This is a genomic window from Pseudomonas sp. PAGU 2196, assembly GCF_022179005.1.
Taxonomy (GTDB): Bacteria; Pseudomonadota; Gammaproteobacteria; order Pseudomonadales; family Pseudomonadaceae; genus Aquipseudomonas; species Aquipseudomonas kermanshahensis.
In genome coordinates this window covers 1-113,607 of sequence record NZ_BNTL01000032.1, presented here as the reverse complement: position 1 = coordinate 113,607, position 113,607 = coordinate 1, and the positions used below count along the sequence as shown (strand labels likewise).

Genomic DNA, 113,607 nt, shown 5'->3' with positions numbered 1-113,607 from the left:
CTTCACCGGGCTCGAAGTGGTGCTGGAGTTGCGCGAGCAATTCCGCGAGGTGATCGACATCCAGGTCGTGGCGTTTCCGCAAGAAGGCATTCTCAAGCTGCCTGGCATGCAGGCCATGATGGCCCAGGCAATGGAGATGGGGGCCGATGTGGTGGGCGGCATTCCCTACAACGACGTGTCGCCGCTGGAGCACATAGATTTCGTCTTTGACTTGGCCAAGCGCTACGGCAAAGACATCGACTTGCACCAGGACTTCGCCGATGACGCCGAGCACATGACCATCGAGTACGTGGCACGTCGAACCATTGCCGAAGGCTACCAAGGGCGCGTCTGCGTTGGGCATCTGACCAGCCTGGCCGCCGCCTCGCCAGCGCGACGGGCACAGGTGATTGCGTTGCTACGTGAGGCCGACATCAGCGTGATGTGCCTGCCCGCCACCGACCTGCACCTGGGGGGCTCGGGGTGACAGTCACAATGTCAGACGCACCCTGACACCGGTGCGTGCACTGCGCGACGGCGGTGTCACGGTTTGCCTGGCCACCAACAACATCCGCAATGCATTCACACCGTATGGCACTGGCGACCTGTTACACATTGCGCAACTGGCCATTCCCGCCTGCCACTTGGGCGGCGCGGATGATCAGGCCACCGTGTTGCCGATGCTCACGACAAACCCTGCCAAAGCCATGGGGTTGAAACGCCACGGTTTGGCGGTGGGCAATGATGCCGACCTGGTGATGGTCGATTGCCGGGCTGTGGCCGATGTCATTCTCGACCTGCCGACACGGCTGATGGTGCTCAAGCGCGGCAAGGTGGTTGCAACGGCTGAGCATCGTAGGTCAGTCGCATTTTGAGGCCATCTTGAAGAATCGTAATCAAGCGGGCTCATTTATCCCCGTGGAGAAGATCACTGGCTGCGTCTCAGGAAGATGGCATTGGATCGAGAGCGGCCACTGGCAAGATGGTAGACGTTTCGTTTCTACAGCCAACGCCTGACCTGTTTGCAGTACTGCGCAAACTCCCTTCCGAAAAGGCTGGCAAGGGCCCGCTCCTCCGGCCCGATCTGGAAGCGGTTCATGTAGATCACAAAGCCCAGCACGCCCAGCAGCGCTGGCGGCCAGGCGAGAAAGATCGACCAGGCTACCAGCACTGTGGCGAAGCCTAAGTACATGGGGTTGCGTGTGTACCTGTAAACCCCCGAGCGAACCAGGGCCGAAGCCGTTTCAGGCTTCAGCGGGTTGACCGTCGTACGTGCGTGTCGGAAAGAAAGCACGCCGGCCAGGCAAACCGCTACGCCTGCCAGCAATACCACCAGCGCCAGACCAATGCGCCATTCGATCGTCAGATCCAGTGCTCCCGGCAAGTGTCGAGCTGCGAGCCATGCCAATAGGCCGAACAGGGTAGCGACCAGCGGCGGAGGAATACGGTTGTCCATGATGAATGCCTGGTAGAGAGAAACTGGCTACCAGCGTGAGGGTTGTAGCCACTTCAGGGTCAAGCCGCTTGTGCACGATGGAGACCGCAGGGGCTCATATGACTTTCACCGCGCGGCCAATGAACTTCACCGGGCCCGTTGGCGCACCGGTCGGGGAGCCGCCCGCTTTCTCAAGGGTCAGCTCGAACAGCTGATTCGGCTCAAGCGCAGGCAAGCGCCTCAGCGGCACGCGGTACTGTTCGCCCGGTTTGACCAACCCCAGCGAAACAGGTGCGCGCCACTGCTCGCCCTTGGTCCAGAACTGCAAGGTCATGCCTTCGGGCACATCGTCCACGCCAAGCGGGATCAGTTCGATCATGCTCGCATCGTTGGCTTGCACTACCCACCCCGGGGCCTGCCCCGACGGCGCTACCAGCACCACCATATAGGTGGTCACAGGCGGAGCCTTGGTCAACAGCGCCAAGGCCAGAAGCAAGCTCGCGGCCAACCCCGCAGCGCTCAAGCCCTGCCAGAGTCCAAGCCGCTGCCACCAGCCAGCGCGTGGTTGCCCGGACGGTTGAGCCTCTTCAAGGCTGCGCTCGATCCGGCCCCACAAGCGGTGGCTTGGCGTGATGGGTTCAGCCTGCGTGGTCAGTTCGAGCAGGCGGGCCTCCCAGGCATCCACTGCGGCGCGTACGGCCGGCTCCGATTTCAACCGGTCCTGCATGGCAGCACGCTGCTCGCCACTCAAGGTACCCAGCACGTACTCGGCTGCTAGGTCGTCCAGGTCCTCGACGCTGTCATCACCTGGGGTACGCTTCATGTCATGCACTCCCGCAGGGCCTTCAGGCTTCGCTTGATCCATGCCTTCACGGTGCCTAGCGGCGCACCCAGCAGCGCTGCGATTTCGGCATTGCTGCAACCGTCCACATACGCATGCAGGATGCAACGCTGGGGGGCGGGTTGCAGTTGCTCAAGGCAGCGATAGATTTTCGCCGAGCCTGACCACAGTTGCAGGTCGTCCAGCTCCGGGGCCAGGGCTACAGCCGCGATCATGCCAGGCTCGTCCAGGTCGGTTTCCCAGCGGCCGTCACGCACCAAGTTCAGCGCCAGGTGACGGGTAATGCTGTAGACCCAGCCCCGGGCTGAACCGCGCGATGGGTCATAGCTGGCAGCACGTGTCCAGATACGCACAAAGGCATCGTGAACGATGTCCTCCGCGCTCGCCTGGTCGCGCGCGATGCGCCGTGCGACGCCCAGCAAACGTGCCCCCTCATGCTCATAGAGCGCCTGCAAGGCGCGGCGGTCTCCTTGGGCACAAGCGGCAAGACAGCCCTCGAAATCAAATGGAACAACGGGCGAATTCAAAATGGGGTCGTTCCTTCATCATGAAACCTGGACGGTGCCCTGCCTTACCGGCCTGGGGCACGTCCAGCAGCGTAGATGATCAATCGCTGGCCTGCCGCTCAAGCCCTCGTCACTTGGCCGACCAGAACACGTAGTCCGCCTGGTACTTGACTACTTGTTGCGCGCCTTTGCTCTGCGCCGTGCAGTCCATGGCAGGCGCTACGCCACCGCGCGTCGCCAGCCGCTGGATGTAGCTGACCCCTTGCATCGCGCCCTTGCCCTCGGCAGGGTTGGCCTTGACCAGTTGATACGGGATATCGCCTTTGGCCGCCGGGGCGACGGCAAGCTGGGTGCCGGTCACTTTCGAACCGTCCTTGGCCTGCCAGGTGGCCGGAGGACCAAAATAGTCACCTACAGGCTTGCCGCTGCGATCGTTGAGCACCGCCTTGGGACCGACGAAAACCCATTCGGTCTGGCCTGGTGCATTGGCCTTGTCGCGGCATTGGTAGGTGATCTCACCGACACCAACGGTTTCCAGCATGATGGCGTGGCCGTCGGGAACCTTGACTGCGTCCGGGACGCCCGACTGGGCATGGGCGGGTGCAGACGCAAGTACAAGGCAGGCGGCGAGCAGGGAGAAAGCGGGCTTGATGATCATGGGGCGAGCTCCGTGGGGGTCATGGGTCAGGCAATCACCGACTGCCTGATAACAACTACCCATCGGGTGCCGTTCTGGATGCACTGGCGCAAAAATATTTTTGCATGCTCGTAATCGATACGGTGCTGACGCCGAAGCAGGCGTGCAGGGTTGCAACGGTCGACTGATCAGGCCGAGGCGGTTACGCTGGCGTTTTCCACCTGCACGGAAGCGCCAGCGAAAGAGGCATACCAAGGAAGCTGCTTGTGTGCAGCGGTCAGTTACCTGCTACTTACCCCGCCAAAGGCTGTGAGCCACTGCCATTGCAGCCAGTGCCGCAAAGGGCACGGGGCAGCGTTCGCTTCGTACGGCAGCGTTCCGCGCAACATGCTGCGCATCCTTCGCGGCGCCACCAGTATCAAGGCCTATGCGTCTTCGCAGACGGTGGTGCGAGAGTTTTGCGTGGAGTGCGGCTCGACCCTGTTCTGGTCACGCACCCAAGGTGAGTTTGCCGACTGGATATCGATAGCGCTGGGCACGCTTGATACGCCTGTCCTGCCCAAGCAGCAGAAACACCTTCACCTCGATTCTGCTGCCTCGTGGAACGCGCCCTGCAGCGCAGTGCCTCAAACTGACTGAGATTGCAAAGCATCCTGATACCCCTATAATTGCGATCAATTCTTATCCGCACTTTATAATCAGGAAGATCCAGGTGCCCTACCCCCAGCCGCCCGCATCAGCCCGGCATGATGAGATGCACGCCCTGTACCGCGACCACAGCCAATGGCTGCAAGGCTGGATTCGCAGGCGCCTGGGTAATGCAGACCGGGCGGCCGATATTACCCAGGACACCTTTCTGCGCCTGATCAGCAGCGCGCTACGCCAGCCATTGGCAGAGCCTCGCAGCTTTCTGGCCACCGTGGCGCGGCAAGTGATGATCGACCAACTGCGCCGACGCAACCTTGAGCAGGCCTACCTGGAGTTCCTCGCCAGCCAGCCGGTACTCGAAGAGTGCTCGCCCGAACAACGCCTGCTGATGCTGGAAACCCTGATGCAACTGAACGCCATGCTCGACGGGCTGGGCCAGAAAGTGCGTGACACCTTTCTGTACGTGCAACTCGATGGCCTCACCTACCCAGAGGTCGCCCAGCGCCTCGGTGTGTCGGTCAGTTCGGTGACGAAGTACATGGCCAAGGCCACCGAACGTTGCCTGCTGTTCGCTTTTGATGCGCAACTGTGAGCCCCGCCGACCAGCGCCAGGCCCTGCGCGAAGCGGCACACTGGCATGCGCGCTTTCTGGCAGCGCCTGACTGCGCAGAAAACCGGGCACAGTGGCAAGCCTGGCTGGACCAGGCACCTTTGCACGGTTGGGCCTGGGGGCGCCTGGAGCAATTGCAGGCAGGCCTTGCGGGCGTGCATGGCCCGCTGGCACGGCATACCCTTGCCGCAGGACAGATCGGGACGGGACGGCGTACGGTGCTCAAGACGCTGGTGCTCGGTGCGGGGCTGGCCGGGGTAGCCTGGACAGGCTATCGCAACGCCCCCATCTGGATGGCCGATGTGCGTACCGCGACCGGCGAACGCCGCAGCTTGACCCTGCAGGACGGCACGCGGCTGACGCTCAATACAGCCTCTGTGGTCGATATCCGCTACAGCACAGAGCAGCGCCTGATCGTCCTGGCTGAAGGCGAAATCGCCGTACGCACCGCCGCTGACTCTCGCCCGCTGCGCGTGCGCACGGTACATGGCGACATGCGCGCCCTGGGCACTGATTTCACCGTGCGACTGCATGCCGACTGCACCGAGCTGTCCGTTATCGAACACGCCGTTGCGGTGCACAACGCCGCCAGCGCCCATGAGGTGCGGGTTGAAGCAGGCATGGCCCTGGCCTTCGACAACGGGCCGCTGCCAGAGCCACGCCCAGCCGACCTGGCTCGCACGGCATGGCGCGATGGCCAACTGGTGCTCGACGGCTGGCCGCTGCGCCGCGCCCTGGCCGAACTGCAGCGGTACCGCCCCGGCGTGCTGAGTTGCAGTGACGACGTGGCCGGGCTGCGTCTGGCTGGGGTGTATCCACTGGACGACACCGACCGCGCCCTGATGGCAATTGCCGAGGCGCTGCAGCTGAGGATCAGCACCTGGACGCGCTACTGGGTCAGGCTGATGCCTGCCACTTAGCAGCGTCAGATGAAAATATTTCTCAGCCGTATTGTCGGATTGGCCTCTCTCGTTCGAGCTCTCCTGCAAACCGCCCAAACAGGCATTTGAAGGAGCTGTCATGCCTAGAACAACAAGCTGCCCATACCCACGCCGAAAACACCTCACGTCCCTGCTGCTTGGCACCGCCATCGCCGTGCATGCCGGGCTGCTGGCCCCGCTGCTGTCGACGGGCGCCCAGGCCCACGCCGAACAGGCCAGCCGCGTCTACGACATCGCCCCCGGGCCGCTGGTGACGACCCTGAACCGCTTCGCCCGCGAGGCCGGCGTACTGCTGTCGTTCGATGCGGCGCTCACCCAAGGTCGTCAGAGCAGCGGGCTGCACGGTGGGTACAGTATCGAGCAGGGGTTTGCCCAACTGCTGGCCGGCACCGGGCTACAAGCTTTGCTGGTGGGCAACAACTATGTGCTGGTGAGCCAGGTTGATGCAGGTTCGGCACTGCAACTGGGCGCAACCAGCATCACGGGTGAAGGTTTGGGCTTGACCACCGAGGGAAGCGGCTCTTACACCACTGGCGAAACCGCCGCCGCCACACGCCTGAACCTGAGCCTGCGCAAAACCCCGCAGTCGATCAGCGTGGTCACCCGCCAGCAGATGGACGACCAGAACCTGCAGAGTGTTTCGGAAGTCCTGAAGCAAACGCCCGGTGTCACGGTCAACCAGGAAAGCTCCGAAGCCTTTACCTTCTATTCGCGCGGTTTCAAGCTGGATAACTACCAGTTCGATGGTGTGCCCAGCCTGTCCTCCGACGGCGGCTCATTGCGCGACAACTACAGCATCGGCAACAGCCTGGTCTATGACCGGGTCGAAGTGCTCAAGGGCGCAACCGGCCTGGTCAACGGCGCCGGCAACCCTTCGGGGGTCATCAACCTGGTGCGCAAGCGCCCCACTGCCGAACTGCAGGGCCATATCGGCGCAGGCGCCGGGTCCTGGGACAAATACCAGGCAGACTTCGACCTTGCCGGCCCGTTGACCGACAGCGGTAATGTCCGTGGCCGCATGGTGGCTGGCACCCAATCCCAGCACAGTTACGTCGAGTACCTGACCGGCGAGCAGAACACCTTCTATGGCGTGCTGGAAGCCGACCTCAGCGAGGGCACCCTGTTCACGCTTGGCTACGACGTGCAGAAAAACTACGACAACGGCAGCACCACCGGCGCACTGCCCGCGTTCTTCCTCGATGGCCGTACGGTCAAGTTCGACCGTGACACCAACGCCGCCGACCGCTGGACCTGGCGCAACCAGGAAACCCAGCGCTCCTTTGCAGAGCTTGCCCATACCTTCGATAACGACTGGGTACTCAAAGGCGTAGTCAGCAGCCGTGATTACCGCTCGCGTGAGCTGATCTCGGGCATCAGCAGCGAGGCCATCCAGGCAGACGGCAGCATTTCCCATGGCTTCATCGGCGGCAACATCGACCCCGATACCGGCGCCGTGAACAACAACGGCACCGCAAGCAAATTCAACACCACCAGCAAGGAAAAAGGCCTGGACCTGTATGCTCGCGGCCCGTTCTCGCTGGGCGGACGCGTGCATGAAGCCGTGTTCGGCTACAGCATCGCCCACACCAAATCCACCTCCAAGCGTGATGATGGCGTGACCAATGGCGTCATGGACGACGTATTCCAGTGGGACGGCTACGGCGATACCCCGACCAACTTTGAATGGTGGTCCACCTTTGATATCGAAGCGCGGCAGAAAGTTGGCTTCGCGGCCACCATTCTCAAACCCACCGACGCGCTGGCAGTTATCCTGGGGGCACGGATCGTCGACTACAAATGGGACATCGACACGATCAACGCCATCGGTCGCCGCCTCCCGGCCAGCGCTACAAATTCCAGCGAAATCGTGCCTTATGCGGGCATCACCTACGACCTGGACCGCTACCACACGGTGTATGCCAGTTATACCGACGTGTTCAAGCCGCAAGCCTATAGCCTCGGTACGGACGGTAAACCCATCGACCCGCTCACCGGCGCCAGCTATGAGATCGGGATCAAAGGCGCCTACTTCGAAAACCGCCTGAATGCCAGCCTGGCCCTGTTCGAGCTGAAGCAGGACAACTTCGCAGTGCTCACCGGCGGCACCACGCCAAGTGGCGGCGGCGCCTACCGGGCAGCGCAAGGCGTCACCACGCGCGGCGTCGAGCTGGAAATGAACGGCGAACTGATGAAGGACCTGCAAGTGATGGCGGGCTACACCTTCGCCGAATCCCACGATGCGGATGACCAGCGTGTGGCGACCAACCAACCGCAACATCTGCTCAAGCTGGCGACCAACTACCGCCTGCAGGGCGAATGGCGCAAGTTCACCGTGGGCGGTAATGCGTATTGGCAGAGTTCGACCTTCTTCAAACCAAGCGATGAGGACTGGTACGCGATCGATGATCCGGCTGCCAAGTTCGAACAGAAGTCCTACGCACTGGTCGGGCTGGTTGGCGGCTATGACTTCACCCGCAACCTGAAGGCTACCCTTAACGTCAACAACCTGTTCGACAAGCATTACTACAGTGGCATTGGCAACTACGGCACAGTTTTCTATGGGGCGCCGCGTAACCTGATGGTCAATGTGAAGTACAGCTTCTAGGATATTACCAAGCACCAGACCGAAGCCCCCGGCACCACGACGCCGGGGGACCGTGCCCATGATGAGTTCACTGCGCGTAAAGGGTCACGACAATTTCCAACAGAGCAATCACGGCTAGGCACCTCAATGCCTGAACAGCGGATGCTAGCGCTCACCGCACCTTCCGGAGACTCCGCTCGTTGACTGACTCACAGCACTGCCCTGCCTACGCGAAACGGTTCGAAGCCGTGCTTGCCTACATCGACAGCCACCTTGAAGGTGACCTGTCGGTGAACGCCTTGAGCCGCATCGCCAACTTCTCGGCGTTTCACTTCCATCGGCAGTTCACGGCATACATGGGTATCTGTTCATGCCCATGGTCGCCTGGTGGGTGCAATCGGTTTTTCTCAATGTGCAATTCCCTGCCATACCGTTCTGGGGCTGGATGTTGGTCAACATTGGCCTGACCACGCTGGTGAACGTCCTGGGGCTTAGCCTTGCCGACCGGACAAACAAATTGCTGACAGGGTTGGGCATCGCCCTTGTGTTGCTGTTTGTGGTGCTGTGCGTTGTCCACCTGGCCCATCAGTCTCCGGTAGCCCTGACCGCGCCACTCTGGAACCCCAGTAGCACCTTCCTAGGTGTGTCTGCAGCGGCGGCCGTGGCGGTCTATTCCTATCTGGGTTTCGATGCAGTCACTACAATGGCCGAGGAAACGCGCGACGCGAAGCGCAACATCCCGCGCGCCGTGGTGCTGGTGATGGCAACGGCAGGCCTGCTGTTTGCGTTGGTGGCGTACATCATGCAGCTGGTCCATCCCGGCGGCGTATTCGAAGATGCCCAGATTGCTGCTTATCTCATGTCCGTCGAAGTGGGCGGGCAGATATTTGCGGATTGGCTGAACCTCGGTTTGATCATCTCCGGGTTTGCTTCGGGCCTCATCGTGCAACTCAGTACCAGCCGCCTGCTTTACTTCATGGGCCGGGCCGACATACTGCCCAAGAAGTTCTTCGGCACGCTCAGCCCGAAGACCCAGGCTCCGGTGTTCAACCTGCTGTTCACCGCCGTAATCGGACTGCTGGGTTTGAACCTCACGCTCGAAATGGCGACCTCCTTCATCAGCTTCGGTGCCTTCCTTGGGTTCACCGCAGTGAACCTGTGCGTCATCTGCTACTTCTACCGCGCTCGTCGGCGCCAGAGCCTCGGGCTTGTGAGTTATCTGTTGTTTCCACTGCTGGGCATGTGCGTAAACCTGTATCTGGTGAGCCAGCTGAGTGCGACCGCGATCGTCATTGGGCTCTGTTGGCTTACCCTCGGCGTGATCTATCTCACCTGGCTGACACGAGGTTTCCGCCAGCCTGCACCCGACCTTCGGTCATGGTGACACCACGGGCATTCGATGTTCAGTCCACAACTTATGCTGGGCAAGTTTAATGGGTAAACGTCCGATTCTGGCCGCTAGCTGTCCTTGGTGAAGGGCAGCTGTGGGTCGAAAGCAGCCGTTCGCGAATGGCCGTTATCGACCCATTGCGGTCGTTCACGAGCGACGTGGGCCGCAGTTTCCGTTTCCCGGGCTGACAGTTCAGTTTGCGGCGTTGTTCATCTGCTGAAGTTCAAGTTGCTTGGCAGCACTGGCCTCAAGGTTTGCACGCTCTTCATCCAGGTACCGATAGATGCTTTGCAGGTTGGCGATCTTCTGCTTGATCTCTGCCATCTTTTTTTCAATTAGCCTGGCGCCGTCAGCACAGTCAATCAGCTGGTTCCGCTGCGCATCCAGAATCTCGCCAATTTCCCCAAGGGAAAACCCCATGCTTTGCGCGCGCTGGATGAAGTCCAGATCGTGCAGCGTTTGCTCGGTGTAAACGCGATAGTTGTTGGTTTGCCGCAGCGGTGAGATCAGGCCAAGTTGCTCGTAATACCGCAGCGTATGGCGGCTGGCGCCGCTGCGCGCCTCAAGTTCGCCGATTTTCATGACAATACCGCTTGACCCTAGAGTTGGGTCGATAGTTTACGCTTTGTTTCTCACCCTCAACAAGGAACAGGGAAATGAGCGTGGAGTGCTTTGTTACAGGCGGAACAGGCTTTGTTGGCCAACATTTGGTGGCGAACTTGAGTGCAAAAGGTCACACCATCAGGGTGTTGATGCGTCGCCCAGAGCAATTGGCTGCACTGCGCGAGCACGTCGCTAATTTGGGCGGGTGCGCCAGCCGGGTGTTTGCCGTAGCGGGCGATTTGGAACGGGACAACCTCGGGCTGAGTCCTGCTGACCGTGAAGTGCTAAGGCACGCCAGCGTCATATTCCATCTAGGCGCCCACTTCGCATGGGGGCTGTCAGTGGAGCATTCTCGTGCGGTAAATGTGGACGGTGCAAAACGCGTGGCGCTTCTGGCGGCAGAGCAAAAAAGCCGTTTAGTCATGATCGGCGGCTTCATGCTGAAAAATCATGAACACCTGCAACGCATCGGAATTGATCCTCGTCGTCCGGAGTTGACGAATTGGTCTGCCGTCTATCGACGTGTGGGGGGTTACGAGGGCAGCAAGCTGGAGGCGCATTTTGCGACCCTGGCGCTCATGTCTGCCAAAGGTGGGGAGATTACCGTTGTCCACCCTGCGACGGTCTGTGGCCACAGCCGCACGGGGCATATTCTTGAGGGGCAGCCACTGGTGGCGCTGATACGCAACCTTGTGCAGGGAAAGCTCACCGCTGTACCCGGTACCGCCAAGCACTGGCTGCCACTGGTCACAGTCGATTATCTGGCGGAGCTGGTAGCAGTTTGTGCGTTTGACCCTGCCATGGAGGGCCAGGAATTGCTGGCACTTGATGCCCACACCCCAAACCTGCGAGAACTCCTGATGCAGGTTGCACAACCGTTGGGCTTAAAGTCTCCCAAGCATCACATTCCCCTCCGATTGTTGAAGCTGCTATTGGCTATTCCCCCCATCGCGTCGTTCTTGCACACAAAACCCGAAGCCATGGACTTTATCCAGACCACGCGTTTTGACACAACGGCGGTCGAGCAATTTGCAAAACGGCATAAAATTGCCAAACCGGATATCCGTCAGTCATTGCAGCACACGGCCGCGTTCGTCAATTCCTATTGCATCGCCAAAGGCTAGGCACCTGACTTCTCCTCCTCAACATTTATGCCGTCGATACTGGCGGAATTCTATCGAACGACAACTCAGCGACAGGGATCGCCAGCCATGCAATCAACTTTCGGAAAAGGCGTCATATTTGCACTTTCCGCTGCAGCACTGAACGCAACGATCGGTGTACTCAGCAAAGTACTCATGAGTAATGGCTTCACCGCCAGCAGTGTCGCTGTGATCAAGACCGTACTGGGGTGCATGCTTCTTTCGATCTTACTGTTTTTCCTCAAGCGCCCTGCGGTGTCGACCCAATGGGCTCAGGCGGCTATCTGTGCATTCCTTGGCATCTTTGTGCTGTTCCATTTCGAAACGTCCGCCTATAGACACTACGCTGCGGCAGGTGTGGTAGTAGTGCTGATGGCCAGTGCCTCAATTTCGTCGATCATCCTAGGGCGCATTTTTCTCAAGGATGCCATCACTGCGAACGCTACCCTAGGCGCGGCATTGGCTATCGCTGGGATTTCGGTGATCTTCGGTGGCGACCTGCAGCAGGGCTTTAGCCTGCAAGGTGCTGCGCTCGCCTCCATTGCCGGCTCCGGCTACGGGGCGTTTTCGGTTGCCATGAAGCGTATGGGGGTATCGGGAGGGCTGCACTTCACCCGTCAGTTGTTGTTCTTTGGCAGCCTGTATCTGCTGATGCCAGCTGCCGCCGATGGTTTCGCAATCGGCGAGTTGTCGCCGCTGGCGATCGCGGCGCTGCTGGCGCTGGCCACGCTGCCGACAATCCTCGGCTTCTTCTGCACCACCAAGGCCATCGAGTACCTGAAGCCATCCCAAGTGCAGGCACTGGAGCTGACGGAGCCACTGTTCGCCGCGCTGCTGGCATTTGTAGCGCTTAACGAAGTGCCGCCCCAAAGCCTGTACGCGGGAGCGGCACTGATCATCGTCGGCCTGTGTTTCTCCAATGAACTGATTCGCTTGGGCGGTAAAGCATCCGCCCCTTCCACTTAGTAAACTATTCCGGGCTGCTAATTACGTGAGTGGCGCGAGTGTCTTGAACCGACCGTTTCTGGCCGGTTCCTGCCCTTCGTTGCTCATTAAAATTGATCCTGTCTTAGGGCGCGACCCAACCCGCCTGCCAATGCTCGCCTTGCAAAATGAAGCGTGCCCGTTGGTGGATATCCTGGGTAAGATCGAGCCACTCTATTTGTCGTAGGTGGACAGCCAGTACAGCGAAATTTTTGAAACCCTCCCTGTGCGTTTCATAGGCTACAGAAGGTGAAGAAATCGACTCGCCGGGTATGCGCCCATGGCGAAAGAGCGCTTGAGTTCTTCCCCGTGCCTGCTCCCAGTGCTTGGCCAGGAGCGACACATCAGACACAGGTTCACCTAGGCCTTCAAGCCGAAGCTGACGCTTGCCAGACGGGTCGACGGCGGTAATACCGACTCTAGGTTCGGCCAGTATCTCTGCGAGCTTCGCCGACCGCTTGTCCACATAAAAGACGATCGACTTCGTAGACTCATCCGCATGGCGCAAGACAACGGTGCTTACCTTAGGTTGCCCTTCAGCATTGACGGTGGCCAGTTGCATCAAGCGAAAGGGATTTGGACTACCGCCAACCGGTATAGCTAAATTTGACCATACCTCAGCCAATATCAGATCAAGCATGGCATTCGCCCAAAATGAAAAAGGGCCGCGTACTGCGTGCGGCCCGGAGGCACTCAGACGCTGCGTGTAACGCCGCCATCGACCTTGATGTTCTGGCCGGTAATGTAGGCTGCCCCTTCGCTCGCCAGGAAGGCGACAGTGGCGGCAATCTCCTCACTGGTGCCATAGCGTTTAAGCGGCACACCTTCTCGACGCTGTTCGGTAGCAGGGAGACTGTCGATCCAACCAGGCAGCACGTTATTAATGCGAATGTTGTCAGCGGCGTACTTGTCCGCATAGATTTTGCTGAACGACGCCAAACCGGCACGGAACACTGCCGAGGTAGGGAAGAGTTCGCTTGGTTCGAACGCCCATGCAGTAGAAATGTTGATGATTGCACCGCCTTTCTGGCGCTGCATGTACGGGGTCACCAGCCGCGCTGGGCGAATGACGTTGAGCAGGTAGGTCTCCATACCCTGGTGCCAGTCTTCGTCGCTGATTTCAAGAATGGGTGCCCGCGGACCATGGCCGGCGCTGTTAACCAACACATCGATACGGCCCCATTTCTGAATGACTGCGTCGACTAGGCGCTGCAGGTCTTCATTTGACTGGTTACTGCCGGTTACACCAATACCGCCTAGCTCTTGCGCCAGGGCCTCGCCTTTGCCAGACGAAGAGAGAATACCGACCTTGAAGCCGTCGGCAGCCAATCTACGTGCTGCCGCCGCTCCCATGCCGCTACCACCGGCAGTGACAATTGCTACTTTTTCTACTGACATACATCCCCCTAAGTGAGGCGTTGACGGGTGGTTGGTGAAATGAGACTAGCACCGCTCCGCACTTCTCAGAGAGACAACAACCCTTCTTCCTGCCAGTAGATAATCTATAGCCTAGCCTGTTCAAGTAGCCACGTTCGGACGGTTTCGAGGGCCGCCGGCTGGTGAGCGTTTCGCGGCCAAACCAGATAATAGGCTTTCTCCAAGCTCATTTGATGCGCCATCGCCAGCGCCAGCCTTCCTGCCTCTAGGTCTGCTTTGACGAAATGATAGCTGGCCAATGCCAGCCCTTGTCCTGCTGCTGCAGCCTCGATCGCAAGTACCGTTTGGTTGAACCGCACATTTTTAGAGGGTTGGCGGATGGGGCTCTGGAAGGCCTGATCTATGAACTCAGGCCAGAAACTGTGAGCGTCATGCAGCAAGGTGTATTCCTGCAGTTTTTCCACGCTCTCTGGCCGACCCAGTTGTTCAAGCAATACCGGGCTAGCCACCGCAACTATACGTTCAGTCAGAAAAAGCTCGGCATTGAGCATATTCTCGAAAGGTGCACGTCCGTAGCGGACAGCGATGTCAGCTCCACCAGGCCGAAATTGCGAAATGCGGTCAGTGGCAAGTACTTGCAGATCGATCTGTGGGTGCGCAACTGAGAAAGAGGACAGCCGAGGGATTAGCCACTTCGCCGCAAAAGTAGGCGTGACGCTGACCGTCAGCTCCAGCCCCACTGGCTTGAGGGCTTGCGTGGCCGTAGTGATCAAGGCGAATGCCTCACGAATTGCCAAGCTGTAGCCCCTCCCGGGTTCCGTTAAGCGCAGCCCTCTCGGCAACCGCTCAAACAACTTCAACTCCAGGCTCGTCTCAAGCCCTCGTATCTGCTGTGCCACAGCGGCCTGAGTGACACCTAGCTCGTCGGCGGCCAGCCGAAAATTCAGATGACGGGCAACCACCTCGAATACCCTGAGCGCGTTAAGGGGAGGCAACAAGGTATGTCCGTTCATAGTATTTTTTCTAATGGCAAGCGAGGGATTTAATGCCGCTTTCGGAGGATGATAGGCGCTGCCTATAACGCCCACGGACTACATCTAATCCTCTTTCGTCCACTCCAAAGTGCCAGGGAACCTGGCTACGAAGCGCGTGCCGGCCTCAGGCGTAGAGGTTACTGATAACGTCCCGTTGTGACCCGTTACGATCTGGGATGCGATATACAGACCGAGCCCCAGCCCCTCCCCGCGGCCACCGGCTGCCGACCTTTTAAACGGTTGAAACAGTAGCGGTAACAAAACGTCGGGGATTTCTGGGCCATGGTTCATCACTGACAGCACTATATGATTTTCTTGCATGCTTGCGGTCACCTCTATCGGAAGATCACGCGCCCCATGAGCCACTGCATTGCCCAATAGGTTTGAAAGCAACTGCCCCATTCTCCCAGCATCACAGAAGACCCCAGGTGAAATGATCACCTCTTGACGGATGTTGACGTTGGGATGACTCGTCATGATTTCATTAATGACCGCACTAAAAACGTCACCCAGGTTGTCCACTAGCGTCCGTTTGACCGGAATGCCTCCCCCCAGCTTTCCTCGAGAAAAATCCAGGACATCTTCAATCAAGTTATTCATCCGCTGCGAGCTTTGTCGTATTGCAGTGGCAAGCTGCTGCTCGCGACCGGCGGGAAGCTTAGCCTCCAGTAGATCGGCGCTCATTCTGATAGCGCACAGTGGCGAACGAAGGTCATGCCCCAGTACGGCAATGAACTGCTCCCGGACAATGCCGGTCTCAGCTGCACTGGCCAGTTCAATCGTTTTGGTCTCAAGGTCCGCCAAAACGTCGAGTTGAACAGCTATTAACTGGGCGAACAGCGTTAGCGTTTTGCACACCGCCTCTTCATCAAAATGGGCCGGAACCTCATCGATAGCACAGAGCGTTCCGAAGAAGTCTCCGTTTGTCCTGGTGATAGGAATGGAGACGTAGCTTTCTAAGCCGTATGTCTGAGGGGTGTGGTGGGTTGAGTACACCGGATGCTCACTGGCATTCCTGAATATAACGGGTTTGCGGTGCTGACGAATTTCGTGGCAAATCGTCGTTTCCAGCACCAACTCACCGCCAGGTATGAGCCCAAAATCAATAGAATCATCGACAGCGCAAGCCACCCATTTTGTCTCGGTGACACGCGCAATTGCCGCAAAGCGCATGCCGGTAACATGCTTCACCATATTGAGAATAAGCGGGACGGCCTCGATCTTGGCAATCGTACTGATGTCGTGTGAAAGGTCAGACGGATAAGGCATCAAGATCGCCGATTGGGTGAATGGCAAATTGGAATTAAAGCGTAAGCCCCTGCGTTTGACAATGAGCCGGGAAAAGCGTTGGGGCCAAAAGCGGACAAATCATCAAACCGGCAGGATGCGCGTCCAGTAACGGGTAAGTTGCTGGATTCGGATGGGTAACGAGCGGGCAATCGTGTTCAATGTCAGCTCGATATTACCAAGCGAATACGAGCCCGACACCCGCAAATGGCTGACCTCGGGCGCGCAGCCAAGATAGCCGGGGCAATAGCGCTGCAACTCATTGATCAGTAGGTCCAGCCTCCAGCCTTCCACTACCAGCCGCCCCTGGGCCCAGGCCTCTTCGGCTGTTTTCAACGCCTGCGTGCCCAACAGTCGCTGACGATCAAACGTCACCGATTGCCCTTCCTCGATCACGACCTCATCGGTGGCCTGCTCAGGGCGTACCGCAACGGCATGCTGGTAGACGCTAAGACGCGTCAGCCCGTCTAACTGGCGCACGGCAAAACGAGTGCCCAATGCGCGCAGCTCCCCCTGGGCACTGCGCACCAGGAACGGACGGGAGTCCTTGCCGGTGGTTACGTGGATCTCACCGGCCCGAAGGATCAGCAAGCGCGTGCCGGCATTGAACATTACATCCAGCGCGGTATCGGTATCCAACACCAGCAAGGTGCCGTCAGCAAGCGCCTCTTGGCGCTGTTCTCCGGTGCGGGTTTTGAGATCGGCCATCCATTTTGGCGCAACGTCATAGCCTTGCCATGCCAATGAACTCGCGCCGGCGCCGAGCAACAGCCCTTTGAGAAGGGTGCGGCGATTCGGCCCGCTCTCGCGTAACGTGGACTTTTCCATGACCGCCCAGGCCAACTGCTGCGGCATGCTGCCAAGGCGCGCCTGCAATTCGGTCAACTGCTGCCATGCCCACTCATGCTCCGCACTTCGGCAGTGCCAGCGCTGCCACTGTGCGCGCAGCGCCGGGTCGTCAGGGTTCGCGGACAGGTGCGCGAACCACTGCGCAGCGTGGCGAAGCGCTTGGCGCTGGGCGTCGTTGGTCACCAGGGATTGTCCACGAGGTACAAGAGGCAGCGTTCGGTGGCTCGGGCCATATATTTGGTCACTGAGCTGGCGGACACCTGTAATTGTTCCGCGATTTGAGGGTAGGTCAGCCCTTGCACTTGCGACATCAGGAACGCCGTTTTCGCCTTCACGCCCAGGCCGTCAAGCATGCGATCCAGCTCCAGCAGTGTCTGGAGCAAGGACAGCTGTTCCTCGGCAGAAATCCCGAACGACTCAGGCTGCGCAGCGAGCACTTCGAAGTAGGCACGCTCCACCGACTGACGGCGAAAACTGTCGATCATTACCCGCTTGGCGATGGTTACCAGAAAATGCCGTGGCTCATTGAGCGTGGCCGCCAGGGGTTCACGGCGCTCGGCGAGCAGCACGCGAAGAAAGGTGTCCTGGGCGAAGTCTGCCGCCGCCTGCGAACACCCGGTACGCTTGCGCAGCCAGCTGATAAGCCAGGGTTGATGGTCGTTGTAGAGCGTCGCGATAGGGTTGCCAGACGGCATGTCGAAGCCAAGCAGAGAATAAGAATTAATCTCAATATAGTGAAATGGTGGCCTGAGGGCAATCGACTTTTGGGCCAAAAAACAGGCCAAAAAAAATTTCAAAACGCGTTGTCACTTTACGCTCGGCAGCGCGACTCCTTTTGCAGACACCTCATAAAATGCCAACAATCGCATCAGGAGAAAGCATGCAGCATCCCCTTCCAGGCTTCTGCACCGCCACGTTGAACACCCCAAGCGCGCTATGCCTTGCCCTAATGGGTGCATCGTTGTTGATGGCCAATCCAGCAATTACCCGTGCGGCTGAAAGCCAGGTAACAGCCCGTACCCTGCACCAGCAGCAATTTGTTATCGAAGCCGGGTCTCTTGCCACTGTGCTGAACAGCTTTGCCACCAAAGCAGGCGTTGTCTTGTCGTTCGACAACGGCCTGACCGAAGGCAAGCAGAGCCGGGGCATCAACGGCCGCTACAGTATCGATCAGGGCTTTTCTGTGTTGCTGAGCGGGTCTGGATTGCAGGCAGTTGCCGGTGGGGATAACAGCTATGTGGTACTGCCGGCTGCACCGTCGGGCTCATTGCAACTGGGCGTGACCAACGTGACAGGCTCGGGGCTGGGCGCCATCACCGAGGGGTCGAGGTCCTACACGACAGGTAGCACCAACACAGCGACGCGGATGAATCTCTCGCTGCGCGAAACGCCGCAGTCGGTCAGCGTCGTCACGCGTCAGCAAATGGACGATCAAAACATGCAATCCCTGGAAGACGTTGCCAGGGCTGCGACGGGAATCAACACCACCAAGGATTTTGGTACCGAACGCTCACGCTATTTCTCCCGCGGCTTCCAGGTCAACGACCTGCAATACGACGGCGTACCGACCAGCATTTCCGAAAGCTACTCGATGGACGTGACCTCTGTTAACAACATGGCCATCTACGACCGGGTAGAGTTTGTTCGCGGCGCAAACGGCTTGATGCAGGGTGCGGGAAACCCCTCGGCGGCCATCAACCTGGTGCGCAAGCGGCCAACGGATACCTATAAGCTCAAAGCAGAAATCGGCGGCGGCTCCTGGGATAATTACCATAGTCAGATCGACGTAAGCGGGCCGTTGAACGAACAGGGCACGCTGCGTGGCAGGACCGTACTGTTATACAACGCCGGCAATAGTTTCGTAGACCGTGCCGACAAAGAGAACCAGCTGTTCTACGCCATTGGCGAAGCCGACGTGAGTGAAGATACGACCGTGACTCTCGGCACCGTCTTTCAAAAGGATTATCACGGCGGTTATGACTGGGGCGGCTTGCCCACTCAACTCGATGGCAGCTTCTATCCACTGTCGCGCTCAGCGTCCTTTGCGCCAAGCTGGGCCCACCTGAACAAAATCAATCGCACGGTATTCGCTGACATCAAGCATGCGTTCAACGATGACTGGAAACTCACCGTCAATACTAACCTGATGTGGTCGAATGCCGATTTCCTCGGGCTCTACGGCAACAATATTGGTAACGACCAGTTCCGCCTGTCCACCAACGACACAACATACGACGACGAACAAATAAGCCTTGATGCCGCGCTGAACGGCGCTTTCTACCTGCTCGGCCAGCGCCACGAACTGGTGTTTGGCGCTAACGCGCGCAAAGACCGGTTCATCAACGAGTCGCGTTACAACAACAACCCAAGCGTCGTCGATATTCTGGGTTTCGCCCCTTTACACGTGGTCGCGCCCACCTATAGCTACGAACGCATCCAGTACCGCAACGTACGCAAGGACAAAGGGCTTTATGCCGCCACCCGGTTGAACCCCAGCGACGACCTGCATGTGATCGTGGGCAGCCGTTTCAGCTGGGTTGACTACGCGTCTGCTGACTATGACGACCGTTTCAAGGAAAACGGAAAAGTCATTCCCTATGCGGGCGTCGTGTATGACCTGACTGACAATGCCTCGGTTTACGCCAGCTACACCGAGATTTATCAGGTTCAAAGCAACTACGACATCAACAACACACTGCTCAACCCTATCACCGGCAGCAACTATGAAATCGGCCTAAAGAACGAGTTCTACGACGGGCTGCTCAATACGTCGGTGGCGGTATTTCAGGTTGACCAAAGCCATTTGCCTCAGGCGGTTGCTGGCGCAGACCGTATTTGCGGGCCAGGGCATAGCTCAACGTGCTACGAGGAAGGCGGCAAGGTGCGCAACCGAGGTTTTGAAGTAGAGGCTTCTGGCGAGATTCTCCCCGGTTGGAACGCCGTGCTCGGCTACACCTACAGTCACCCTGAATATGTCGGCGGAACCCGCAAAGGTACCGACTACGCCACCGAAACCTCCCCGCGCCGATTAGTCAAACTGGCCACCAACTACCGTTTGCCCGGCGAGTTGGACAACTGGCGCGTGGGCGGCAGCCTCTATCATCAGAGCAAAGTCTACCTGGGCAGCGTGGAGCAAGGTGCATACAGCCTGGTCGATCTGAACGCCAATTACCAGATCAACAAGAACCTGAGCGCACAACTGAACCTGAACAACGTGTTTGACAAGCAATATTACTCTGCCGTCTATAACTCGAACCTGGGCAACTATTACGGTGAGCCGCGTAACTTCGCTGTTACGTTACGGTACGAAAACTGACGTGGCCTGGTCTCGCCGCAGCCATGTGGTGTGCGGCGAGATTGCAGACCTGTACTGAACAGCAGTGGATGGCAGGTTTGGGTCGATTGCAGCCGCTCGCTAGTAACCCCTTTCGACCCCTAGCCGACAGCCGTAGCCGTGCTGCAGCCAAAAGGAGGGCTCAGTTCACCATCACTTCGTCCAGCGCCCGTTCAAGGGTGCTGACCGTGCGCTCGATATTGCGCAGCTTTTCGAGCCCGAACAGACCGATACGGAAGGTCTGGAAGTCGGCCGGCTCATCACATTGCAACGGCACTCCAGCGGCTATCTGTAGGCCATGTTCTACAAATTTCTTACCGTTCTTGATGTCGGGATCATCGGTGTAACTCACCACTACACCCGGGGCCTGAAAGCCGGCTGCGGCCACGCTTTTGATGCCTCTGCCGGTCAACATGGCGCGGACGCGATCGCCCAGCGCCTGTTGTTCATCGCGCACCTTGTCGAAACCGTAGGCTTGCATCTCGCTCATCACGTCGTTGAATCGCGCGAGAGAATCGCTGGGCATGGTCGCGTGGTAAGCATGTCCGCCCTGTTCGTATGCCTGCATGATCTGAAGCCACTTTTTCAGGTCGCAGGCAAAGCTGCTGCTATGCGTCTGCTCAATGCGCTCGAGGGCCAAAGCACTGAGCATCACCAGCGCGCAGCAAGGGGAGGCGCTCCAACCTTTCTGCGGTGCGCTGATCAGCAGGTCGACTGCGCACTTGTCCATATCAACCCAAAGCGTGCCTGAGGCGATGCAGTCCAGTACGAACAGCCCCCCCACTGCATGAACAGCGTCGCCAATGGCCCGCAAGTAATCGTCGGGCAGGATAATCCCGGATGACGTTTCAACGTGTGGTGCAAAGACAATTTTCGGCTTGTGCGCCTCAATGGCCGCCAACACTTCGTCCAGAGGCGGGGGCGCGTAGGCTGGCTGGCGACCCGTGTCGATCGGTCGGGCTTTCAGCACCGTGATAGCCGCCGGAATGTTGCCCATCTCAAGGATCTGGCTCCAGCGATAACTGAACCAACCGTTGCGGATCACCAGGCACTGCTGGCCGGTGGCAAACTGTCGCGCTACCGATTCCATGCCGAATGTACCGCTACCCGGCACTACTGCAACAGCCTGGGCGTTATAGACCTGTTTCAGGGTGCTGGAAATGTTCTTCATCACGCCTTGAAATGCCTGCGACATATGATTGAGCGAGCGGTCGGTGTAGACCACCGAATACTCAACCAGCCCCTCAGGATCAATACTTGGATATAGCTTTGACATGCGGTGACTCCTTTAGCAGAGATGTCATTGGTATGGACCCAGTCCTAAGCCTTGGCAACTGAGAAGTTAGAACATGGCTCGGACAGAGGTCGTTCACGTCCGGTTGGTCGACAGCAGGCGGTGGTGACTGTCTGCTATCACCCCGCCCAACAAGCCATTAAGCTACCGCACTGTCTGACCGCTCTCTCAGGACGAGGCCAACCATGTTCGATCACCCGATCCACCCCGAAATCGCTGAATGGTTTACCCAGTTCAATGTCCCTGAGGTGTCCTACAGCGTCTGCTCCATTGACCTGAGCAATGAGCCGCCCGAGCACTGGTTTTACAAACGCAACACGTTGCGGCCTGAAAGCCTGAAACTCGATCTGCACATCCCGGCCAACGGTAGCTGGTGGGTCGACCTGTCGCGTCATGACAAGCTCTTCAACGTCCAGTGGCGCCCCAACGATGACCTGCGCATCGAGTCGCAGCAACTGCGCTACCGCAAGCAGATCAAGTGGCCCCGCCTGCACAACCTGATGGGCTTCCCCTTGCTGGTCGAACAGGTGCAGCAGTGCCTCGAGGTGACCTTCCTGCGCCATGCCAATATAGGGGCGCGCTTGCTGGAACCCGAAGCGTTGGCGCGCAACCCAGAACTACGGCAATGGCTGGCACCCTGTGCCGACACTTTTGGCTGGAACAGGCGAATGCAGCCAGAATAACAGGGCTGCGCGATTCACTTACGAGCACAAGCATCGCCCGCTACCCATCAATCCGATCAATCTCCTCCTGGCTTAGCGCACGCCAATCAGCCGGCAAAATCCCGTAATCGGCGCGCGCGGACTCCAGGGCCTGCGCCAATGACAGCATTAGGTGATCGCCTTCAACCTGTTGAGCGCAGTAATCAATGAAGCGAATCTCCAGATAAACCGGCGGATCCTCCCCTCCTTCGACCTCAAGACCAAACAGCACGATGGCTGTTACGTTGGGACGATATTCACAGGGTTGCCGCACCTTGGCGAACAGGTACACGGGCTTTTCCGTCATTCGTTCAACTCCGTTACATGCCCGGGTACAGACCCGCAGGGGGTTGGTAGTCGGGGTCTTCAAAGCGACTGTTACTGTAAGTCGTTTTGGCCGTTGGCCCGCTGTGGGGGTACGTCACTTGCGGGTTGGGGACGAGGTGCCACTCGGCGCCGTCTTTGTCGCGCTCAATCAGCGTGGGATACAGCGTGCAGGTACCGCCTGAACCGGAGGTCAACCTGAACTGATAGTAGCGCCCTGCCTGGGGCGTGAACTGAGTTACGACCATGCAGGATTGCGTACGCGGCCCCTCCCAGAACATGCACACCTGCGTTTTGATACCGGGCCTGACACGGGTTTCGAAGTAGTCGAACGTCAAGTGCTGCCCGGCTTTGGGCATGCCCTGGTCCTGTGTATTGATGAACGGCAGCGGCCCGGTGCGGATCACGCCGCCCGAGCGCACGCCGTTTTCGTATTGGTAAATAGTGGCATGCTGCGTGAAGTTGACGACGCGAACCCACGCGGGATCCGGCTCGTTTTCAGGCGCGACGAAGTAATCGGTATGAGGTAAATATTGGCAGCCCGCAAACAATGGCAGAAGCAGCAAGCAGCGTGCAGTACGTATCGACATGGCGCATGTCCTTTGCAAAGTGCCTGTACAGACCACACGAGCGGGGATGCATTCCGTAGCAGCTTCAAGAATGTCACGCTTAGCCGTCGGCCAAACGGTCATGGCGAATCGCCTTGAGGGGGCTATCGTTGCTTGTCTGGGCAACGACTACCGACCGAGGGCGGGGCGATGAACACCAGTGATCTTCTCGAACAGTTACTCCGGGCCGGGCAAGGCTCGCAAGCGCAACAAGGCAGCGGCGGCCTGTCATCGCAAGATGGTTTGGGCGGTTTGGGCGGCTTGCTGGGTGGTTTGCTTAACGGCGGCAGTGCCGCGGGTGGCGGTGGTGGCCTTGGCGGTCTACTGGGCGGCCTGTTGCGGGGTGGCGGCAGCGCTGGCGGCATTAGCCAGGGGCGCGCCACGGGTGGCACCAATTACGCGGCCCTGGCGTCGCTGGGCATGATGGCGTTCCAGGCCTATCAAAGCTGGCAGCGCAGCCAGGCGGCAGCTGCCCCGCAACAGGCCATGCGTACTGTCGATCAATTGTCCGGCCCCGAGGCCGAGGGCCACAGCCATGCAATATTGCGCGCGCTAATTGCGGCAGCCAAGGCTGACGGGCGCATCGACGAGCAAGAAGAACAGTTGATCTACGCTGAAATCAAACGTCACACCAGCGACCCGCAACTGCAGCAATGGCTGGATGACGAAGTCAGCAAACCCCTCGATGCTGCCGAAGTGGCACAGTCGGCACAGGACCCGGCCATGGCCGCGGAGATGTACCTGGCCAGCGTGATGCTGGTGGATGACCAGCAGGCCGCAGAGCGGGCCTACCTTGATGAACTGGCCAGCGCTCTGCAAATCGACCCGACCTTGCAGGTGCACCTGGAACAACAGGCCAAAGGAGCCGCCTGACCGGGCTGAGGTGCCTGCGGGCTTCATCAACCTGAAGCCCGTGCAGGCATGGCCCCGAGCGTAAACAGCCTGTGAGGTTGTGCTGTTTAGCTGTCACCTTCCTGCACACTGACCCTCACGCCCGTGCTTGCGATTTCGTACTCGGATTCCGATATCTGCCGCACGGCCCCACCGAATTGCATTTCATAATGCACCGGACCTTCATGCCGAATCATTCCATTGGGCGAGCGCTCAACGGTCTCATCCTGATAAATGTTGATCACGTAGACCACATTATCCGTACCCACCCCGACTTTTTTCCCAACGTATTTATCCGCCATATCCTTACGCCTTGAGTGAAACCTCACAGCCGCTGCACCTGGGATGCAGACCGTTAAAGCCTGTGCGCAATGGCGCAAGCAGTCTGTGCGCTACCGTACAGACGCTTCGAATTAGATAGCCGCCGCAGGCTAATTAGACAGGCTGGATGGTATCCTCCAGCGGTTTTACCCCGTTGGCAGTAGCGGACGGCGAACAGGACAAAAGGAAAATGTCATGCGTACACGCACCCTCCTCGCGGCATTCGGCGCCGCGTTCACACTGCTGTCAGCCCCGGCATCGGCCACCCAGCCGGCGCCCGTGACGCCGGCACAGGTGAACAAAGACCGCATTTCGGTAACGGTCGAAGGTAGCGGCCCTGATGTGATCTTGATCCCAGGTTTGGCGTCTTCCCGCGAGGTGTGGCGTGATCTGGCCACCCGCTTGCAGCGCAGCCACCGCCTTCACCTGGTACAGGTCGCAGGTTTCGCCGGGGCACCTGCGGTGTCCGACTCGCGTGGAGAAGTCGTGGCGCCAACGGCCGAGGCCATCGCTGACTACATCCGCACCCAGCACCTCAAGGCCCCGGTCATCATTGGCCACTCGTTGGGTGGCGAGGTGGCGCTGATGCTCGGCGCGCGTCACCCCGATCAGGTCGCGCGCTTGATGATCGTCGATGCCCTGCCCTTCTACACACTGCTCATGAACCCTTTCGCAACCCGCGAGACGGCCGAACCGCAGGCGGCTGCATTCCGCGATTCGCTGCTGGCGTCAACGCCTGAGCAGGCTGAAGCCCTGCAGCGTGTATCCATTGCCCGCTTGGTAAAAAGCCAAGCAGCCCGGCCTGTGCTGCTTGCGGCGGCGACAAGCTCGGATCGGCAGACCACGGCCCAAGCCACTTACGAACTGATGACCACCGACCTGCGCCCGGAGCTTGATCGCATCCAGGTGCCGGTCGAGGTCGTCTATGCCTATGACCCGGTGTACGGCATCCCTGCGGCCAATGTCGAGGCGACCTTCCGCAACGCCTATGCCAATACCCCGCACATCAACTTCACGCGCATTGACGACAGCTTCCACTTCGTCATGCTCGACCAGCCAGAAGCGTTCGCCAACGTGGTCACTGGTTTCCTGCAGCCCTAGCGGGCACCTGCCACCGCCGTTCAGCGCTTGAGCAGGGCAATGAAAAACAGCCCGCCAAGCGCTGCGGTGGCAATGCCGATCGGCAGGTCTTGCGGGGCGATCAGGGTACGTGCAGCCACGTCTACCCAGACCAGGAAAATCCCCCCCAGCAGTGCGCTCACCGGCATCAGCCGCCGGTTTTCCGCACCCACCAGCGCCCGCGCCATGTGCGGCACCATCAAGCCGACAAAGCCGATGGCACCGGAGAGCGACACCAGCACACCGGTCAGCAACGAGGTGCAGGTGAACACCTGCAGGCGCAGGCGTCGGCCGCTGAAGCCCAGGCTCACTGCGGTCTGCTCACCGCTCATCAGCGCATTCAGCCCGCGCCCCATGACCTGCAAGGCCACCAGCCCCAGCACCACGCAAAGCGCCGGCAACCAGAGGACATGCCACCGCGCCGCCCCCAGGCCTCCCAGCATCCAGAACACCACCGAGGCGGCGGCGTGCTGGTCGCCCGTGTACAGCAGCAGGTTGACCACGGCCATCAACACTAACGACACGGCGACGCCCGCCAGCAGCAGGCGGTCGCTTTCCATGCGGCCATGGCGCCGCGCCACGGCGATCACCAGCAGCATGCTTGCCGCCGCGCCCATGAACGCCGCCAACGGCAGGCTGAAGGCGCCGATGAATTCGCCGAGGTAGAGCATCACCAGCACCGCCCCCAACGCCGCGCCGGAGCTGACGCCCAGCAGGTGCGGGTCTGCCAGGGGGTTACGGGTCACGGCCTGCAGCGCCGTGCCGACCAGTGCCAAGCCTGCCCCCACCAAGGCCCCCAACAACACCCGGGGGGCGCGAATCAGCCAGACGATCTGCGCCTGGCTCTGGGACCACTCGCCTGGCCCGGCGATGCCCAGTTGCTGGCCGACGATCCCGATCAGGTGGGCCAGCGGTACCGATGCGGGGCCGAATGCCAGGGCGATCAGGCACGACACCAGCAACAGTGCGCTCAGCATCACGATCAACCACCGGTAGGCCACGGGGCTGTGCCCGCCCCTCATTGAACGACACCTTGGAACAGCTGCGGATGCAGGGCAGCAGCCAGCTTCTCGATGGCCAGGGCGTTCTCGACAGCGGGCGTTACCTCCAGGTAAGTCAGCACAATGAAGCGCTGCTCACGAATCGCCTGCACGTCTTTCAACGCTGGCTGGCGCAGCAAGAAATCGCGCTTCTGCTGCCAACTGCTCGGGCCATAGTCGACGATCAGAATGACCTGCGGGTCGCGCTCCACCACACTCTCCCAGTTCACCTGGGTCCAGCTGGCAGACACGTCATCCATCACATTGAGCCCGCCTGCCGCCTCGATCAGGGCCTGGGGTACGCCCAGCCTTCCCGAGGTGGTCGGGCGGTCTTCGCCACTGTCGTACAGAAATACACGGGGCGCAGGCTGCGCGTGTTCAACCCGGCGCTGCACGTCACCGATGCGCGTGCGCATGTTCGCGATCAAGGCGTCGGCCTGGGGCTCGACGGAAAAAATCTGGCCGAGATTGCCCAGGTCGCGATAAACGTCATCCAGGCTGGCCCGTTGCTGGGCCATGACCCACGAACACGACTCGCTGAGCTCGTACACCGGGATACCGAACGGCGCGAGGGTGCTGGGCGTGACTGGCCCACCGACCTGCATGCCGTAGTTCCAGCCGGCAAAGAACAGGTCGGTTTCAGCCGCCAGCAAGGTTTCGATGGCGGGGTAACGGCTGGCCAGCGGTGGTACGCCCTGCAGCGCTGCATCCACCCACGGGTCGCGGTGCTTGCTGGCAGTGAAGCCGGTGTAGCCGATGATGTGCTCGCGCAGCCCCAGGTGCAGCAGCATGGCGGTCATGTTCACGTCGTGCACCACGACCCGCTGCGGTGGCTGGGTGAACGTTATATCGCGGTCACAGCTGCGCACGCTCAGGGGGTAATCGCTGGCCATCGCAGGCAGCGCGGTCAGCAGCGCCAACAGGCCGATCAGGTAGCGGACAGTCATGTTCGGGTGATCCAGGTAATGCGTGGGTAGGGATGCAGGGGATGCGGGTCGACCAGCGCCTCGACGCCGAATACCTGCAGCAGCAGCGCGGGGGTCAGCACCTGCTGTGGCGTACCACAGGCGACGATGCGCCCGCCGTCGATGACGTACAGCCGATCGCAAAACGCAGCCGCCAGGTTGAGGTCGTGGAAGCTGGCCAAAATGCTCAGGCCCAGGCCACGCAGGTGCTGAAGCAGCTCCAGCTGGTAGCGTGGGTCGAGGTGGTTGGTTGGCTCGTCGAGTAGCAGCAGCTGTGGCGTCTGCACCAGCGCCCGGGCCAGCAGCACGCGCTGTTTCTCGCCGCCAGACAGGCTGGCAAAGGCCCGTTCGCCCTCGCCGGCAAGGCCAACTTGCGCCAGTGCCTGGGCCACTTGCCGGGCGTCCTCGGCCGTGTCGCCGTCGAACAAGCCCTTGTGCGGTGCGCGCCCCATCGCAACGATGTCGCCTACGCTCAAGCCAAACGCGTCGGGAAACTCCTGCAGCACCACCGCGATGCGTTGTGCGCTCCAGCGTGCGCTGCGTTGCCAAAGGTCATCACCGCCAAGGCGCACACGGCCCTCGGCAGGTTCATTGGCGCGGTAGGCGCACCGCAGCAGGCTGGTCTTGCCGCTGCCATTGGGGCCGATCAAGCCGACGAACTCGCCCTGCTCCACCCGCAGGTCCACACCCTGCAGCAGCGGGCGCGGCGGCCGTCCCCGCTCAAGCAGGGCCCAGTCCAGGGCCTCGATGTGCAGTTGCGTCATGGGCATCACCTCCAGGAAGCACCGGCCAGGGGCCGGTGCGACAGGCTCAGAAGCTGTAGTCAGCCGTGACGAAGAACGAACGCGGTTCGCCCAGGTACCACTGCCGGCCGTTGTTACCCGTGGTGGTGGCGTACTGGCGGTCGAACAGGTTGTTCAACTGCAGGCCCAGGGTCAGGTCCGGTTGCACGTGCCAGTCGATGTTGGCGTCAACCACGGTGTAGCTGGGCACCTCGACGGTGTTGGCGTTGTCGGCGTAGCGGCTGTCGACATAGCGCGCCCCGGCGCCGGCACTGAAGCGTTGGCCGAAGTCTTTGCTCAACCACAGGTTGGCGGAGCGGCGCGGCACGTTGATCGGCTGGTTGCCGGCGTAGTCGTTGGCGCCACTGGCAAACTCGTCATACTCCGCGCGCACCCAGGCGGCGTTGGCCGACAGCTGCACGTCGTACGGCAGGCGCAGTTCGAGGGTGGCCTCGATGCCGTCCGACGACTGTTGGCCGACCTGCTGTTGCAGCGTGGGGTTGAGTGGGTCGGTGCTCAACAGCTTTTTCTTGACGATGTGATACGCCGCCAGGGTCCACTCGCCTCGCCCGTCAGGCAGCATGTGCTTGATGCCGGCTTCGGTCTGTTTGGCGGTGCTCAGGTCCCATTGCTGCTGCGCGGCGTTGAGGGTGAGCAGGTTGCTCACACCTTCGGTACTGGTGGCGTACTGGCCATAAACCGACAGGTCCTCGGTCAGCGCGAACACCAGGCCGGCGCGCCAGTTGTCGCCAGACAAGCTGCGATCGGTGCGGGTATCGGCATCCAGGTCGTCGCGGTTCAGGTGCACCTGGTCGCGGCGTGCACCGGTGATCAACGACAGGCGCTCGGTGAGTTGCGTGCGGTTTTCGGCGAACAGCGAGAATTGCTTGGCCTGGTTGGCTTCGCGCGAGCGGTAAGGGTCGTTGCTGATGTACTCGCCCCCACCGGAACCCGACAGCGGCACGGTATCGGTCAGGGTGTTGCCAAAGTCGTGCTTGCGCACGAAACGGATCGTGTTGTAGTCGGCGCCCACCACGGTCTGGCTGTCCAGGCCGAACAGTGGGTGTTGCAGGGTGAACGACTGGCGATCGCCGAGCTGTTCCTGGGTCTGCTTGATGCTGATGAAGCTGCTGCGCCGCACCTGGTCGCCTGGCAGCCAGGTGTAGGTCTCGGCGTTGCGCCAGCGGCGCTGGGCCTTGAGGAAGTACAGCTGGTTGCTGGCGGTGAGGTTGTCGTTGATTACCCAGTCGGTGACTAGCCGTGTGGACTGGTCGTTGTAATGCACTTCGGCGTTGTCGACGTTGTAGTTGTGATCGCGCAGCGACTCGCGGTAATGCACGTCCACCAACGGCGTCCCCATGTACTGCTGCGGGTCTTGGTCTCCGTAGTCGTGGCTGAGGGTGAAGCTCAGTTCATCGCTGGGCTGCCAGCGCAGCGCGCCGCTGATGGCGAGGCTCTGCGAATCGCCCCGGTCGACCCAGCCGTTGCTGGCCAGCTTGTTGAGGTTCAGGCGGTAGCTCAAGGTGTCGGTCAGCGAGCCGCCGCTGTCCAGGGCCATCTGCCGACGGTCATCCGAGCCGTAGCCCAGGCGCAGGTGATTGCGGATTTCGCCTTCAAAGGGCTTCTTCGGCACGACGTTGACCACCGCACCAGTGGCGCCCTCCCCGTACAACACCGAGGCCGGGCCGCGCAGCACATCGATGCGCTCGACCGACCAGGTATCGACCGGGAAGGTCACGGTGCCAGCGCCCACGTAAAGCCGGGTACCGTCGTACAACTGCATGGTCGAGCTGTGCCCGGTGAAGCCGCGGGCCGACAAGGCCGTGCCGCCGTTACCGGGGGTGCCGATGGAGGTGATGCCGGGTGAACGGGTGACCGCGTCCTGCACCGTGGCGTTGTTACGCGTGAGGATTTGCTCGGCACTGATACTGGTCACGCTGGCTGGGGTTTCCAGCGGCGTCAGGCCAAGCCGCGAACCACTGGTGCCTGGGGTATGCAGGTCGGGCTGAGGGTTGTGCTCGGCCGTGCCGGTAATGTCCGTGGCCGGTAGCGCCAGGGCGTTGTCCGCCTCGGCGGCGTGGGCGGCAACGGAGAGAAACACACAGGGCACCAGGCTGGCGTGCAGCAGCGTACCTGGCAGAGAACTGAACAGCGAATAACGGGACATGTCGTTCCACTTGAAGCAGGAATGAAAGAATCCCGGAGGGAACAACGCAAAGAGGAATCGCGGGCGAGCACGCCCACGGAAACCGGCCTGCGCCCGCCCACCGCGGGTTTGCCAAACGATGCTTCAGGCCGGTCTCCGGGCTCGCGAGGGTCATGAAGCCTTCACCTTCCCATGCCAGGGCACAGTGGTGTCTTGAATGCTTCGCTCGCATACCGTTGCGGGGGCAGCGCCGGACTGATCATCGAACGATGACGAACCGGCTTCCCGTTTCACCCCATGCACGGCGGCAGGGGGCACCTGAAACAGGCGCGCAGATGACCATCAAAAGCCCGCTGCGTCAACCGGCTTGTGGCAAACAGGTCGCCTAGCTCGCCACTTCAGGCCCTGGGCGATCGCGTCACGGTTCAATCATCGCCAGGGCTTTCTACTGCCTTTTCTGGCGCGGCATTTTGTAACGTTCAGTAAGAAGTTTTTGCATGGACATCATTCCCACCACTCTTTAGCCTTACGCCTCCGTCGAAGTGGGGACCCCGTGTGAAGCAGCAGTCAGCTAAACCAAAGCCCGCCCTCTGGGGCATTCTCATGGTCGCCGCGAGCCTCTGCGCACACGCAGACAGCACACCCCAACAAAGCCCGACGCTGGTGTATTCCTGGCCCGTTAACGCAGGCCCGCTCGACCCACGCGGCTACTCGCCCAATCAGATGTACGCCCAGGCCATGGTGTATGAACCGCTGGTGCGTTACACCTCGGCGGGCACTGTAGAGCCGTGGTTGGCACAGGCTTGGCAAGTCTCCGACGATGGCAAGACCTACACCTTCAACTTGCGAGATGGCGTGCGCTTCAGTGACGGCACGCCATTCGACGCTGCAGCTGCCAAGGCCAACCTGGATGCCGTCCTTGCCAATAGCCAACGCCATCGTTGGATGGAGCTGGTCACCACCCTCGACCACATTGAGGCCCCTGACCGGCTGACCTTGCGCCTGGTGCTCAAGCACCCGTATTACCCAACGTTGATGGAACTGGCCCAAGTGCGCCCGCTGCGCTTCGGCTCCCCACAGGCCAAACCTGGCGAACCCGTCGGCACCGGCCCATGGATGCGGATCGAATCGCGCTTGGGCGAGTATGACCGCTTTGCCCGCAACCCCTTTTACTGGGGCGCAAAGCCGGCCTATGGCGAGGTGCGGGTGAACGTCATCCCTGATCCCAACAGCCGCGCGCTGGCCCTGCAGGCCGGCGAGCTCGAGCTGATTCAAGGGGCCGCCGGCGAGATTACCGCCGGCACATTCGTGCGCCTGCGCGACCAAGGCTTCACCACCGCCCTCTCGGCACCGCTGGCTACCCGCACCCTGGCGATGAACACCGGGCATGGCGCCACCCGTGACCTGGCCGTGCGTCAAGCGATCAACCAAGCGGTGAACAAGCAGGCCATCATCGACAAGATTCTGTATGGCCTCGAGCCCCGTGCCGATACCCTGTTCGCCAGCAACATGCCCTATGCCGACATCGGCCTGAAACCCTACGCCTACGACCCTGCCCAAGCCGCCCGCGAACTTGACGCTGCCGGCTGGACCCTGACGGCAGGCGCAACGGTACGTAGCAAGGCCGGTGAACCGCTGTCGATCGAACTGGTGTTCCTCGGCACCAGCGCACTGCAGAAGAGCCTGGCCGAAGTGCTGCAAGGCGAGCTGGCTAAGGTCGGCATGCGCATCGAGTTGCGTGCGGTCGAAGAAGGTGGGCTGGTCCGGCGCCAGCGCGATGGCGACTTCGGCATGATCTTCGCCGACACCTGGGGAGCGCCCTACGACCCGCACTCCTTTGTCAGCTCCATGCGCTATGCCGGCCATGCCGACTACATGGCGCAGCGTGGTTTGGCGATCAAGGACGAACTGGACCAACGCATTGGCCAGGTACTGGCAAGTACCGACGCGCAGCAACGCGCCGAACAGTACCAGTTCATCCTCACCACCTTGCATGAGCAAGCCGTGTACCTGCCGATTTCCTACCTCACCGCCATCAGCGTTCGCCGCGACTCCGTTGCCCATGTGCAATTTGGCAGCACGCTGTTCGACGTGCCGTTCGAAGCCATGACACCGAAGCAGGGAGACTGACATGCTGCGCTATATCCTGTTGCGGCTGGCACTGCTGGTACCGGTAATGCTCGGGGTCTCATTGCTGGTCTTCGTGCTGCTGCACCTGGGCAGCACCGACCCGGCCCTGGACTACCTTCGCCTGTCGCACATCCCGCCGACTGACGCGGCCATTGCCGAAGTCCGCCATACCTTGGGGCTCGACCGGCCGTTGTTTGAGCAGTACCTGACCTGGCTCGGGAAGGCCGTGCAGCTGGACTTCGGTATTTCATACCTCACGGGGCGGCCGGTGCTCGACGACCTCCTTTACTACCTGCCCGCCACCTTGCAACTGGGCGGCCTGGCCCTGGCCTGCACCCTGCTGCTGTCGATTCCGCTTGGCCTGGTGGCTGCGCGCTGGCAAGGGCGCTGGCCCGATCACGCCGTCCGCGCGGTGACGTTCCTGGGTGTCTCGATGCCCAACTTCTGGTTGGCGTTTCTGCTGATTGCGCTGTTCTCCCTTTGGCTGGGCTGGTTACCGCCGCTGGGCCGCGGCAGTGCCGGGCATCTGGTGATGCCGGTACTGGCGATTGCCCTGATGTCGATGTCGATCAACGCCCGCCTGTTGCGGGCAAGCCTGCTGGAGGCCAGCGGCCAGCGTTATGTCACCTACGCCCGTGCCCGCGGGCTGCCCGAGCGCCGGGTATGGCGTGACCACGTGCTGCGCAACGCCTGGCTACCCTTCGTCACGGCCACCGGTATGCACATTGGGGAATTGATCGGCGGGGCACTGGTAATCGAGACCATCTTCGCCTGGCCCGGCGTCGGCCGCTTCGCGGTGTCGGCGGTGCTCAACCGCGACTTTCCGGTCATGCAGTGCTTCACCCTGCTGCTGACAGGCCTGCTGATGGTCTGCAACCTGGTGGTGGATGTCTGTTATGCCTGGCTCGACCCTCGCAGCCGTCTTGAAGGGGTCGACGCATGAGTGTACTGGCCATCTTCAGTCGCACTACGCTGCCCGGCCGGGCCAACCTGATTGCAGGGCTGGTACTGGTCAGCGTGCTCTGCATGTTGGCCGTGTTTGGCCAATGGCTTGCCCCGCACGACCCGGACCTGGTCGACCTCGGCCGACGCCTGCTGCCACCGGACAGCAGCCACTGGCTGGGCACCGACCACCTTGGCCGCGACGTGCTGTCCCGGTTGATCGTCGGCACACGGCTGTCGCTGGGCAGCGTAGTGCTGACACTGGCGCTGGTGCTGTTTCTGGGCTTGCTGGTGGGCGGGGTGTCCGGGTTTGTCGGTGGCAAGGTCGACCTGCTGCTGATGCGCCTGTGCGACATGTTCATGACATTCCCCACGCTGGTGCTGGCGTTCTTCTTCGTCACCCTGCTGGGTACTGGCCTGAGCAACGTGATCATTGCCATCGCCCTGTCGCACTGGGCATGGTATGCGCGCATGGTGCGCGGCATGGTCATCGCCCAACGCGGCCGCGAATACGTGATGGCATCACGCCTGGCCGGTGCCTCACGTTGGGCGCGGCTGCGCCAGCATGTGCTGCCGAACATTGCTGGCCCCTTGCTGGTGCTGGCCACGATGGACATCGGGCACATGATGCTGCATGTCTCGGGGCTGTCCTTCCTCGGCCTTGGCGTCACCCCGCCCAGTGCCGAATGGGGGGTGATGATCAACGATGCCAAGGAGTTCATCTGGACCCAGCCGCAACTGCTGCTGTTGCCCGGGCTGATGATCTTCTTCTCGGTGATGGCGTTCAACCTGTTGGGCGATGCGTTGCGTGATCGCCTGGACCCAACCCAGGAGGCTCATTGAATGCCCGTGTCGACGTTACAGCTCAAAGGCCTGTGTATCGAAGGGCGTGCTGGCGTGTTGGTGGACGACGTCGACCTGCAGCTGCGCCGCGGTGAAGTCTGTGCCCTGGTCGGTCACAGCGGATCGGGCAAATCGCTCAGTTGCCTGGGCTTGCTTGACGTACTGCCGCCAGGCCTGCGCCGTACACGCGGCCAGTTGCTGCACGATGGCAAGCCATTGGCGGCCGATCAGGTGCGTGGGCAGCTTGCCAGCCTGATCCTGCAGAACCCACGCAGTGCATTCAACCCTGTGCGCAACATGGCTAGCCATGCCCAGGAAACCCTGAAACTGCGAGGGGTCGTAGGCAGCGCTGCACGTACGCGCATGGATGAATGCCTGGAGGCCGTGGGGTTGGATGACCGCAGTCGGGTCCTGCAGTCGTTCGCGTTCCAGCTCAGCGGTGGCATGTTGCAGCGCATGATGATCGCCCTTGCGCTCATGGCCGAAAGCCCCTTTCTGCTGGCGGACGAGCCCACCAGCGACCTCGACGCCGTGAGCCAGGCGCGCTTTCTCGACCTGCTCATGAAGCTGGTGCAGCAGCACAGGCTTGGCGTGCTGTTGGTGACCCATGACATGGGGGTGGTTGCCCGCTGCGCCGACCATGTCGCGGTGATGGAAGCGGGGCGCGTCGTCGAGCGGCAAACAGTGCATGGCCTGTTCGATCAGCCGGCCAGCGCCACCGCCCGCACCCTGCTTGAAGCCCATCAGCTACTAAACGGGAGCCAGCCATGAGCCTGCTGCACGTTAACCAACTCGGGCATGGCTACCGTTCCGGAGGGCTACTGAGCAGACGCGGCTGGCTGCAGGTGCTCGACGGCATTGAGCTTGAGCTGCAGCCCGGTGAGTCGCTCGGCCTGCTCGGCAGCAGCGGCAGCGGCAAGAGCACGCTTGCCCGGTTACTGCTCGGCCTGGAGAAACCCGCGTGTGGCCAGGTGACATTTGCCGGCCAAGAGGTCAGCCGACTGCGCGGCGGTGAGGCCCGTGCTTTCTTGCGCGCCGTTCAGTTGGTACTCCAGGACGCGCCCAGCGCGTTCAACCCGCAACGCAGCATCGGCTGGAGCATTGCCGAGCCGTTGCGTCACCTGAGCGAGCTGGACGAAGCTGCACGCAACGCCCGTACCGTGGAGCTACTAGAGCACATGGGCCTGCGCAGCGAGCATGCCGAGCGCCTGCCGCACCAACTCAGTGGCGGCCAGCTGCAGCGCGCCAATATCGCCCGCGCGCTGGCCATCTCACCCAAACTGGTGATACTGGACGAGGCCTTGTCAAACCTGGACCGGGTGTTGCAACTGCAGCTGCTGCAGCGCCTGGATGCACTTCGACGCGAGCACGGCACCGCATTCTTGCTGATCACCCACGACCTGAGCCTGGTGCGCTACTTCTGCCAGCGGGTGGTCGTGTTGGACGCCGGGCGTATCATCGAGGAGCGTCAGATAGACGGTCGGCTTTCGTTCGATCACGCCGTTGGCAAGCAGCTACAGGCCGCAGTACTGCCGGTGCGCCCAACAATGCGCGAGCCTGAGGCAGGGTCGCCCGCCGCCTTGTCACCTGCGGCGGTTCGGGCGACGACTAGACTGAGTGTCTGACCCAGCCGGTGGCTAACAAAGCTGCCTACCTGCGCCAGCCCCAGAGCCCGACGCCGTGGAGGCACTGCGCACATGAGCTTCATCGTCTGGGTGGCCATGCTCGGCGCAGTCTTGTTGCTGCTGGCGTTGACCTCCTCTTACCTGCGCTGGATCCCCGTCACAACCTCGGTCGTGTGCCTGGCGCTGGGCGTCGCGCTTGGCCCAGGTGGCCTCGGCTTGCTGCAACTCGAGCTGCCCGATGCGCACGGCTGGATGGAGCACCTGACCGAGGTCGCCGTGCTGTTTTCCCTGTTTGTCAGCGGCCTCAAGCTGCGCCTGCCGCTGAGCAGCCGCAGCTGGCGGGTGGCGGTTTTCCTGGCTGGGCCGGTCATGCTGGCTTGCATCGCCGGGGTCAGCCTGGTGCTGCATTACGGCCTGAACCTGGGCTGGGGGGTGTCGGTGTTGGTTGGCGCCATCCTTGCCCCGACCGATCCGGTGCTGGCCACCTTGGTCCAGGTCAATGACGCGCAGGACTACGACCGCGTGCGCTTCAGCCTGTCGGGTGAAGCAGGGCTCAACGATGGGGTCGCCTTTCCGTTCGTAATCCTGGGCTTGCTGCTTGTGCAGGGCGCAGCAGGCAGTCAATGGCTGACTGACTGGCTGTGGCAAGACGTGCTGTGGGCGGTGCCAGCCGGCTTGCTCAGTGGTTATTGGATGGGACGCGGCCTAGGGCACCTGACCCTGTACCTGCGCACCCGGCACGAGGACAGCACCCTCTCGCCCAACGACTACCTGGCGCTGGCGCTGATCGCGATGGCTTATGTGGTCGCTGATCTGATCCATGGCTATGGGTTTCTCGCCGTGTTCGCTGCCGGGCTGGGCCTGCGACAGGCCGAAGTACACGCCAGCCCCACCCCACAAGCGCCTGCAGAACACCTTGTGCAGCCGGTGGTCGGCCACCAGCATGTCGCACCGGAGCACGCGGTCAAAGGCGATATCGCCGCGCTGGAAGACACGCAGGTCGCAGCCGGCATCATGCTGGGCGACATGCTCTCGTTTGGTGGGCTTGTGGAGCGGGCGATGGAGGTGTTTCTGGTGACCTTGCTCGGTGTCGTGTTGATCGAGCACTGGGACTGGCGCGCACTGACCGTAGGCGCGGCGCTGTTCGTGTTCATTCGGCCATTGAGTACGCTGATCATCCCAGGGCGTGGCCTGCTGGACCTTCGCCAGCGCGGCATGCTGGGCTGGTTCGGCATACGTGGTATAGGCAGCCTTTACTACTTGTTCTACTCGGTAAACCACGGCCTGAGCGCCAGCGATGCCGCGGCCATCACCAACCTCACGCTGTCGGTAGTGGCGCTGAGCATTGTCGTGCATGGGTTAAGCGTGCAGCCTCTGCTGTCGCGTTATGAAGCAGGCCGAAAACGCCGTGACGGCTAGCGTGACTCGGGTCAAGCACACAGCGCCGGCAGTTCGCTACGCAGCAGTGCCGCAGCGGCGGGCTTGAGGAGGGAGGTATTCAGTGCATCGCGCTCAATCCACTTGCAAGCGACGATCTCATTCTTCGGCACCGGTTTATCCTGATCGTCCAGCTGAAGGGTAAAAATGTAATGGAGGGTGTTACCGACTTGCAGCGTGCACAGCGCCACCAGGCGCTCACGGCAAATCCCTGTTTCCTCTTTCAGCTCTCGGCTGGCGGCGTGCAACGGTGCCTCATTCGTGCCCACACCGCCCCCCGGAAAGCCCCATTTCCTGGCCTTTCTACGCACCAGGAGTATTTTGCCACTGCGAAAGCACAGCACCGTCGCTCTGCTCCTGAGGCTGCTCCTGTCAGACATGTCTACCTCCTACTTCCCAACACAACGCCCTGCGCTCGCAAGCAGGTAGCGTTATTCACTTGGATGCGAATATCGCGCCACTTTCAAAGCAGGCAGCTAGCCTTGAGAAAGCGTGGCCTGGGCGGTAGTTCCGTTCGGCAGAAGAAGATTGTCCAGCGCTGTGGGCCAGCGCTGCACTTAGAGCTGGGTTGTGAGCAAGCCGTTACGCGTCAGGGAGCGCTGCGATAATCGAGATTTCGACCAGCACGGCAGGGTCATACAACTTGGCTTGCACCGTTGCGCGCGCTGGCGCACACCCCTGCGGCAACCATTGATCCCACACCTGATTCATGCCCGCGAAGTCGGCATCGATGTCTTTGAGGTAAAGGGTGGCGGACAAAATCCGTGTCTTGTCTGTGCCGGCCTGGTCGAGCAGTCGCTCGATGTTCTGCAAGGTTTCACGGGTTTGCTGCTGCACATCGCCCGCAAAATCGTTGGCAACCTCACCGGACAGGTACACGGTGCCTTGGTGCTTGACCACAAGGCTCATGCGAGCGTTAGTGTGCAGGCGTTCGATCGTCATCCTGATATTCCTTGTCGTGTCGAGATAGAAAACCACTGCGTCGAGCAGGCCCCCGTTCTACCCATTAATGGGTGCCTTGTCCACGCGGGGCTTTTAGCCTGGATGCTTTTCGACACCTTTCAGCGGCTTTTCACCGCGGCCAGCGCAAGCGCACACACCAGCCCTGCTGGCTGGCCGCATCGATAAAGCCAACGTCTATCTGCCCCCCGGTGCGTTGCACAATGGTCCGCACGATGGACAACCCCAACCCGGAACCTTCCTCCTGGTTTCCCTGCCCTCGGTAGAACGGGTCGAACACCCGCTCCCACTCTTCGGGCGCGATGCCGGGCCCGTCGTCACGGACGCACAGCTCTACCGCCTCCGCCGATTGCTGCATCGACACTTCGACATGCCCCGCCTCGGGCGCGTGGCGAATAGCATTTTCGACCAGGTTCTTGACCACTGCGCGAAGCTCGACTTCACGGATGTTCAAGCGCACATCATCCCCTTCGACGCCAATGTCGAGCTGCTTTCGCTCCGCCAGGGGCATCAGGTCTTCCAGCACCAAGCGGCAAACTTCATGTACCGACACACTGCCGGAGGGCTCTGCACCCAGCTGAGCGCCTGCCAGGGCAAGCAACTGCTCGACCAGTTTGCGGCTCCTGCCGATACCCCGGCGTAGCTGGCTGACTTGGGCCTGGGCTTGCGGGGACATCGGTTCGGACGCCAGCCCCTCGCTCTGCAGGGACAACGCTGTGAGAGGTGTGCGCAGCTCATGGGCTGCATCTGCAACAAATCGCTGCTGGCCCTCCAGCGTGCGCGCGACGCGCGCCAACAGCCGATTGATCGCATGCACGAAGGGGCGGATTTCACTGGCCAGGGCTTGATCATCGATGGGACGCATGTCTTGATCCTCTCGGCTATCGAGCTTCGCCGCCAACGCGGTGACGGGTTTGAACAGCTTGCGGATCAGGTCGGCAACCACGAGCAGCAGCGTCGGAAAGAGAATGGCGAATGGCAGCAATGCTCGCCAGGCACTGTCGCGTGCATCACGGTTGCGGCTGCCGATTTCCTGGGCCACCACGAAGCGCGCCCCTGAGGCGTCTTTGCCGACCCACACGCGAAAGGGTTCGTCACCCACCTGCACGGTCGACAAACCATCGGCGACCGTGACGGGAATGGGCAGCGGCAGCCGGCTGTCATCGCCATGGCTTGCCTTGGCGCCATCCGCCAGGTACTGAATCACGATTCGGGTTTCTTCGTCGTCTTCGGCCGCAATGGCCTGGTTGTCGCCGTAGTGAAACGTCAGGCCCTGTCGCGTGTGCAACGCGGCGACTTGGCGCAGGCTGTTGTCCTGGAACTCCAGCGCTTCATCGTAGGCCGACACATAGCTGAACAGCCCGGTCAGGGTCGCCACCAGCAGAATCGCAATCGTCAGCGCCAACGACAGCCGCAGTTGCAGCGAGTACTTCAGACGTCTTTTGAGACCATCCATCCCAGCCCCCTGACATTGCGGATGACATCCTTGCCCAGTTTGCGGCGCAAACCGTGGATCAGAAACTCCACGGCGTTACTCTCGACTTCGTTGCCCCAGCCGTAGAGCCTGTCTTCGAGCTCCGCACGCGACAGGATCGCGCCGGGCCGTACCAACAATGCCTGCAACAGCGTGAATTCACGGTTGGACAACTGCACGGCGTCCTGGCCTGGCACCCACGCGCATTTTGCGGCCGGGTCCAAGGTCACCCTGCCGTTACCCAGCTCGGGCGCCGCACGCCCGCCTTTTCGGCGCATGACCGCACGCATTCTGGCCAGCAACTCGGCCATCTCGAAGGGCTTTTGCAAAAAGTCATCCGCGCCGCCATCCAGGCCCCGCAAGCGGTCATCCAGGCCTGGCCGGGCCGTAATGATCAGCAACGGCACCGGGTTGTCCGCTGCTCGCAGGTGTTGCAGCACCTGCAAGCCGTCCTGCCCAGGTAACCCTAGGTCGAGCAGGACTTGGTCGTAGGCTTGCGTACGCAGTGCCGCCTCCGCTGTCAGGCCATTGTCGACCCAATCCACGGCATACCCAGCTGCTTCCAGTGCAGCCTGCAATGCCTGCGCAATCATGGTGTCGTCTTCGACCAACAGAATTCGCATGGCGTCTCCCTCGGTGCCAAGCTTTGAGGGAACGATAGCCTCCCCGGTATCTACAGGAAAGCTGTCACCCCGCTCCAGCCCTGCTTAGCCCTGTCGCGGGCCCTGCAAGGTATCGAAGGCCTTGAGCAGGTTGCTCATCGCCGCCTTGCAATCGCCCTGCTGTGGCTGGCCTGCCCGCAGCGCATCGAGCGAATGGTCGATGGCTTTGTCCAGCAGGTGCCAGTCACTGGCAGCACGCGGCTTGATGCCCGCCTCGGCATCGTCCCAGGCCTTTTCCAGGTCTTTGATGCGCGCCTTGGCGCCAGGCAGGTCCTGGGCGTCCACCTTCGCCGCGACGTCCTCAGCGATAACCCGAAATGCGCTCAGGTCACCGAGCTTGCTGGAGGCATGCACCCCAGCGGTTGGCTGTTGCGGGTCACCTGCCTTGGAGCAGCCTTGGGTGATGCCGAGTACCGAGGCCAGGCAGGCGACTGCCAAGACAGAGCGCAATGTGCAATGTGAAATCATGGATAAGTACCTCGTGCTCAAGGGGCGAGCCGGCGGGACTGGACGGCACCGATCTGGGCGACGCCAACCAGGATGAAGATGACGCAGAGGAATATCGCGCTGGTCCAGGTAGCGCCCATGCCAAGGCCACCATAGGCGTGTGCCTGGGTAAGCAGGTCGCCGAGGGATGCACCCAGGGGGCGGGTCAGGATGTAGGCGACCCAGAACACCAGCACCGTGTTGACGCCCAACCGCCAGGCAATCAGGCAGGCGGCGATCAAGGCGCCGAAAATCAGCGTACCGATGCCAAAGCCCAGGCCCAATGCCTCGGTCGCCAGGTCGCCACCTGCGGTCCCCAGGGCAAAGGTGCAAAGCACCGTGCTCCAATAGAACAACTCGCGCCGGGCCGTAACGATGTGACGGATCGAAAGGTTGCGCTCCAACGCGTACCAGGCTGCAAAATTGGCCATCAACAGCACTGAAAACACGGCGGTGCTGGTGTAGAGGCTGACATCCAGCACATCGGTCAGGATATCGGTGATCTGGGTCCCCAGAATGCTCACCAGCACAACGCACAACCAGTAAATCCAGGGCTCGCATTCGCGCTTGCGCAGCTGGAGCGCCAGCGCGGCACTCAGCAGCAAGGCCATCACCACGCTGGTGATGCCCAGCCCCCAACCGACATCGACGGCCAGGAAGTCGGCAAACGTCTCGCCCACGGTGGTGGACATGATCTTGATGATCCAGAAGGATAACGTCACTTCCGGGACTTTATTCAGCCAGCCGGTGCTCACTGCATTCATCGCGGGTACCTCCTCGGATCCTGTCGCGGTCAGGAGGCACATTACGGATGAAAACTTAGCTGGGCCTGAGCTGCGCAGGCTGGTTGTCGGGCGCGGCCTCTGCGACACTGGCCCGGCCAACGATGATTGACCCAGGAAGGCCTCGTGTCCTCATCCCCCTCAGCTGCGCAGCACCTGCCAGTACTGATCGAAGCCAAGCACCTGAGCCGCGTGGCGGCCTCAGGCAGCCCGCCATTGCTCGCACCGACCGACTTTTCGCTGTGCGCAGGCGAGCGTGTGGCGGTCAGTGGCAACTCAGGCTCGGGCAAAAGTGTCCTGCTTCGCTTGCTGGCGCTGCTGGATGCACCCAGCACCGGCGAAGTCCGGTGGATGAACAGCGCCATCGCCGCCCAGTCGATCCCCCACTACCGGTCATGTGTCTGTTACCTGGCACAACGGCCTGCGCTGGTGGAAGGTTCAGTCATGGACAACCTGCAGATGCCCTTCAGGCTCAAGTCGCTGCGCCACCGCCGTTTAGACAGCCGCGTGCTCGATGAGCTGCTGGGCCAGGCCGAAAAACCCCAGGGCTTTCTGGACAAGCTGGCCACCGACCTGTCGGGCGGCGAAGCACAACTGGTTGCGTTGATCCGCGTGCTGCTGCTGGAACCCCAGGTGATCCTGTTCGACGAACCCACTTCAGCGCTAGACCCGCGCTCGGCAGCCGCCGTGGAACGGCTGGTGATGAACTGGTTCAACACAGCCAGGCATTCGCGTGCCTATATTTGGGTATCGCATGATCGTGAACAGGCCCTGCGCATGTGCACCCGCCAGATGAGCATGCGGCAAGGTGTGCTTTGCGAGAACATCACATGACCTATCAGAACCTCTCTTATGCGGACCTGGCGATTGCGTCATTGCTCATCTTGATCAATGGCGTGCTGTCCGTTCTGTTGAAGCTGCAACTGGAGCGGCAACTGCTGTGGGCCGCGCTGCGCACCGTGGTTCAGCTGTTGGCGATCGGTTACATACTGGGCTGGGTTTTCCAGTTTGCCGAATGGTATGTGGTACTGCCCTTGATGCTGGCCATGACGCTTGTCGCAGGCAGCTCGGCGGCGGGGCGCGGCAAGCATCGTCACCGCGGTTTGCTCGTCGACAGCATCATCTCTGTCTGGCTGAGCGCTTGGCTGGTCACGGCCATCGGCCTGTTGGTGGTGCTGAAGGTACACCCCTGGTACACCCCCCAGTACGCCATCCCTATCCTCGGCATGGTGCTCGGCAACACGCTCACAGCCGTGTCATTGGGCATCGACCGCATGACACGCGAGCTCACTACCAACCGCGCCACCGTGGAAACGGTCCTGAGCCTGGGCGGCACTCGCTGGGAGGCGGCTCAAGCCGCTGCTGCGCAGGCGGTGAAAGCCGGCATGATGCCAACCCTGAACCAGATGACGGTGGTTGGCATCGTCAGCCTGCCTGGGATGATGACCGGCCAGATCCTCGCCGGGCAAAGTCCGGCAGAGGCCGTCCGTTACCAGATCGTCATCATGTTCCTGATCGCCGCAGCCTCGGGGCTGGGGACCGTGTGCGCGGTGTTGCTGACGTTCCGGCGACTGTTTTCGGCCTCACACCAGTTCATGTCGCACAGGCTCTCGAAGCAGAAGTAACACCCTACAAACGCGCTGAACGTTATACGCAGCAGTCAGCCAACCACCGGCTTCAACAACGCCTGCGCCTCGTAGAGCGGTGGCAGGTAGCGCAGCCGTATCTCGTCGACGCTCAACCGCGAGGCGTGGGTGGTGATCGTCAGCGTCGCCTTCAACTGGCCGCTACGGTCCAGCAGCGGTACACCCAGCACGCGCATGCCGATTTCGTATTCCTGGTCGACGATGCTGTAGCCCTGCTGGCGCACGCGCTGCAACTCTGCTTCCAGCAGCGCCCGATCGGTCTGGGTATAGGGCGTGAGCGGGCGGAGCGGGTTGCGTGAGAAGTAGTCATCGCGCGCGGCCTCCTCCAGCGCCGCCAGCCAGATTCGCCCGCCAGCGGTGCAGTACATCGGCACCCGCGAGCCGGGCCTGATCGACAACGAGGCGATGTGGCTGTAGCGGCTGCGCACCAGGTGGATGATTTCATCGCCGTCACGTGTGCCGACCGAGACATGCTCCTGGGTCTGCCGCGCCACCTGCTCGACGATGGGCCGCAGCATGCGCGGCAACTGTGCCGAGTCCACGTAGGCCTGGCCGATGCGCAGCGCCTTGGGCGTGAGCCAGTACTGGCGGCTGTCGGTGTCGGCAAAGCCTTCGTGTACCAACGTCAGCAGGAAGCGGCGCGCGGCACTGGGGGTAAGGCCCGATTGCCTGGCTGCCTGCGGCACGGTCAGGCGTGGCTGATCGACGCTGAACAGTTGCATCAATGCCAGGCCTTTCTGCAAGCCTGCGATCAAGTCGCGGGGGTGGATATCGGGTTTGTCCATGGGGGTTCTCCAGTGATGCGCGAGCCCGGGCAGGAGCAGCCTTGTGCTGCGAAGAGGCCAGTAAAAGCAGCGAAGATCGAGGGTGTTGCCACTGGCCTCTTCGCAGCACAAGGCTGCTCCTCCAGTGGGAAAACTGACGCACATTTTTCAGCATTGCCCGCCAATAATCGCTACCTGACTGCGATTATCGCACTACCCGCCCGACAAGCGCATTTCCCCGCGCCCTGCACCCGGTCACCCTTGCTGCACAACAACAGCAAGCACGGAGGTCAGCATGATTCGGGGTTCGACAGAACTGGTCGCCATCGTCGGTTCACCCATCGCCCAGGTGAAATCGCCTGAAAACTTCAACACCTGGTTCGCCAGCAATGGCTGCGACCTGGCAATGCTCCCCATCGACCTGCAAGAGACTGCACTGCAAGCCTTTGTCGGCAGCCTGCGCGGCTGGCAGAACCTGCGCGGTTGCGTGGTCACCGTGCCCTACAAACAGGCACTGGCCGCACGCCTGGACGGCCTCAGTGCGCGCGCCGCCGCACTGGGTTCGGTCAACGTGGTGCGCCGCCACAGTGACGGCCGCCTGCTCGGCGACAATGTCGACGGCGCAGGCTTTCTTGGCGCCGCACGTAAACAGGGCTTTCAGCCAGCAGGTAAACGCGCGCTGGTGATTGGTTGTGGTGGGGTGGGCAGTGCAATCGCCTACGCACTGGGCGAAGCGGGCGTGCGCCAGATCACCCTCAGCGACCCCAGCGCTACCCGCGTTGGCGCGCTTTGCGAAGTACTCGGCACGGCCTTCCCCAGTCTCGAAATCGCCACCCACTACCGCTCGCTTGAAGCGTTCGACCTGGTGGTCAACGCGTCGCCGGTCGGCATGGGCAGCACCGATGAGTTGCCGCTGCCGGCGCCGATGCTGGCAACCCTGCAACCCTCCACGTTGGTTGCCGACGTGGTCACCTCGCCAGAAATCACCCCACTGTTGCAGCAGGCACGCGACCGGGGCTGTGCGATCCAGACTGGCCCGCAGATGGCCTTTGCCCAACTCGGACACCTCGGCGCCTTCATGGGCGTCACCCCGCTGGAGATCTGAGCCATGGCCGCTACCGAACACGCGCAACCGGTGTACGACTTGGTGGTCCTGGGCAGTGGTGCCGGGGGCTTTGCCGCCGCCGCCACGGCCGCCAGCCTTGGCCTGAAGGTACTGATCGTGGAGAAAGCCGACACCTTCGGCGGCACGTCGGCGATTTCCGGCGGTGCGGCGTGGGTGTATGGCACCGATCAAGCCCGTGCAGCCGGCGCCAAAGACTCCCCCGAAGCCATGCGCACCTACCTGAAAACCGTGATTGGTGCCGGCTACAACGCACCGCTGGTAGACGCCTTCATTGCACGTGGGCATGAAGCGCTGCGCTGGCTGGAGCGCCACACCGAACTGCGCTATGCCCTGCGCCCGCACTCGCCGGACTATTACCCGGATGAGCCCGGCGCCACCCAGTTCGGCCGGGCGCTGGAAATGGTCGAGTACGACGGCCGCCGCCTCGGCCCGCGCTTCAAGGACCTTAAAATGCCGCCGCCGGGCATGCTGTTGTTCGGCGGGATGATGGTCAACCGCGTGGATATCCAGCATTTTCTTGGCCTGCGCAAATCACCACGCTCCCTGTGGCATTGCCTGAAGCTGATGGCGCGTTATGCGCTGGATCGCCTTCGCCACCACCGTGGCACCCGCCTGACCACCGGCAATGCGCTGATTGCACGCCTGGCCACCACTGCATTTGCCCACGGCACACAACTGTGGCTGCGCAGCGAGGCTAAGGCGCTGATCGTCGAACACGGCGCGGTGACTGGCGTGGTGGTGCAGCACGAAGGCCGGCGCGTGCAGGTGCGTGCCCGGGGTGGTGTGGTCTGCGCCATGGGCGGCTTTGCAGCCGGCGAACTGGCTGCCGCCTACCGCCCAGGCGTTAATGCGCCGCACCTGACCATGTCGCCGCCAACCAACGACGGCGCCGCGCTGCACCTGGGTGAAGCGGTGGATGCTGCCCACGGCGAGGGGCTGGCCGCTAACTTCTTCTGGGCACCCGTTTCCGAATTGCGCCATGCCAATGGTGAGCGCGAACGCTTCCCGCACCTGGTCACCGACCGTGCCAAACCGGGGGTGATCGCGATCAACCCGGCCGGGCAGCGCTTCGTCAACGAGTCGAACTCCTACCATCACTTCGTGCAGACCATGTTCGCCAGCAACCTCACCACCTGCTGGCTGATCTGCGACGCCGAGGCCATGAACCGCTACGGCCTGGGCCTGGCACGCCCGAAACCTGTGAACAACGCGGCACTGATCGACGCCGGCTACCTGTACCGCGCCGACACACCCCGCGCCCTGGCCGAGGCCATCGGCGTCGACCCTCAGGCATTGCAGGCGACACTGGAGCGCTTCAACGCCGACGCCCGCAACGGCATCGACCGCGCATTCGACAAAGGCGGCAACAGCTACAACCGCTACATGGGCGACCCGCATCACACGCCCAACCCCTGCCTCGCGCCCCTGGTCAAGGCGCCCTTCTACGCCATCCAACTCCACACCGGCGACCTGGGCTCGGCACGCGGCCTGGTGACCGACGCCCATGCCAACGTGCTCAACCGCGCCGGCACGCCAGTTGCCGGCCTTTATGCAACGGGCAACGACATGAACTCATTGATGAACGGCACCTACCCCGGCCCAGGCATCACCCTAGGCCCTGCCCTCACCTTCGGCTGGATCGCCGCCAGCCATATTGCCAACCGCCTGCAGGCGCAGGCCCAACCTCTGGAGACAAACGCATGTACTACGAACTGAGAACCTACACCCTCGACCCACTGAAAATGGCCGACTGGCTGGCGCTGTACCAAAGCCACGCGCTGGCGGTGCAGAGCGAGCACCTGGGCAAGCTGGTCGGTTTCTTTACCAGTGAATTCGGCGAGGTCAACCAGGTGGTGCACTTGTGGGCCTACACCAGCCTCGACGACCGCATGCAGCGCCGCGCGGCGATGGCGGCGGACCCGCGCTGGGCGGAGTTTTCGCAGCGCAATCGCGAGCTGGGCGCAGTGTTGCGGCTGCAGTCGCGGTTGATGCGGCCCACCGGCTTTTCGCCGCTGCAGTAACTGACGCCCCCTCCAACCTGACCGGAGCCCCTCCATGCAACCCCTGGAATGTGACGTACTTGTCCTCGGCTCCGGCGCCTCTGGCCTGGCTGCCGCAGTAACCGCCGCCCATCACGGCCTGAAGGTGATCGTCGCGGAAAAGGCCAGCCAGTTCGGCGGCACCAGCGCCTGGTCGGGGGGCTGGTTATGGATACCCCGCAACCCGCTGGCGATCGCCGAAGGCACCGTCGAAGCCGACGATGCGCCAGAACGCTACCTGCGCGCACAGACCCACGTCGCCGAACTCGACCCGCGCCAGCAGGCGTTTTTGCGCCATGGACCGGAGATGGTGGCGTTCTTCCAGCGACATACCGCCGTGCAGTTCCAGTCCGGGACGAAAATGCCCGACATGCACGAGGGGGATGGCAGTGCGCGGGGCGGGCGATCCCTGTGTGCGCAGCCGTTCGACGGGCGCCTGCTTGGGCACTGGATCCAACGGCTACGGCCGCCCCTGGACATCGTCAGCCTGGCCGGCATGGGCATCGCCGGTGGCGCAGACATGGCCGCCTTCTTCAACGCCAGCCGCTCACCCAAGGCGGCCTGGCACGTGGGCAAACGCCTGCTGCGCCATGGGCGCGACTTGCTGCTGCACCGTCGCGGCCTGCAGTTGGTCAACGGCAACGCGCTGGTGGCGCGCCTGTTGCGCAGTGCCCTCGACCTGGGCGTGACGCTGTTGCATGACCGGCAGGCCACAGGCTTGCTGAGGGATGGGCGTATCACAGGCGTGCAGTTCAGCGATGGCCAGGTGATCCATACGCGACGCGGTGTCGTGTTGGCCTGCGGCGGGTTCCCCCATGACCGCCAGCGCATCGCCCAATTGATCCCCCATGCGCCCGAGGGCGATCGCCACTACTGCGCAGCACCACCACAGAACAGCGGCGACGGCCTGCGCCTGGGCGAACAAGTCGGCGCACAGGTCACCACCACGGCGGCCCACGCCGGGGCCTGGGCGCCGGTCTCACTGGTGCCGCGAAGCGACGGCAGCCTCGGCCACTTCCCGCACCTGATCGACCGCGCCAAGCCGGGTTTCATTGCCGTGCTCGGTGACGGTCGGCGGTTCGTCAACGAGGCCGACAGCTACCATGCTTTCATGAATGCGCTGTTCACCTCCACGCCACCCGGTGAGGAGCACGAAGCCTGGTTGATCTGTGACCACGCCGCGCAACGTCGTTACGGTATCGGCTGGGCCAAGCCGTTCCCCTTCCCTGCCGGCTTCTATGAGCGCCGTGGCTACCTGTTCAGCGGCCCTACCCTGGCGCAACTGGCCGCACGCTGCGGGATCGACGCAGCGCAACTGCAGCGCACCGTGGCACATTTCAACCACCATGCGGCGCAGGGCACGGACCCGGACTTCCAGCGTGGCGCATCGCTGTATAACCGCGCGCAGGGCGACCCCTTGCACGCGCCCAATCCGTCGCTGCGGCCGCTGCTGCACGGGCCCTTTCATGCGGTAAAACTGCTACCCGGCAGCCTCGGCACCTTCGCTGGCCTGCACACAAATGCTTCGGCCCAGGTGCTGGACAGCCTGCAGCGCCCAATACCTGGCCTGTTCGCGGTCGGCAACGACATGCACAGCATCATGGGCGGGCACTACCCCAGCGGCGGTATCACCCTTGGCCCTGGGATGACCTTCGGTTACCTGGCAGGCATGGCACTGTGCAATCAGCCAGAAGACGCCGCGTCACTTTTGTTCGATCATCGAACAGTAGCCCCATCTTTGAATTGACGCTCCCCCCTTCACTGCTCACCATAAATGACCTTGCGCGCCCAGCCTTACCCTGGGCAAAACCGCGTTCCAGACGCATTGCCGTTCAAAACAATTTCAAGAAACGACTTCACATGACCTCTTCCAAGTTCGACACTGCCAGCCCCCGCCTCGCCCATGGATCCATCGGCGACAAGGTGCGCAGCGCCTTCGCCGTCGGCAAGACCCGCTGGGGCATGCTTGCCCTGGTGTTCTTCGCCACCACCCTGAACTACATCGACCGTGCCGCCCTCGGCATCATGCAGCCCGTTCTCGCCAAGGACATGGGCTGGACGGCGATGGACTACGCCAACATCAACTTCTGGTTCCAGGTCGGCTATGCCATCGGCTTTGTGCTGCAGGGCCGGCTGATCGACAAAGTCGGGGTAAAGCATGCCTTCTTCGGCGCCGTCCTGCTGTGGAGCCTGGCCACCGGCGCCCATGGCCTGGCGACCTCGGCAGCAGGCTTTATGGTCTGCCGCTTCATTCTGGGCCTGACCGAGGCGGCCAACTACCCGGCGTGTGTAAAGACCACGCGCTTGTGGTTCCCCGCCGGCGAGCGCGCCATCGCCACCGGCCTGTTCAACGCCGGCACCAACGTCGGCGCCATGGTCACCCCGGCGCTGCTGCCACTGATTCTCGCTGCCTGGGGTTGGCAGGCCGCGTTCATCGCCATGGGTAGCCTCGGTCTGGTTTGGGTGGTGTTGTGGGGTTTGAAGTATTTCAACCCTGAGGCGCACCCGCACGTTCGCCAGAGCGAGCTGGACTATATCCAGCAAGACGTGGAGCCCGAAGCCAAACCGGTGCCGTTCAGCCGCATCCTGCGCCAGCGCGGCACCTGGGCCTTTGCCGTGGCCTACTCGATCACGGCGCCGGTGTTCTGGTTTTACCTGTACTGGCTGCCGCCGTTTCTTAACCAGCAGTATGACCTGGGCATCAGCGTCACCCAGATGGGCATCCCGTTGATCCTGATCTGGCTGACCGCAGACTTCGGCAGCATCGGCGGCGGCATTCTGTCGTCCTGGCTGATCGGCCGCGGCGTGCGCGCCACCCGTGCCCGGTTGATCTCGATGTTGATCTTTGCCTGCACCATCGTCAGCGTCGTCTTCGCAGCCCACGCCAGTGGCCTGTGGGTCGCGGTGCTTGCCATCGCCGTGGCGGTCGGCGCGCACCAGGCCTGGACCGCGAACATCTGGAGCCTGGTCATGGACTACACGCCCAAGCATCTGGTGAGCACGGTGTTTGGCTTCGGCAGCATGTGCGCGGCCATCGGCGGCATGTTCATGACACAAATCGTCGGCAGCGTGCTGACGGTCACCCACAACAATTATGCGGTGCTGTTCACCATGATTCCGGTGATGTACTTCATTGCCCTGGTGTGGATGTACTTCATGGCGCCGCGTGGGATCGAGGCCGCGTAAAGGCCTTTCAGGTTTCCTCTATGGGGCTCTTCGGAGCCCTTTTTTTCCTGCAGACAGGCCCTTGGACCTCTGCCTAACGTGGAGCGGCCTTGAAGTTTACTGTCATGCGCTGCTTTGCAGCCCTTGGCTGGCAAGCCAACTCTCACAGAACAACACATACCTGATTGATTTAGCAGGGACCTGTGGGAGCGGGTTTACCCGCGAACACCGGCGAAGCCGGTGCCATACACCGCGGCGCCTTCTTCGCGGGTAAACCCGCTCCCACAGGATGGGGGGCTCGCTTTCGATATTAGTTCTCTGCGCCCGCACAGTGGCCCTTGAAGCTCAAACCCGCGCCAATACCGCCTTGGCTTTCTCCAGCGCCATCCGCGCACGCTGCTCGCCACTCACGCCCTGCTCCAGTAACTGCCGCGTCGGAATCTCCAGGCTCAGCGGTACGGTGGCCGGCAAGCCACGCAACAGGCCGATCAAATCAGCATCGCCATCACCCGGGAAGCGCCGTTCGTTGCGGGCCTGGCGCAGGATCTCGTCCATATCGTCCGGCACCGGGCCGGCCACGTCGCACAGCTGCGCATAGCGCATGCGCTGCGGTGCCAAGTGGGACAGGTCGTCGAGTGAGGAAGCGGAGCGGTTGAAATGGAAGGCGTCCACCAGAACGCAGCCGTTTGTCCGGTCAGCGTTGGCAACCACACGCATGGCCTGGCGCAGGTCGCGAACATCAGTCCAGGGCATGAACTCCAGGTGTGGATGGATGCCATAGCCAGCCGCCAGGTCGCACAGTGCGGCAAAGCGCTCCGTGAGGCGTGCCTCGTCCGGGTCGTTACCGGCCACCAGCAGTTCGGTCCCGCCCAGCTCGGCACCCACCGCCAGAATGGCTTCGAAATCGGCAACACAGGTTTCAGGCTTGAGGCGGAGGATTTCCAGGTCGAGTACCTTGATGCCGGTGTCGCGCAGGCGCGCCTGAGTCTGTCGGCGCAGGTCGGCGTCGGCCGCCAGCGGGAAGTGCTGCTCCTCTGCGGTAGCCGGTACCAAACGCAGGCCCACGTGGCTGTAGCCGGCACGGGCAGCGGCCTCCACCATGGCCGGCGGCGAAAGCTCGAGCACCGTCAGCGCGGCAAGGGAAAAAATACGGTCAGTCATGTTCGTTACCTGAAGGCTATTAAAGGTGTGAATGAGGCTCGCGTCAGGCGATCGTCTCGGGGGCGCAGGCCCGGCCGCTTTCGGCTGCCAGGCGGATCGCCTCGACCAGGGCCAGCGTGCGGCCACCATCTGCAGCGTCGGTCAAGGGGGCCTCTTCACCGCGAGCGACGCGAATGAAGTGCTGCAATTGCAAGGTCAACGCTTCACCTGCCGGCGATTCGGCGCCACTTTGCAGCAAGGGTGTGTGCCAGCCGGAGCCTGCTTCGCCGTACTGCCAGTGCTTGAGCTGCGGAATGCTCAGCGCGCCGTGGCTGCCGGCCAGCAGGTAGCAGGGCTGGCCATCCTGACGCGGGTAGATCGGGCTCTCGCCGGACGTCAACTCCCAGCTCCAGGGTGCAGCCACCGCGTCGGAACCCGTCAGGCTACCCAGCGCCCCGTTGGCGAACTGCAGCAGCACGGCGGCGCTGTCTTCGTTGGCATACCCACGCACATCGTTGCGGGTGAACGCCTGCACCTGCACGACCTCGCCGCACAGGTAGCGCAGCAGGTCGAGGTCGTGAATCAGGTTGGTCAGCAAAAAACCGGCGCCCGGCTCGCGGCGCCAGGGGGTGTCGAAGTAACTGTCGGGCTTCTGCAACTGCCACAGCGCAGTGACATTGATCAGCCTGCCCAGCGCACCCTCGGCGATCAGGCCGCGCGCGCTGGCGATCAGCGGGTTGTGCCGACGATGGTGGCCAACCAGCACAGGCACACCACAGCGCTTGGACGCTTCGACCAACGCACGGACTTCGTCCAGGTGCACGCCCACAGGCTTTTCCACCAGCACCGGGACGCCGGCTTCGATGCAATCGAGCGCGGTGGCCACGTGCAGGTTGTTGGGGTTGGCGACGATCACGGCCTCGGGTTTGACGCTGGCCAGCATCTGCCGGTGATCGGCGTAATAGGCCACCCCGCATTCGGCGGCGAAAGCCTCAGCCTGCGGGCCGGGGTCTGCCACCGCGCACAACTGCGCTTGCGGCAGCTGGCGCAGGTGCTGGTAGTGCTGGCGGCCCATGATACCAGCGCCAATCAAGGCGATACGAAGCGGTGCATTCAACGGACTGTCCTCTTGTCATTGTTGTCGGGGATAAATTACGGAACATGGTTCCAGAATTCATACTCGACAATTTAGAACTCGGGTCCGCTTTACAGAAGCACCGCCTGCACAGACTGTGCGGTTATCGACCACTAATGAACATGCGGCGCTTCAGGCAAACAGTTCGCTAGCCTGGCTGGCCGCCGACAGTTCGCCCACTGCCGCCAATAAAAGGCTAGCCAGTTCAGGCAGGCGCGCTTGCGCCAGCCGGGCACTGGGGCCGGCGATACTCAGCACTCCGATGACCTCGTCAGTGCGTGGGCGCCGCACCACGGCAGCCAGCGCTGACGTGCCCACCGCTGAGGTCTGCTCGACCCAGGCATAGCCACGCTCCCGTGCACGCTGTAGGTAGCCCAGCAGTTCATCCGTGGAACGCGGCGCATTCGGGCCGAACTGTGCCGGGTCGGCGATGCCTTGGCGCAAGACCATCTGCAGCGCCTCGTCGTCGCTCAGGCTGGCCAGCCAGGCATGCCCGGAGGCGGTGTAGAACAGCGGGGCATCGCGGCCCATGTCGGGGTCGTAGCGCAAGCCGGAGCGCGCGCCCTGGGACTTGGCGATCCAAGTCTGGCGGCTGCCTTCGATTACGCCCAGGCGCACCAACTCACCGCTGTCCTGGGCCAGGCGGTCAAGAATCGGCTGAATGATGTCGGCGCCACTGCTGGACAGGTAGCGAAAGCCCATCGCCACCAGCTTGGCAGACAGCTGATAGCGGCTGTTGTCGCGGTTCTGCCGCACGTAGCCCAGGCGGATCAGCTCGGCCAGCATGCGGTGGGTGGCGCTCTTGGGGATCTCCAGGCGCTCGGCCAACGTCTGCAGGGCAAGGCCCTCAGGCTCGCCGGTCAGGCTTTCTACAAGACTGAAGGCGCGTTCGATCTGACTACCAGCCATGGCTAAGGTCCCTGAAAAATGGATGAATTCTGGAAGATGATTCCACAGCCACGGCCATCGGCGCAGCAGGCGTGCGTTGAAGTGTCCGGTTATCGACCAGTTCTGCACAGCCTCGCTTGCATCAGGCTCCGTCTCACATAAAGAATATGGAATCACGTTCCAATAATAATACCGGAGACCCTGCGATGCCTACCGACACCTTGCAAGCCGAATACGACGTTCTGGTCATTGGCTCAGGCGCAGCCGGCCTGGCCGCAGCGGTAACGGCAGCCTGGCATGGGCAGCGCGTGATGCTGGTAGAGAAAGCGCCGGTGTTCGGCGGTGCCACGGCCTGGTCCGGTGGCTGGGCCTGGGTACCCCGCAACCCGCTGGCCCGCCGCGCCGGCATCGTCGAAGACATCGAACAGCCCCGCACCTACCTGCGTAACGAATTGGGCACGCATTACGATGCAGAACGGGTTGATGCCTTCCTCGAGGCCTGCCCGCACATGGTCGCCTTTTTCGAGAAACACACTGCGCTGCAGTTTGTCGACGGCAACGCCATCCCCGACATGCATGGCGACACACCCGGCGCCGCCACCGGTGGGCACCAGGTGATCGCCGCGCCCTATGATGCCCGCGAGGTCGGCGCGCTGTTGCCCCGCCTGCGCAAGACCCTGCGCGAGACCTCGTTCATGGGCATGCCGATCATGGCCGGCCCTGACCTGGCCGCCTTCCTCAACATGACCCGCTCGCCACGGGCCTTCTTGCATGTGTGCAAGCGCTTTGGCCGCCACCTGTACCACCTCGCCCGCCATGGCCGGGCCATGCACCTGGTCAACGGCGTGGCCCTGGTGGCGCGCCTAGCAAAATCGGCCGAAGACCTGGGCGTGCGGCTGCTGGAATCTGCCCCGGCCAAGCGCCTGCTGATTGAGCACGGCCAAGTGCGCGGCGCCGTGATAGGTACACCGCAGGGTGACCTTACCGTCCGGGCGAAAGCCGTGGTGCTCGCCGCCGGGGGCTTCCCCAACGACAGTGCGCGGCGCCGGCAGCTGTTTGCGCGTGATGCCAGTGGCCATGACAACCTCGCCCTGCCCCCGCAGTCCTGCTCGGGCGATGGCCTGCGCCTTGGCGAATCGGCAGGCGGTGTGGTGGCCACCGACCTGAAATCTGCAGTGGCCTGGGCACCGGTCTCCAAAGTGCCGCACCGCGACGGCAGCGTCGGCCACTTCCCGCACATCATCGAACGCGGCAAGCCCGGCGTTATTGCCGTGTTGGCCAGCGGTAAGCGCTTCGTCAACGAGGCGCACGGCTATTACGACTATGTGTCAGCCATGCTCGAGGCGGTTCCGCCGGGCGAGGAAGCCTGCTCGTGGCTGATTTGCGACCACCGCTTCTTGCGGCGTTACGGCCTTGGTCACGCCCGGCCTGCGCCGTTGCCGGTATGGCCGCACCTGCGCAGTGGCTACCTCAAGCGCGGTGCCAGCCTCGAACAATTGGCCCGCGCCTGCGGCATCGACCCTGTCGGCTTGAGTGGCACCGTCGCGGAGTACAACAGCCACGCGCGCCACGGCCAGGACCCGGCCTTTGGCCGCGGCTCCACGCCGTTCAACCGCAAGCAGGGTGACCCGGCGTACAGCGGGCCGAACCCGTGCGTGGCGCCGATCGAACAAGGGCCGTTCTATGCTGTGAAGGTTCAGCCCGGTTGCTTTGGCACCTTTGCCGGCTTGCGCACCGATGGCCATGCACGGGTACTGGATGAGCAAGGCCAACCGATTGGCGGGCTTTATGCCGCCGGTACCGACATGGCCAGTGTGTTTGGCGGCTGGTACCCCTCAGGTGGCATCAACCTGGGCCCGGCGCTGACGTTCGGTTACGTGGCCGGGCGGCATATTGCCGGGGCGCAGGCGCCGGAATAAGGCCACCGTTTGGCGGCCACCGGGTAAAAACTGTACAAAAAAATCATCCTGTATAGCTTTGCGGTGAAAGCTAAACTATACCTGTACAAGAAAACTTTTTTGTACAGGAAAGTGAATGCACAGCTACCTGCAAACCTTCGCCGAACGCTTTGCCAGCCTCGATGCGCACACCCTCGACATGCTCGGTGACCTGTACAGCGAGGACGTGACCTTTCGCGACCCCCTGCACCAGATCAGCGGCTTGCCTGCGCTGCGGGGGTACTTCGCGCAGCTGTACGCGAACGTGCAGGAGGTACGCTACACCTTCGAGGGTTACGACGAAGTGCAGCCGGGCCACGGGTACCTGCGCTGGACCTTGCATTTTCGCCACCCTCGCCTGGGCAATGGCGCGCTGATCAGCCTGCAAGGCTGTAGCCACCTGCGTTGGCACGAGCGGGTTCACTTTCATCAGGATTACTTCGACGCCGGTGCGCTGCTTTACGAGCATGTCCCGATCATGGGCAGCGCGGTCCGCTGGCTCAAAGGCAGGCTGGCATGAGCCGCTGCTGGGTGACAGGTGCCAGCAGTGGCATTGGCGCGGCGCTGGCGCGGCGCTTGCTGGAGCAGGGGCATCAGGTGGCCTTGGGTGGCCGCCAGGCCGACCGCTTGGCACCCTTAGCGGCGCGGTTTGCGCAGCAGGCCATGCTGGCCATCGGCGATAACGACGAACCGGGCCAGGTCGCCAAGGTCGCCGAGCAGATCGAGCATGCCTGGGGTGCACTCGACCTGGTGATCCTCAACGCGGGCACCTGCGAATACCTGGAACCAGGGCACTTCGACCCGGCGCTGGTCGAGCGGGTGATGCGCACCAACCTGATCGGCACCAGCCACTGCCTTGCCGCTGCCCTGCCCTTGCTGCGCCGTGGCCAGCACCCGCACCTGGTGGTGGTGGGCAGTTCGGTGAGCTGGCTGGCCCTGCCCCGTGCCGGCGCCTATGGCGCGTCCAAAGCGGCCCTGCGTTACCTGGTGGAGTCGCTGCGCATCGACCTGATCCGCGAGGGCATTGACGTCACCCTCGTCAGCCCTGGCTTCGTCGACACACCCTTGACCCAGCGCAACGACTTCCCCATGCCACAGCGCTGGAGCGCCGAGCGCGCCGCCGGGCACATCGTCACGCGCCTGGCCAAACGCCCGCTGGAAATCAACTTCCCCGGCGCATTCACTTGGGTGTTGCGCCTGCTCGGCGCATTGCCGGTGCGCTGGCGTCTGCAGCTAGGCCAACGCCTGGCACGAAACCCACGGGAATAGCACGCCATGCGCATCGCAATCATCGGCAGCGGTATCGCTGGCCTCACCTGTGCCCACTTGCTCTCACGCCAGCATGCGCTGACGGTGTTCGAGGCGGCTGACTGGGTGGGTGGCCACACCCATACCGTCGACGTGAACTGGGGCGGCCAGCAGTATGCGCTGGACACCGGGTTCATCGTCTTCAACGACTGGACTTACCCGCATTTCATTCGCCTGCTCGAACACCTGGGGGTGGCCTCGCGGCCGACCCAGATGAGCTTTGCGGTGCATGACCCCGCCAGTGGCCTTGAGTACAACGGCCATGACCTCGACACCTTGTTCGCCCAACGGCGCAACCTGTTGTCACCTGGGTTCTGGGGCATGCTGCGCGACATCCTGCGCTTCAATCGCCAAGCCCTGGCCGACCTGGACAACCGGCGCATCGAAGAAGACACCACGCTGGGCAGCTACCTGCGCACACACGGCTATGGGCGGCGCTTCATCAACCACTACATCGTGCCCATGGGCTCGGCGATCTGGTCGATGTCACGCGCCGACATGCTGGGCTTTCCGTTGCAGTTTTTCGTGCGCTTTTGCCGCAACCACGGTTTGCTGTCGGTCAACCAGCGCCCGCAATGGCGGGTGATCGAAGGTGGCTCGCGCAGCTACGTGGCACCGTTGTGCCAGCCCTTTGCCGAGCGTATCCGGCGCAACTGCCCCGTGGCCCGGGTGATCCGTGACCCCGACGGCGTGACTGTGATCAGCGCCGCCGGTACCGAGCGCTTCGACAAGGTGGTGTTCGCCTGCCACAGCGACCAGGCCCTGGCCCTGCTGGCAACACCCAGTGCGGACGAGCGTGCGGTGCTGGGTACCCTCACCTACGCCAGCAACGATGTGGTCCTGCACACCGACACTCGCCTGCTACCGCGTCGGCGCAAAGCCTGGGCCAGCTGGAACTATCGGCTGGGCGGCGCCGAGCAGGCACCTGCGGCACTCACCTACAACATGAACATCCTGCAGGGCATCGATGCCCCGGTCACCTTCTGCGTGAGCCTCAACCAGACGGCGCAGATCGACCCAGCCCAGGTGCTCGCCCGCTTCAGCTACAGCCACCCGCAGTACAGCCTCGCGGCCTTGGCTGCACAGGCCCGCCAAGGCGAATTGCAGGGCCGCCAGCACAGCTACTACTGCGGTGCCTACTGGGGCAACGGCTTCCATGAAGACGGCGTGCTCAGCGCGTTGAAAGTGGCAGAATACTTCGGAGAGCGCTTGTGAACAGCAGCCTGTGTCATGGCTGGGTTAGCCATCGGCGGCTGACCCCGCGGCACCATGCATTCCGCTACCGGGTCGGCATGTTCTACCTGGACCTGGACGAGCAATCACACTGGCGCGGCCTGTCGCGCTGGCTCGCGCGCTCGCGGCTGGCGCCCTTGTGCTGGCGGGAAACCGACTACCTGCCGGCACTGACCGCGCCCGGCATACCGTTGGCCCAGGCCGCCCGCCAGCTGGTCGGCCAAGCAACCGGGCACGCACCCGAAGGCGCGGTGCACCTGCTCACGCAACTGCGCTGCTGGGGGCTGTCGTTCAACCCGGTGAGCGTCTACTTCTGCCATGACCGCGACGGCGACCTGGTGGCGATACTGCTGGAGGTCCGCAATACACCCTGGCGGCAACGCCACCACTACGTGCTGCCGGTGCAAGACGGCCAGCCCGATTCATTTAGCCTGGCCAAGGCGTTTCATGTGTCGCCATTCATGCCGCTGGACATGGACTACCGCCTGCGCTTCGTGCTCGACGGCCAGCGCGTGCACGTGCACATGGCGAACTGGCGCGAGGGGCACAAGGTATTCGAGGCCCACCTGGCGCTGCGCCGCGAACCGCTGAACCGGCCCGCCTTGCACCGCTACATCCTGAGCTTCCCGTGGATGAGCCTGCGTACGGTGTCTGCCATCTACTGGCAGGCCCTGTGCCTGCTACTCAAGCGCACCCCTGTCTACAACCACACCGCCAGCCAGGGCGACCTGAGCCTTGGCCACGCCTGTAAGGAACCTGATCATGTCCGACCCCACACTGAGCGTTAGCAAGTCGGCCGGCCTGACGCCGGTGCTTGGCAGCCTGGCCCGGATGGCCGTGCTGGCGCAATTGCGGCGCTTGAGCCAAGGCTGCCTGCGTTTGATCTGCAATGACCAGCACTGGAACTTCGGTGACGCCGGCAGCGCGCTGTATGCCGAAGTCGAGATCGTCGATGACGCCGCCTGGAGCCTGATCGCCGGCAACGGTTCGATCGGTGCTGGGGAGGCTTATATCCATGGCTACTGGCGCACCCCCGACCTGGCGGCGGTAACCCGCCTGTTCGTGGCCAACCTGGACGTGCTGGACGCCCTTGAAGGTGGCCTGGCGCGCTTCGGCCGCCCGGCGCTGCGCCTGCTGCATCGCCTTAACCGCAACAGCCGGCGCGGTTCGCGGCGCAACATCCTGGCCCACTACGACCTGGGCAATGCGCTGTTCGAACGGCTGCTCGACCCTACCCTGATGTATTCTGCGGCACGGTTCGACAGCCCCGAGCAGACCTTGGAGCAGGCCCAGTTGAATAAGCTGGAGCGCATCTGCCAGAAGCTTGAGCTCAAGCCCCACGAGCACCTGCTGGAAATCGGCAGCGGCTGGGGCAGCTTGGCCATCCATGCCGCTACCCACTTCGGCTGCCGCGTGACCACAACGACGCTTTCCGAGGCGCAGTACGCGCACACGCTGCAACGTGTGCAGGCGGCAGGCCTGGAGCAACGCATCACGGTACTGCGCGAGGACTACCGCGACTTGCAAGGGCGCTTCGACAAGCTGGTGTCGATCGAAATGATCGAAGCCGTCGGCCATCGTTACCTGCCCCTGTACTTTCGCCACTGCGCCACGCTGCTCAAGGACGACGGCCTGATGCTGTTGCAGGCCATCACCATTCGTGACCAGCGCTACGAAAAGGCCCGGCGTTCGGTGGACTTCATCCAGCGCTACATCTTCCCCGGCGGCGCCCTGCCCTCGCTAAGCGTCCTGCTCGACACCGCCAGCCGCCAGACGGCGCTGAACCTGGTGCACCTGGAGGACTTTGGCACCGACTATGCGCGCACCCTGCGCCATTGGCGCGACAACCTGCGCCATGCGCGCACCGCGTTGATGGAGTTGGGCTATGACGAAACCTTCCAGCGCCTGTGGGAGTTCTACCTGTGTTATTGCCAGGGCGGTTTCGAAGAGCGCGCCATTGGCGTGGCACAGCTGCTATGGGCCGCCCCCCAGGCCCGCCGCGCGCCCCTGCCAGGCGCCTGACCAGGCAGGCAAAGGCTGCACACTTCCCGGTAGGGGCAGGTCATGTGATCACTGCGGGAACGGCATCGCCAGGGTGATGCAGAAGGTAGTACCCGCCTGCTCTGTCGATGTGACCGAAACTTCACCTGCATGCGCCTGGGCTATCTGCCTGACAATAAACAGCCCCAGCCCAATGCTGCCGGCCTTTGCAGCCCGTTGCTGGCCGCGTACCAGCGGCTCGAACAGGCGCCCAAGCAGCTCGGCAGGGATGGGTACGCCCCAATTGTGTACGCTGACCGTGGCTGCACGCCCGTAGCTGCGCGATGTCACCTGAATGGGCGCACCGCGCTCGCCATAGGCGACGGCATTGGCGACCAGGTTGCTGACGGCTTGATGAAGGCGGTCCTTGTCGAACAGGGCGCTGCGCTCGCCCAGGTGCAGGTGAATCAAGGGGTAATCGGGGCAGGTCAGGCGCAGCTCTTCCACGCACCTTGCAACGGCCTCTGACAGGTCGCACAGCACAGGATGCAGGGCGATGCCCCTACCTTCTTGCAGCAACGTGTAGTCCAGAAGGTCCGCCACCAGCCGCTGGGCCCGCGCCACCGAATCGCTGATGGTGCCCAGCAGCTTGAGCGTATCGGCAGTGTGCTGGCGACGCGACAGCAGCTCTGCAGCCATGCTCACGGCCTGCAGCGGTGTGCGCAGGTCATGGCAGACCATGCCCAGCATCTGCTGGGGCGACACGGTCGGCTTGTACATCGGCGCCGGTAAAGGGGGCATCAGGGCGAGGGAAAGCACGGGGCAAACTCCTATGGCGGAACAGGTTCAACGGGAGGCAGGAGCAGCATGTGCCCTCTACCCGGGCGGGTCTGTTCGCTACCGTACAGACCCAGCCTGCCTGCCCCACGCACACTGCTTATCTACCGGTCAGCTCACGGCACCCGACACCCATGGACAACCCTTGGCTTCGCGCACTCAGCTACGTGCAACGCCTGGCCAACCGTGCCCGGCGCTGGCGCGCGCCACGGCACGCGTTCACTTACGAAAGCCTGCTGCGCTCGGAGCTGTACAGCGCCAAGCAACTGGCCGAGCACGGCACCTGGCTCGCCAGCCAGCACCGCTTGAGCCAGTTGCCTGCCGACGATTCGCTGCTCGACCGCCTGGCCGATAACGAACGCATGCTCTACGCAAGCTGTACCGCCCTCGCCGCCGCCCTGCCCGACTCACGCCCGACGCTGCCTGCCGCGCAGTGGTTGCTCGACAACTTCTACCTGGTCGAAAGCCATATCCGCATCGCCAAACGCCACCTGCCCAGCGATTACAGCCTGCAACTGCCCCGGCTAGACAATGGCGCCTCAAGCGGCTTGCCGCGGGTCTATGACATTGCGCTGGAAACTATCTGCCACGGCGATGGCCGGGTCGACGTCGAGAGCCTGAGCCACTTCGTCGAGGCCTATCAGCAAACCGCCACGCTGACCCTGGGCGAGCTCTGGGCGATCCCGATCATGCTGAGGCTGGCGCTGATCGAGAACTTGCGCCGCGTGGCCGCACGGGTCATGGCCAACGGGGCGGATCGCGACCTAGCCAATGGCTGGGCCGACACCCTCAGCGAAACCGCCGAACGCGATGCCAAAAGCGTGGTGCTGGTGGTGGCCGACATGGCCCGCTCGGAGCCACCGATGACCGCCGCCTTCGTCGCCGAGCTGGCCAGGCGACTGCAGGGCCACAGTAGCGCGTTGACCCAGCCACTGGCCTGGATCGAGCAACTGCTGGGCGAGTCGGCAATGAGCATCGAGCGCCAGGTGCAGCTCGATGCGCAACAACAGGCTATCGACCAGGTCTCCATCAGCAACAGCATCGGCAGCCTGCGGCTGCTGTCGACCGTGGACTGGCGGCTTTTCGTCGAACACCTGAGCCATGTCGAGCAAGTACTCGGCCAAGACCCCGCCGCCGTATACGCAGCCATGGACTTCGCCAGCCGTGATCACTATCGGCACATCGTAGAACAGCTGGCGCGGCACAGCGCCTTCAGTGAAGAGCAGGTGGCACACACCGCCATCGAACTGGCGCGTGCCGCAAGCGCGACGTCGCACCCACAGGCAGCCCACGTCGGCTATTACCTGGCAGGCGCTGGCCTGGCGTTGCTGGAACAGCGCCTGGGGGCGCGGGTGGCGCTTGCCGAGCGCTGGCAGCGCCTGTTGCACCGGGCACCGTTGGCGTTCTACCTGGTGCCGTCGGCGCTGCTCTCGTGCCTGCTGGCCTGGGGCTTCGTCGCGGGCATGGCTGCCGAGGGCTGGCCTGCCTGGGCAGTGACGGCCATGGCCCTTCCCGTGCTGCTGACCACCAGCCGGCTTGCCATCGGCCTGGTCAACTGGCTGGTGACACTGACCGTGAAGCCTGCGTTTCTGCCACGGCTGGACTACGCCGCGGGGATTCCCGTCGAGGCCCGCACCCTGGTCGTGGTGCCGAGCCTGCTGGGCAACGCGGCCGACGTCGAAGAACTGGTCGAAGGCCTTGAGGTGCGTTACCTGGCCAACCGTGATGACCACCTGCATTTCGCGCTGTTGAGCGACTTCATGGACGCCCCCACACAAACCTGCGCCGAAGACACGGCCCTACTCGACCTCGCCAGTGACGGAATTGGTGCACTGAACAAAAAATACGGTGAGCGCTTCTTCCTGTTGCACCGGCCGCGGCTGTGGAACCCCACCGAGCGATGCTGGATGGGCCACGAGCGCAAGCGCGGCAAGCTCGCAGCGCTCAATGCCCTGCTGCGCGGACGCGGGGCCGAGTGCTTCATGCGCATCGTCGGCGACCTGCGCACGCTCGATCGGGTGCGCTACGTCATCACCCTGGACACCGACACCCAGTTGCCACGCGATGTGGCGCAGAAGTTTGTCGGTGCCATGCAGCACCCCTTGAACCGCGCCTGCTTCGATGCCGACAGCGGCCGCATCCAGTCAGGCTACGCGATCCTGCAACCACGGGTCGGCATCAGCCTGCCCAGCGTGTCGCGCTCCCCCTATGCCCGCCTGTTCGGCAGCGATGCCGGGGTCGACCCTTACACCCTGGCGGTGTCGGACGTGTACCAGGACCTGTTCCTCAGTGGCTCCTTCATTGGCAAGGGCATCTACGCCGTGGATGCCTTCGAGCGGGCCCTGGACGGGCGCTTTGCCGACAACCGTGTACTCAGCCACGACCTGATCGAAGGCTGCTACGCCCATGCCGGCCTGCTCAGTGACGTGCAGTTGTTCGAGGCGTATCCGGCGCGTTACAGCGCCGATGTAAAGCGCCGCCACCGCTGGATACGCGGCGATTGGCAACTGCTGCCGTGGCTGGTGCCGTGGCTGCGCACCGGCGTCGAAGGCCAGGCGCAGCGCCCACTGAGCGCGCTGTCGCGGTGGAAGATCTTCGACAACCTGCGCCGCAGCCTGGAGCCGGCCGCGTTGCTGACGGCATTGCTGTGGGGCTGGCTGGCCAGCGCCACGCCGCTGCTGTGGACCGTCGCGCTGCTGGGCCTGCTGCTGACCCGCCCACTGCTGGACACCCTGCTCGAACTGGTGCGCAAAACCACCGATGTGCCGCTGGCCGAGCACCTGCTTGCCGCCCTGCACACCTCGGGCATCTACTTCGTGCGGGCCGGGTTGTCGCTGGCCTGGTTGCCGTTCGAGACCCGCTACAGCCTGGATGCCATCGCCCGCACGCTGTGGCGGCTAACCGTGAGCAAACGCCGGCTGCTGCAGTGGAACCCCTCGCGGGAGGATGAACGCAACAGTGCCGATACCCTGCAGGCGGTGTATCGCGAGCAATGGGTACAGCCCGCCCTGGTGCTGCTGCTGACGGTCGCCTTGGCGCAGCACCCCAATGTCCTGCTGCTGGCGTCGCCCATGCTTGCGCTATGGCTGCTTGGCCCGGCCCTGGCCTGGTGGCTGAGCCGCACGCGCGGGCGCAGCGTTTTCGCACCGCAGGCCCAGGACCTGCGCTTTCTGCACCGGCTGGCCAGGCGCAATTGGGCCTTCTTCGACCGCCATGTAGGCCCTGCCGACAACTGGCTGCCGCCCGACAACCTGCAGGAGCCGCCCTTCCCCAACATCGCTCACCGCACGTCGCCGACCAACATCGGCATGGCCCTGCTGTCGCACTTGGCGGCCCATGATTTTGGTTACCTCACGGCCGGCCGCCTCTTCCAGCGCCTGACCCAGATGCTCGACAACCTGGACCACCTGGAGCGCTACAAGGGGCACTTCTACAACTGGTACGACACCCAAACCCGCGCGCCCTTGCACCCGCTGTATATTTCTGCGGTGGACAGCGGCAACCTGGCGGCCCTGCTGCTGACGCTCAAGCCTGGGCTGCTGGGGATGGCCGATACCCCCGTGCTCGACCGCCGGCTGGGCCAGGGCCTGCTGGACACGCTCGACATCCTGCACGAAACGTACGCCACCGCTGGCCGTGCTGCCGAACCACTGGAAGCGCTGGGCAAGCAGCTGCGGCAAGCCCATGAGCAACCGGCCCCGTTGCCTGCCTCGTTGATGCAACAGCTCGCCGAGCAAGTACAAGGGCTGATCCAGCAATACGGCCCGCCCGCTACCGAGGCCGATGATTGCCTGTTCTGGCTGGAGGCCCTGCATCAGCAATGCCTGGACCTGGCTGGCGAACTGCACGCCTTGCAACTGCCACCCGGCAATGCGCCGGCGCTGCAGGCAGCGTTGAGCTGGCGCCAGCTTGCGCAGCTAGAGCCGGACCACTGGCCCGCCGCCGAGCGCCTGGCCGTGGCCACCGTCCGCACGCAGGCCTGCCAGCGCATCGAGCAAGCGCACAGCCTGGCGCAGCGGATCGCCGCGATGGCCAGCATGGACTTCAGCTTCCTCTACGACACCCAGCGCGACCTGTTCGCCATCGGCTACAACGCCGATGAACATCGCCTGGACACCGCGTTCTACGACTTGCTGGCCTCGGAAATGCGCCTGACCAACTTCGTGGTCATCGCCCAGGGCCAAGTCCCCCAAGCCAGTTGGTTCGCCTTGGGCCGGCTACTCACCAGTAATGCCGGCGTGCCGGTGCTGCTGTCGTGGTCGGGGTCGATGTTCGAATACCTGATGCCGCTGCTGGTGATGCCGAGCTACGAAGGCACCTTGCTCGACCAGACCTGCCGCGCCGCGGTCGAACGGCAGATCGACCACGGCAACCTGCTGGGCATCCCCTGGGGCGTTTCTGAGTCGGCCTACAACGCCCTGGACGCTCACCTGAACTACCAATATCGGGCGTTTGGCGTACCCGGCCTGGGCCTCAAACGCGGCCTGGGCGAAGAACGCGTGGTCGCCCCCTACGCCAGTGCGCTGGCCCTGTTGGTAGCGCCGGGCGCCGCCTGCCGTAACTTGCAGCGCCTGAGCACCCTGGGGCTGGCTGGCCGCTTCGGGCTGTACGAAGCCATTGACTACAGCGAGGCGCGGCTGCCCCCGGGGCAGAGCGCCGTGGTGATCCGCTCGTTCATGGCTCACCACCAGGGCATGAGCCTGCTGGCCCTGACCTCCTTGTTGCTGGGCAAACCCATGCAACGGCGCTTCACCTCCGACCCGCAATGCCAGGCCAGCCTGCTGCTGTTACAGGAGCGCGTGCCGAAAACCGCCGCGCCGTACCTGCATACCCTGCAGGCACCGGCCGTGGACGCGGCAGGCCACACAGGCGAAACCCGGCTACGGGTGTTCAGCGAACCGAATCGGCGCCACCCCGCCGTGCAACTGCTTTCCAATGGCCGCTACCACGTCATGGTCAACCATGTCGGCAGTGGCTACAGCCAGCGCAATGGCTTGGCCGTGACCCGTTGGCGCGAAGACGCCACCCGCGATGACCTAGGCAGCTTCTGTTACCTGCGGGACGTCGCCAGCGGTGCATTCTGGTCAACCACTTACCAGCCCACGCGGCACCGCGGCAGTAATCAAGAAGCGATCTTCAGCGATGGCCGCGCCGAGTTCCGCATCCGTGAAAACGATTTCGACTGCCATACCGAAATAGCCGTGTCCCCCGAAGACGACATCGAACTGCGGCGCCTGCACCTGACCAACCACAGTGACCAGCCGCGTACCCTGGAGCTGACCAGCTACGCCGAAGTGGTGCTGGCACCGGCGCTCAGCGATGCCTTGCACCCGGCATTCAGCAAGCTGTTCGTGCAGACCGAACTGGTCCGCCCGCTGCAGGCCATCATCTGCACCCGGCGGCCGCGCTCGCAGCAGGATGCGGTGCCGTGGATGTGCCATGTGCTGGCCGTGCATGGCGCCGACATCGATGCGGTGTCTTACGAAACCGACCGCGCGCGTTTCATCGGCCGTGGCCGCACACTGGTGGCCCCGGCGGCACTGGACCGCCACACCGAGGCCTTGTCCGACAGTGCCGGGGCAGTGCTCGACCCCATCGTGGCGATTCGCTGCGGCATCAGCCTGGCGCCTGGCCAGAAGGCCACGGTCGACCTGGTCACCGGCGTGACCGACAGCCGCGACGCCTGCCTGCAGCAGATCGCCAGGTACCGCGATCGGCACTTGGCCGACCGGGTGTTCGACCTGGCCTGGCCCCATAGCCAGGTGCAGTTGCGTCAGCTCAACGGCTCGCTCAACGATGCCCGGCTGTTCGAGCAGATGGCCGCGTCGGTGCTCTACCCCAACGCGGCGCTGCGGGCCAGCGGCGCCCTGCTGGCCAGCAACCGGCGCAGCCAGTCGGGCCTGTGGGGCCAGGGGCTGTCGGGGGACCTGCCGATCGTGCTGGTGCAGATTGCTGACCCGGCCAACTTGCACTTGGTCAAGCAAATGGTGCTCGCCCATGCCTATTGGCGGCAGAAGGGCCTGGCGCTGGACTTGGTGATCTGGAACGAAGACCAGGCCGGTTACCGCCAGCAATTGCAGGAGCAGATCATGGGCATCGTCACCTCCGGCAGCGAGGCTGCGCTGCTCGATCGCCCCGGCGGGATCTTCGTGCGCCCGGCGCAGCAACTGTCGGCAGAGGACCGCACCCTTACCCTGTCGGTGGCGCGGCTGGTGCTCAGCGACAGCCACGGCACGCTGGCCGAGCAATTGCATCACCGCCACGCGCCGCCAGCCCCCGCCGTGTTCGAGGCGACCCTGGCCTACCCCCCGAGCAAACCCGATAGCCGCTCGCTGGCAGACGCACCGGCGCGGGTGCTGGGCAACCGCTACGGCGGTTACAGCGCCGATGGCCGTGAGTACCTCATCGCCCACGCTGATGGCCTGCCACCCCCGGCGCCGTGGGTCAATGTCCTGGCCAACCCACAATTTGGCAGCGTGTTGTCGGAGGCCGGCAGTGCCTATACCTGGTACGAGAACGCCCACGAATACCGCCTGACCCCTTGGCACAACGACCCGGTTTGCGACCCCAGCGGCGAAACCCTTTACCTGCGTGACGAAGACAGCGGGCAATGTTGGTCGCCCACCCCGATGCCTTGCCCAGGCCCTGGCCGTTATCGCACCCGGCATGGCTTTGGCTACAGCGTTTTCGAATACGCCGACGACGGCCTGGACAGCGAGCTGTGGGTGTATGTCGCGCTGGATGCGCCGATCAAGTTCAGCCGGCTCAAGTTGCATAACCGCTCGACGCAGGCGCGACGGTTGTCGGTGACCTGCTTTGTCGAGTGGGTGCTGGGCGACCTGCGCAGCAAGTCGGCCATGCACGTGGTGACTGAAATCGACCCGGCCAGCGGCGCCGTGTTTGCCCGTAACCGCTATGCCGAGGCGTTTGCCCGGCATGTGGGCTTTGTCGATTGCGACCTGCCCTTGTATGGCATTACCTGTGACCGCAGCGAGTTCCTCGGGCGCAATGGCGACTACCAGGCCCCGGCAGGCCTGCGCCAGGCGCGGCTGTCAGGGCGCACGGGCGCCGGGCTGGACCCGTGCACAGCCGTGCAGGTCAGCGTCCTGCTGCAAGCGGGCGAAAGCCGCGACGTGGTGTTCCGCCTGGGTGCCGGGCCAAACGCCGAGGCCGCCAGCCACTGCGTGCAGCAATACCGAGGGCTGCGCGCGGCCCTGGACGCACTGGCAAAGGTCCAGGCCTACTGGCGCGACACCTTGGGCAGCGTGCAGATCGAAACCCCCGAGCCGTCCCTGGATGTGCTGGCCAACGGCTGGTTGCTGTACCAGGTGATTGCCTGCCGCTTCTGGGCGCGCAGCGGCTTTTACCAGTCCGGCGGCGCCATCGGCTTTCGCGACCAGCTGCAAGACAGCATGGCCATGCTCCACGCCACCCCAGCCCTGGCCCGCCAGCACCTGCTGGCGTGCGCTGCGCACCAGTATGCCGAAGGCGATGTGCAGCACTGGTGGCACCCACCGCTGCAGCGCGGGGTGCGTACCCGCTGCTCCGACGACTTGCTGTGGCTGCCGCTGGCAACCAGCCGCTATGTGGCACTGACAGGCGACCACGCGGTGCTGGACGAGCCGGTCGGGTACCTGCAGGGGCGTGCGCTGAATGCCGGCGAAGAGTCCTATTACGACCTGCCCACCCAGGCGAACCTGGTCGAGAGCCTGTACCAGCATTGCCAGCGCGCCCTCGGGCATGCCCTGCAATATGGTGCCCACGGTCTGCCGTTGATGGGCAGCGGGGACTGGAACGACGGCATGAACCGCGTCGGTGAGCAAGGCCTGGGCGAAAGCGTGTGGCTGGGGTTCTTCGGCCACGAGGTATTGCGGGCGTTCGCCAGCGTCGCCCTGGGCCACGGCGACAGCGCCTTCGCCCTGCAGTGCAGCCGCCAGGCAGGCACCCTTGCCGAGCACCTGGAGCAACATGCCTGGGACGGTGGCTGGTACCGCCGCGCCTGGTTCGACGACGGCCAGGTGCTCGGTTCGGCCAGCAACCAGGAGTGCCGCATCGACTCGCTGGCGCAGAGCTGGGCAGTGCTGTCCGGGGTTGCCCCGCATGGACGGGCACGGGCCGCCATGGCCGCGCTGGACAAACACCTGGTGCGCCGCGACATCGGCATCGTCAAGCTGCTCGACCCACCCTTCGACCACGGCGACCTCGACCCCGGCTACATCAAAGGCTACCTGCCTGGCGTGCGCGAAAATGGCGGGCAGTACACCCACGCGGCCATCTGGGCGAGCATGGCCTATGCCAGCCTGGGCGATGCCGCCAAGGCTTGGGAACTGCTGCGCTTGATAAACCCGGTGCGCCAGGGCAGCAATGGGTTGATCGACACGTACAAGGTCGAGCCCTATGTGATGGCCGCCGATGTCTACGCCGTCGCCCCCCACGCAGGGCGCGGGGGCTGGAGCTGGTACACCGGCTCCGCTGGCTGGATGTACCGGCTGATTTTGGAGAGCCTGCTAGGCCTGCAACGCTGCGGGGACACCCTGCGGATTCAGCCGCTGCTGCCAGCGGACTGGCCCGGTTACACCCTGCACTACCGATTCGGCAGCACCCCGTATCGCATTGAAGTACGCAACGGCGCTAATGCCGAACTGACCCTGACCCTCGACGGCCAGCGGCTGGCCCAAGCGGTACTGCCGCTCGAGGATGATGGCGTACTGCACCAGGTGATCGCCGAGTACCAGCCGTCCCCTTTGCCCATCAACTGAGGGCGACGGGTATGCAGCACGTGCCAGTGGGGGCTAACCTTGTTGCGACAACCGCTGCCCCCGACGGTCCCGCGCATGCAACCCACCTCCAACCCCCGGCAAAATCACCTGTTGGCCGCGCTGACCGCGGACACGTTCGCCCGGTTGGAGCCGCACCTGGAACGGGTCAGCCTGCCCCTTGGCAAAGCGCTCTACGAGTCCGGCGACACCCTGCGCCATGTCTACTTCCCCACCGATGCGATCGTCTCGTTGTTGTACGTAATGGAGAACGGCGCCTCGGCGGAAATCTCGGTGGTAGGCAATGAAGGGCTGGTTGGCATCGCCGTGTTCATGGGCGGCGAAAGCACCCCCAGCCGTGCGATCGTGCAAAGCGCCGGACATGCCTATCGCCTGCCGGGGCAGCGTTTGAAGGACGAGTTCAACCGCCATGGCGAGCTGATGATGTTGATGCTGCGCTACACCCAGGCATTGATCACCCAGATGGCGCAAACGGCGGTGTGCAATCGGCACCATTCCATCGACCAGCAACTGTGCCGCTGGCTGCTGCTGTCGCTGGACCGCCTGCCGGGCGACCGGCTGTGCATGACCCAGGAACTGATCGCCAACATGCTGGGCGTACGCCGCGAAGGGGTGACCGACGCCGCTGGCAAACTGCAGCGGCTGGGCGTGATCGAATACAACCGGGGGCATATCAGGGTGCTCGACAGGGCACACCTGGAGCAGCTCAGTTGCGAGTGTTACGCGGTGGTCAGGAAAGAGACCGAACGCCTGCTTCCCTACCTGCCGCCTGTACGTCCTGCCGTTTAGCCAAGCGTTATGGCCTGATTTTCTGCTTCGGCTGATAGCTGTACCGCTCTGCCGCAGAGGCTCTGGACGGGTCGGGATGGCCGGAACCTCTTTGGCTTTCCGTCGGCGTCTGCACCTCGGTATCGTCTTCATCTTTCCCGGTTGGCCAGTCTTCGCCGTGCCCTGGTTCGACAGCGGGGGCATCAGCCTCTGTGAAGCGCTTGCCAGTGGTCATACACACCTCTCAATGCTCAGATGATCTGAGCTACAGCCAGTGTGCGCCTTCCCGGTGGGCAGCAGTTTTATATCGGACCAGAGACCGCCAAGGCAATTGCCGCGCGCGCGTATTGCAGGGCTGCCCAAGCCGTATATATGATAAGCATTATCGTTTGCAACAATGACCCCTGCGGCGGCCGCACTCCATGCTCCCTTCCCCTGATCCCCTTCTGTGCGATGTGGCCCTGCTCTATCGCCAGCAACACAGCTGGCTGACGCGCTGGCTAAGGCTGCGGCTGAACTGCTCGCATAGCGCAGCGGACCTGGCGCAAGACACCTTCCTGCGCCTGTTGAACAAACAGAACGTGCCACAGTTGCATGCACCCCGCACCTTCCTGGCGAAGGTGGCGCAGAGCGTCTTGTGCAACCATTTTCGCCGGCAAAAACTCGAACGCGCCTACCTCGAGGCGCTGGCGACCCTGCCCGAACAGGTCGCGCCCAGCCTGGAAACCCAGGCAATCCTGCTGGAAACCCTGATCGCCCTCGACGCCGCCCTCGACGGCCTCGAGCGCCCGGTGCGCGAAGCGTTCCTGCTGTCGCAGGTGGATGGCCTGGGGCACGCGGACATTGCCGAGCGGCTGGCCGTGTCGATTACCACGGTGAAGCGCTACATCGTCAAGGCCGGCGCCCTGTGCATCATGCTCGATCACAGCCTGGACCTGCCATGAACGGCCAGGGCTCTGCATCGATCCCGGGCGAGGTGGCCGAGCAGGCCATGCAGTGGCACCTCGAACTGCAAGAGCCAGCCGTCAGCGCTGCCACGCTGGCCGCCTGCATGAGCTGGCGCCAGGCGCACCCGCTGCACGAGCACGCCTGGCAACGGACCCTGGTGTTCGCCCAACGCATGCAGGAAATGCGCAGCCCAAGCCAACGCCCCTTGGCCCACGCGGCGCTGCGCCAGCAGCCGTCGCGGCGCACGGTGCTCAAGCAACTATCGCTGCTGATGGCCGCAGGTGCCGGCGCCTGGTACCTGAAAGACGCCGCGCTGGTACAAGACTGGCGCGCGGACTACCACAGCCGCATCGGCGAGCAACGGCGCTTGACGCTGGCCGATGGCACCCAGGTACAGCTGAACACCGACAGCGCCCTTGATGTGGCGTTCGACCATCAGGCACGCCGCTTGCGGTTGCTGCGCGGCGAGGTGCTGATTAGCCGGTCGCCACGCGCCGATAGCCGGCCACTGTGGGTGGACACCGTGCATGGCCGCCTCGCATCGACACTGGCGCAGTTCAATGTGAGGCTGCACGCCGAGCTCACCCAGGTCAGCGTGTATCAGGGCAGCTTGTCGGTGCAACCCGCCTTGCAGCCCCATCCACCCCTTCTGCTGAGTGCCGGGGATCAGGCCAGCTTCAGCCGCCAGGGCGTGCTCGACCGTCAGTCCGTGCCCCCCGGTGCCCCCGCCTGGAGCCAAGGCATGCTGGTTGCCCAAGGCCAACGCTTGGCGGCCTTTCTCGACGACGTCAGCCGCTATCGCCGTGGGCACCTGGCCTGCGACCCCGCCTTGGCGGACCTTCGTGTGTCAGGCACATTCCCGCTGGATAACACCGAAAAAATCATCACCGCAGTGGCGGACACCTTGCAGCTCGACGTGCAGCATTTCACCCGCTACTGGGTGACGTTGAAGCCGCGCATGGCCTGACGAAAAAAAAGTTGCACAGAGGTGGTCCGATTTCGCGTCTCACGAGACTTAACCCTCAGCACTTCAAATCAATGGGGGAACACTCGTGAATCGCACCGCACGCAAACGCCAGGGCTGGCAGTTATCGGTTACGCAAAAACTTGCCGGCGCAGTGGTCCAGGGCATCGCTTGCATGAGTGCAAGCGCCCCGCTGCTGCTGACGCCCGGCTGGGCCACCGCTGCCGAGCAGGCGCAGGCCGATTTCGATATCGCTGCCGGCCCACTGGCGCCCGCATTGGCCCGCTTTGGCCAGACCGCGCACATTCTGCTGTCTTACCCCACGGCATTGACCGAGGGCCGCAGCACCAGCGGCTTGCAGGGCCGTTTCGATATCGACCAGGGCCTGGCGATGCTGCTCGCTGGCACTGGGCTTGAAGCCAGCCGCGGCGTCAACGGCAATTATTCGCTGCAAGCCACTACCACCGGGGCCCTGGAGCTGAGCGCGGTGTCCATCTCTGGCAAGGCGCCGGGTTCGACCACCGAAGGCAGCGGGCTCTACACCACCTATTCGTCGAGCAGTTCCACGCGCCTCAACCTTACCCCTCGCGAGACCCCGCAATCGCTGACCGTGATGACCCGCCAGCGCCTGGATGACCAGCGCCTGACCAACCTCACCGACGCACTGGAAGCCGCGCCAGGCATCACCGTGGTTCGCGATGGCCTGGGCTCGGAGAGCGATTCGTATTGGTCGCGCGGGTTTGCCATCCAGAACTACGAGGTCGACGGTGTGCCGACCAGTACCCGCCTGGACAACTACTCGCAGAGCATGGCGATGTACGACCGCATCGAAATCGTGCGCGGCGCCACCGGCCTGATCAGCGGCATGGGCAACCCCTCGGCGACGATCAACCTGATCCGCAAGCGCCCCACCGCCGACGCCCAGGCCAGCATCACCGGCGAAGCGGGTAACTGGGACCGCTATGGCACCGGTTTTGATGTGTCCGGGCCGCTGACCGAAACCGGCAACGTGCGGGGGCGCTTCGTCGCCGACTACAAAACCGAAAAAGCCTGGATTGACTGCTACAACCAGCAATCGCAGCTGATGTATGGCATCACCGAATTCGACCTCAGCGAAGACACCCTGCTGACCGTGGGCTTCAGCTACCTGCGCAGCGACATCGATTCACCGCTGCGCTCCGGCTTGCCGACGCGCTTCACGACCGGTGATCGCACCAACCTCAAGCGCTCGCTCAATGCCGCGCCAAGTTGGTCGTACAACGATCACGAGCAAACCAGCTTCTTCACTTCCATCGAGCAGCAACTGGGCAACGGCTGGAGCGGCAAGGTCGAACTCACCCATGCCGAGAACAAATTCGACGAGCTGTTCAACTTTGCCATGGGTGAGCTGAGCCCGGAGGGCAGCGGCCTGACCCAGTTGCCCGTGCGTTTTTCCGGCACCCCACGCCAAGACAACCTCGACCTGTACGTCACCGGCCCGTTCAGCCTGTTCGGGCGTGACCATGAGTTGATTACCGGCATGACCCTGTCCCAATACCGGGAAAACACCCCAAGCTGGGGCGGCTGGCGCTATGACTACGCCGGCTCGCCAGCGGGTGTGATCGACAACCTGTTCACTTGGGACGGCAAGTCTGCCAAGCCGGACTTCGTCGAAAGCGGCAAGTCATCGATCGACGAAGACCAGTACGCGGCGTACCTGACCTCGCGCTTCAGCGTGACCGACGACCTCAGCCTGATTCTTGGCAGCCGCCTGATCAACTGGAAGCGCGACACCTCGGACAGGCCGTATGGCGGCGACGAAACCGAAGTGAACCGTGAGGAAAACGGCGTATTCATCCCTTATGCCGGCGTGGTCTACGACCTCGACGACACCTGGTCGCTGTACGCCAGCTACACCAAGATCTTCAACCCGCAGGGCTCGTGGGTCACCGACGAGAGCAACAAGCCGCTCGACCCGATGGAAGGTGTCGGCTACGAGCTCGGCATCAAGGGCACCCACCTCGATGGCAAGCTCAACTCAAGCCTCGCGGTGTTCAAGCTGGAGCAGGACAACCTGGCCATCTGGCAACACGACAACGTCTACAGCGCCGAACAGGACACCACCTCCAAGGGCATCGAACTGGAGCTGAACGGCGAGCTGGCCGAAGGCTGGCAAGCATCGGCCGGTTATGCCTATTCGGTGACCACTGACGCCGACGACCAGCGCATCAACACCAACCTGCCGCGCAACAGCTTCAAGACCTTCACCAGCTACCGGCTACATGGGCCACTGGACAAGATCACGGTCGGCGGTGGGGTGAACTGGCAGAGCAAAGTCGGCGCCGACCTGCACACCTTCAGCCAGGGCAGCTACGCGGTCACCAACTTGATGGCTCGTTATGACATCAACCAGCACTTGAGTGCATCGGTGAACCTGAACAACGTGTTCGACCGTGAGTACTACAGCCAATCCGGCCTTTACGGCGTATATGGCGCACCACGCAATGTGATGACGAGTTTCAAGTACAGCTTCTGATTCGGGCCACAGACGCGTCAAATCCCCGCTCAACCCCAATCCCGGTAGGAGCAGCCTTGTGCTGCGAAGAGGCCCGTGACAACACAATCAATCTTGGTTGTTGTCACGGGCCTCTTCGCAGCACAAGGCTGCTCCTACAGGGGGATGCGTCCCCGGCAAGTGCGCCTATGTGTGCAAGGAGAATTGGGCGTTGGGTAACGGCATCGCTAAAAATCAGGGCAACCGCTTCTCCATCGGCTGATAGACCAGCCCTGCAAACTCGCCCACGTCGCCTGTCAGAACGAACCCATAGCGTTCGTAGGCGGCCACCGATGACAACGAGGCCCTGACCGTCACCACCGCCTCCCTCGCCTGCGCCAGTGCCGCGTTCATCAGGCGCGTACCGATGCCCCGACGTTGCCAGTCCGGTGCGACGAACAGCATGGCCACGTGGCGGCCTTCCTTGAATTCGATCAACCCGGTGAGGGCGCCGTCCGCGACGCACACCAGCATCAGGTTATCGCCCTCCATACGCTCGGCAAACGCCTGTGCCGCCGCCACCTTGGCGAAGGTGTCCACACCCTGCGTCGACAGTGAAGGTGCAACGGCCTGCATGAATGCGTCCAGGCACAGGGTGCTGGCAGAGGGCAGGTCGTCGTGGATCAGTTGGCGTATGTGCATGGTCGTCATCCGTGGCGAGTCAAAGCAGGATAATGCCCCGCCGCAAGCAACCCTAGCAATCAAGGGCCTGGCCGCGATCCGTTCGGCTCATGCGAGTGGCTGCGATAGTAGGACAACGAAACCCCCGTCTGGCGTTTGAAATACCGGCACAAATACGACGCGTCGGCGAAGTTGAGCGTGTCCGCGATTTGCCCAATCGCCAGGGTACTGTATGAAAGCAGTGCCTTGATTTCCAAGGTCACTTGGCGGTCAATCAGGCCTTTGGGGGTGTCATTGAAAAAAGTCTTGCTGAGCTGCGACAGATAAAACGGCGTGATCGTCAGCGCATCGGCATAAAACTTCACCTCTCGGTGGCGCATGCAGTGCTTGCCTATCAACTCCCAGAAACGCCAACTGAGTGTTTCCTGGCGGCTGAATTGCCGGCCCGCCTGGTACTGCGCCGGGAGTTGCTCGGCGATCTTCAGAAACAAGTTTTGCAGGTGATTTCTAAGCATGATGTGCTGGTACGTGGGGCAGCGCTGCGCAATGTCCCGCATGTGCGCCAACCAGCCCGCCAGCAGCGGCCTGTCAGCATTGGCCGGCACGCAGTGAGGGTGGTCATGCAAGAAAACGAACAAGGGGTTTGGCAGTTGGTAAGCCACCTCCGCAGCAAAGCCTTTGGGCATCAGGCAAAAAAATACCCTGAAACTGCGTGAGCGACGTTTGAGCAACGCGATCGTGTCCTCGGCCAACACCATCACATCACCACGCCTGACCGCCTGGTGCTTGAAGTTGAATGCGAAGGCGGCACTGCCGGACAAGCACACCAGCAGCGTTATGTAGGCATGGCCGAAAGACAGCGGCACGCCTACCCCTTCGGCAAGGGTGGTGTCCCCCAACCGCGGCGGATCGCCAGGTGTAACCAGTTTCGGAATATGCTGCATGGTGGATCAACGCTGCCCGCTTAAACTGCGCAAAGCTTATCACCGCTCGCTGATGGAGTTTCGAAAAGTACCGAAACTACCGAGGTACTGACGTATCCCCATCAAGCGCCGCGCACTACCCTGTGAAGCCCGAGCAACCCAGGATGAGTACAGGACATGCGACTTGAAACACAACGGCTACGGCTGCGCGCCTGGCAAGAAACAGATGCCGCTGACTTATACGAATACGCCAAGGACGACCGCGTTGGCCCTGTCGCGGGGTGGCCACCGCACACCAGCGTTGCACACAGTGCCGAGGTCATCCGCACCGTGTTCAATCACCCCGAGGTGTATGCCGTCGAACTGAAGGAGAACGGCCGTGCAGTGGGGTGTGTAGGCATTCTGATAGGCGGCAACAGCCACTTCGAGATCAGCGAGCAGGAAGGCGAAATCGCCTACTGGATCGGCGTGCCGTACTGGGGCAAAGGCCTGATTCCCGAAGCCGTGCGTGAAGTGATGCGGCACGGGTTTGAAACCCTGAAACTCAAGGCGCTCTGGTGTGGCTATTTCGCTGACAACACCCAGTCTTTTGTTGCCCAATCGAAGTGTGGGTTCCGCCATCACCACACCGAAGAAAACAAGTACAACCCGTTCCTCCAGGATTATCGAACCGAACACATCAGCTGCATCACTTACGCGCAGTGGCTCACCCCGGCTGACCATTCGTGACGGGCGCACTGACAGCCAGGTGTGATGTGCGGTGATCGCTCAGCCAACCACTTTCAACCACGGCCAGCGCTCCCGGTAGCTGGCCGCTTTTTGCTCGAACAACGCAGATTGCAGGTTCAATGGGTTGGGCCTTAGCAGGTCGTGCTGAAGATCATCCAGCCCATGGGTGCTGTACAGCGCGCCGGTGTAAACATCTATGCCCAGGCAGGTCGAGCTGATCAGGTAACGGTCGATGCCATCGGTTACCCGTTGCAATGCCGGGTAGGTGGCGCCGAACTTCGACGCGTACCACAGGTGAACACGGGCCTGATTGCGCACCTCGACATTGACGCCAAGGTGCGCGCAGGCCTGCTGAACCCGTGCGATCACCCGGTCTTCAGCCTCCCACGACAGGTCTTCATCGAAGTAGGCAATGTCGTAATCCTTGATGCCCCACGCTGCCGGTTGCCCTGAGCGATGGTTCCAGAAGGCCTGGAACAGGCACCCCGCTGTCAGCATGCAGTGCGGTATATCCAGCGTGGGCAACAGCGACAGCAAAGCCCGGTTGATGGGATTTTCCTGGGCAATGGCCAGTACCTGCGCGTGGGTCAGTGGCTGCATCGTTACCTCCCTGGTGATTACGGGGCTGACGCTGCACCTAGCATCCAGTCATGTAGCTGCTGCCCCGCCACGCTGAGCGTACTGTGCTTGCCGTGAACGAGGTAGTAGTTTTTGCCCGTTTTGAGTACCTGCGGGAACACCTGAACCAAGCGCTTTTGCTCCACGTCGTCCTCAACCAGCCAGGGGCTGGTCTACACCAACCCTTGGCCGCGCCTGGCGGCGTCGATGGCCAGCGCCGACTGGTCAAAATGCAGGCCGCTGGCAACGCCAACAAATGACAAGCCGGCGTTGCCCAGCCAGCGCGACCAGTTTGCGTGGGACGTGGTGTAGAGCAAGGTCGCCTTGTGCAGGTCTGCCACCGCCAGCAACTGCAAACGCTCGCGGTACTGCGGGCTGCAATAGACCCTCGCCTCATCCTGCAGTAACAGACAGGCCTGCAGGCTGTCGTCCTTGCCATCGAAATGGCGCACCGCCAGGTCGTAGCTGCTGGTCAGGAAGTCCACGGTTTCAGCGTCGGCATTGAGGTGCAACTGCAGGCCGGGGTGCAGCTGGGTGAAGTCGACCATGCGCCGGGCGAACCAGGTGCTGGCAAACGCCGGTGGCAGGCTCAGCGACACCTGCAGTGCGCCCTTGCGCTGCACGGCGGCATTGGCGGCGTCGATCTGCTCGAGTGCTGGCCTGACCTGCGCCCAGTAGCGCAACGCCTCGTCTGTCGGGTGCAGCTTGCGCACGCTGCGAACAAACAGAGCCACCCCCAGCCACGCCTCGAGTTTTCGCAGTTGCTGCGCCACTGCGCCGGGGGTCACGAACAAACGCTCAGCGGCAAGCGTAGCGCTGCCCGTGCGCATTACAGCATCGAAACAGGCAATGGCCTTGAGTGGCGTGTCGGCTCGCATGATGCAGTTTTTCTCTTCCATGGCGTCAGGACAGATGATTTGTAACGCGTTGCCCCCGCCAAGACAATTGCCCGCATCAAGGCAATGACTTTTCCAGAGAGAGCCGCCCCATGAAAGTCCTGATCGTTCATGCTCACCCCGAGGCACGTTCATTCAACGGCGCACTGACGGCCACGGCCGTGCGTCGCCTGGCCGCGCAGGGGCACCAGGTGCGGGTCAGTGACCTCTATGCCATGGGCTGGAATGCCGTGCTGGCGACGGACGAGTTTGCAGGCTTCGCCCAAGGCGACTATTTCAACCCTGCTCACGCTCAGGAGCAGGCGTACAGCACGGGAACGGTGAGTGCGGACGTGGCCCGCGAGCAACATAAGGTTGCAGAAGCGGACCTGGTGATCTTCCAGTTCCCCGTCTGGTGGTTTTCGCTGCCGGCCATCCTCAAAGGCTGGGTAGACCGCGTGCTAAGCCGTGGTTTTGCCTATGCTGCCGGGCGCAAATACGACACCGGCCTGCTCAAAGGCAAACGCGCCATGCTGAGCCTGACCACGGGCACGGCCAGCACGTTGTACACCGCCAATGGCATCGACGGCGACCTGCATCACATTCTTTGGCCGATCCATAATGGCATTCTGGCTTACACCGGTTTTACAGTATTGCCGCCCTTCGCGGCGTGGATGCCAGCCCAAGTCACGGACGAACAACGCGAACACTACCTGGAACGTTACGCCCAGCACCTTGCGCAGTTGGATGAGCTTGAGCCGCTGTTCTTCCACCCGCGACACGACTATGACCAACATCAACAGCTGAAACCGGGCGTGGTAGCGCGCTCCGGTGTGCAGTGGAACCCGCGCGCTGGCCAGTCTTTCGAGGCTTCGGCGGCCGCGTTCAAGCAGCACTGAACATTACGAGGAATGGCTATGAAAGGGTATTGGATCATTTTTGCCTCTGACGTCACCGACCCAGAGGCTCAGCAAGCCTATGGCCAACTGTGGGGCCCCATCGCGGCAAAGTACGGCGCAACGCTCAAGCCGCTTGCCCCAGGTGCACTGCTGGAGTCGCACACTAGCAGCCGTGTACTGGCGGTCGAGTTCGCCAGCTATGCCCAGGCAAAAGCCTGCTATGAGGACCCTGCCTATACAGAGGCCAAGGCATTCGCCCTGCGCGCAGCACGTCGCGAGGTGATCATCATCGAAGGGGAGTTGAGCTGACTGCCCTGCCCTTCAGTCATGCGCGGTCGTGGTAGGAGCAGCCTTGTGCTGCGAAGAGGCCGGAGATAACACAGTAAATCTTCAGTGCGTTCACCGGCCTCTTCGCAGCGCAAGGCTGCTCCTACACCGGGCGCGCGTCGCTGGGGTACGCAGTCCGCTTTTCAAGCGCGCAGCTGATACCAGGTGGTCTTGAGTTGTGAGTACTTGTCGAACGAATGCAGCGACAGGTCGCGACCAAACCCCGACTGTTTGCCACCCCCAAACGGCACCGTGACATCCAGCGCATCCACCGTGTTGACCGAAACGGTGCCCGCCTTCAACGCCCGCGCGACGCGATGCACCTGGTTGAAGTCGTCGCTCCACACCGACGCAGCCAGGCCGTAGACACTGTCGTTGGCCAGGCGCACGGCCTGCTCTTCGGTGTCGAACGCGCTGACCGCCAGCACTGGGCCGAACACTTCCTCCCGGGCCAGGCTCATGCTGCCATCGACGCCGGCAAAAATACTCGGTTCGATGTAGTTGTCCGAGCCGTCAATGGTGAGGCGCCGGCCACCGCACACCAACTGGGCGCCCTGCGCGTGCGCACGGTCGATGGCGGCCTTGATGCGACCGGTCTGCTCGGCATCGACGATGGCACCCGCGCGGCTTGCCGGGTCGAGTGGGTTGCCGGGCATCCACTGGCGGGCCTTGGCTTGCAGGCGCTCGATGAACGCATCGTGGATCGAGCGCTGCACATACAGGCGCGAGTTCGCCGAACACACTTCACCCTGGTTGAAGAAAATGCCGAACGCTGCTTTTTCCGCGGCCAAGTCCAGGTCCTGGCAGGTGTCGAACACCAGGTTCGGGCTCTTGCCGCCACACTCCAGCCAGACCTGCTTCAGGTTCGACTGCGCCGAGTACTGCATGAAGTACTTGCCTACCTGGGTGGAGCCGGTGAACACCAGGCAGTCGACGTCCGGGTGCAGCCCCAGCGCCCGGCCCGCGTCTTCGCCCAGGCCCGGCACGACATTCAGCACGCCCTCCGGCAAACCGGCTTCCAGCGCCAGTTGCCCCAGGCGCAGCGCCGAGAACGGCGATTGCTCGGCGGGTTTTAGCACCACGCTGTTGCCGGCAGCCAGCGCCGGCGCAAGCTTCCAGGCCGCCATGTCGAGCGGGAAGTTCCACGGCACCACGGCGGCGACCACGCCCAGCGCTTCGCGAGTGATGGTGGCGAGCGCGTTGGGCGCGGTGGGCGCTACCTGGTCGTACAGTTTGTCCAGTGCCTCGCCGTACCAGGCAAAGACATGCGCCGAGCCGGGGACGTCGATGGTGTAGGCATCCATGACCGGCTTGCCCATGTTCAGCGAGTCCAGCAGCGCGAGCTCTTCGCGGTTGGCCATGATCAGCTCGGCCAGGCGCAGCAGCACCTTCTTGCGCTCGACAGGGGCCATGCGCGACCACGGGCCTTGCTCGAAGGCACGGCGTGCGGTGGCCACCGCCAGGTCGACTTCAGCCTGACCACAAGCGGCGACCTGCGCCAGTACCTGCTGGGTGGCCGGGTTGATGGCGGCGAACGTGGCGCCGCTGTTAGCGCTCACCTGCTGGCTGCCGATCAGGGCCTTGTCGGGCAAACGCAGGCTTGCAGCGCGCGTTTGCCAGTATTCGAGACGCTCCATTTTCACTCCCTATGACTGTCTTGGATTCTGGGGCTGCGCTGCAGCCCATTCGCGGCGCAAGGCCGCTCCTATAGCCGATCGCCTGCACCTGTAGGAGCGGCCTTGCGTCGCGATGGGGCGCAAAGCGCCCCCACTGGCTCAGAGCCTGCCCACTAACCGGGCAGTGCGGTCTATAGCGATACGTGTCTTGTCGACCAGTTCGTCCAGCTCGGCGCGGTTGGCCACCAGTGCCGGCGCCATGATCATCCGGCCCAGGGTCGAGCGAATGATCACGCCTTCCTCGAAGCCGAAGGTGCGGCACTGCCAAGCCAGGTCGTTCTCGTTGGCAAAGCGCTTGCGGGTCGGCTTGTGTTCAGCGAACTGCAGCGCCGCCACCAGGCCGGCACCCTGCACCTGGCCAATCAAGGGGTGATCGGCAAACACTTCACGTAGGATGCGCTGCAGGTACGGCCCGGTGTCATCCTTCACCTGGCGCACGATGCCTTCATCGCGCAGCGCCTTGAGGTTGGCGATGGCCACGGCCGCCGCCACCGGGTGGCCTGAGTAGGTCAGGCCGTGGGCAAACACGCCGCCGCGTTCCACCAGGGCTTCGGCGATGCGCTTGCTCAGCACCAGGCCGCCCATGGGCACATAACCGCTGGTCAGGCCCTTGGCGATCGACAGGGTGTCCGGCTCGAAGCCGAAATACTCATGGGCAAACCATTCGCCGGTGCGGCCAAAACCGCCGATCACTTCGTCGGCACACAGCAGCACGTCGTATTGGCGGCAGATCCGCTGGATCTCGGGCCAGTAGCTTTCCGGTGGGAAGATCATGCCCCCGGCCCCCTGGAAAGGTTCGGCGACAAAACCGGCGACGTTTTCCGCACCCAGTTCGAGGATCTTTTCCTCCAGTTGCAGCGCGCAGCGGCGGCCGAACTCGGCCGGGGTCAGCTCGCCACCTTCGGCGTACCAGTACGGCTCGTCGATGTGCGCCACGTCCGGGATCAGCCCGCCCATCTCGTGCATGAACTTCATGCCGCCCAGCGCCGTGGCCGCCAGGGTCGAGCCGTGGTAGCCATTCCAGCGGCCAATCATGATCTTCTTGGTCGGCTGGCCAACCACCTGCCAGTAACGGCGCACGGTGCGGATCAGCACCTCGTTGGCCTCGGACCCGGAGTTGGTGTAGATCGCGTGGCTGTAGTGGCCAGGCAACAGGCTGAACAACAACTCGGACAGCTCGATCACCGCCGGGTGGGTGGTGTGGAAGAACATGTTGTAGTAGGCCAACTGGTCCATTTGTGCGGCGGCGGCGGCGGTCAGGTCCTTGCGACCGTAACCCAGCTGAGTGCACCACAGCCCCGACATGCCATCCAGGTAACGCTTGCCCTCGCTGTCCCACAGGTGCAGCCGCTCCCCCCCAACCATGACCCGCGGGCCTTCGGCATTGAGCGCCTTCTGGTCGAGAAAGGCATGGATGTGGTGCGCGGCGTCGGCGGCCTGGTAGTCACGAGTCTGGCGTTTGGGAACGAAAGGCGCATTCATGGGTGGTTTTCCTTGTTGTCGGTGGGTGTTGCAGGGCTGCGGCGCTTAGCGCAGCTTGCCCATGTAGCTTTCCAGCGGGTCCTTGCCCAGCACGCCCTGGGCATTGGCCAGCGCGTCGATGAACAAGGAAAACAGTTCGGATTGCGTGCCGATGTCGAGCTTGGCGTAAACGTTTTTGCGGTGGGACTTGATGGTGTCTTCCGACACCCCCAGGCGCTCGGCCAAGGACTTGGTCGAGTGGCCACGCAGGATGAGTTGGGCGATGCGGCACTCGCGCTCGGTCAGCAACGAGCTGCCAAAGTTGTTGAGCGCGGCATGGATACGCTGCTCCAGCACGTTCTCGAAACGCCCCCCGCGGCTCCCCAGCCCGGCGAAGTGCTTGTTGAGCACCGCCAGCACCCAGGGCGTGACACGGCCGAACAGCTCGCGGCTTGGCCCGTCGAGTTTGTCGGTGAAGGCCAGCGACACCGCCAGGCTCTGGCCGGGCGCGACCTGCAGGATGTAATTGAGCTCATCCTCCAGGTGCGAATGGCGGTAGAACGACTGGTAGTACTCACTCACTTCGAAGTGGTCAGGGGCCACGTCGAACAGGCCGTAGCAGCCAGACTCGACGCGCTCCACGCAGGCACCGTAGAACGGGTCGAGCAGGTAGAACCCGGAAAGGTAGCGGCTGACATTGCCTTCTGGCAGCCAGGGCGCCTTGTCATCCTGCTCGAACAGCGCGCTCGGCATGCCGTCATGGGGGTAGAGGTAGACCGTGGTGGCCTGGATCGGCCGGATCAACCCGAGCGCACCGAACAAGGTGGCGGCAAAGCCTGGTTGGCCGATCGTGTCGGTCACCTTGGCCATGTGCTCGAACCACTGCTCTGAAGCCAATTGGTCACTGTTCACTGGAATTCTGCCGGTAGCGGGAAACGGTATCGCCGTCGGGGCGGCGCGTTGTTTGCAAATACTCCCACGGCCAGGCAGAGACCGAAATCACCCTTTGGGGTGANNTCACCCCAAAGGGTGATTTCGAGTGTGCCCGGGGTGTGGGAGCATCGTCCGGCCCCACCCCTGAGGGCCGCGCACCGCACGCTGGCCCAGCCTCCTTTCATGACCCCGCAACGGTATCGAGCCCACTCGCCTACCGCGGCGTCCTGCATCCGATTTCAGGAGTTAGCAATGCATACAACAACAACTACAGCCCAACCCGCCCATGCCGCGTCGCCTTCCAGCCCTTCGGGCCGCTTCAGAAAATCCATGGGGCTGAGTGCCCTGGTGCTGTTCGGCCTTGCCTACATGGTGCCACTGGCGGTATTCACCACCTATGGCCTGGTTACCCAGATGACCAAGGGGCACCTGCCCACGGCCTACCTGCTGACCCTCGCCGCCATGCTGCTGACTGCCTACAGCTATGGCCGCATGGTGCAAGCGCACCCCTACTCCGGCTCCGTGTACACCTACACCCGCAAAGCCTTCGGCACCCACATCGGCTTCATGACCGGCTGGACGCTGCTACTCGATTACATCTTCTTGCCATTGCTCAGCTACCTGCTGATCGGCATCTACATGTCGGAGTACTTCCCGGCCGTCCACGCCTGGGTGTGGGTCGCTGGCTCCATCGCCCTGGTGACCTTCCTCAACCTGATCGGTATCGAATCGATTACCCGGGTGAACTGGATTCTGGTGGTCGTCCAGCTGGTGTTCATCATCGTCTTCGTCGGCTTGTCGATCAGCAACCTGGCCGGCCAGTCGGCACCTGTATCATTGCTTGCGCCCTTCCACCATGAGGGCTTCAGCGTGCCGCTGATCATGACCGGCGCCGCGGTGCTGTGCCTGTCGTTTCTTGGTTTCGATGCGGTCTCGACCATGGCCGAGGAAACCAGCAACCCGACGTTCCGCATCCCACTGGCGATCATGGCCGTGTCGCTGATCGGCGGGCTGCTGTTTCTGGTGGTGTCGTATTGCGCGCAGATGGTCTTCCCGGAGTGGGGCAGCTTCGCCGACCCCGACTCGGCCTCGGTGGACGTGATGCGCCGGGTGGGCGGTGAACTGTTGGTGACGGCGTTTACCGCCACCTATGTCGCCGGCTGCTTCGCTTCGGCCATGGTCTCCCAGGCAAGCGTGTCGCGGGTGCTGTTCGCCATGGGACGCGATGGGGCGTTGCCGGCCGTGTTTGGCCAGCTGGTGACGAAAAAGCGTGTACCGGGGGCGGCGATCATGCTGGTCAGCCTGCTCTCGCTGATCGCCCTGTTCATCACCCTCGACACCGTCGCCAACATGATCAGCTTCGGCGCGTTGTTCGCGTTTTCCGCCGTGAACCTGGCCGTGGTCAAGCACTACCTGGTCGACCAGAAGCTGCGTGGCACGCGCAACTGCCTGCTGTACGGCGTGGTTCCTGGGCTGGGATTTCTCAGTACGCTGTGGCTGTGGAGCAGCTTGTCGAGCCTGTCGTTCACCATCGGGCTGTGCTGGATGGGCGTGGGGTTCGCCTGCCTGCTCGGGCTGACCCGGGCGTTTCGGGTGAAACTGCCCGAGCTGCAGATGGCCGAATAAGGCTCAGAGCGTCATGAGCATTTCGTGCCAGGCCATGCCACCGTGCTCCGAGGGCGACGGCTGCACGTAGGTGTAGCCCAGCTTTTGGTACAACGCGACATGCTGCTCTTTGCACATCAGGTGGATGGTCTGCTTGCCCTGGGCCTTCATGCGCTGGATGAACTCGCTCATCAGCCGCGTTGCGTAGCCTTTGCCCTGGTGTGCGGTGTCGACCACCACCGACATGATCACCACGTTCGGCGCTGCCGGGTCATGGCCGACCAGCTCCTTGAAGGCCTCGTCGGACATGACCACGTCATGCGCACAGCCACTGTTGATGAAGCCGACGGTTTCGCCCTCGGCTTCAAGTAGCAGAAAACCTTCCGGGTACTGGGCAATGCGGGTGCGGATTTTTTCCAGGGTTGCCGCTTCATCCCCTTCGTAGGCGCCGATTTCGATCGCGTAGCAGCGTTCGGCGTCGGCGGGCACGGGGTTGCGGAACTGAGGGGCGCTCATGCGCTGACTCCTTGGGGTAATGACGACAGGCTGCATGATAAATCACCGGCGATTATTTTCAGCATGACAGGATCGTTTCCTGGGCTGAGCGATCTGATTACCATGCCACCCTCGCCACCTCGACACGGAAACGCCCAATGACTGCTACCGCCACGTGCCTCACCGAACCCGGCCGCTGCGCACGCCTGAAAGCGTCCAGCAGCCGCGACCACGACAGTGTCGACACACTGGTCATGGCCGCACGCCCCTTCGAGGACCGTGAGCGCTATGCCCGTTTCCTGCAGGTGCAACACCGTTTCCATGGCAGCCTGACGGCGTTGTACCGCGACGAGCAGCTGAATCGACTGCTGCCGGGGTTGGTGCATTTATCGCGGTTCGAAGCGGTGGAGGCAGATCTGCAAGCCTTGGGGTTGCCACTGCCTGCTGCGCCGCAACGGGTTATTGCCAGCCCTGCCGAGGCGTTGGGTTGGCTGTATTGCAGCGAAGGGTCGAACCTGGGGGCGGCGTTCCTGTTCAAACAGACCCAGCGCCTGGGCCTGGATGGCAACCTGGGCGCTCGGCACCTGGCGCCCCACCCCGATGGCCGCGGCCTGCACTGGCGTGAGTTTGTCGCCAAGCTTGATGGGTTGGCACTGGGGGCTGATGAGGAAGCGGAGGTGGTTGCCGGGGTGATTGCCGCGTTTGACAGTTATCGGGGGCATTTGCGGGCTGTGTTTTTGGCGGATGGAGGTTGATAGTGCGTCGGGGCTGACAGGTGCTTGGTTGGAGATTTTTGGCGCGTTTGAGATCGAGCGCCGCCCGGGCGGCGCTCGTTCTCATAGGCGCCAAAGCAATCACCCCATACCCCCTCTAGAACTTTTCCCTATTTAAAGGTCTATCTGCACAGGTAAATAGAACCAGAGGTTGGCTTCGCTCATGAAAATGCATGTCGCACGGTTGATGCTTCTCAGCCTGTTCACGTTCGCGGCGGTGGGCTCGGCACCAGCATCACAGATAAAGACCTCGAACGCGGTCTCCCCGGCCGCAACCGTTCAGGCACCGCAGCATCCGGCAGAAAACCCTTGGCCGACCGTGGCCAGCTTGGCGAGTGAACACACGGCACCGTTGCTCGCCCATGATGACCGCAACTGGCACGATCGCAGAGGCGACTGGCGCCGCGAACAATGGCGCCGCGAGCAAGCCCGCCGCGAAGCCGAGCGCCGACGCGATTGGGAACGCCGTCGTGATTGGGAGCGTCGCCATGAACGCGCGATGCATCACCGCTATCAGGACGATCACCGCTACTATCGCCGTTGATGCGCGGCCCCCGGTAGGAGCAGCCTTGTGCTGCGAAGAGGCCAGTGACAGCAGCGAGGATTTATTGGGTGGCTACCGGCCTCTTCGCAGCACAAGGCTGCTCCTACAGGGAAATGCATAACGGCGATGGTCTAGCGAGGCACGATTCTGTTTTATCAGCTCGGCGATTCGACAACCGTGGTTTCGGCAGCCTCTGCCAGCTTCAACCGGTCAGCTTTGCTGATGTACTTGGGCTTGCTTTTCGGCGCCAGCTTGGCACTGGCTTTCTTGGCATGCGCCTGCATCAACTGTTTGATCTTCTTACGACGGTTCATGGTTCCACTGGGCCTGTAGGTCTGGTTACGCTGCAGGCATCATACCTGTACGCCTGAGAAATCAAACCCGCGAATATCCGCTACGAAAACTGCCCGGCGTCAGCCCCACCACCTTTTTGAATGCCCGGTTCAAATGGCTCTGGTCGAAGAACCCGCACGCGATGGCGGCATCGGCGATGCTCAGGCCTGCACGCAACAGGCGCTGGGCGTGGGCGACCCGCACCTGGATCTGGTAGCTGTGGGGCGAGATGCCCACGCTCTTCTTGAATACCCGGATCAAGTACAACGGCTCAAGGCCCACCAGGCTGGCCAGGTGCTCCAGCGAGACGTGCTGGTCGTATTCGTCTTCAAGCTTATGCCGCACCTGCTGCACGGCCTGCTTTTCGATGGCCTCGGTGGCTGCATCGCACAGGCTGCTGGGCGCGAACAACAAGGGCAGCAACTCCAGCAACAGGCTTTCTCGCTCCAGACTACAGTGCGACGCCTCGAGCGCTTGATGGTGATGCAAAAACGTGCGGGCCAGTGCCGGGCGCTCGGCGAACGCAGCCCGGAACAGGTGGATGAAGTCGCTGGCCTGCTTCGGCATCAAGGTGCCATTGAGCCAGTGCGGGTCCACATACAGCATACGGTACATCCAGCCCTGCTCATGGGCGGGCACGCCATCGTGGATCTCCCCGGGGCTGATGGTAACCACACTCCCCGGCCCGCCCAGGTCATGGCGACCGCGGTAGTACATGCGCTCCATGCCGGCGCTGATAACGCCCACGGCATAGCGATCATGCGAGTGGCGGCCGAACGCCTGGTGGCTGTATCGCGCCGTCAGCAGTTCACACCCCCCTTCAGGTATGCGCCTGAACGCAGCGAAGTCCTTGTACACCCTGTCCCCCACTCCCAAGCTCAACCACCGCGTGTGCAGTTTTTTACAATACGTTCCGACGGCAGCTGGCTACGTTATCACGCCTTAAACAGGCACTGATCAACGGGTACCCTCATGTCGACCAACAACAACCGCGCACTCCTCGAGCTGACGTTCGGCGGGTTGATGCTCAGCCTTTCCGCCTTGACTGTCGCATTCGCCCAGATAGGCGCCGGCGGCGCGGGCTTTTACCGGATGCTGTTTGCCTCCATCCTGTTCTTCCTGCTGCTCAAGGCGCGGCGTATGCCGGTCATGCTCAAGGGCTTCAAGGCGCAGCTGTACACCGGGCTTGCCGGCGTGTTTCTGGCCATTGACCTGGCACTCTGGCACCAGAGCATCTACATCGTCGGCCCTGGCATCGGCTCGATCCTGACCAATTGCCAGGTGTTTTTCATGACCTTCCTGGGTTTTTACCTGCTCAAGGAAAAGCCCTCGGCCAACTTCCTCGTCTCGATCACCCTGGCCTTTGTCGGGCTGTACCTGTTGCTGATGCCCGAAATGAGCAGTGCGCTGGGCATGAAGGGTGTCATCTATGGGGTACTGTCGGGGCTGGCCTATGCCGTCTGTGTGTACTTCCTCAAGGTCAACACCCAGTTGCCCGACGGCGGTGGCGACAAGATCGCGCAGATGCTCAACCTGAGCCTGTGGGCAGCGCTGGTGTTGCTTGGCTACGCCCTGGCCAACGGTGAGAGCCTGGCCATCAACGATGGGCAGACCTGGCTGATGCTGGTGATCTATGGCGTGCTGGTGCAGTTCGTCGGCTGGTTGCTGGTCAACCGTTCGATCGGCGCGATCAGCCTGGGCCTGGCGGGCCTGATCCTGCTGCTGGAGCCGGTGATCACCTACTTCATCGACATCGCCTTCCTAGGCAAGGCCAACTCGACGCTCCAGGTGTGCGGTGCGTTACTGACCATTGTGGCGGTGTACATCGGCTCGATCCGCCCCCCGAAAAACGCCAACGCGACTCTGCCCGAAGCCACCTGAAACGCCCCGGGCGGGCGTGCATCCCGTCTCGTTGCGCTGCGCCTTGACGTTATTTTCACAACCTTCAGATTAGCGTCACGCCCTTTCCGGCCACGCGCACATTGGGTGGCTGCCAAGGTTCAACGAGGCATACGTGTCAGCTATTAAAAAAATCCCCACGCGCAAAGGCGTGGACTGGGCCGGCCTGGGCTGGCTCCTGCTGTTCTTCTGGTATTTCTCAGGCGTTACCCAGGCGCTGCTGCTGTTCAGTGGCACCACTGGCTTTGCCGGCTTTCGCGATGCGCTGTTTCTCAGCAGCCTGTGGCTGGCCCCTGTACTGCTGCTGCCGCGCTTTACCCGCGCCACCGCGGCAGTCATCGGCCTGGTGCTATGGGCCGCCTCGCTGGTCGGCCTGAGCTACTTCGGCATCTACCGCCAGGAGTTCTCGCAAAGCGTCATCTTCGTGATGTTCGAGTCCAATACCGCCGAGGCTGGCGAGTATTTCAGCCAGTACTTCAGCCTCTGGCTGGGCCTGGCGCTGCTGCTGTATACCGTGGTGGCCGTGCTGCTGTACAAGCGCGTGCGCCCGGTCACGCTGCCCTTGCGCAGCCGCATCCCGGTGGTTGTCCTGCTGCTGGTGGCCAACCTGGTGTACCCCTTCTACAAGCAGATGGTCACCCAGGAACGCAACTTTGCCGACGCTGCCGAAAAGGTTCAGCAACGCATGGAACCTGCCGTGCCGTGGCAGTTGCTGGTCGGCTACAAGCAATACCGCCAACAGCTGAACAACATGCAGGAACTGTTGGCGCAGAACGCTGCGCTGCCGCCCTTGCAGAACCTGCGCAACCGCAGCGGTGACGCGCCGCGCACGTTGGTCCTGGTGCTGGGCGAATCGACCACCCGCGAGCACATGCACCTGTACGGCTACCCGCGCGATACCACGCCCAACCTCGATGCGTTGGCCGCCAGCGACAAGGGCCTGACGGTGTTCAGCAACGTGGTGTCGCCACGCCCCTACACCATCGAAGTGATGCAGCAGATCCTGACCTTTGGTGACGAACAGCACCCGGACCGCTTCCTCACCGACCCGTCGCTGATCAACTTGATGAAACAGGCAGGCTACAAGACCTTCTGGATCACCAACCAGCAGACCATGACCAAGCGCAACACCATGCTGACCACCTTTTCCCAGCAAACGGACGTGCCGGTCTACCTGAACAACCAGCGCAACCAAAACGCCAGCCAGTACGACGAAGTGGTGCTGGACCCGTTCGAGAAAGCCCTGCAAGACCCAGCGCCGAACAAGTTCATCATCATCCATCTGCTGGGCACGCACATGGATTACCGCTACCGCTACCCGAATGCCTTCCAGCATTTCAGCGATCGCCAGGGCGTGCCGGCCAAGCTTTCGCCCAGCGAGGTGGAAACCTACAACTTCTATGACAACGCAGTGCGCTACAACGACCACGTGGTGTCGAGCCTGATCAAGCGCTACTCGGCCACCACCCCCAACGGCTTCTTGCTGTACCTCTCCGACCACGGTGAGGATGTTTACAGCTCGGGCGATCACGACCGCCTGGGGCGCAACGAAGGCGCCCCGACCCGGCCGATGTACACCATCCCGTTCCTGCTGTGGACCTCGCCGAGCTGGCAAGCGGCCCACCCGCGCGACCTGCAGGCCACGGCCAACCGTGCCTACAGCAGTTCGCACCTGATTCACACGCTGTCCGATCTGGCCGGGCTCAGCTATGACCTGTACGAGCCTGCCAAAAGCATCGTCAACCCGCAGTTCGAGGTTGTGCCGCGCTGGATCGGTGACCCCTACCGCAACAACGGCCTGCGCGAGTTCGACCACCTGCCACAGGACAAGGCCGAACCTGTGCAGGAGACGGCCAGCAACGTGAAATAACCCCCTCACAACCACCGGGAGCGGCCTTGAGCCGCGCCCCGGTCGGCGCTTAAATTAAATTTAAATTGATTTTAGACTAAGCCTGTTACAAGCTCTGCCTACTCCCTACAGCGCAGAGCCCGCCATGCCCGCAGCCCCCCGAGAACCCCGCAAGGACGGCGCCGTCACCCGTACCCGGATCCTGGAATCCGCCGGTGAACTGTTCGCCGCGCTCGGTTATGCCGAAACCAGCAACAAGGCCGTGGCCGCCAAGGCAGAGGTCGACCTGGCGTCGATCAACTACCACTTTGGCAGCCGCAATGGCCTGTACCTGGCCGTGCTCGACGAGGCGCGCCAGCGCTTTCTGGATATCAGCGACTTGCAGCGGATCACCCAGGGCACACAGCCGGCTGCAGAAAAACTGCGGGTATTGGTAGAGCTGGTGGTTCGCAAGGCCTCGCAGGCCCAGGACAACTGGCACCTGCGTGTGCTGGCCGCCGAAATCCTCGCCCCCAGCCCCCACGGCCAGGCTCACCTGCAGGCCGCAGCGCCGCTGAAGCTGGCGCTGCTGAAAGGGCTGTTCAGCGAAATCACCGCCATCCCCGTGAACGCCCCTGCCCTCACCCGCTGCATCCTCTGCGTCACCGCGCCCTGGGCCATGCTGCTGATCGGCCCGCGCGGTGGCTCCGGGGCGCTGCACGAGATTCTTCAAATGCCCGGCGATGCAGTGGCTGCCCAGCTGTACAGCTTCGCCCTGGCAGGCCTGCAGGAAGTTGGCCGCCAGTATGCCCAGGCGGGCTTCAACTGATCACGCACGGACCGCGGCCCCCACGAACGCCTCACTCAGTTCAGGTCAGCCCCATGCACTCGACAGCCGATAACACCTCCCTCACCGCGCAGGCCGCAGCGGATACGCACACGTCTATTCCGCTGCTGCTGGCCGCACTGATGCTGGTGATGTTCCTCGCGGCCCTCGACCAGACCATCGTCTCGACCGCGCTGCCGACCATCGTCAGCGACCTCGGCGGGCTGCGCTGGCTGTCCTGGGTCGTGACCGCCTACCTGCTGGCGTCCACGGTGGTGGTGCCGTTGTACGGCAAGTTCGGTGACTTGTATGGCCGCAAGCGGGTATTGCAGATTGCCATCGTGCTGTTCCTGCTGGGATCGGCGCTGTGCGGTGCGGCGCAAGACATGGCCCAGCTGATCGCCTTCCGGGCCCTGCAAGGCTTGGGCGGCGGCGGGCTGATGGTGGTGGCGATGGCCGCGATCGGCGATGTCATCGCGCCAGCCGAACGCGGCCGTTACCAAGGCTTGTTCGGGGGCGTGTTCGGCCTGGCGACGGTGGTAGGCCCGCTGATCGGCGGTTTTTTAGTGGAGCACCTGTCCTGGCACTGGATCTTCTACATCAACCTGCCGCTGGGCCTGCTCGCGCTGCTGGTGATCGGCGGCGTGTTCCGGCCACACGTGGCCCGGGTCAAACACGTGGTCGACTACATCGGTGCGTTTTTTCTGACCGTCGCCCTGGCGGCCGTGGTGCTTATCACCAGCCTGGGCGGCAGCCTGCTGCCGTGGGCTTCGCTCGATGTGCTGTGCCTGGCGTTGTTCGCCCTGATCGGCCTGGTCGGCTTCGTTTTCGAACAACGTCGCGCCGCCGAACCGATCATGCCGCTGCACCTGTTTCGCCATCGCACCTTCGTGCTCGCCGGCCTGATCGGCTTTATCGTCGGGGTGTCGCTGTTCGGTGCGGTGACCTTCCTGCCGCTGTACATGCAGGTGGTGAAAAACGCCACGCCGACCAGTGCCGGCTTGCAGATGCTGCCTTTGATGGGCGGCCTGCTGGTGGTGTCGGCGATTACCGGGCGGTTGATCAGTCGCTGGGGCCGCTACCGGATCTTCCCGATCGTCGGCACCCTGCTTCAGGTGATTGCCCTGGGCCTGCTCAGCCGGCTCGACCTGCACACCCCCATGGCGTTGATGAACGTCTACATGGGCCTGCTGGGTGCCGGGCTGGGCATGGTCATGCAGGTGCTGATCCTGGCCGTGCAGAACAGTGTCGAGCCTCGCCACATGGGCGTGGCAACGTCTGGCGCCACGCTGTTCCGCTCGATTGGCGGCTCCATCGGCGTGTCGCTGTTCGGCGCATTGTTTTCCCATGCGTTGCTGGGGCAACTGAGCGGCGACTTCGCTACCCAGGCTGGGGCAGCGGCCAGCCTGTCACCCACCGCGGTGCATGCATTGCCGGCCGCCTTGCAACAGGCCTACCTGGAAGCGTTTTCCGCCGCCATGCACGAGGTGTTCCTGATGGCCTGCCTGATTACCAGTGTGGCATTCGCCTTGTCGTGGTTGCTGCACGAGGTGCCACTGCGCCGGGCTCAAGCGCCTGACAAGGCTGCACCCGTCGCTGTGCCCAGCCGTCGATAGCTGTACAGCGCCACCAACGCGACCGCCACTCCCGCGACCACCGCGACTTGGTAGCCTGCCTTGGCGCCCAACAGGTCGACCACCTGCCCTGACGCCAACGCCCCCAGCGCGACACCGACATTCAACCCCGCCAGCAGCCAGGTCATGCCCTCGGTCAGCTGCTGTGCGGGCACACTGCGCTCCACCAGCGACATAGCCACAATCAGGGTCGGCGCAAAGAACAGGCCCGCCAGCAGAACGGCAGCTGCAAGCCCGAAGATGCTGTCAGCCAGCAGCAACGGCAAGGTCGTGACTGCTGTCGCCATGCCGCCCAGCAACAGCAGCTGGTGCAAAGGCGTTGGCAATTTCAAGGCACCGAATACCAGGCCAGCAGCGCAGGAACCGACGGCATAGCACGCCAATACCACGCTGGCCGCTGCCGGCATGCCGGCCTGTTCGGCGAAAGCCACGCTGACGATGTCGACGCTGCCGACGATCACGCCCATGGCCACCATCAGCAACGCCAGCAGCCGAACATCCCAGTGCTGCAATACCGAGCCCTGCCCTTTCGATGCATCCGCGTCTGCATCCACGGGCGGTTCGCTGCCGGTTTGAGCGACCAAGGCGAACACCCCGATCGCCAACAGCAGCGCAGCAGCCAATGGCCCGGCCTGGGGCAGTACGCCCACGCAGAGCCCCACCGAAACCGGCGGGCCAGCAATAAAGGTGACCTCGTCGAGCACCGTCTCCAGGGAATACGCCACCTGCAACTGTGGCGTGTCCCGGTACAGCGCCGTCCAGCGCGCACGGACCATCGCCGACATGCTCGGCATGAAGCCTGCCAACGCGGCCCCGACGAACAGCCCCCAATCGGGCGCTTGCCACCAGGTACAAACCAACAGCACCAGCAGGCCTATCACACACAAGCCTGCAGCGGCGGGCAGCACACGGCGCTGCCCGTGCCGGTCGACCAGGCGGGAAACCTGCGGTGACATCAGCGCATAGGTCAACACGAACGTAGCCGCCACGGCCCCCGCCAGGGCATAGCTACCGCGTAGCTGCGAGAGCAGGGTGATGATGCCGATGCCCGTCATCGGCAAAGGCAAACGTGCCACCAGGCCTGCCATGGCAAAGCCGGCCGTGCCTTTTGCCTGGAACAGCTGGCGGTAGGGGTTGAGCATGATCGACTCTCCGTATCGAAAAAAGCGACTTACATACAAGCCGTATGATTAAAACCCTATTATCATACGCACTGAATGTAAAGCTGCATTTCCAGGAGCCCCAATGGTCAGACGTACCCGAGCCGACATGGAACAAACCCGAGCCACCTTACTGGAGACTGCACGCCAGGTTTTCAGCGAACGTGGCTATGGTGAGACATCGATGGACGACCTGACGGCCCAGGCCAACCTCACCCGTGGTGCCCTTTATCATCATTTCGGCGACAAGAAGGGCCTTTTGGCCGCCGTAATTGCGCAAATCGACGCAGAAATGGACGCTCGGCTGCACGCGATCTCCGACACGGCCAGCGACCCCTGGGAGGGCTTTCGCAACCGCTGCCGCACCTACCTGGAAATGGCCCGCGAACCGGAGATTCAGCGCATCGTGTTACGCGATGGGCGTGCCATATTGGGTGCCCCTACCCCGCAAGCGCAGCTGCACTGCGTCGCGTCGCTGCGCAGCATGCTGGAGCAGTTGATGGCGCAAGGCGTGGTCGCCCAGGCCAATCCACAGGCGTTGGCGTCGCTGATCTGCGGCGGCCTGGCAGAAACGGCACTCTGGATTGCCGAAGAAGAGGGCCAAGGCCAACGGCTGGAGCAGGCCCTGGACGCCACGGAACTGATGCTCAAAGGGCTGCGCAACCCCTGCTGAAAAGCCGCGCAGGCGGACTATCCTGTGAGAGGGGGTTCACGCCCACAGGAGGTGTGCCATGCGTTCGCTCACATGGAGTTACCTGCTGGTGCTGCTGTGCACAGCACCTGCCGCCCAGGCGCAGTCAGTGGTACCACTGAAAGGCCAGAGCAGCCAGCAGATGCAACTGGACATCAATGATTGCAATACCGTCGCCACCAATGCCGCGAACAGCGCCTCGACATCCAGCGATGCCCACGTCGGTGGCCGTGTACGCGGCGCGGCGGCCGGCGCGGCTGCAGGTGCCGTGGGTGCGCAGGTTCGCGGCAATCAACATGAAGAGCTGTACGACCGGGCCAGCGACGATGCCAAGCAGCAATACCGGCAAAACCGCGCCGGTGAAACCGCCGCCGCCGGTGCGGCAGTGGGCGGCATGCGCCAGCGCCAGGATCGCCGCCAGGACCGGCGTACCCAGGGCGAAGCGCAGAGCTCGGCCCATGCCAGCGCGTACAGCGGTTGCCTGCAAGGCCGTGGGTACCAAGTCAACCCTTGAGCCTCTGCTACTTCAAGGTCAGGTCGGCGGCAGACACTAGAACTTGGCCAGTTCTTCCCGGCAAAACTCGACGAACAGTTGTGCCGGCTTGGTCAACTGAACCCGCTTCAAGCGGGCTGCCGCCAGCCCCGACAGCGCCACAGGTTCGGCAATATCGACCATCGCCAAGCGCTGCCCATCGTAGGTGCATTCCGAATGTGGGCGGGTCACCAACAGCGAAAAACCGAACCCCTGCCCCACCATCCCACGCACCATCTCGATCGACGGCGAGCTGAAGACGATGTTCGGGGTCAGGCCCATTTCGTTGAACAGGCTGACGAAGTAGGTCCGGCTGGGCGCCACGTCCAGCAGAATCATCGGCTCGGGGCAGAGATCGCGCAGCGAGACCTGGCTTTGCCCGGCAAAGCGGTGCTTTTCGGGCAACAGCACATAGGGTTTTTGCGGCGGCATCAGCGGCTCGGCCTCGATGGTGCCGTCCAGGTCGTGGTCGTAGAGAAACGCCAGGTCGAAGGTGCCGGCGGTCAGGCCCTGAATGAGGTCCTGCTGCTCGCCATCGCGCAGGCGGATGTCAACGCCAGGGTAGCGTTCGCGAAAGCCGGCGATCAGGCGCGGCAGGTACAGTGGCGCCACTGTCTCGAAACAGCCGATGTCGATTTGCCCGGCAACGGTGTCGTTATCGGCTAGGGCGTTCTGCTCGAACTCGTGGGCCATCTGTAGCAGCGATTTGGTCTTGGCGTAGAAGCGCTTGCCGCTGGGTGTCAGCGACACACCTTGGGCGTGGTGGCGGATGAACAGTTGCACGCCGAAGCTTTCCTCCAGGCTTTTGATGGCCGTGGAGATCGAAGGTTGGGCGATGTAGAGCTGGCGCGAGGCCTCGGCGACACTGCCAGCCTCCACGGTGGTGACGAAGTACTTGAGTTGTCGCAAGGTATAGGAAGCCACAGGCACCTCTCCGGCGCCGCCTGGGCGCGCTGGTATTTTGCCTGTCACTTTAACGTGGCGCCTGGCTGCCGGGGGATTGGGTGATGAAGGATTTACCTATGGCTTGAGTATGTTTTTTAGTGGGGGGCGCCATGCGCCCCCCGTTACGCGGCTCACTCAAAGGGAATGTTCGCTAACACGCACTCGTCACCGACGTGCTTGTAGCCTGGTGCACAAGGCGCAGGGACTACAGGGGCTACACCTCGGGTACGCCACGATACGGTTTTCTGAGTTACCACTTCCTCCACGTGCTCGAGGTGATCAAGGGATGGCGATTCGTTCTTCGGTTCATCTTGCATGGTCATTTCTCCGGTTTATGTGAATTGCCCATTCAAGCTACAACCTGCTCGCGCCCATACCCACCTGGAAATGCCCCAGCCCCTGCACACTGAAATGAACCCCGGCGCTGCCCAAAAGGTCTTTAATGAAAGTGGACAAGTCCCAAAAAACGGTGTGCGCCTATGAAGATCGTTGTCACCAGTATTCTTGTCGACGACCAGGCCAAGGCCTTGGCTTTCTATCACTACGTGCTCGGCTTCATGCCCAAACATGACATCCCCCTGGGCCGGCACCGCTGGCTTACCCTGACCTCACCCCACGAGCCAAACGGCGTCGAGCTGCTGCTGGAGCCTGATGCCCACCCTGCCGCCAAGGTTTACAAGGCTGCGCTCAAGCAGGACGGCATCCCCGTCACCTCGTTCGGCGTGCGCGACATCCAGGCTGAATACACCCGTCTGTGCGCGGCCGGCGTGCAGTTCACCCAACCGCCCACGGCCGCAGGGCCGGTCACAGTGGCTGTGTTCGACGACACCTGTGGCAACTTGATCCAGATCGCCCAGAAACACTAACGGCCCCCCGCCTGGCGGGCACCCGTGGCCCGCCGTCCGCTATAGTTGCCTTTGCTTACTTGCGCAGCCAACAAGGAAAACAAATGCGCCACGAATTCAGTGAGGTCCTCAACGACCTGATCGATTACTTCCTGGTCGGCGACATTCAGTTGCTCGAACGTTTCAAGCAAGACAACGACCTGGCGGACGACCTGGCCCATGCGTTCACCCATGACGACAGCGGTGACAAGGCGGTGCGCGAAGGCGTGGTGCTGCCCATTGCCGGCATCGATAACCTGCCCTACCGGATCATCTTCACCCTCGATGGCCACACCCCTGCCCTGCGTGAGCCGGGTAGCCGCCTGAAGCATCAGCGTTCCGGCTACGTACTGCGCGTTGAGCACCGCGCGTTGATGCTGTACACCTGGCGCATCCTGCAGCACTTCACCAACAAGGCCCTCGGCGATCTGCTGGCACGCTACCAGGCGCCTGGGCGGCCGATCATCGAGCTGGACAATGGCTGGTATGACGTGGAGGTGCTCGGCGGTGCGGTGGTGCGGGACGGGTTGTACGAGCCAGCGTTCGAGTTCGTATTGAAGAAGCGCTGGAGCCGCAGGGAAGCCACCGGGGTGGATACCGGGTATGCCTTCACCCTGCGGGGGTATTTTGACTGAGGCAGGTCACACACGCTTCGGTTGGAGCAGCCTTGTGCTGCGAAGAGGCCGGGGAATAGCAACGGAGATCTTCGCTGCTATCACCGGCCTCTTCGCAGCACAAGGCTGCTCCTACACGGGTTTGATGGCCTGACTCAGGTGTGGCTGATATCGCGGTCCTTGGTCTCCGGCATGAAGAAGATCCCCAGCACCGCCGTCATCAGCGCAATCACGATCGGGTACCACAAGCCGTAGTAGATATCCCCGGTCGCCGCCACCATGGCAAACGCCACAGTCGGCAGGAAGCCGCCGAACCAACCGTTGCCGATGTGGTACGGCAGCGACATCGAGGTATAGCGGATGCGCGCCGGAAACAGCTCGACCAGCCAGGCCGCAATCGGCCCATAGACCATGGTCACGTAGATCACCAGGATGGTCAGCAGCAACAGCACCATCGGGTAGTGAATCTTCGCCGGGTCGGCCTTCTCGGGGTAACCCGCCTCCTTCAGCGCCCCGACGAGGGTGGCGGTGAAGGCATCGCTCTGCGTCTTGAGGTCGGCGGCGGCCAGGCTGCGGCCATCAAAGCTTGGGATCACCCGCTCGCCAATCCGGATCTGCGCTACGCTGCCGGGCTCGGCCTTCTCGTTCGAATACGGGATCGCCCGCTTGGCCAGCAGGCTCTTGGCGATGTCGCAGGAACTGGTGAATTTGGCCTTGCCCACCGGGTCGAACTGGAACGCGCACTGGCCAGGGTCAGCCACCACCACGACCGGGTTCTGCTCCTGGGCGACGAACACGTCCGGGTTGCCGTACTCGGTCAGCGCCTTGAAGATCGGGAAGTAGGTCAGCGCGGCGATGATGCAACCGGCCATGATGATCTTCTTGCGGCCGATGCGGTCCGACAGGCTGCCAAAGATGATGAAGAACGGAGTGCCGATCAGCAGCGAACCTGCGATGAGCAAGTTGGCAGTCTGCGGGTCGATCTTGAGCGTCTGCAACAGGAAGAACAGCGCATAGAACTGCCCGGTGTACCACACCACCGCCTGGCCGGCGGTGCCGCCGAGCAGCGACATGATCACCACCTTGAGGTTTTCCCAACGGGCGAACGACTCGGTCAACGGCGCCTTGGACGCCTTGCCCTCGGCCTTCATCTTCATGAACACCGGCGACTCGTTGAGCTGCATGCGGATGTACACCGAAATGGCCAACAACAGGATCGACAGCAAGAACGGAATGCGCCAGCCCCACGCCTCGAACGCCTCGGTGCCCATGGCCGTGCGGCAGGCCATGATCACCAGCAGCGACAGGAACAGCCCCAGCGTCGCGGTGGTCTGGATCCAGGCAGTAAAGAAGCCACGCCGGCCCTTGGGTGCATGTTCGGCCACGTAGGTCGCAGCGCCGCCGTATTCACCGCCCAGTGCCAGGCCCTGCAACAGGCGCAGGCTGATCAGGATGACCGGCGCCGCCACACCAATCGACGCATAGCTGGGCAACAACCCGACCAGCGCCGTGGACAGGCCCATGATGACGATGGTGATCAGGAAGGTGTGCTTGCGCCCGATCAAGTCGCCGAGGCGGCCGAACACAATGGCCCCGAACGGCCGCACGGCAAAGCCTGCGGCAAACGCCAAGAGGGCGAAGATGAACGAGGTGGTTTCATTGACGCCGGCGAAGAAGTGCTTGGCGATGATCGCGGCCAGTGAGCCGTACAGGTAAAAGTCGTACCATTCGAACACCGTGCCCAAGGATGATGCGAAGATGACCTTGCGCTCCTCCCGGGTGATACCGCGTTGGGGCGCGCTACTGCCCGTGGATGCGCTGTCGAGAACCGCCATGGGTTGCCTCCGTCTTGTCGTTATCGCAGGCCGGAGTACCTCACACCCATTTCACCGTCGCACCCAGGCCCTAGGGCTTGCATTGGTTGCGCGAAGCACGACGAGGCAGGCCGCCTCGAATCGCAGCAAGGTATCTGAAGCATAATCGGCTTTGCTGGGATATCCACTCGCCTTGATGGCGAGCGGCCACAGGGGGATGCATGAGCGAACGGACAATGGGCTGGCAAGGCGAGATCTGGCTGGGCAGTGATCATTGCCTGCTGGTAAGTACCCTCGGTACTACCGACAGCCATGTCCACTATGCCCATCAGGTGCTGGTCGCCCTCGACGGCGAGGTCGAGGTACAGCTTGGCGATCAGTACCACAGCGGCGCGCTCGTCATGATCCCTTCGCAGCAACCGCATGCGATCATCAGCCATGGCGTGCCTTGCCTGACGCTATTCGCCGAGCCGCTTGCCTTCGGCCTGGCCGACCTTGGCCAGGCTTGCCGGCAAGCCGATAACCACCCTCAGCGCCTGGCCGAATACCTGCGGCAATGGCCGCGCCGGGCCCTCGACCCTCGCCTGGCAAAAGCGCTGCAACGTGTGCGTGCCCTGGGCGACCAGGCGCTTTCGGCACGTGAACTGGCAAATACCGCGGCCTTATCGATCAGCCAACTGGAGCGGCTGTTCAACGGCGCACTGAAATTGTCGGTCCGTCGCCTGGTGCTATGGCAGCGCCTGCGCGTGGCGTTGCGCCTGGCTCTAAGCGGCGTCAGCCTCACAGACGCCGCACTGGCTGCGGGGTTTGCCGACTCTGCGCACTTTGCGCGTAGCGTCCGCCGCCAGTTCGGGCTCAGCCCCAGCACCGCACTGCGCCAATTGCGCTTACGAACGCTCGCCTAACGCCGAACGCAGTGCCGCAGGCAGTACCGCCGGCGGGTGGGCGTCGCCTTCGGCCCACGGCGCACGCAACTGCGCGAAATAGGCCTGCGGGTAATCGGGGCGGTCGCCAATGCCCATGTCATCGTCCGCCATTGCATAGCCCGGCAGGTACAGGGCCGTACCGAGCAGGCGATCCCACAGCGGGAAGAACAGCGCGAAGTTGACGTCGCCGGCGCTGCCATACTTCAAGTGGTGCAGCCGATGCACCGGCGCCCAGGCGAACACATGGCGTAGCCAGCCGATGCGCATGTCCACATTGCTGTGCTGCAGCAGCAATTGGATAGACACGCTGAAAGCCAGCAACAATGCCACGTCCCAAGGCAGGCCGACCAACAACAACGGCAGCGTGCCCGCCAGGGCTTCAAGCAGTTGGTGCAGGGGGTGTTTCATCAAGCCATTGAAACCGTACAGACGGGTGACACTGTGGTGCACCGCATGCAAACGCCAGAGCAACGGGCTGCGGTGGCTGGCGTAGTGCACCAAGGTAATCCCCAGGTCGGCCACGGCCATGGCCAGCAGCAACTGCAACGCGAGCGGCCACTGCGCAGGCCACAGGCCCGTCATCGGTAGCCAACCGGCCAGCAACGGAATGGTCGCCACACTGCCGATGTTGAGGCATTCGTTGACCAGGGCATGGCAAAGATCTCGACTGCCCTCGCCTTGAGGTTGGTTCCAGGCTGCCTTGTACGGGAACAACCGTTCACAGGTGAATGACAGCCCGACAGCGGCGGCCAGCAGCAGAAGCAACCCTAAGGGGCTGGCATGACTGGCGAGCAGCCAGAGCGCGGCGCTGATGAAACCGAAAAAAAAGACCGGGGCATAGAGGGTACGCATGGGTGACTCCAGAAAGGTTGGAGTCGCCAGTGTTCAGGCAAGTGCCGGGTGAGCGCTTGAACGAACGGCGCAGATGCGCACTGTGTGCATTATTGAAGATCATGCATCTGACCTGAAATCTATCGCAGAAAGCGCCCAACCTCCGCCAACACCCCATCGGCCTGTTCCCGGTGCGGCACATGCCCGCAGCCCGGTATCAGCCGCAACACGCCGGGGCCCGAAATAAGCGCGACAAGGCGCTCGGGGTGAGCCTGGGAGCCGAATTCATCGTTATCACCGTGCAGGCTCAGCAAGGGGCAATGTACCTGCGGCAACAGCGCATCCAGGCTCCACTCGGCGAAGTCTTCACTCAACCAGTTATCCACCCACGCACGCAATACCCATTCGGCCTTGTCGCCATGATAACGGCGCAGCCGCTGCAACTGCCCGGGCTCTGCAAACTGCAGATCCGCCGCACGAATACCCTCCAGCGTCCGTGCTTCGACAAAGGCTTGGGCGGACTCCGTGATCAGCCCCTGGCAATGGTCAGCGAACGCTGCCGCACACCCCACCGCCATACCCCCGCCCACACTGTGGCCAAAGACAATGAAGGCGTCGATATGCAAGTGTTCGCGCACCGCCGCAAAGCCCTGGCGCGCTTCGGCCTCGACAAAGCCCAGACGCAACCGGGCGGGATGCGCGTCGGAGCGACCGAAACCGAGCCGGTCATAGGCGATTACCCGGTGCCCGGTGCTGCGCGCCAGTTGCGCAGGGAAGTTTCGCCACAAGGCCACACACCCTAGCGAATCGTGCAACAAAATGATGGGAGCACCCTGCGCCTGCGACGGCGACCACTCTTGGGCGAACAGCGTGCCTTGGGCCGTGGCGATCCAGTGCTCGCGCGTCTGCAAACCCGTCATGACGCCTCCGGCACCGGCCCTTTGAGCTCGACCTGGTTGCCATCGGGGTCGAAGCAGTACAACGACGGCCCTTCACCCTCGGCACCGTAGCGTTTCTCGGCAGGCTCCACCCGCACACCCTTAGCGCGCAGGTAAGCGGTCAATGCCGGCTCATCGAAGGGGTCAATACGCAGGCAGAAATGATGCAGGTTGCGCCCCTCTGCGCCCGGCGCGGCGCCACCCGGCTGCCCCAGCACACCGTCCAGTGTGACCAGGTCGATCATGGCAGTGCCCGTCGCCAGGTGGACCATGCCCAGGTCTTCACGCACCTTGCTGACCGTGCAGCCCAGCACGTCCACATAAAAGGCGAGGCTGCGTGGCAGGTCGCTGACCCGCAGGACGAGGTGGTCGATGTGCTTGATGGCGAACGGTCGCATGCCGGGGACTCCTTGTGGCGTGTGCGCGAGGGTCAGACGCCACCATAGCTCACTATTCGGCGTGCTCGCTACTCATTGACCAAGCGCTGTAACTGGCCACCTTCATGACGTGCCAGCAGCCGCAGCAACTGATCGACCAAAGCCCGGTCCGGTGCCTCAAGGTGGAAGTGGTGCCCGCCAGGGTGCCATGAAACCCGCGCATGGCCAGGCAAGGCCGCTTCACGCTGGGCGTACGCGCTGCCGCTAAAGGCCCCTTGTCGGCCGAACATCAGATACAGCGGGCATTGGATCTGGCTGAGCAGGTCACAGGCTTCTCGCTCGGTCAACGGCATGGGTTCGGGCAGCACCAAGCGTGGATCGTGGCGCCAACAATAGCCGTCGCCTACCTGCAGCAGGTCACGACGGGCCAGCAACCGCGCAGCGTCCTCGGACAGCTCACCGTCCAAGCGCTGGCGGCGCTGCTGCAAGGCCGCTTCAATCGTGTCGAAGCGGCTCGCGTCGGGTTCACCGAAACCCTGTAGCTGGCTGCGCTGGACCATCCGCTTGAGCCGGTAGGAGCGCGCCAGATGCTGCACGCGGTCATACTCCGCGACCGTGAACGGCGCGCCCATGCCATCGAGGAAGGTCATGCTGGAAATGCCGCTGGACAGGGCGGCGAGCAACGAGGCGATACCGCTGCCCATGCCGTGGGCCAGCACGTGGAAGTGCGCCAGGCCGAGGCTGTCGACCACCGCTAGCATGTCCTCGGCATGCTCCCAGAGGTAATAGCCGCTGTCGTGGCGACGATGGCTGGAGCGGCCGTGGCCGACCAGGTCCGGCGCCACCACGAAACAGCCGTCGAGCAACGGCCCGAGCCGATCGAAAGAGGCGGCGTTATCCAGCCACCCATGCAAGGCCAGCACCGGGATACCGTCTTCCGACCCCCAAGTGCGTACCGCTATTTCAATACCGTCGAGGTCAAGCAAATGATCCTTGGGACCGCACAGCGAACGCATAGAAGCTCCCCTTGGCTGCAAACCGGCCGCCATGGCCTACCCCACCCTCTCGCAGATGCACCTGCACTGCTGGCCCCTCACCGACCCGTACATGCGCGAGACCGACTGCTGCCGGCAATTATCTACCGCCCCTCGGCATCCGGATAAGGGTCGACTATCGCCTCCATGCTCAAGAGGTCGACACCATGACAAGCACCCCACCCTTACATCACGCGCAGATCACGCGCACGCTGCCGCTATGGAGCAAAGCCCTGCACCCCGGCCATGCCGAACGCGTCGTGCAGCGGGTACGCAAGGATTACCTGGCGGCCGATGGCACGCCTTACAGCTGGTACGCCAGCGCCGAACCCGAGCAGCGCCTGCAACTGCGCCGGTTTGTCGAAACCCGCGACAACTGCCTCGCTCAGCTCCATCAGGCACTGTCAGGCTTCAAAGGCATCATCGAATTCTGCCAACCGCTGCTGACTGAGCGCTTGGGCCTGAACGTGGCGGTGGACCAGGCCCAGTACGTGTTCCAGCCCTTCGAGCTCACCAACAACCCGTGGGTCGGCGTGCCCGACCCACAATACCCGCTGGTGCCGGAGCAGCCGGTAGATGTGCTTGCAACCCGCCCCGTCGGCGCGCCGCAACCGCGCAGCTTGCTGGAAGCCGCCCTGCACAACTTCGAGGGCCTCACGGAAGTCGGTGCCTATAGCCGGCTGACCCGCGCCGCCGGCGATGACGCCCTCTTGCAGGGCCTGAGCCTGGCCAGTTTCGTTCAGCAGTGCCGGGCGCTGGACCTGGGCCAACAGTACCAGGGCCACCTGCAGGCGACCCATGAAGGCGCGAACCGGCTGGAGGTCGAGCGCCTGTCGATTCAAGCGAGCCGCGAGTGCTTGCGGGTGCAGGCGCAGGTTGCCTGGCTCAAGGGCTTGCTGAGCGAACGCGGACGCACCGCGCTGATGCAACTGTGCAGCAATGTCAGCGCACCGGCCTATGGTGAACACAGGCTGCATTGCTGGCGTTTCAGCCTGTTCGGTATCCCTCTGCACGAAATAATGCTTATCGGGCCTGATGAGCCACGTCAGAGCAACCCTTGCATCCTCTACATCCCGGACGACAGCGAGCACTCAGTGCGCGAGTTCGCCTCGGTCCAGGCGGTTGGGCAGTACCTGCGGCACAGGCTGCAGCGCAGCGAATTCCGCCGTGCATTGCTGCAGTTCGCCTACAAAGATCGGCAAGTGGAACTGTCGGCCAAACTGGAACATATGCTGTTCGAAGTAGATGGGACCGGCAACCGCTCGCTGCGCCGCAATCCGCTTTTGCACATTACCCCTTCGCCTTTGGGCAATGCGCCCTGGCCGACGTTGTACAGAGCGCACCTGGCACGTATGAAGGCCGACGCCAAAACCATCGCTGTGCCCACCGCCGAGGTTGACGCCAAAGCGCGTAACACGCGACTGCAACATTGGTTCGAACTGGGGTTGAACGTACTCAACGTCGCCGCGTTCTTCGTCCCGGGTTTGAACACCGCCATGCTCGGGGTATTTGCCTATGACCTGATGAGTTCGGTGTTCACCGGTTTCGAAGCCTGGGAGGAAGGCGACACCGCGCAGGCGCTGCAGCAGGTGCAATCGTTGGCCATCAATGCCGCAGTGATCGCCGGGTTCGCCGCCGGCGCCAAGGTTATCCAGGCGTCCGGTTTCGTCGATGCGCTGAAGGCGGTGTGGCAGGAAGACCGCGAACTGCTGTGGCACCCGGACATGGCACCGTATGCCAGCAATGTGATGCTTGCTGAGGGTGCAAAGCCCGATGCGCTCGGGCTTCATCAACACCAGGGCAAGGCCTACATGGCGCTGGAGGGCACCCTCTATGAAGTGTTCCAGGACCCTGAGCAGCACTGGCGCGTGCGTCACCCCGACACCCCAAAGGCCTATGCGCCACACGTGCGGCCGATCGGCGATGGCCGCTGGCAGCTGGCCCATGAACACGCCCACGAATGGGACGACATGAAGCTGCTGCGCCGTCTCGGCCATGGCAGCGACGGGCTGGACGATGTGGAATTGCTCACCGCCCTGCGCAGCACCGGCACCGATACTGCCAGCCTGCGCCGTGCCCATGCTGCCGGCTTACGCCCCCCTGCATTGCTGGTCGACACGCTGCTGCGCCTGCAATTGGACAACGAAGTGGGCACCCTCATAGAACACGTACGCCACGGCCTGCCGCTCGCGGCCCACAAAAACTATGCGCTGCCCGAACTGCTGAACCTACCGAAGTGGCCGCAGGATCACGTGCTCAAAGTCTTCGAAGGCCCAGAGCCGTGGGGCAAGGCAGTGCGCTATGGGCCACCCGTTGCACCGGGCCAGATAGAGATCGAGATCACCCGCTCCGATCTCGACACCGGCGCACTGAGCCAAACGGTGCTGGCGCAGATGGCCGAGCCCACAGTGCAATTGATGCTGGGCGACACCCCACACGCACAACGCGCTTCGGTACTGAACAACACGCTCGCTGAGCGTCTGGCCAACCGCCGCGAGGCGATGTTCGACAGTATGCAGCAAAGCCGCCGTCAACCGCAGAGCCCAGCAGCGCAGACCCTCGCCCGCCAGTTCCCGGGCCTGCCGTATAGCGCCCTCGACGAAATCCTCGGCAATGCCAACAGCACTGAACGTCAGCGCCTGGCGGCAGGCCGAGTGCCTCTGCGCACCGGCGAAGAGGCGCGCCTGCTGCAAGCCCGCACCAGGCTGGATCGGGCCCTCATCGGTCTGTTTCGGCACAGCCTGGGCAACGCTGACAGTCAACGATTGCAGCAGGCCTTGCAGGCCGAACACCCAGTTGCCACTGCGGCCGAACTGCTCGAGATCGCGCTTGCCGATCGGCAGCACTGTGCCGCCCTGCTGGGTCAGCAGCCGATCAAACCGGGGTTCCGCTCGCCCCTTCGACTGGCCAACGGCAGGCTCGGTTACCCGCTCAGTGGCCGAGGTCAAACGGGGGCGGCAGCGCGCCGTTTGCGGGCGCTCTACCCCGAGCTCGACAATGCACAAATCAGCGCGTTGCAGAGCGAGCTGGCAGAGGCCGGCGACCTGGGCACAGCGATCAACAGTCGGGAAGCCGAGCAGCGTACCCTGGACCGTGATCTCGGCCGCTGGATCGAAACCGCGCAAGACCTGGAAGATCGACGAGGCCGCCAGCAATGCGCCGAGCGCCTAATGAGCGCCTGCCGCCGTGAAGGCGGGGAACAACGCAATCTGTTATGGCTGGAGCGTATTCACATGCGCGAATTGCCAACCATCACTGCCGCCATGCCGCATATCCACGAATTGCGGCTCGACGGCTTGCGACTGGAACGCCTGGAAGGCGCTTTTCTGGCCAACTTCCCTCACCTGCAGGCATTGGACGTGACCAGCAATCCGCACATGAATGCCGAAGCCTTGTTCGAGGCGCTGAGGTCTGCTCCCAGGCTGCGCGATCTGAACCTGACCGGCAATGCTCTGCGGGCCCTCACACCTGCGGCTCAACAAGCCATTGGCGCAATGCCGGGCCTGCGCATTCTCAATCTGCGCCGTAATTTTCTGGAACTGGATGACGCCAGTTTACAGTTTTTGAGCCGTCTGCGCCTGGACGCGCTGGGCCTGGGGAACAATCACATCACCTTGGATGAAAGGCTTGCCGCACGCTTCCAGGACATGGTCCACCCACTCGTCTTGCACCTGGATTTCAACCCGCTACAAGTCGCTCCCGACCTGCGCTTCATGGCCCGCCTCAGCCACCTCAACCTGCACCGCTGCGACCTGCAGCAATGGCCCGAAGGCCTGACCACCCTGATGAGCCAGCCGCAGTACCGGCTGCGCCACCTTGACCTGTCTTTCAATCGCATCCACAACGTGCCCGACCTGCCTGGGGTACTGCGTACACCGTTTGCCCGAGATGTCTCAGCGCGGTTGCCTGAACGCCGCTGGCTGTTCAACTACAACAACTTGGAGGCCGAAACACGGACACGTCTGGGCGCCAGTGGCGTCAACGTTTTTGAACACGCGGGGACGATGCCCGAGTGGCAAGCGTTCTGGCGCAACACGGCGAGCGACGCCCAGGAGCAACTTTGGCGCGACCTGTTCGAGCAGGGGGAGAACAACGACCTGCAAGGGGTCTTGGAACGCCTGAGCCAATCCGCTGAAGCACAGCGCGATGCGCAGAGCCTGCGTAACCGTGTTTGGGCCTTGCTGGAAAAAGCGGCGGGGGACAGTGCGCTGCGCGAACGCCTGAACACAGTGGCCCAAGACTTCCCGCCCACCTGCGGGGATGCCGGAGCCGACGCCTTCAGTGCCCTGGAGATCGAAGTGCTGGCCTACGAGGCGGCGGGTGGCGCCGGTACTCGCCCTGGCGAGTTGCTGGCGCTGTATCGCAAGCTGTACCGGCGCGATCAGGTCAACCAGTTGGCTGACCGCATCAGTGTCCGCCGGTCGCTACGCAAACAGGCGCTGCAGGCCCATGTATTCGACGAAGCACTGCCGCCTCACGATGTGCTGGATGACCCCGCAGCGTTCCCCGACGGTGAATTGCAAAACGGCCTGGTGGACGATATCGAGATTCGCCTGGCCTTGCGCCAGTCCCTGGCCGAGCCGCTAGACTTCCCCGAGCCCAGCCACGGCATGCGCTACCGTGACACGGCCCAAGTCAACCAGGTCATCATCAACAGGGTCGAGGCCGCCGTGCGCGCCCTTGACACCGACACCAATGCCCGGCTGCAATGGCTTATCGAGCAGCCGGGGTGGGTAAGCTACCTGAAGCGCGAGTATGCCGCGCAGTTCATGTTGCTCACCGACTTCTGGCGACAGGGGCACGACTACCTCTTCTACTGCCTGGATGAAACCCAGGAAGCCGTTACCCGCCTGGACAGTTCGGTGATCAGTGCGTTGACCGACACCCTCCCAACGTCGCCCGTGGACAATCAAGGCAACCTCCAGCGCGTGCCGCTCAACGATGGGCAGTTCGACAGCGCCATGCGTGCATTGACCGCCGAACAGCAAGCGGTGGAGGCGGGGTTGCTGGCCAGCCTCACCCGCCAGGCGCAAACCCTGGGCGGTTAAACCGCCCTCACTGCCCGCGCAGGTCTTCGAAGAAGGCCTGCCGGCCATCAACCTGGCTCGACGCACGCGGCGCCGCCGGCGCTTCGCTGTTGGCCGCTTCCACGTGCCAGTAGCAGTGCCTGACCGCACGCGTGACCGCAACATAGGCCAAGCGCTGTACTTCTTCCTTCTGCGCGGTATCGAATGCCTGGGCATCACCGGCCTTACCCAGGCCGGCCAGGCGATAGACCTGGTTCTTGTAAGGCGAGCTGGTCAGGTACTGGCAGTCACCAAGCATGAACACCGCATCGGCCTGCAAGCCTTTGGCGCTGTGGTAGGTCAACTGCCGCAGCCGGCGTTGCTCGGCCGGCAGTGCTGCCTCGGCGTGTAGCACGGCCTGCAGGTGGTCGTTCATCAGGGCTTTGTCGCTGCCCTTGCGGTACAGCATCATCACCGTCTCGCCCCGTTGATAATGTTCGATCAGGGTCTCGCCCAGCGCGGCCTCGTCGCGATCGAACACCTTGACTGGCGAACCCGGCAACTCGGCTGCCGGGCCACTGGCGCGGGCCTTCTTGCCGGTGATCGCGGGCGTGCCCTTGACCAGGTATTCCGCCGCATCGATGACCTGCTGCTGGCACCGGTAGTTCTCGACCATCATCACCCGCGTGTTGGCCGGTGACATAAAGGCCTTGGTGAACTCCATGAAGTACTTCGGCGAACTGCCGCGCCAGCCATAGATCGATTGCCAGTCGTCACCCACGCACAACAGCGACGAATGCTGGGCATTACGGCCGGTGTGCATCGACGGCCCACGCCGGCGGATCTCGGCAAGGCAGGCACGCAGCCAACTGACGATTTGCGGCGAAACGTCCTGGAACTCATCGATCATCAAATGCGCCAGGGGCCTGAGCAATGGGTCGGGCAGCAGTTGCAGGTTTTCCGGGTTGTTCTCGCTAAACAGGGCAAACATGCGGTTGTAACTCATCACTGGCGGCGACTGGTCCAGCAGGTGCGCCTCCAGGGCCTTCCAGTACAGCGCCAGGGCTTCGAAGAACAGGCCGTCGCTGTCGCCTGACGGGAAGCTCATCGCCGCCACGGCGCTGTTCACATCAAGCCCCAGGTTCTCGATGAAGTTGGCGGCACCGACAAAGGCGTCGAGCAGCGGTGCCGGGGCTAGTTCGCCCTTGACCTTGTACTCGAAACCGGGGCCGGCCACCGCATCACCGGCCAGGGAGGCCGCCAGGCGCCGCGCGGCCGCGTAGTTGTCCAGCCAGATCAGCGGTTTGTCGCAGAAGGCCTGCAGAAGGGTGCGCTTGACCGCCCACTCGGCACGCACCGCCAGCTTGGCGCCAGGACGCTGGTACTGGGCGCTTTCCGCGGGGTCGAAACCCAGCACCACCCAAGCCCCCTGCCCCTCTAGGCGGCCATGCACGTGGAAGCGGCTACCACGGATTTCGACCGTGTCGCGGCACGGCTCGATGCCTTTGATCGGCCAGGCGCCTGCGGCGAACCACAGGTCTTCGATGACATCGCACAGCTCTTCGTCGCGCTGGGCGGCCAACTGGGTCACCTGCGCACGCTTTTGCACGTCCGGGTGGCTAGGGTCCAGCGGCTTGAGCTGCAGCGCTTCGCTGCGCAGCAGGCCAATAAGTTCGGCAAAGCGCGGGTTATCGCCCAGCAAGCTGCTGTAGCAAAGGTTCAGCTGTTGGCGCTGCGCATCGTTCAGGCGCAGGTCGAACGGGTTGCTCTCGGCTTCGGCCTCGCGACCCGCCGGCATCTCGTTGCCCAGTGTCTCGAACGCGCGCACCTGGCCAAAGCCTGGCAGGCTGCGCACCAGCGGCAAGATGCGCGAATGGAAGGTGCGCACCAGCTCGCGGGCCAGCGCGGGCTGCAGGTCGATCTGCCACACGGCGAACACCTGCAGCAGGCGTTTGATGAAGTCTTTGCGCGATTCACGGGTGAAGGTGACCACGGTCATCGCGTCCAGCTCGTAACCCAGGTAATGGCGCAGCAGCAGAATGCGCAACACCAGCGAGGTGGACTTGCCCGCCCCTGCCCCCGCCACCACGCAGGTGGACGGCGTGTCGCTGAAAATCAGCTTCCACTGGGCCGCGCTGGGTTGCGCCTCGGCGGGCAGGCGCTGGGCCACATCGGCCTTGAAGCGCTTCTTCAATTCGGCGGTCAACGGCAGGCGCCAATCGTCAAAGAGGTAGTCGTCCTGGCCGGGTACGGCGGCGGTGTCAGGGCGGGTATCGCGGATGACCAGCACCTGGCGCCCCGCCTCGTACCCTTCCACACGCCCGCGCTCGAAGCCTTCGCGCACCCCGTCGGCATGGCCACTGCGCTGGCCTGTGGCGTGGCCGAGGAACCAGGAGTCGCGATGCTGGGCTTGCAAGCGGGTCAGGCCTCGCCCCAAAAGGCGGGCGGCCAGGCGGCGAAACCACGGTAACTGGGCAGGTGGGGTCAGGTCGGCAGGCGCCTGGGGATGCTCGTGGACCACGGTCACTCCGATGGAATACAAAATCAGCGTGCCATGTTCGCCGCATCCACCAAAAATCACCAGCGAATGCTTGCAGATCAGTGGATTAGGCGATGAAACGGATAAAAATCCGCAGCCTTAAAGATCTATCAATTCGATTCTTATTAGTCGATATTTACGCTTATTTTCGATCTTTCTTTGTCGCATCATGGCGTCATTCCACTGATTCAAGGAGCACGACCATGCTGCAACTGCGACCGTTCGAAAGCCTCGGCCACGCCAACCACGGCTGGCTCGATGCCCACCACCATTTCTCGTTTGCCGAGTACTACGACCCTGCTCGCATGCACTGGGGCAACCTGCGGGTCTGGAACGATGACCTGATCGCCGCCGGCAGCGGTTTCCCGCCGCATCCGCACCGTGACATGGAAATCATCACCTACGTCCGTGAAGGCGCGATCACCCACCAGGACAGCCTGGGCAACAAAGGCCGTACCGAAGCGGGTGACGTGCAGGTGATGAGTGCAGGCTCCGGCATCGTGCACAGCGAGTACAACCTGGAGGACGTCGATACGCGGATCTTCCAGATCTGGGTAGTGCCTGAGCGAGTGGGCGATGCGCCGACCTGGGGTACCCGCCCTTTCCCCACCGGTGAGCGTGGCGAAGGCTTCGTGACCCTGGCCAGCGGGCGTGAAGGTGACGAAGACAGTTTGCAGATTCGCACCGATGCCCGGCTGGTGGCCGCGACCCTGCGTGCAGGGGAAAGCGCCGAGTACCGCTTCGATGCCGGGCGCCGTGGTTACCTGGTGCCGGCCAAGGGATTGGTAGAGGTCAACGGCCTGCAGGCGAAAGCGCGCGATGGGGTGGCGATCGAGCAAGAGGACGTGTTGCGGGTGACGGCCATCGAGGACAGCGAGATCGTGCTGGTGGATGTTGCCTGAATCGATTGCCTGCTCCCATAGAGCAAAACTTAACGCATTGAGCTAGCAGCGACTCTGTTGGAGCAACTGTCTTGCTCATTGATTTAGCGGCGACTCTGTGGGAGCGGGCTTGCCCCGCGAACACCGGCGAAGCCGGTGCCATGCACCGCGTAGCTTCATTCGCGGGACAAGCCCGCTCCCACAATGTGAACTGCCCCCAAGAGGCTGGGCAGTTTCCCTAAAAGTCAAAACGGCAACGTCAGCTTCACCCAATACGCGTCCCCTTGGGCGCGGTTACGCACTTCGGTCTCCTTCGACCATTTCGCCGTCACAAACCACCCTTCCTCGCCGCTGTACTTGATCGACGGCCCGATGGCAAAGCTACGCCCTTTGTTATCTTCAATACGTTCGCCGTCCTGGCGGTCGTCAGTCGTCTGGCGGTAGTAATAACCACCTACCCCCAACACCCACCCGTTGCCCAGCCCCCACCCCACCGCATAGTCGACATGAAACTCCTGCCCAGACCGGTAATCGG

Annotated in this window: 104 protein-coding genes, 1 pseudogene and 1 riboswitch (1 of these 106 only partly in view); of the genes and pseudogenes, 56 read left to right on the top strand and 49 right to left on the bottom strand. The window is 62.8% G+C overall.

What is annotated here, in order from left to right; genetic code table 11:
* The 3 genes in view from MFF34_RS24395 to MFF34_RS24385 are tightly spaced (at most 31 nt apart) and all read left to right on the top strand, a layout consistent with a single transcriptional unit that may run on beyond the window.
* Positions 1–53: the final stretch of a hypothetical protein gene (locus MFF34_RS24395; protein ID WP_238216957.1), read on the top strand. Its footprint begins 226 nt before the window's first position; only the last 53 of its 279 coding nucleotides appear in the window; the start codon falls outside the window, past its left edge; the stop codon is at positions 51–53.
* Positions 29–466 carry an amidohydrolase family protein gene (locus tag MFF34_RS24390; protein ID WP_238216955.1) on the top strand — a complete coding sequence of 146 codons (438 nt, stop codon included), beginning with the start codon at positions 29–31 and terminating at the stop codon, positions 464–466. Before MFF34_RS24395 ends, MFF34_RS24390 begins: the two co-directional genes overlap by 25 nt.
* 31 nt (positions 467–497) lie before the next feature.
* Complete coding sequence (locus MFF34_RS24385) at positions 498–854, top strand: amidohydrolase family protein (protein WP_238216953.1); 357 nt, start codon at positions 498–500, stop codon at positions 852–854.
* 125 nt (positions 855–979) lie between these two features.
* Here MFF34_RS24385 and MFF34_RS24380 read toward each other — a convergent pair whose 3' ends face one another.
* The 4 genes from MFF34_RS24380 to MFF34_RS24365 form a co-directional block, all read right to left on the bottom strand.
* Entirely contained in the window at positions 980–1,435 is a 456-nt protein-coding gene (locus tag MFF34_RS24380; RefSeq protein WP_238216951.1) for an isoprenylcysteine carboxylmethyltransferase family protein, read from the bottom strand.
* 94 nt (positions 1,436–1,529) lie between these two features.
* Positions 1,530–2,237, bottom strand: a complete 708-nt coding sequence (locus MFF34_RS24375) for an anti-sigma factor domain-containing protein (RefSeq protein WP_238216949.1) — start codon at positions 2,235–2,237, stop codon at positions 1,530–1,532.
* Positions 2,234–2,782 (bottom strand): sigma-70 family RNA polymerase sigma factor, encoded by a 549-nt coding sequence (locus MFF34_RS24370; RefSeq protein ID WP_238216947.1) that lies wholly within the window; start codon positions 2,780–2,782, stop codon positions 2,234–2,236. Before MFF34_RS24370 ends, MFF34_RS24375 begins: the two co-directional genes overlap by 4 nt.
* A gap of 109 nt (positions 2,783–2,891) precedes the next feature.
* Complete coding sequence (locus MFF34_RS24365; protein WP_027919183.1) at positions 2,892–3,419, bottom strand: DUF3455 domain-containing protein; 528 nt, start codon at positions 3,417–3,419, stop codon at positions 2,892–2,894.
* A 243-nt stretch (positions 3,420–3,662) separates the two neighbouring features.
* Here MFF34_RS24365 and MFF34_RS24360 point away from each other — a divergent pair, with 243 nt between their 5' ends.
* From MFF34_RS24360 to MFF34_RS24335, 6 genes and pseudogenes are all read left to right on the top strand, one after another.
* A complete protein-coding gene (locus MFF34_RS24360; protein WP_374707425.1) occupies positions 3,663–4,037 on the top strand; it encodes a GFA family protein in 375 nt (124 codons plus the stop codon).
* Positions 4,038–4,110: 73 nt separating this feature from the next.
* Positions 4,111–4,638: a sigma-70 family RNA polymerase sigma factor gene (locus tag MFF34_RS24355; RefSeq protein WP_374707424.1), complete on the top strand. Its 528-nt coding sequence runs from the start codon at positions 4,111–4,113 to the stop codon at positions 4,636–4,638.
* Entirely contained in the window at positions 4,635–5,576 is a 942-nt protein-coding gene (locus MFF34_RS24350; RefSeq protein ID WP_238216944.1) for a FecR domain-containing protein, read from the top strand. Before MFF34_RS24355 ends, MFF34_RS24350 begins: the two co-directional genes overlap by 4 nt.
* Positions 5,577–5,676: 100 nt before the next feature.
* Positions 5,677–8,202 (top strand): TonB-dependent receptor, encoded by a 2,526-nt coding sequence (locus MFF34_RS24345; protein ID WP_238216942.1) that lies wholly within the window; start codon positions 5,677–5,679, stop codon positions 8,200–8,202.
* Between the two features lie 179 nt (positions 8,203–8,381).
* Positions 8,382–8,546 (top strand): annotated as a pseudogene (locus tag MFF34_RS24340) (AraC family transcriptional regulator); the annotation flags it as partial.
* Positions 8,547–8,551: 5 nt separating this feature from the next.
* On the top strand, positions 8,552–9,565 hold the full coding sequence (locus MFF34_RS24335) for an APC family permease (protein ID WP_238216941.1): 1,014 nt from the start codon (positions 8,552–8,554) through the stop codon (positions 9,563–9,565).
* 198 nt (positions 9,566–9,763) lie between these two features.
* Here MFF34_RS24335 and MFF34_RS24330 read toward each other — a convergent pair whose 3' ends face one another.
* Positions 9,764–10,153, bottom strand: a complete 390-nt coding sequence (locus MFF34_RS24330) for a MerR family transcriptional regulator (protein WP_099429712.1) — start codon at positions 10,151–10,153, stop codon at positions 9,764–9,766.
* Between the two features lie 74 nt (positions 10,154–10,227).
* Between MFF34_RS24330 and MFF34_RS24325 the strand changes: the two genes are divergently transcribed.
* Both MFF34_RS24325 and MFF34_RS24320 read left to right on the top strand, forming a co-directional pair.
* Positions 10,228–11,298 (top strand): SDR family oxidoreductase, encoded by a 1,071-nt coding sequence (locus tag MFF34_RS24325; protein WP_238216939.1) that lies wholly within the window; start codon positions 10,228–10,230, stop codon positions 11,296–11,298.
* Positions 11,299–11,385: 87 nt separating this feature from the next.
* On the top strand, positions 11,386–12,282 hold the full coding sequence (locus tag MFF34_RS24320; protein WP_238216937.1) for a DMT family transporter: 897 nt from the start codon (positions 11,386–11,388) through the stop codon (positions 12,280–12,282).
* 103 nt (positions 12,283–12,385) lie between these two features.
* Here MFF34_RS24320 and MFF34_RS24315 read toward each other — a convergent pair whose 3' ends face one another.
* The 6 genes from MFF34_RS24315 to MFF34_RS24290 form a co-directional block, all read right to left on the bottom strand.
* Positions 12,386–12,940, bottom strand: coding sequence for a pyridoxamine 5'-phosphate oxidase family protein (locus MFF34_RS24315; protein ID WP_238216935.1), 555 nt, complete (start codon positions 12,938–12,940; stop codon positions 12,386–12,388).
* A 53-nt stretch (positions 12,941–12,993) separates the two neighbouring features.
* Complete coding sequence (locus tag MFF34_RS24310; RefSeq protein WP_027596294.1) at positions 12,994–13,698, bottom strand: SDR family oxidoreductase; 705 nt, start codon at positions 13,696–13,698, stop codon at positions 12,994–12,996.
* A gap of 104 nt (positions 13,699–13,802) precedes the next feature.
* Positions 13,803–14,690 carry a LysR substrate-binding domain-containing protein gene (locus tag MFF34_RS24305; RefSeq protein WP_238216934.1) on the bottom strand — a complete coding sequence of 296 codons (888 nt, stop codon included), beginning with the start codon at positions 14,688–14,690 and terminating at the stop codon, positions 13,803–13,805.
* A gap of 84 nt (positions 14,691–14,774) precedes the next feature.
* Positions 14,775–15,980: a GAF domain-containing sensor histidine kinase gene (locus MFF34_RS24300; protein WP_099429719.1), complete on the bottom strand. Its 1,206-nt coding sequence runs from the start codon at positions 15,978–15,980 to the stop codon at positions 14,775–14,777.
* A gap of 102 nt (positions 15,981–16,082) precedes the next feature.
* Positions 16,083–17,030, bottom strand: a complete 948-nt coding sequence (locus MFF34_RS24295) for a FecR domain-containing protein (RefSeq protein WP_238216932.1) — start codon at positions 17,028–17,030, stop codon at positions 16,083–16,085.
* Entirely contained in the window at positions 17,027–17,542 is a 516-nt protein-coding gene (locus MFF34_RS24290; protein ID WP_238216995.1) for a sigma-70 family RNA polymerase sigma factor, read from the bottom strand. The genes MFF34_RS24295 and MFF34_RS24290 overlap by 4 nt, the downstream gene beginning before the upstream one ends.
* A 185-nt stretch (positions 17,543–17,727) precedes the next feature.
* On the opposite strand from MFF34_RS24290, the gene MFF34_RS24285 reads away from it, so the two are divergent.
* Positions 17,728–20,163 (top strand): TonB-dependent receptor, encoded by a 2,436-nt coding sequence (locus MFF34_RS24285; protein WP_238216930.1) that lies wholly within the window; start codon positions 17,728–17,730, stop codon positions 20,161–20,163.
* Positions 20,164–20,323: 160 nt separating this feature from the next.
* Here the strand turns inward: MFF34_RS24285 and MFF34_RS24280 are convergent, their stop codons facing one another.
* A complete protein-coding gene (locus MFF34_RS24280) occupies positions 20,324–21,457 on the bottom strand; it encodes an aminotransferase class V-fold PLP-dependent enzyme (protein WP_238216928.1) in 1,134 nt (377 codons plus the stop codon).
* 203 nt (positions 21,458–21,660) lie between these two features.
* Between MFF34_RS24280 and MFF34_RS24275 the strand changes: the two genes are divergently transcribed.
* Complete coding sequence (locus MFF34_RS24275) at positions 21,661–22,158, top strand: hypothetical protein (protein ID WP_238216926.1); 498 nt, start codon at positions 21,661–21,663, stop codon at positions 22,156–22,158.
* A gap of 40 nt (positions 22,159–22,198) precedes the next feature.
* Here the strand turns inward: MFF34_RS24275 and MFF34_RS24270 are convergent, their stop codons facing one another.
* Together MFF34_RS24270 and MFF34_RS24265 are read right to left on the bottom strand one after the other, a co-directional pair.
* On the bottom strand, positions 22,199–22,483 hold the full coding sequence (locus MFF34_RS24270; RefSeq protein WP_099429730.1) for a hypothetical protein: 285 nt from the start codon (positions 22,481–22,483) through the stop codon (positions 22,199–22,201).
* A gap of 13 nt (positions 22,484–22,496) precedes the next feature.
* On the bottom strand, positions 22,497–23,090 hold the full coding sequence (locus MFF34_RS24265; RefSeq protein ID WP_238216924.1) for a hypothetical protein: 594 nt from the start codon (positions 23,088–23,090) through the stop codon (positions 22,497–22,499).
* Positions 23,091–23,258: 168 nt separating this feature from the next.
* Between MFF34_RS24265 and MFF34_RS24260 the strand changes: the two genes are divergently transcribed.
* Positions 23,259–23,981 (top strand): tellurite resistance TerB family protein, encoded by a 723-nt coding sequence (locus tag MFF34_RS24260; protein WP_238216922.1) that lies wholly within the window; start codon positions 23,259–23,261, stop codon positions 23,979–23,981.
* An 86-nt stretch (positions 23,982–24,067) separates the two neighbouring features.
* Here MFF34_RS24260 and MFF34_RS24255 read toward each other — a convergent pair whose 3' ends face one another.
* A complete protein-coding gene (locus MFF34_RS24255) occupies positions 24,068–24,301 on the bottom strand; it encodes a hypothetical protein (protein WP_099429733.1) in 234 nt (77 codons plus the stop codon).
* A 214-nt stretch (positions 24,302–24,515) separates the two neighbouring features.
* Here MFF34_RS24255 and MFF34_RS24250 point away from each other — a divergent pair, with 214 nt between their 5' ends.
* Entirely contained in the window at positions 24,516–25,421 is a 906-nt protein-coding gene (locus MFF34_RS24250; protein ID WP_238216920.1) for an alpha/beta fold hydrolase, read from the top strand.
* A 20-nt stretch (positions 25,422–25,441) separates the two neighbouring features.
* On the opposite strand, the gene MFF34_RS24245 is transcribed toward MFF34_RS24250, so the two are convergent.
* The 4 genes from MFF34_RS24245 to MFF34_RS24230 are packed head-to-tail and all read right to left on the bottom strand — an operon-like array spanning position 25,442 to position 30,393.
* Positions 25,442–26,461 carry an iron ABC transporter permease gene (locus MFF34_RS24245; RefSeq protein WP_238216918.1) on the bottom strand — a complete coding sequence of 340 codons (1,020 nt, stop codon included), beginning with the start codon at positions 26,459–26,461 and terminating at the stop codon, positions 25,442–25,444.
* Complete coding sequence (locus MFF34_RS24240; RefSeq protein WP_238216916.1) at positions 26,458–27,426, bottom strand: ABC transporter substrate-binding protein; 969 nt, start codon at positions 27,424–27,426, stop codon at positions 26,458–26,460. The genes MFF34_RS24245 and MFF34_RS24240 overlap by 4 nt, the downstream gene beginning before the upstream one ends.
* Positions 27,423–28,208, bottom strand: coding sequence for an ABC transporter ATP-binding protein (locus tag MFF34_RS24235; RefSeq protein ID WP_238216914.1), 786 nt, complete (start codon positions 28,206–28,208; stop codon positions 27,423–27,425). Before MFF34_RS24235 ends, MFF34_RS24240 begins: the two co-directional genes overlap by 4 nt.
* Positions 28,209–28,254: 46 nt before the next feature.
* The gene (locus tag MFF34_RS24230) at positions 28,255–30,393 is read right to left on the bottom strand and encodes a TonB-dependent siderophore receptor (protein ID WP_238216911.1); all 2,139 of its coding nucleotides are present in this window, start codon (positions 30,391–30,393) and stop codon (positions 28,255–28,257) included.
* A 108-nt stretch (positions 30,394–30,501) separates the two neighbouring features.
* A riboswitch (cobalamin riboswitch) is annotated at positions 30,502–30,709 on the bottom strand.
* Between the two features lie 218 nt (positions 30,710–30,927).
* Here MFF34_RS24230 and nikA point away from each other — a divergent pair.
* The 6 genes from nikA (at position 30,928) to MFF34_RS24200 (ending at position 37,331) form a co-directional block, all read left to right on the top strand.
* On the top strand, positions 30,928–32,502 hold the full coding sequence (nikA, locus tag MFF34_RS24225; RefSeq protein ID WP_374707423.1) for a nickel ABC transporter substrate-binding protein: 1,575 nt from the start codon (positions 30,928–30,930) through the stop codon (positions 32,500–32,502).
* A 1-nt stretch (position 32,503) separates the two neighbouring features.
* Positions 32,504–33,445: a nickel ABC transporter permease subunit NikB gene (gene nikB, locus MFF34_RS24220; protein WP_238216908.1), complete on the top strand. Its 942-nt coding sequence runs from the start codon at positions 32,504–32,506 to the stop codon at positions 33,443–33,445.
* Positions 33,442–34,287 carry a nickel ABC transporter permease subunit NikC gene (gene nikC, locus MFF34_RS24215; protein WP_238216907.1) on the top strand — a complete coding sequence of 282 codons (846 nt, stop codon included), beginning with the start codon at positions 33,442–33,444 and terminating at the stop codon, positions 34,285–34,287. The genes nikB and nikC overlap by 4 nt, the downstream gene beginning before the upstream one ends.
* Positions 34,288–35,058, top strand: a complete 771-nt coding sequence (gene nikD, locus MFF34_RS24210) for a nickel import ATP-binding protein NikD (protein ID WP_099454534.1) — start codon at positions 34,288–34,290, stop codon at positions 35,056–35,058.
* Complete coding sequence (gene nikE, locus MFF34_RS24205) at positions 35,055–35,912, top strand: nickel import ATP-binding protein NikE (RefSeq protein WP_238216905.1); 858 nt, start codon at positions 35,055–35,057, stop codon at positions 35,910–35,912. Before nikD ends, nikE begins: the two co-directional genes overlap by 4 nt.
* Positions 35,913–35,984: 72 nt before the next feature.
* A complete protein-coding gene (locus MFF34_RS24200; protein ID WP_238216903.1) occupies positions 35,985–37,331 on the top strand; it encodes a sodium:proton antiporter in 1,347 nt (448 codons plus the stop codon).
* 11 nt (positions 37,332–37,342) lie between these two features.
* On the opposite strand, the gene MFF34_RS24195 is transcribed toward MFF34_RS24200, so the two are convergent.
* The 6 genes from MFF34_RS24195 to MFF34_RS24170 form a co-directional block, all read right to left on the bottom strand.
* Positions 37,343–37,729, bottom strand: a complete 387-nt coding sequence (locus MFF34_RS24195; protein WP_099429745.1) for an NUDIX domain-containing protein — start codon at positions 37,727–37,729, stop codon at positions 37,343–37,345.
* Between the two features lie 202 nt (positions 37,730–37,931).
* On the bottom strand, positions 37,932–38,291 hold the full coding sequence (locus MFF34_RS24190) for a RidA family protein (protein WP_027596256.1): 360 nt from the start codon (positions 38,289–38,291) through the stop codon (positions 37,932–37,934).
* Between the two features lie 130 nt (positions 38,292–38,421).
* Complete coding sequence (locus MFF34_RS24185) at positions 38,422–39,765, bottom strand: HAMP domain-containing sensor histidine kinase (RefSeq protein WP_238216901.1); 1,344 nt, start codon at positions 39,763–39,765, stop codon at positions 38,422–38,424.
* Positions 39,741–40,406 carry a response regulator gene (locus MFF34_RS24180; RefSeq protein ID WP_238216899.1) on the bottom strand — a complete coding sequence of 222 codons (666 nt, stop codon included), beginning with the start codon at positions 40,404–40,406 and terminating at the stop codon, positions 39,741–39,743. Before MFF34_RS24180 ends, MFF34_RS24185 begins: the two co-directional genes overlap by 25 nt.
* Positions 40,407–40,490: 84 nt before the next feature.
* Positions 40,491–40,913 carry a hypothetical protein gene (locus tag MFF34_RS24175; RefSeq protein WP_238216897.1) on the bottom strand — a complete coding sequence of 141 codons (423 nt, stop codon included), beginning with the start codon at positions 40,911–40,913 and terminating at the stop codon, positions 40,491–40,493.
* A gap of 17 nt (positions 40,914–40,930) precedes the next feature.
* On the bottom strand, positions 40,931–41,695 hold the full coding sequence (locus tag MFF34_RS24170) for a hypothetical protein (RefSeq protein WP_238216894.1): 765 nt from the start codon (positions 41,693–41,695) through the stop codon (positions 40,931–40,933).
* 144 nt (positions 41,696–41,839) lie between these two features.
* Between MFF34_RS24170 and MFF34_RS24165 the strand changes: the two genes are divergently transcribed.
* Positions 41,840–42,547, top strand: coding sequence for an ATP-binding cassette domain-containing protein (locus tag MFF34_RS24165; RefSeq protein WP_308445371.1), 708 nt, complete (start codon positions 41,840–41,842; stop codon positions 42,545–42,547).
* A complete protein-coding gene (fetB, locus tag MFF34_RS24160) occupies positions 42,544–43,338 on the top strand; it encodes an iron export ABC transporter permease subunit FetB (RefSeq protein ID WP_238216892.1) in 795 nt (264 codons plus the stop codon). The genes MFF34_RS24165 and fetB overlap by 4 nt, the downstream gene beginning before the upstream one ends.
* Before the next feature lie 35 nt (positions 43,339–43,373).
* On the opposite strand, the gene MFF34_RS24155 is transcribed toward fetB, so the two are convergent.
* Positions 43,374–44,144, bottom strand: a complete 771-nt coding sequence (locus tag MFF34_RS24155) for an IclR family transcriptional regulator C-terminal domain-containing protein (RefSeq protein WP_238216890.1) — start codon at positions 44,142–44,144, stop codon at positions 43,374–43,376.
* A gap of 274 nt (positions 44,145–44,418) precedes the next feature.
* Between MFF34_RS24155 and MFF34_RS24150 the strand changes: the two genes are divergently transcribed.
* The 5 genes from MFF34_RS24150 (at position 44,419) to MFF34_RS24130 (ending at position 50,474) form a co-directional block, all read left to right on the top strand.
* Positions 44,419–45,228, top strand: coding sequence for a shikimate dehydrogenase (locus MFF34_RS24150; RefSeq protein WP_238216888.1), 810 nt, complete (start codon positions 44,419–44,421; stop codon positions 45,226–45,228).
* Positions 45,229–45,231: 3 nt separating this feature from the next.
* Positions 45,232–46,965, top strand: coding sequence for an FAD-dependent oxidoreductase (locus MFF34_RS24145; protein ID WP_238216886.1), 1,734 nt, complete (start codon positions 45,232–45,234; stop codon positions 46,963–46,965).
* On the top strand, positions 46,950–47,270 hold the full coding sequence (locus tag MFF34_RS24140; RefSeq protein ID WP_085273160.1) for an NIPSNAP family protein: 321 nt from the start codon (positions 46,950–46,952) through the stop codon (positions 47,268–47,270). Before MFF34_RS24145 ends, MFF34_RS24140 begins: the two co-directional genes overlap by 16 nt.
* A gap of 34 nt (positions 47,271–47,304) precedes the next feature.
* The gene (locus tag MFF34_RS24135; RefSeq protein WP_238216884.1) at positions 47,305–49,035 is read left to right on the top strand and encodes an FAD-dependent oxidoreductase; all 1,731 of its coding nucleotides are present in this window, start codon (positions 47,305–47,307) and stop codon (positions 49,033–49,035) included.
* Positions 49,036–49,148: 113 nt separating this feature from the next.
* Positions 49,149–50,474, top strand: coding sequence for an MFS transporter (locus MFF34_RS24130; protein WP_238216882.1), 1,326 nt, complete (start codon positions 49,149–49,151; stop codon positions 50,472–50,474).
* Between the two features lie 324 nt (positions 50,475–50,798).
* Here MFF34_RS24130 and MFF34_RS24125 read toward each other — a convergent pair whose 3' ends face one another.
* From MFF34_RS24125 to MFF34_RS24115, 3 genes are all read right to left on the bottom strand, one after another.
* Positions 50,799–51,614 (bottom strand): sugar phosphate isomerase/epimerase, encoded by an 816-nt coding sequence (locus tag MFF34_RS24125; RefSeq protein ID WP_238216880.1) that lies wholly within the window; start codon positions 51,612–51,614, stop codon positions 50,799–50,801.
* A 43-nt stretch (positions 51,615–51,657) separates the two neighbouring features.
* Positions 51,658–52,710 carry a Gfo/Idh/MocA family protein gene (locus MFF34_RS24120; protein WP_238216878.1) on the bottom strand — a complete coding sequence of 351 codons (1,053 nt, stop codon included), beginning with the start codon at positions 52,708–52,710 and terminating at the stop codon, positions 51,658–51,660.
* A 150-nt stretch (positions 52,711–52,860) separates the two neighbouring features.
* Positions 52,861–53,637: an IclR family transcriptional regulator gene (locus tag MFF34_RS24115; protein WP_085273155.1), complete on the bottom strand. Its 777-nt coding sequence runs from the start codon at positions 53,635–53,637 to the stop codon at positions 52,861–52,863.
* A 185-nt stretch (positions 53,638–53,822) separates the two neighbouring features.
* Between MFF34_RS24115 and MFF34_RS24110 the strand changes: the two genes are divergently transcribed.
* The 6 genes from MFF34_RS24110 (at position 53,823) to MFF34_RS24085 (ending at position 60,116) form a co-directional block, all read left to right on the top strand.
* Positions 53,823–55,535 carry an FAD-dependent oxidoreductase gene (locus MFF34_RS24110; protein ID WP_238216876.1) on the top strand — a complete coding sequence of 571 codons (1,713 nt, stop codon included), beginning with the start codon at positions 53,823–53,825 and terminating at the stop codon, positions 55,533–55,535.
* Positions 55,536–55,650: 115 nt separating this feature from the next.
* On the top strand, positions 55,651–56,073 hold the full coding sequence (locus MFF34_RS24105) for a nuclear transport factor 2 family protein (RefSeq protein ID WP_027596246.1): 423 nt from the start codon (positions 55,651–55,653) through the stop codon (positions 56,071–56,073).
* Positions 56,070–56,822: an SDR family oxidoreductase gene (locus tag MFF34_RS24100; protein WP_238216875.1), complete on the top strand. Its 753-nt coding sequence runs from the start codon at positions 56,070–56,072 to the stop codon at positions 56,820–56,822. Before MFF34_RS24105 ends, MFF34_RS24100 begins: the two co-directional genes overlap by 4 nt.
* A 6-nt stretch (positions 56,823–56,828) precedes the next feature.
* Positions 56,829–58,076, top strand: a complete 1,248-nt coding sequence (locus MFF34_RS24095; protein WP_099429759.1) for an NAD(P)/FAD-dependent oxidoreductase — start codon at positions 56,829–56,831, stop codon at positions 58,074–58,076.
* Positions 58,073–58,882: a DUF1365 domain-containing protein gene (locus MFF34_RS24090; RefSeq protein WP_238216873.1), complete on the top strand. Its 810-nt coding sequence runs from the start codon at positions 58,073–58,075 to the stop codon at positions 58,880–58,882. Before MFF34_RS24095 ends, MFF34_RS24090 begins: the two co-directional genes overlap by 4 nt.
* Entirely contained in the window at positions 58,857–60,116 is a 1,260-nt protein-coding gene (locus MFF34_RS24085; protein WP_238216871.1) for a cyclopropane-fatty-acyl-phospholipid synthase family protein, read from the top strand. Before MFF34_RS24090 ends, MFF34_RS24085 begins: the two co-directional genes overlap by 26 nt.
* Before the next feature lie 48 nt (positions 60,117–60,164).
* Here the strand turns inward: MFF34_RS24085 and MFF34_RS24080 are convergent, their stop codons facing one another.
* Positions 60,165–60,893, bottom strand: coding sequence for a sensor histidine kinase KdpD (locus MFF34_RS24080; RefSeq protein ID WP_238216868.1), 729 nt, complete (start codon positions 60,891–60,893; stop codon positions 60,165–60,167).
* A 152-nt stretch (positions 60,894–61,045) separates the two neighbouring features.
* On the opposite strand from MFF34_RS24080, the gene MFF34_RS24075 reads away from it, so the two are divergent.
* From MFF34_RS24075 to MFF34_RS24055, 5 genes are all read left to right on the top strand, one after another.
* A complete protein-coding gene (locus tag MFF34_RS24075; protein ID WP_238216866.1) occupies positions 61,046–69,670 on the top strand; it encodes a GH36-type glycosyl hydrolase domain-containing protein in 8,625 nt (2,874 codons plus the stop codon).
* Between the two features lie 75 nt (positions 69,671–69,745).
* Positions 69,746–70,477 carry a Crp/Fnr family transcriptional regulator gene (locus MFF34_RS24070; protein WP_238216864.1) on the top strand — a complete coding sequence of 244 codons (732 nt, stop codon included), beginning with the start codon at positions 69,746–69,748 and terminating at the stop codon, positions 70,475–70,477.
* A gap of 401 nt (positions 70,478–70,878) precedes the next feature.
* Positions 70,879–71,400 carry a sigma-70 family RNA polymerase sigma factor gene (locus MFF34_RS24065; RefSeq protein WP_085273147.1) on the top strand — a complete coding sequence of 174 codons (522 nt, stop codon included), beginning with the start codon at positions 70,879–70,881 and terminating at the stop codon, positions 71,398–71,400.
* Positions 71,397–72,371 carry a FecR domain-containing protein gene (locus MFF34_RS24060; RefSeq protein WP_238216862.1) on the top strand — a complete coding sequence of 325 codons (975 nt, stop codon included), beginning with the start codon at positions 71,397–71,399 and terminating at the stop codon, positions 72,369–72,371. The genes MFF34_RS24065 and MFF34_RS24060 overlap by 4 nt, the downstream gene beginning before the upstream one ends.
* Positions 72,372–72,543: 172 nt before the next feature.
* Positions 72,544–74,883, top strand: a complete 2,340-nt coding sequence (locus tag MFF34_RS24055) for a TonB-dependent receptor (RefSeq protein WP_238216991.1) — start codon at positions 72,544–72,546, stop codon at positions 74,881–74,883.
* A 213-nt stretch (positions 74,884–75,096) separates the two neighbouring features.
* On the opposite strand, the gene MFF34_RS24050 is transcribed toward MFF34_RS24055, so the two are convergent.
* Together MFF34_RS24050 and MFF34_RS24045 are read right to left on the bottom strand one after the other, a co-directional pair.
* Positions 75,097–75,543 (bottom strand): GNAT family N-acetyltransferase, encoded by a 447-nt coding sequence (locus MFF34_RS24050; RefSeq protein WP_238216861.1) that lies wholly within the window; start codon positions 75,541–75,543, stop codon positions 75,097–75,099.
* Positions 75,544–75,602: 59 nt separating this feature from the next.
* The gene (locus tag MFF34_RS24045; RefSeq protein ID WP_238216859.1) at positions 75,603–76,466 is read right to left on the bottom strand and encodes a helix-turn-helix transcriptional regulator; all 864 of its coding nucleotides are present in this window, start codon (positions 76,464–76,466) and stop codon (positions 75,603–75,605) included.
* A gap of 156 nt (positions 76,467–76,622) precedes the next feature.
* On the opposite strand from MFF34_RS24045, the gene MFF34_RS24040 reads away from it, so the two are divergent.
* The gene (locus MFF34_RS24040) at positions 76,623–77,174 is read left to right on the top strand and encodes a GNAT family N-acetyltransferase (RefSeq protein WP_238216857.1); all 552 of its coding nucleotides are present in this window, start codon (positions 76,623–76,625) and stop codon (positions 77,172–77,174) included.
* 39 nt (positions 77,175–77,213) lie between these two features.
* Here MFF34_RS24040 and MFF34_RS24035 read toward each other — a convergent pair whose 3' ends face one another.
* The gene (locus MFF34_RS24035; RefSeq protein ID WP_238216855.1) at positions 77,214–77,774 is read right to left on the bottom strand and encodes a nucleotidyltransferase family protein; all 561 of its coding nucleotides are present in this window, start codon (positions 77,772–77,774) and stop codon (positions 77,214–77,216) included.
* Positions 77,775–77,965: 191 nt separating this feature from the next.
* Positions 77,966–78,670 carry a LysR family transcriptional regulator gene (locus MFF34_RS24030; RefSeq protein ID WP_238216853.1) on the bottom strand — a complete coding sequence of 235 codons (705 nt, stop codon included), beginning with the start codon at positions 78,668–78,670 and terminating at the stop codon, positions 77,966–77,968.
* A 110-nt stretch (positions 78,671–78,780) separates the two neighbouring features.
* Here MFF34_RS24030 and MFF34_RS24025 point away from each other — a divergent pair, with 110 nt between their 5' ends.
* Positions 78,781–79,566, top strand: a complete 786-nt coding sequence (locus tag MFF34_RS24025) for an NAD(P)H-dependent oxidoreductase (RefSeq protein WP_238216851.1) — start codon at positions 78,781–78,783, stop codon at positions 79,564–79,566.
* An 18-nt stretch (positions 79,567–79,584) separates the two neighbouring features.
* On the top strand, positions 79,585–79,875 hold the full coding sequence (locus MFF34_RS24020) for a DUF1330 domain-containing protein (RefSeq protein WP_238216850.1): 291 nt from the start codon (positions 79,585–79,587) through the stop codon (positions 79,873–79,875).
* Positions 79,876–80,036: 161 nt separating this feature from the next.
* On the opposite strand, the gene MFF34_RS24015 is transcribed toward MFF34_RS24020, so the two are convergent.
* From MFF34_RS24015 to MFF34_RS24005, 3 genes are all read right to left on the bottom strand, one after another.
* Positions 80,037–81,530 carry an aldehyde dehydrogenase gene (locus MFF34_RS24015; RefSeq protein WP_238216848.1) on the bottom strand — a complete coding sequence of 498 codons (1,494 nt, stop codon included), beginning with the start codon at positions 81,528–81,530 and terminating at the stop codon, positions 80,037–80,039.
* Between the two features lie 138 nt (positions 81,531–81,668).
* Entirely contained in the window at positions 81,669–83,051 is a 1,383-nt protein-coding gene (locus MFF34_RS24010) for an aspartate aminotransferase family protein (RefSeq protein ID WP_238216846.1), read from the bottom strand.
* A gap of 45 nt (positions 83,052–83,096) precedes the next feature.
* Entirely contained in the window at positions 83,097–83,900 is an 804-nt protein-coding gene (locus tag MFF34_RS24005; protein ID WP_238216989.1) for a helix-turn-helix transcriptional regulator, read from the bottom strand.
* A gap of 315 nt (positions 83,901–84,215) precedes the next feature.
* Here MFF34_RS24005 and MFF34_RS24000 point away from each other — a divergent pair, with 315 nt between their 5' ends.
* Positions 84,216–85,589 (top strand): APC family permease, encoded by a 1,374-nt coding sequence (locus tag MFF34_RS24000; protein WP_238216844.1) that lies wholly within the window; start codon positions 84,216–84,218, stop codon positions 85,587–85,589.
* A 3-nt stretch (positions 85,590–85,592) separates the two neighbouring features.
* Here the strand turns inward: MFF34_RS24000 and MFF34_RS23995 are convergent, their stop codons facing one another.
* A complete protein-coding gene (locus tag MFF34_RS23995; RefSeq protein ID WP_186680527.1) occupies positions 85,593–86,084 on the bottom strand; it encodes a GNAT family N-acetyltransferase in 492 nt (163 codons plus the stop codon).
* 137 nt (positions 86,085–86,221) lie between these two features.
* Here MFF34_RS23995 and MFF34_RS23990 point away from each other — a divergent pair, with 137 nt between their 5' ends.
* Positions 86,222–86,818: a biliverdin-producing heme oxygenase gene (locus MFF34_RS23990; protein WP_238216842.1), complete on the top strand. Its 597-nt coding sequence runs from the start codon at positions 86,222–86,224 to the stop codon at positions 86,816–86,818.
* 181 nt (positions 86,819–86,999) lie between these two features.
* Complete coding sequence (locus tag MFF34_RS23985) at positions 87,000–87,380, top strand: hypothetical protein (protein ID WP_238216840.1); 381 nt, start codon at positions 87,000–87,002, stop codon at positions 87,378–87,380.
* 155 nt (positions 87,381–87,535) lie between these two features.
* Here the strand turns inward: MFF34_RS23985 and MFF34_RS23980 are convergent, their stop codons facing one another.
* Positions 87,536–87,694 carry a DUF2986 domain-containing protein gene (locus MFF34_RS23980; RefSeq protein WP_081717545.1) on the bottom strand — a complete coding sequence of 53 codons (159 nt, stop codon included), beginning with the start codon at positions 87,692–87,694 and terminating at the stop codon, positions 87,536–87,538.
* Positions 87,695–87,755: 61 nt separating this feature from the next.
* Positions 87,756–88,571: an AraC family transcriptional regulator gene (locus MFF34_RS23975; RefSeq protein WP_238216838.1), complete on the bottom strand. Its 816-nt coding sequence runs from the start codon at positions 88,569–88,571 to the stop codon at positions 87,756–87,758.
* Positions 88,572–88,685: 114 nt separating this feature from the next.
* Here MFF34_RS23975 and MFF34_RS23970 point away from each other — a divergent pair, with 114 nt between their 5' ends.
* The 4 genes from MFF34_RS23970 (at position 88,686) to MFF34_RS23955 (ending at position 93,882) form a co-directional block, all read left to right on the top strand.
* The gene (locus tag MFF34_RS23970; protein ID WP_238216836.1) at positions 88,686–89,594 is read left to right on the top strand and encodes a DMT family transporter; all 909 of its coding nucleotides are present in this window, start codon (positions 88,686–88,688) and stop codon (positions 89,592–89,594) included.
* A 133-nt stretch (positions 89,595–89,727) separates the two neighbouring features.
* A complete protein-coding gene (locus MFF34_RS23965) occupies positions 89,728–91,482 on the top strand; it encodes a phosphoethanolamine transferase CptA (RefSeq protein ID WP_216642092.1) in 1,755 nt (584 codons plus the stop codon).
* 124 nt (positions 91,483–91,606) lie between these two features.
* A complete protein-coding gene (locus tag MFF34_RS23960; RefSeq protein ID WP_238216834.1) occupies positions 91,607–92,269 on the top strand; it encodes a TetR/AcrR family transcriptional regulator in 663 nt (220 codons plus the stop codon).
* A 53-nt stretch (positions 92,270–92,322) separates the two neighbouring features.
* On the top strand, positions 92,323–93,882 hold the full coding sequence (locus MFF34_RS23955; protein ID WP_238216833.1) for an MDR family MFS transporter: 1,560 nt from the start codon (positions 92,323–92,325) through the stop codon (positions 93,880–93,882).
* Here MFF34_RS23955 and MFF34_RS23950 read toward each other — a convergent pair.
* On the bottom strand, positions 93,834–95,042 hold the full coding sequence (locus MFF34_RS23950; protein WP_238216831.1) for an MFS transporter: 1,209 nt from the start codon (positions 95,040–95,042) through the stop codon (positions 93,834–93,836). The two genes, MFF34_RS23955 and MFF34_RS23950, sit on opposite strands and share 49 nt — an antisense overlap.
* Before the next feature lie 103 nt (positions 95,043–95,145).
* Here MFF34_RS23950 and MFF34_RS23945 point away from each other — a divergent pair, with 103 nt between their 5' ends.
* Both MFF34_RS23945 and MFF34_RS23940 read left to right on the top strand, forming a co-directional pair.
* Entirely contained in the window at positions 95,146–95,733 is a 588-nt protein-coding gene (locus MFF34_RS23945; protein ID WP_238216828.1) for a TetR/AcrR family transcriptional regulator, read from the top strand.
* Between the two features lie 58 nt (positions 95,734–95,791).
* On the top strand, positions 95,792–96,265 hold the full coding sequence (locus tag MFF34_RS23940) for a YMGG-like glycine zipper-containing protein (RefSeq protein ID WP_085273138.1): 474 nt from the start codon (positions 95,792–95,794) through the stop codon (positions 96,263–96,265).
* A gap of 36 nt (positions 96,266–96,301) precedes the next feature.
* On the opposite strand, the gene MFF34_RS23935 is transcribed toward MFF34_RS23940, so the two are convergent.
* On the bottom strand, positions 96,302–97,207 hold the full coding sequence (locus MFF34_RS23935; protein ID WP_027596219.1) for a LysR family transcriptional regulator: 906 nt from the start codon (positions 97,205–97,207) through the stop codon (positions 96,302–96,304).
* A gap of 500 nt (positions 97,208–97,707) precedes the next feature.
* On the opposite strand from MFF34_RS23935, the gene MFF34_RS23930 reads away from it, so the two are divergent.
* On the top strand, positions 97,708–98,094 hold the full coding sequence (locus tag MFF34_RS23930) for a VOC family protein (RefSeq protein WP_027596218.1): 387 nt from the start codon (positions 97,708–97,710) through the stop codon (positions 98,092–98,094).
* Between the two features lie 83 nt (positions 98,095–98,177).
* Entirely contained in the window at positions 98,178–98,747 is a 570-nt protein-coding gene (locus tag MFF34_RS23925; RefSeq protein ID WP_238216826.1) for a hypothetical protein, read from the top strand.
* 134 nt (positions 98,748–98,881) lie between these two features.
* Here the strand turns inward: MFF34_RS23925 and MFF34_RS23920 are convergent, their stop codons facing one another.
* Positions 98,882–100,561, bottom strand: a complete 1,680-nt coding sequence (locus tag MFF34_RS23920) for an MFS transporter (RefSeq protein WP_238216824.1) — start codon at positions 100,559–100,561, stop codon at positions 98,882–98,884.
* Between the two features lie 200 nt (positions 100,562–100,761).
* Here MFF34_RS23920 and MFF34_RS23915 point away from each other — a divergent pair, with 200 nt between their 5' ends.
* The gene (locus MFF34_RS23915) at positions 100,762–101,445 is read left to right on the top strand and encodes a helix-turn-helix domain-containing protein (protein WP_238216822.1); all 684 of its coding nucleotides are present in this window, start codon (positions 100,762–100,764) and stop codon (positions 101,443–101,445) included.
* Here the strand turns inward: MFF34_RS23915 and MFF34_RS23910 are convergent.
* From MFF34_RS23910 to MFF34_RS23895, 4 genes are all read right to left on the bottom strand, one after another.
* A complete protein-coding gene (locus MFF34_RS23910) occupies positions 101,428–102,318 on the bottom strand; it encodes a sterol desaturase family protein (RefSeq protein WP_238216820.1) in 891 nt (296 codons plus the stop codon). The genes MFF34_RS23915 and MFF34_RS23910 overlap by 18 nt on opposite strands.
* Before the next feature lie 119 nt (positions 102,319–102,437).
* Positions 102,438–103,217 carry an alpha/beta fold hydrolase gene (locus tag MFF34_RS23905; protein WP_238216818.1) on the bottom strand — a complete coding sequence of 260 codons (780 nt, stop codon included), beginning with the start codon at positions 103,215–103,217 and terminating at the stop codon, positions 102,438–102,440.
* A complete protein-coding gene (locus MFF34_RS23900; protein ID WP_238216816.1) occupies positions 103,214–103,633 on the bottom strand; it encodes a VOC family protein in 420 nt (139 codons plus the stop codon). The genes MFF34_RS23905 and MFF34_RS23900 overlap by 4 nt, the downstream gene beginning before the upstream one ends.
* A gap of 68 nt (positions 103,634–103,701) precedes the next feature.
* Positions 103,702–104,628, bottom strand: a complete 927-nt coding sequence (locus MFF34_RS23895; protein ID WP_238216814.1) for an alpha/beta fold hydrolase — start codon at positions 104,626–104,628, stop codon at positions 103,702–103,704.
* A gap of 185 nt (positions 104,629–104,813) precedes the next feature.
* Between MFF34_RS23895 and MFF34_RS23890 the strand changes: the two genes are divergently transcribed.
* Complete coding sequence (locus tag MFF34_RS23890) at positions 104,814–109,694, top strand: NEL-type E3 ubiquitin ligase domain-containing protein (RefSeq protein WP_238216813.1); 4,881 nt, start codon at positions 104,814–104,816, stop codon at positions 109,692–109,694.
* A gap of 7 nt (positions 109,695–109,701) precedes the next feature.
* Here the strand turns inward: MFF34_RS23890 and MFF34_RS23885 are convergent, their stop codons facing one another.
* Positions 109,702–112,173, bottom strand: coding sequence for a UvrD-helicase domain-containing protein (locus tag MFF34_RS23885; RefSeq protein WP_238216811.1), 2,472 nt, complete (start codon positions 112,171–112,173; stop codon positions 109,702–109,704).
* A gap of 221 nt (positions 112,174–112,394) precedes the next feature.
* Between MFF34_RS23885 and MFF34_RS23880 the strand changes: the two genes are divergently transcribed.
* Entirely contained in the window at positions 112,395–113,093 is a 699-nt protein-coding gene (locus tag MFF34_RS23880; RefSeq protein WP_027596211.1) for a pirin family protein, read from the top strand.
* A gap of 224 nt (positions 113,094–113,317) precedes the next feature.
* Here MFF34_RS23880 and MFF34_RS23875 read toward each other — a convergent pair.
* Positions 113,318–113,607: transporter (locus tag MFF34_RS23875; RefSeq protein ID WP_238216809.1), on the bottom strand; the 290-nt coding region annotated here is incomplete at its 5' end.

Excerpts from the sequence above, each read along its gene's own strand:
- MFF34_RS24380 (WP_238216951.1), bottom strand. The coding sequence starts at position 1,435 with ATGGACAACCGTATTCCTCCGCCGCTGGTCGCTACCCTGTTCGGCCTA.
- MFF34_RS24375 (WP_238216949.1), bottom strand. The coding sequence starts at position 2,237 with ATGAAGCGTACCCCAGGTGATGACAGCGTCGAGGACCTGGACGACCTA.
- MFF34_RS24365 (WP_027919183.1), bottom strand. The coding sequence starts at position 3,419 with ATGATCATCAAGCCCGCTTTCTCCCTGCTCGCCGCCTGCCTTGTACTT.
- MFF34_RS24345 (WP_238216942.1), top strand. The coding sequence starts at position 5,677 with ATGCCTAGAACAACAAGCTGCCCATACCCACGCCGAAAACACCTCACG.
- MFF34_RS24335 (WP_238216941.1), top strand. The coding sequence starts at position 8,552 with ATGCCCATGGTCGCCTGGTGGGTGCAATCGGTTTTTCTCAATGTGCAA.
- MFF34_RS24330 (WP_099429712.1), bottom strand. The coding sequence starts at position 10,153 with ATGAAAATCGGCGAACTTGAGGCGCGCAGCGGCGCCAGCCGCCATACG.
- MFF34_RS24325 (WP_238216939.1), top strand. The coding sequence starts at position 10,228 with ATGAGCGTGGAGTGCTTTGTTACAGGCGGAACAGGCTTTGTTGGCCAA.
- MFF34_RS24320 (WP_238216937.1), top strand. The coding sequence starts at position 11,386 with ATGCAATCAACTTTCGGAAAAGGCGTCATATTTGCACTTTCCGCTGCA.
- MFF34_RS24315 (WP_238216935.1), bottom strand. The coding sequence starts at position 12,940 with ATGCTTGATCTGATATTGGCTGAGGTATGGTCAAATTTAGCTATACCG.
- MFF34_RS24310 (WP_027596294.1), bottom strand. The coding sequence starts at position 13,698 with ATGTCAGTAGAAAAAGTAGCAATTGTCACTGCCGGTGGTAGCGGCATG.
- MFF34_RS24305 (WP_238216934.1), bottom strand. The coding sequence starts at position 14,690 with ATGAACGGACATACCTTGTTGCCTCCCCTTAACGCGCTCAGGGTATTC.
- MFF34_RS24300 (WP_099429719.1), bottom strand. The coding sequence starts at position 15,980 with ATGCCTTATCCGTCTGACCTTTCACACGACATCAGTACGATTGCCAAG.
- MFF34_RS24290 (WP_238216995.1), bottom strand. The coding sequence starts at position 17,542 with ATGCCGTCTGGCAACCCTATCGCGACGCTCTACAACGACCATCAACCC.
- MFF34_RS24285 (WP_238216930.1), top strand. The coding sequence starts at position 17,728 with ATGCAGCATCCCCTTCCAGGCTTCTGCACCGCCACGTTGAACACCCCA.
- MFF34_RS24280 (WP_238216928.1), bottom strand. The coding sequence starts at position 21,457 with ATGTCAAAGCTATATCCAAGTATTGATCCTGAGGGGCTGGTTGAGTAT.
- MFF34_RS24275 (WP_238216926.1), top strand. The coding sequence starts at position 21,661 with ATGTTCGATCACCCGATCCACCCCGAAATCGCTGAATGGTTTACCCAG.
- MFF34_RS24270 (WP_099429730.1), bottom strand. The coding sequence starts at position 22,483 with ATGACGGAAAAGCCCGTGTACCTGTTCGCCAAGGTGCGGCAACCCTGT.
- MFF34_RS24265 (WP_238216924.1), bottom strand. The coding sequence starts at position 23,090 with ATGTCGATACGTACTGCACGCTGCTTGCTGCTTCTGCCATTGTTTGCG.
- MFF34_RS24260 (WP_238216922.1), top strand. The coding sequence starts at position 23,259 with ATGAACACCAGTGATCTTCTCGAACAGTTACTCCGGGCCGGGCAAGGC.
- MFF34_RS24255 (WP_099429733.1), bottom strand. The coding sequence starts at position 24,301 with ATGGCGGATAAATACGTTGGGAAAAAAGTCGGGGTGGGTACGGATAAT.
- MFF34_RS24250 (WP_238216920.1), top strand. The coding sequence starts at position 24,516 with ATGCGTACACGCACCCTCCTCGCGGCATTCGGCGCCGCGTTCACACTG.
- MFF34_RS24245 (WP_238216918.1), bottom strand. The coding sequence starts at position 26,461 with ATGAGGGGCGGGCACAGCCCCGTGGCCTACCGGTGGTTGATCGTGATG.
- MFF34_RS24240 (WP_238216916.1), bottom strand. The coding sequence starts at position 27,426 with ATGACTGTCCGCTACCTGATCGGCCTGTTGGCGCTGCTGACCGCGCTG.
- MFF34_RS24235 (WP_238216914.1), bottom strand. The coding sequence starts at position 28,208 with ATGACGCAACTGCACATCGAGGCCCTGGACTGGGCCCTGCTTGAGCGG.
- MFF34_RS24230 (WP_238216911.1), bottom strand. The coding sequence starts at position 30,393 with ATGTCCCGTTATTCGCTGTTCAGTTCTCTGCCAGGTACGCTGCTGCAC.
- nikB (WP_238216908.1), top strand. The coding sequence starts at position 32,504 with ATGCTGCGCTATATCCTGTTGCGGCTGGCACTGCTGGTACCGGTAATG.
- nikC (WP_238216907.1), top strand. The coding sequence starts at position 33,442 with ATGAGTGTACTGGCCATCTTCAGTCGCACTACGCTGCCCGGCCGGGCC.
- nikD (WP_099454534.1), top strand. The coding sequence starts at position 34,288 with ATGCCCGTGTCGACGTTACAGCTCAAAGGCCTGTGTATCGAAGGGCGT.
- nikE (WP_238216905.1), top strand. The coding sequence starts at position 35,055 with ATGAGCCTGCTGCACGTTAACCAACTCGGGCATGGCTACCGTTCCGGA.
- MFF34_RS24200 (WP_238216903.1), top strand. The coding sequence starts at position 35,985 with ATGAGCTTCATCGTCTGGGTGGCCATGCTCGGCGCAGTCTTGTTGCTG.
- MFF34_RS24195 (WP_099429745.1), bottom strand. The coding sequence starts at position 37,729 with ATGTCTGACAGGAGCAGCCTCAGGAGCAGAGCGACGGTGCTGTGCTTT.
- MFF34_RS24190 (WP_027596256.1), bottom strand. The coding sequence starts at position 38,291 with ATGACGATCGAACGCCTGCACACTAACGCTCGCATGAGCCTTGTGGTC.
- MFF34_RS24185 (WP_238216901.1), bottom strand. The coding sequence starts at position 39,765 with ATGGATGGTCTCAAAAGACGTCTGAAGTACTCGCTGCAACTGCGGCTG.
- MFF34_RS24180 (WP_238216899.1), bottom strand. The coding sequence starts at position 40,406 with ATGCGAATTCTGTTGGTCGAAGACGACACCATGATTGCGCAGGCATTG.
- MFF34_RS24175 (WP_238216897.1), bottom strand. The coding sequence starts at position 40,913 with ATGATTTCACATTGCACATTGCGCTCTGTCTTGGCAGTCGCCTGCCTG.
- MFF34_RS24170 (WP_238216894.1), bottom strand. The coding sequence starts at position 41,695 with ATGAATGCAGTGAGCACCGGCTGGCTGAATAAAGTCCCGGAAGTGACG.
- fetB (WP_238216892.1), top strand. The coding sequence starts at position 42,544 with ATGACCTATCAGAACCTCTCTTATGCGGACCTGGCGATTGCGTCATTG.
- MFF34_RS24155 (WP_238216890.1), bottom strand. The coding sequence starts at position 44,144 with ATGGACAAACCCGATATCCACCCCCGCGACTTGATCGCAGGCTTGCAG.
- MFF34_RS24150 (WP_238216888.1), top strand. The coding sequence starts at position 44,419 with ATGATTCGGGGTTCGACAGAACTGGTCGCCATCGTCGGTTCACCCATC.
- MFF34_RS24145 (WP_238216886.1), top strand. The coding sequence starts at position 45,232 with ATGGCCGCTACCGAACACGCGCAACCGGTGTACGACTTGGTGGTCCTG.
- MFF34_RS24140 (WP_085273160.1), top strand. The coding sequence starts at position 46,950 with ATGTACTACGAACTGAGAACCTACACCCTCGACCCACTGAAAATGGCC.
- MFF34_RS24135 (WP_238216884.1), top strand. The coding sequence starts at position 47,305 with ATGCAACCCCTGGAATGTGACGTACTTGTCCTCGGCTCCGGCGCCTCT.
- MFF34_RS24130 (WP_238216882.1), top strand. The coding sequence starts at position 49,149 with ATGACCTCTTCCAAGTTCGACACTGCCAGCCCCCGCCTCGCCCATGGA.
- MFF34_RS24125 (WP_238216880.1), bottom strand. The coding sequence starts at position 51,614 with ATGACTGACCGTATTTTTTCCCTTGCCGCGCTGACGGTGCTCGAGCTT.
- MFF34_RS24115 (WP_085273155.1), bottom strand. The coding sequence starts at position 53,637 with ATGGCTGGTAGTCAGATCGAACGCGCCTTCAGTCTTGTAGAAAGCCTG.
- MFF34_RS24110 (WP_238216876.1), top strand. The coding sequence starts at position 53,823 with ATGCCTACCGACACCTTGCAAGCCGAATACGACGTTCTGGTCATTGGC.
- MFF34_RS24105 (WP_027596246.1), top strand. The coding sequence starts at position 55,651 with ATGCACAGCTACCTGCAAACCTTCGCCGAACGCTTTGCCAGCCTCGAT.
- MFF34_RS24100 (WP_238216875.1), top strand. The coding sequence starts at position 56,070 with ATGAGCCGCTGCTGGGTGACAGGTGCCAGCAGTGGCATTGGCGCGGCG.
- MFF34_RS24095 (WP_099429759.1), top strand. The coding sequence starts at position 56,829 with ATGCGCATCGCAATCATCGGCAGCGGTATCGCTGGCCTCACCTGTGCC.
- MFF34_RS24085 (WP_238216871.1), top strand. The coding sequence starts at position 58,857 with ATGTCCGACCCCACACTGAGCGTTAGCAAGTCGGCCGGCCTGACGCCG.
- MFF34_RS24075 (WP_238216866.1), top strand. The coding sequence starts at position 61,046 with ATGGACAACCCTTGGCTTCGCGCACTCAGCTACGTGCAACGCCTGGCC.
- MFF34_RS24070 (WP_238216864.1), top strand. The coding sequence starts at position 69,746 with ATGCAACCCACCTCCAACCCCCGGCAAAATCACCTGTTGGCCGCGCTG.
- MFF34_RS24065 (WP_085273147.1), top strand. The coding sequence starts at position 70,879 with ATGCTCCCTTCCCCTGATCCCCTTCTGTGCGATGTGGCCCTGCTCTAT.
- MFF34_RS24060 (WP_238216862.1), top strand. The coding sequence starts at position 71,397 with ATGAACGGCCAGGGCTCTGCATCGATCCCGGGCGAGGTGGCCGAGCAG.
- MFF34_RS24055 (WP_238216991.1), top strand. The coding sequence starts at position 72,544 with ATGAGTGCAAGCGCCCCGCTGCTGCTGACGCCCGGCTGGGCCACCGCT.
- MFF34_RS24050 (WP_238216861.1), bottom strand. The coding sequence starts at position 75,543 with ATGCACATACGCCAACTGATCCACGACGACCTGCCCTCTGCCAGCACC.
- MFF34_RS24045 (WP_238216859.1), bottom strand. The coding sequence starts at position 76,466 with ATGCAGCATATTCCGAAACTGGTTACACCTGGCGATCCGCCGCGGTTG.
- MFF34_RS24040 (WP_238216857.1), top strand. The coding sequence starts at position 76,623 with ATGCGACTTGAAACACAACGGCTACGGCTGCGCGCCTGGCAAGAAACA.
- MFF34_RS24035 (WP_238216855.1), bottom strand. The coding sequence starts at position 77,774 with ATGCAGCCACTGACCCACGCGCAGGTACTGGCCATTGCCCAGGAAAAT.
- MFF34_RS24030 (WP_238216853.1), bottom strand. The coding sequence starts at position 78,670 with ATGCGAGCCGACACGCCACTCAAGGCCATTGCCTGTTTCGATGCTGTA.
- MFF34_RS24025 (WP_238216851.1), top strand. The coding sequence starts at position 78,781 with ATGAAAGTCCTGATCGTTCATGCTCACCCCGAGGCACGTTCATTCAAC.
- MFF34_RS24020 (WP_238216850.1), top strand. The coding sequence starts at position 79,585 with ATGAAAGGGTATTGGATCATTTTTGCCTCTGACGTCACCGACCCAGAG.
- MFF34_RS24015 (WP_238216848.1), bottom strand. The coding sequence starts at position 81,530 with ATGGAGCGTCTCGAATACTGGCAAACGCGCGCTGCAAGCCTGCGTTTG.
- MFF34_RS24010 (WP_238216846.1), bottom strand. The coding sequence starts at position 83,051 with ATGAATGCGCCTTTCGTTCCCAAACGCCAGACTCGTGACTACCAGGCC.
- MFF34_RS24005 (WP_238216989.1), bottom strand. The coding sequence starts at position 83,900 with ATGGCCAAGGTGACCGACACGATCGGCCAACCAGGCTTTGCCGCCACC.
- MFF34_RS24000 (WP_238216844.1), top strand. The coding sequence starts at position 84,216 with ATGCATACAACAACAACTACAGCCCAACCCGCCCATGCCGCGTCGCCT.
- MFF34_RS23995 (WP_186680527.1), bottom strand. The coding sequence starts at position 86,084 with ATGAGCGCCCCTCAGTTCCGCAACCCCGTGCCCGCCGACGCCGAACGC.
- MFF34_RS23990 (WP_238216842.1), top strand. The coding sequence starts at position 86,222 with ATGACTGCTACCGCCACGTGCCTCACCGAACCCGGCCGCTGCGCACGC.
- MFF34_RS23985 (WP_238216840.1), top strand. The coding sequence starts at position 87,000 with ATGAAAATGCATGTCGCACGGTTGATGCTTCTCAGCCTGTTCACGTTC.
- MFF34_RS23980 (WP_081717545.1), bottom strand. The coding sequence starts at position 87,694 with ATGAACCGTCGTAAGAAGATCAAACAGTTGATGCAGGCGCATGCCAAG.
- MFF34_RS23970 (WP_238216836.1), top strand. The coding sequence starts at position 88,686 with ATGTCGACCAACAACAACCGCGCACTCCTCGAGCTGACGTTCGGCGGG.
- MFF34_RS23960 (WP_238216834.1), top strand. The coding sequence starts at position 91,607 with ATGCCCGCAGCCCCCCGAGAACCCCGCAAGGACGGCGCCGTCACCCGT.
- MFF34_RS23955 (WP_238216833.1), top strand. The coding sequence starts at position 92,323 with ATGCACTCGACAGCCGATAACACCTCCCTCACCGCGCAGGCCGCAGCG.
- MFF34_RS23950 (WP_238216831.1), bottom strand. The coding sequence starts at position 95,042 with ATGCTCAACCCCTACCGCCAGCTGTTCCAGGCAAAAGGCACGGCCGGC.
- MFF34_RS23945 (WP_238216828.1), top strand. The coding sequence starts at position 95,146 with ATGGTCAGACGTACCCGAGCCGACATGGAACAAACCCGAGCCACCTTA.
- MFF34_RS23940 (WP_085273138.1), top strand. The coding sequence starts at position 95,792 with ATGCGTTCGCTCACATGGAGTTACCTGCTGGTGCTGCTGTGCACAGCA.
- MFF34_RS23930 (WP_027596218.1), top strand. The coding sequence starts at position 97,708 with ATGAAGATCGTTGTCACCAGTATTCTTGTCGACGACCAGGCCAAGGCC.
- MFF34_RS23925 (WP_238216826.1), top strand. The coding sequence starts at position 98,178 with ATGCGCCACGAATTCAGTGAGGTCCTCAACGACCTGATCGATTACTTC.
- MFF34_RS23920 (WP_238216824.1), bottom strand. The coding sequence starts at position 100,561 with ATGGCGGTTCTCGACAGCGCATCCACGGGCAGTAGCGCGCCCCAACGC.
- MFF34_RS23915 (WP_238216822.1), top strand. The coding sequence starts at position 100,762 with ATGAGCGAACGGACAATGGGCTGGCAAGGCGAGATCTGGCTGGGCAGT.
- MFF34_RS23910 (WP_238216820.1), bottom strand. The coding sequence starts at position 102,318 with ATGCGTACCCTCTATGCCCCGGTCTTTTTTTTCGGTTTCATCAGCGCC.
- MFF34_RS23905 (WP_238216818.1), bottom strand. The coding sequence starts at position 103,217 with ATGACGGGTTTGCAGACGCGCGAGCACTGGATCGCCACGGCCCAAGGC.
- MFF34_RS23900 (WP_238216816.1), bottom strand. The coding sequence starts at position 103,633 with ATGCGACCGTTCGCCATCAAGCACATCGACCACCTCGTCCTGCGGGTC.
- MFF34_RS23895 (WP_238216814.1), bottom strand. The coding sequence starts at position 104,628 with ATGCGTTCGCTGTGCGGTCCCAAGGATCATTTGCTTGACCTCGACGGT.
- MFF34_RS23890 (WP_238216813.1), top strand. The coding sequence starts at position 104,814 with ATGACAAGCACCCCACCCTTACATCACGCGCAGATCACGCGCACGCTG.
- MFF34_RS23880 (WP_027596211.1), top strand. The coding sequence starts at position 112,395 with ATGCTGCAACTGCGACCGTTCGAAAGCCTCGGCCACGCCAACCACGGC.